Raw genomic sequence first — 113,392 nt, 5'->3', positions numbered from 1 at the left:
GGGCAACCCGCCTTGATCGAACAGGCGGAGCCGGCGGAACCGCGCTCCGTAGGCGCTTGCCGCGCTACGATCGGATCATGCGTCCGCGGGACGTACCGTGACGTCGCGTCTCAGCGTTCGGTCGTCCCCTGCCGGTCGATCTTCCACGGCGCCGAGCGGCTGGCTTCACCGGCCGCCATCGTGGGAGCGCGACTTTCGATCCCCGTCGCGGACGCTTCCAGCCCGAACCACTGCGGTCGATCGACCGCGACGAGGATCGCCAGGAGACCGCCTGCCACGGCAAACCACACAGAGAGCCCTCGTATCGTCATCAGCCTGCCTCCGTTTTTCCGCACGTGGTGTCGACGCGATGCGAGATCTATGATCGGCGTGCGGCCGACGATTAGCTCGCCGGTGACAAAGTTTTTCTGACAGGATCGGCTCGGATAAGCCCCGGTATCGTCGGCCGGGGCGACGAGCGAGCAGCTCGGACGCGAAGCGCTCCCTCGTTTCTACCGGGGCCGTGTCACGATGATGATGCTGACGATCGTCAACAGCGCAGCGATCACGACCGCGATGGACGCGACAGCCTTGGCGAGCCCCAACATCAAGCCCGCAGCACCCGTCAGACCCAATATCGTCAGAACGATGGCGAGCGCCGCCAGGATCGCTGCCCTGACGATCATCCGCCCAGGGTGCCCGTCGCGGTGTTCGATGGCGATCGCCGTCGCCCCCTCGCCCGCAGCCAGGATCGGGCATGATGGCCGCACGACACCGCCACAGCGATGGTCGCGACGTCCAGCAGCCAGTCGAGCCATGATCCGTGCCGTCCGACGTCCATGAGGAGCTGCGCGACTTCGATCACCCCGCCGAAGAGGGCGAGAGCCACCAAGATCCGAACGGGCGAGAGACGCGGATACGCCAGCATGGTCAGCCACGGCAGCACGAGAAACGCGAGCATGTGGCGGGTGGTACCGTCGGCGATGACCTTCCCGGCGGGACCAGGCGTCAAAGCCAGATAGAAGGTCAGCGACACGGCAAGCCCGAGCGCGACACGTAGCATCAACGTCACCTTCACTGCTCTTCTCTTGTGCCTGCGGGCTCTCATCGCGGAATGGCCCTCGATCCGGCCGGGATTGCGCCGCCCATGTGCGATGCCGCGTGAACGCAGACGCCGTCACCGCGCGGGAGTAGTTCGTCTGGACTCGCGCCGGCGGCGCTCGACGCGTCGTCCCTGACGTCGCGAGCTTACGTGAGCCTTACACGCGGCGCATCGCGAGGTTCACGCCGCGACCCGGTGGGACGCGGCCGACCGAACGGGGTTGCTGCGTGGACTTCGCTTCACTCGACACGCTCCTGAACCCTCAGGCAGCCTTCTGCATGGGACGGGTATGCGGCGAAGTGATGATCCGCGTCGCACGAGCTCCGACCGGCTTGCGGCCTGATGCTTTCGAAAGACGGTCGGAACGGCCCGCGAGATCGTTCCGCGTCTCGCGCTCGCGACAAATACTTACCGCGCCCAGAGCGACGAAGGCCGCCCCCGACCCTTCCCGATACGGCAACAGCAACCAGCCCTTTACAGGTGAGCGCGGCACCTCATTGTGGTATCGCCGGAGCGCCGAGCGCCAGTAACTTCGAGTGTCTCGATCTCGTGTCCGGCGCAGAATGGGACACGATGTGTCCAAAGCCGACCGGCCGCAACAACTCGCCTGATCTCGCGGGATGACGCCCTCGGCCCGGCAGTGATGGCGCTGCTGGGCCGTTCGTCCCAAAGCTCAAGGGGCTTCGGTCAGCGCGTCGATCGGTCGGCGTGAACCGCCCCGGCTCGCGACAGCAACGCGCGCACCTCGGCGGCCAGGCCGATCGGATCGAACGGTTTCGCGATCACGCCCGCGGCGCCGGCGGCCTCGAACCTCTGCCGGTCGGCTGCTCGATGGGCGGCGGTGATGAAGGCGATCGGCGGCGGCTCCTCGAGCAACGCGGCGATGGCGTTGACGAGCGACACGCCTTCCATGTCGGGTAGGTTGTTGTCGACCAGGATCAGGTCCGGTCTCGGACAGAGCCGCAGGTGCTGGAGCGCGTCGGTGGCGGTGCGCATCGACGTGACCGTGAAGCCGGGGTCAAGATGCAGCGCGATCGTGGTGATCGCGCTGATGTCAGGATCATCCTCAACCAGGAGGATAAACGCCGCCGTGTCCGCCACGTCGCCCTCTCCTCAATCGTTGTAAAGCATTGATGAGGATAGCATAGTAGATGAGCGTCAGCGACGATTGCTCGATCCGAACTGGCATCGAACGGCCATGCTGCGACCCGCAGGCGCCACGTCCATCCGATGAACCCGGCACCATCGTAGTAGCGATCGAAGCGGCGATCAACGCCGTCCCCGACGTCTCGCCGCGCCGGATCGCGTAGCCGCAGAACGGCCTTTCCCGCAGCAGCACGGTTCCTTTCCGCGCCATCACGCGTATGCGACCGCGATGGAACAGCAAGCTCTCGTCATCGCGCTGATCGGCGCGCTGGGCATCGGCGCACAATGGGTGGCGTGGCGCACCGGCTGGCCGGCGATCGCGCTGATGCTCGTCGCCGGCGTCGTCGCCGGCCCGGTGACCGGCCTGATCGACCCGCACCATACCTTCGGCGACCTGCTCGAACCCTTGGTGTCGGTCGCGGTGGCGATCATCCTGTTCGAGGGGGGGCTCAGCCTCAACTTCCGCGAGCTGCGCCGCACCGGCGGCGCGGTGTCCCGCCTGCTGGTGGTCGGGGTGCCCGTCGGATGGCTGCTCGGCGCGCTCGCCTGCTATTATATCGGCGGGCTGGTGTGGCCGGTCGCGATCCTCTTCGCGGGCATCCTCGTCGTGACCGGGCCAACGGTCGTGCTGCCGCTGCTGCGGCAGAGCAACATCGCCGCGCGGCCACGCGCGATCCTCAAATGGGAAGCGATCGTCAACGACCCGATCGGCGCGCTGTGCGGCGTCGTCACCTACGAATATCTCCGCCGCGCCGGCGAAGGGGTGACGATCCCCCAGCTGCTGCTGTCGCTGCTCGCCGCCAGCATCGTGTCCGGGCTGATCGGCTATGGCGCGGCGCGCGCGATCGCCTGGGCGTTCCCGCGTGGCCATGTCCCCGAATATCTCAAGGCGCCGGTCCTGCTGGTGGCGGTGATCGGTACCTTCGTGCTGTCCAACCTGGTGCAGCAGGAGACCGGGCTCCTCGCGGTCACGGTGATGGGCGTGGCGCTCGCGAACCTGCGGCTCGACTCGCTGCGCGACATCCACCCGTTCAAGGAGAATGTCACCGTCCTGCTGATCTCGGGCGTGTTCGTCCTCCTGTCGGCGACACTCAACCTGGGCGTGCTCGAGCGCTTCGAGTGGCGCTTCCTCGCCTTCCTGCTGGCGTTGCTGTTCCTGGTCAGGCCGGCGACGGTGCTGCTCAGCCTCGCCTTCACGCCCATCCCCTGGAACGAGCGGCTGCTGGTGGCGTGGATCGCGCCGCGGGGTATCGTCGCTGTGGCGATCTCGGGCCTGTTCGCGCTGCGGCTGGGCAATCTGGGCTATGACGACGGCTCGATCCTGGTCACTTTGTCCTTCGCCGTGGTGGTGGCGACGATCGTCGCGCACGGCTTCTCGATCGGTGCGGTGGCGCGACTGCTCAAGGTGACGGGGGCGACCGAACGCGGGCTGCTGATCGTCGGCGCGACCCCGTGGAGCGTCGCGCTGGCGAGCCAGCTGCGCCAGCTCGACGTCCCGGTCACGATCTGCGACACGAGCTGGCAGCGGCTCGCACCGGCGCGGCGCGCGGGAGTCGACACCTATCACGGCGAGATCCTCGCAGAGGCGACCGAGGACCGGCTCGACCTCTCACGCTTTCAGGTGCTCGTCGCCACGACCGACAACGAGGCTTATAACGCGTTGGTCTGCAACGAATTCGCCCCGGAACTCGGACGGGACAACGTGTATCAGCTCGGTGCCGGCACGCATGACGACGATATCCGCGCGCTGCCCGCCTCGCTGCGGGGGCGGGCACTCTTCGCCAGCGGCCACGGCGTCGAGGAGATCGTCCGCCGCGTCGCCGACGGCTGGGCGTTCCGCAAGACGCGGATCACCGACAAGTTCGACTATGAGACCGCGCGCGCCGACCTGGCGGACGAGGCCGACATGCTGCTGCTCCTTCGCAAGGGCGGTCCGTTGCGCTTTTTCTCGCATGCCAGCCGGCCTATCCCGCAGTCGGGCGACACGATCATCAGTTTCGGTCCGCCGACCGGCCCGCGCCGGGTACAGCAGGAGATGGACGTATGAGCGGAGTGCGTGTCGGGATCGTCGTGACGGCGTTGGGGCTATGCCTGGGCGTGCCCGCCTGCTCCTCACCGCCCCAGCGCGACATCGGCAACGATGTCGGCAATGACGTCGGCACCGCGGCCCCGATCGCCCCGTCGCCGGGCGCGTCGGGGAACGAGTCGGCGGCGCCGGCCAAATCGATCCTTCGCCCCGAGGTCGCCGAGCCCGTCCCCGAGGAGCCCTCGCTGCGCCCGATCGACGCGGTGCTGGGCTTCGACGAGGAGGGCAAAGGGCTGACTGACGAGGCCAAGGCGATGCTCGACGAGCTGGCCGCCGGGCCAGCGGTGCAGGCCGGGGGCGCGATCACGCTGCGCGGTCACAGCGACTCGCGCGGCAGCGACAGCGCCAACCTGCGCGCCTCGCGCCGCCGCGCGGAGGTCGTCCGCGCCTATCTCGCCGCGAAGGGCATCGATCCCGCCCGCATGACGGTCATCGCGCTGGGTGAGACGACGCCGCTCGTGCCCAACGCTCTGCCGGACGGCCGCGACGATCCCGCGGCGCGTGCCCGGAACCGTCGCGTCGAGCTACACGTCGCCCTCCCCGCCACGGCGCCGGCCGATGGCGACGCCCCCGTCGACACGGGAGGTCAGCCCGAGGGCCAGAACGCGGAAGGTTGATGGCGTTTGCCTCGACCGGACAGCGAGGGCCTTAGCGAACGCATCGACGCCCGGTGAGCGGCGCATCCCCTCCCCATCCTCCCACGTGCCGGGACGAACCGGCAGGGGATCCTAGCCGTTCGGTTCGTCGCGCATCAGCGCCGCGGCGATCGCCTGCGCCTCGGCCTCCGTGGATCCGCCGGGCACCGGGCGACGCGCGCGGCGATACCAGTAACCGGCATTGGCATCGTCACCCTCGATGCGATGAAGCCAGGCGTGGACCCACGCAGCCGCTGCCGTGGGATCGTCTTGCACGAGGATGTGCGCCGTGTCCCATTCGCCGCGCACCCCATGCCACACGGCCGTGAGCGGACCCCCAGCACCCGGCGGCAGATCCACGCGGCGAAGGTCGATCGCGTCATCGTCGCTCATGTGGCTCTCCCTCCGCAAGGACGACAACCGGATCATCCGGTGTACGCGATTGCGCCAAAGCATGGTACGGCGGCAACATGCTCCGACTGAAAAAGAAGCGCCTCGCCGGCCAGGACGCGCGCGCGCGAAGGGACCTGGCCGCCATCCGGGCATCGATCGTGACGCTCGACGATGAGGATCTGCTCGATATCGCCGACATCTATCGCGAGCGACGCGAGACACTGCTGGCGGCCTATGCCTATGCGGAACTCGAGCGACGGCAACTGTCGCTCTGATCGCTCGCCGCGCCGTGGCGGCCGCGGGGTGAGCGTGAGTCCTCCGCATCCGGAGGGCGGCGGCACGGCCTTCACCCTTGCACCCCTGCCCCGCCAGCCCGGAACCCGCGCGCCGCGGCCGACGTCCCGTCAGCCCTGCGACAGCGCGTCGCGCAGGAGCGGATCTTCGAGCGCCATGCCGGCGCCGACCGCGACGCAGAGCAGCGGCGAGTCGGCGATCACCACGGGAAGCCCGGTCGCCGCGCTGAGCACGTCGTCGAGCCGTCGCAGCAACGCGCCCCCGCCGGTCATCACGATGCCCTGCTCGACCACGTCGGCGGCGAGCTCGGGCTTGATATGGCCGAGCGTCCTGAGCACGGTCTCGACGATCTGACCGACCAGGTCGCCGAGCGCATCGGCGATCTCGGACTCCGAGATGCTGATCTCCTTGGGTATGCCGTTGACGAGATCGCGTCCTTTCACCGGCAATTGCCGATCCGCTTCATCATGCGGCCGGCTGGCGGCACCGATCGTGATCTTGATCCGCTCGGCGGTCGCCTCGCCGATCATGAGATTGTGCCGCCGCCGCACGTGCGAGGCGATCGCGTCGTCCAGCTTGTCGCCACCGACGCGGACCGAGCTGCTATAGGCGAGGCCACTCAGCGAGAGCACCGCGACCTCGGTCGTGCCCCCGCCGATATCGACCACCATCGACCCCGTCGGCGCGGTGATCGGCAGCCCCGCGCCGAGCGCGGCGGCGAGCGCTTCCTCGATCAGCCGCACCTCGGCCGCCCCCGCGCTGAGCGCCGCCTGGCGGATGGCGCGGCGCTCGACCTGGGTCGATCCCGTCGGGATCGAGATGACCATCGCTGGCCGGCGCTGGAAGCGACTGTGCCCGCCGTGAACCTTGTCGATGAAATGTTTGATCATCTGCTCGGCGACGTCGAGATCGGCGATCACGCCGTCGCGCAGCGGCCGGATGGTGCGGATATGCTCGGGCGTCTTCCCCATCATCAGCTTGGCGTCGGCCCCCACCGCGAGCACGCGCGTGACGCCGTCACGCTCCTCCACCGCGACGACGGACGGTTCGTCGATGACGATGCCGCGTCCGGCGACGTGCACCAGCGTGTTGACCGTGCCGAGATCGATGGCGAGGTCGTGCGAACGGAGTCCCAGGATCGATGATAAACGCACAGCCACCGCTCTCTTCGATGATGCCGGCGGCGCAGTGCCAGCAAAGGTCTAGCGCGGCTTGCTTCTTTCTCTCGCGCCGTCAACGCGCTTGCGATCAGCGGCGGGCGGCGCCCGACCGATAGGGCGACCGCCGGGCGGGCGCTGGCCGATCCGCCCCGCCGGGAAGACCCGAACCGGTCGGAGCCGGCGAAGGATCAAGGCGCTCGGCGACTAGATTGTGATTCACCCCGCTCGAAACGGGCTCCCGCCTCCGCAGGAGTACCCCGCTGGTTCACACCAGGTGGATCAGACGACCTCGAAACGGTAGCGGCCCGCCGGCGCGCGCAGGATCGCCTCCTGCGCGGTGCGCTGCTCGACGGCCAGGCGGTCGCCGATCGCCGTGCCGCTCTCCAGGAGGCGCGCGCCGCGCACGGCGGGCAGGAAAACGCGCGCGATGCTGCCGACCGGCACCGCCAGATCGAGCGTGAAACGTCCGCGCTCCTGCTGCCAGCGCGTGCTGATGCGACCGATCCGCGCGTCATAGGTCGCGCCCGCGGACGGCATGCGCGGATCGCACAGCGGGCGAACGTCGAAACGCGCGAACCCCGGCGCGGTCGGGGCGATCCCCGCGATGCGCCGGAACAGGAAGCCGACCACCGCCCCCAGCGCATAATGGTTGAACGAGTTCATCGATCGATCGCCCGCGTCGCCGTTCCAGCGCTCCCAGGTGGTCGTCGCGCCCTTGGCGATCATATAGCCCCAGGAGGGATAATCGGTGCGCAGCAGCAGATCGAAGACCAGCCCGATCTCCCCGGCATCCGCCAGCACGTCGAGGCTGTAGGGCGTGCCGAGGAAGCCCGTCGACAGCAAGGTGCCGCGGCGTCTGATGTCCGCCACCAGATGTCGCACCGCATCGCCACGCGTCGCGGGCGCCAGCAGACCGAAGTGCAGCGCCAGGATATAGCCGGTCTGCGAGCCATTGCCGATCGTGCCATCGGCGTGGACGAACGTGCGCCGGAACGCCGCGCCCAGCCCGACGGCCAGAGCGGCATAGCGCTCCCTATCGACCGTTCGCGCCGTCGCGCGCGCCATGTCCGCCATCTGATCCGCCGCGGCTTTCCAGAACGCCGTGCCGACCAGATCCTTGGGAGTGGTGGGATCGCCCGGGTGCCTGGCGTCGAGCGCGAGCCAGTCGCCATAATCCTTGCCGCGCGCGTTCGACCAGACCAGGTCGGGATTGCTGGCGCGGATCGACGCGAGGAAGCGCTCCATCGACGCCCAATGCTGATCGATGAGGCCGGTGTCGCCATACCGCTGCCACACCGTCCATGGCAGCGCCACGCCGGCATCGCCCCAGCCCGGCGAGGCACCCGGCTTGAAATGGTCCTGCCGTGCGACGGGCGCGATGTCGGAATAGGCGCCATTGTCGCGCTGTGCGTCGCGCATGTCGCGCATGAAGCGCCGGGTGAAGGCGGCGGTATCCATGTTGAAACTGGCCGCGTCCCAGAAAACGTGCGCGTCGCCGGTCCAGCCCAGCCGCTCGTCGCGCTGCGGACAATCGGTGGGAATGCCGGTGAAGTTCGACCGCTGGCTCCAGCGGCTGTTGATCCACAGGCGCTGCGGCACATAGCTGCCGAGCCGCAGGTCGCTGGTCTCCGGCAGGTCGCTGCGGATCGACACGCCCGTGATCTCCGCAGCGGTGATCGGGCGATCCAAGCCGTCCACCTGGACGTAGCGGAAGCCGTGATAGGTGAAGCGCGGTTCGTAGCTTTCCGCCACCCCGTCCCCCGCGAAGGTGTAGTGATCGGTGGCGTCGGCGGCGCGCAGGTTGCTCTGGTCGACGCTGCCATCCGGGTTGAGCAGCTCGGCATAGCGCAGGCGGATGGTCTGGCCGCGCCGCCCGCTCAGCACGATCCGCGCCCAGCCGGCGGCGTTCTGCCCGAAGTCGACCACCGAGGCGCCGTCGGGTAGGATCACGATCGAGCGCGCGGACAGACGTTCCTTGCGCCGGATCGGCGGCACGATCGCCGCTACCAGGGCGGCGGTCGCCGGGGCGGCCGCCACCGCGGGCGACCAGCCCGCCCCCGCGATAAAGCCGGGGCGGCTCCAGCCGATCGGCGCGCGCCGCGCGTCATAGCGCTCGCCATCGTAGATCGTCGCGCTGATGACGGGCGATTCCGCCACCGTCCAGCCCGGGCCGGTCGCGACGATCTGCACGCGGCCGTCATGATAGCGGATCTCGAGCTGACCGAAGAGGCGCAGCGGCGGGTCGCCGTAGGAGAAGCGGCCGTCCGGCCCGATATAGCTGCCATACCAGCCATCCGCGACGTGGATGCCCAGGACGTTGTCGCCGGGCACCAGCCTGTCCGCGACATCCTCGACGCCATAAAGGCAATGCTTGCGATAGTCGCTGAATTCGGGCCGCAGCAGCGCGTCGTCGAGCCGCTCGCCGTTGAGCTCGGCCTCGTACATGCCGAGCGCGGTCAGATAGAGCCGCGCGCTGGCGACGCGGCCATCGACGCGAAAGTCGCGGCGCAGCAGCGTCGCCGCGCGCGCCGGCATCGTCGCCTGCCCCGCCGCCGCGCTGGTCGGCCCCCAGCCCGCCTCGTCATCGTCCGCGCCGGTCCGGCATTCCAGACCCTCACCGCCGTAGCGGACGATCCGACCGCCCGGCATCGTCACGCGCAGCAGCGCTGCGGCCCGGACCGGCGCGTCACCCGCCGCACGCGTCTCGATCGTCAGCGTGTGCGTCCCCGCGGAGACGGGCACGACCGCGCTGCGCGGGCCGGGCGGTCCCCAGCTGCCGCGCTTCGGCGCGATGATCTCGTTCGCGTCGAGCCGCGCCCGGCAATAGCCGTCGCAGCCGATCAGCGCGGTCAGCTCACCGTCCTGCGGCGCATCGAAGCGGAGGCGGAACGCGAGGCGCTCGCCGCGCTTCGCGATCGGCGCGGCGCGCCACGCCAGCCCGACGTCGCGATCGTCGCGTTGCGGCGGCGTCTCGGCCGACAGCCATGACGCCGACCAGTCGCTGGCGGCCAGCAGGCCCATCTCCCAGCATGCGATCGGCGAGCGCGCCGCGATCCCGCGCTCGTCCCATGCCGTCACGCGCCACCAGACGCGCTGACGCGCGACCAGGCGGCGGCCGGCATAAGCGACGTCGAAACATGTCTCGCCCGCGGTCCGTCCGCTGTCCCACAAGTCGAACTGCCCCGCCGCCGCGGCGCGGCGCGACGAGGCGACGCCGATGCGCCACGCCGTCTGGCGTGCCCCGCGGCGGCTCGACCGAAGCTGCCACGACAGCCGCGGCTGCATCTCGTGCAACCCCATCGGGTCGCGCAGCCCGTCGACGAGCAGGCCGTCGACGGACCAGGCCGGGCTATCGGTCGTGGCGGCGAACACCCCTTCGCGCATCGGCAGCAGCGCGAAGCCGGCCCCGGCCCCCAGCAGAACGGAACGTCGCTTCGGCATGACCCTCACCCCATCGAAGGCGCCACGCGGGCTCGCCCCCATCTTTTTCACCCGTCCGCAGGTAGCGCGCCCGGAGCCTGGGCGCGGCATGGCACGTGACCCGAAACGCGGAGATCATCCCGCGCTCACCCGACCACGCCCGCGGAACGCCAGTTCATGCTGCGTCGATCTGCGTCAGCGTCGAGGGGGGAGGCCGCCGGACAAGGGTCGCGGTCGACGGGAGCTGCCGAACCACCACGACCTGCCCCCGCCCCGCCTAGGATGGGTGCGAGCGATCGACGCTCCGGCGCCGCCCACGGCCGTGACGTCGGCGGCCGCGCTCTCCCGCGGCCGCGATCATGTCGCCCGGACCCGCCCGAGCCGCGCCATACCCGCGGCGAACGTCAGCGCGCCGATCAGCAACAGTCCCGCCCCGTCGCCGATCCCGGCCGTTGCCGGCGATCTGTCCGGCGTGAAGGCGGGGCGCTTCGCGAAATCGGCGGTACCGAACGGTCGATCGTTGAACAGATACGGATAATAGAAGGCCAGCAGCCGCCGGTGGAAAGCGACGATCCGATCCTGATAGGCAAGCTGCGCCGCCAGATCGGTGTCGGCGACGCGGTGCAACACCGTCTGCGCCCCGATCCCGGGCAATATCCAGCCCAGCCGCGTCGTCCAGCCCTGCCGCGCCAGCAGACCCGCACGATAGGCGATCGCTTCGTCGGCGACCTCATCGTCCGCGTTCTGGTGAAACACGAAGAGCCACTTCCACTGGAAGCCCGGCGGCGACGGCGCGTCGCGTCCCCAGCCGGGATGATGTGCGGAGAAGCGCCGCATCGATTCCTCGATCGGTCGGTCGGAGGCACCGTGTACCGCCTGGCGCTGGGCCATCATCAGCGCCACGCCCTGGCGTACCGGGATGGCGCGCGTCACGACGATCCCGGCGACCGCCGGCAGGATCAGCGTCAGGACGGCCCAGACCGCCATCGACGCGGTGGCGCTCGCCACCGCACCGAGGCGCACCGCGAAGATCGATGCCACGCCGGCCCAGAAAGCGACATAGGCCACCACCGCCGCCACGACGACGGCGACCGATCCGGTCGGCGCCCCGGCGACGACCGCACCGGCGATCAGAGGCGCGATCAGACACCACACGATCGCCGCCAACCGAAGCGCCGCGCGTCGCCGCCACAATCCACCCGACGCTCCCGCGAGCGCCAGCACGAGCGGCAGACGTCCCGACCGCCGCTCCTCGGCGACCAGGTCGTGGAGCAGGACGACGACGATGAGCGGCGCGAGATAGACCAGGACGAAGGCGAAATCGAAGCTGCCCGGCAATGCCAGCTCCGGGTTCAATGTCTCGCCGTCGTAAAGCTGCGCGTGGAGCCCGAGCGCACGCACGCGCAGCACCGAGGGGGCGACGTCACGAAATCCCGTCGCCATGAAGGCGGTCGCGGACGGCGGATCCCACGTCGGATAATAAGTGAAATAGGCCGGCTCGCCCGCGGTCGGGCTGTGGGGAAAGCGCGCCGCGACCGCTGCCGTGTCCTGCTCGGCGAGCGGGACAAGGCGGGCGATCGCCTCGCGCTGGCGGGCCACCTCGCGCAGACCCGACCAGACCGACGACGCGCTCAGTGCCAGCGTCAGCGCGAGCGCCGCGACACAGAGCGGCGAGCGCCACAGCAGACGCCATTCGTGACGAAGCCAGGTCATCGCGCGTCTCCCGTCAGACGTCGCGTCGCCGCCGCGACCAGCGCGCCGAGCAGCAGCAACCATCCCAGCAGGACGGCACCCGCCGGGGCGACCCGCCCCAGCGTATCGGCCGCCGCGGCGGGATCGAAGTGGAACGCCGGCACGCGTTGCCAATGCACGCGCGACAGGCGGTTCTCCTTGGTCGGATCGATATCGTCGGCGTAGCGCAGCCGCTCCGCCTCGAGCCGATTGAGCCCCTGCACCAGAGTGTAGCGATAGACCTCGCCCTGATCCAGGAAACGTCGATAGGCCGCCAGATCGGTCTCCGCCGCCGCCATCGACAGCTCACGCAGTGCCAGCACCGGGAAGAACAGGCCGAGCCGGTCGACGAGCCGAACCTGCCGCGCCTGACGATCGGCGATCGCCGCCGCATAGCGATCGAACAAGGCGCTCGACTGACGCTCGCTCTCCATTGCGATCAGCCCGCGGAAGTTGACCGGCAGATCCTCGATCCGGGCGACCCCATAATGGTTCAACGTCGCGTCGCGGAAGCGGAGGAAGCGCGCACCCGTGGGATCGTGCGGATCGCCCAACCTGGCGAGATCGCGAGCGACCGCGACCTCGGCCTCTACGCGCGTCGGCACCGTCACGAGACGGTTGGCCAGCACCGGCACCACCCTGGGTGCGACGATGACCGAGAGGCTCCATATCGCCAGCAGTGCGAGGAGCGCCTCGCTGCCGCGCCGCGCGAGCGCGGAGGCGAGCACCACCGCCGCCACCCAGATCGCCAGCCACAGCGCATAGCCGGCGGCGAGCGCGAGCAGCCTTAGTGTCGGCACCTGGCCGTGAAGGCCGATCCACACCAGCGCGAGCGCAGCGGGCGCCAGGATGACCGCCGCCACGCCCCCCAACGCGACCAGCTTTCCCGCGACCAGCCGCGTCGCGGGCACTCCCTGCGCCAGCATCACCCGCATCATACCCGACGCGCGCTCGCGCGCGATCGTGGCATGACCGACGAAGATCAGCAGCAGCGGGGCCAGCATCTGCAGGACGAAGGCGGGGGTCAGCTGTCCGAACCGCACCAGCAGCGAGGATTGCCGGACGTCGCCGAAATCGGCTTCGTTCCGGCGATGCGCCTCGAGAAACAGGAGGCTGCCCGTGAAGGGATCGATGCCCGGGTCGAACGCCGCCAGCGGATCGAGCGGGCGGAACAGGAGATGGCCGTAATGCGCGACGCGATGCGGGTGGCGGTCGGGCTGGTTCGCGAACTGGCGGTTCGCCTCCGCCTGATAACGCGACCGCTCGGCCTGCGCGACACGCCGTTGATCATGCGCGGTCACGGCCGCGACCGCGCTCAGGATCGTCAGCAGCACGACACCGAGCAGCGCGACGCGGCCGCGCGCCAGCCAGCGCCATTCCTCGCGCGCCACGCGCCGCGCGACGCTCATGCGACGTCCCCGGCGTAGCGGCGATAGACGTCGCGCACGTCGAAGCGCGCCGCACCGGCGGCGGCGACCTCTTCGGTCAGCCGCCCGGACGCGAGGAAGCCGATGCGGTCGGCCATCTCGGCGGCGGCCAAGAGATCGTGCGTCACCATCAGGATGGCCACGCCCCGCGCGCGCAAGGTGGCGAGCAGCTGCCCGAAACCGGCGCTGCCGCGGGGGTCGAGCCCGGAGGTCGGCTCGTCGAGGAGCAGCGCGGGCACGCTCCGCGCGATCGCCAGCGCGATCGCCACCTTCTGACGCATGCCTTTGGAGAAGCCGCCGACGCGGCGGTCGAACGCGGCCCGGTCCAGGCCTGCGGCGGCGAGCGCGGCGTCGATCGTCGCCCTGTCGCCCTGCTCACCGGCGAGGTCGAGGAGATAGGCGACATTCTCCCGCGCGGTGAGATGTTCGTAGAGGACCACCCGCTCCGGAATGTAGCCGAGCAAGCGGCGTGCCGCGGCAGGGTGACTGACGGGATCGACGCCGGCGACCCGGACGACCCCGGCGGTCGGCGCGACGAAGCCCAGCAACAGGTTCAACGTGGTCGTCTTCCCCGCGCCGTTACCGCCGAGCAGCGCGTAGAGTTCGCCCGCGCGCACGGCCAGGTCGAGCGACCGGAGCACCGTCCGCCCGCCATAGCCGGCCGTGACGTGCTCGATCTGAAGCACAGCCGCATCGTGCGAGCGAGCCGTCGACGCCTGTTCTCCCATTCTCCATCCTTCGTGATCGTCACCACCGAACGAAACGCTAGTGATGTTATATTATGGGATTGATGAGTCGCGGTGACGGCGCACACGCTCACGCCGATCGCCGATGACCCGGCATGTCGATCTGGCGAGGTCGCGCCGTGCCGGCGGCGACCGCGGGCGTCACCTATTGGATCATCTCCAATCCCACGGTCCGGCGCACGAGGCTCGCACTCTCCGCATAATCATAGTCCAGGACCAGGCGGTCGCGCAGGAGCGGCTCACTCAAGGCGTGCTGCTCCTCGAACACCAACGCGCGCACCGAATGCTCGCTGGCGGCGACATCCCACACCAGGTTCATCAGCAGGTTCTTCTGCTCGGCGGTGACACGCTGCGTGTCGAGGAACCACGAGAACTTCTCGCCGAACGTCGCCTCCGCCTCGAGATCGTGACGCTCGAACCGCAAGATCAGCCCCTGCCCGCACAATTCGCGGAGCAGATGCAGCACACGCGGCAGCTTCTCCATCGCGAAGACCCGCCCCGCGGCCAGCGCGTTCGATCCAGGAAGCAGCAATCCACCGTCCGAGATGTCGGCGGTCTCGATCGACGCGAGCGACATGCCGCGCAGGATCTCCGCGAACTGCACGATCTCGCTGACGCGCTGGCGCACGAGGGGGATATGCTCGAGTCCGAGCACCTCCATGATCACCTTGGCGAGCCCGGCGTAGAGGTCGGCCTTGGTCTCCAGCCGCACCAAGGTGTACCAATGGCTGTAAGACGTCCAGCGATTGAAGAACCCGGCGGTGGCGAGCTCGGGAACCTTCGCCGCCATGATGCGCCATCGCGGAACGAAGACGTTGTCGAAGACGACCATCGCCTCCGCCTCCTCTCCCTTCGATGTGAGCGGGTGATCATAGGCCGACGCACCGGGGCGCGAGACGATCTCGCGGCAGAAGATCTTGACCCCATCGGCGTTGGCAGGAACATAGGCCCAGAAGGCTTCGTCGGGCGCCGGCGGATTGAGGCTGCCGACGAAAATCTCGTTGGACTGCGGCGCCACGGTGCCGACGCCCTTGATCCCGCTGATCCATATTCCCTCCGCGCTCTCCCTCACGATGCGCATGACCGCACGCTCGGGCGGGGCGAGCTGTGCCGCGGTCCCTTGCGCGCGCGCGATATCCCTGCGGGTCGACGATCGTCTCGGACAGGTACAGGCCGTGACGTTCCGCATAATCGTGATAGGCGGCGATGTTCTCGGCATAGTCGGGACACATCTTCCGAAAGCTCGGCAAATGCCCCAGCATGCCGACGGCGAAGCTGGCGATCATGTCGATGCTGCGGCAATGGGTGCCCCAGGTCTTCTGAGCGACGTAACGGATCGCGTCGCGTCGCAGGATCAGATCCTGCTTGTTTCGCGGCGGCATGTACGCCGACGAGGCCAGCTGACCGTCTGGCCGCCGATAGGTCAGGAGCGCGTCGCGCTCTCCGTTGAACTGCTCGTCATAGATCTCCGCGATCTGGGATATGCCCCCGGCCGTCGCGAAATGGGTGGTGACATCGTCGACCGTCTCTCCCTGGTAGATCACGGTCCGGCCATCACGGAGCGACTCCTTGAAGGTCGCACCATCCTTCAGATAGTCACGCTGCCCGGCTGAGTTCGACATGATCGCTGCCTCATCGTTCGCTGATGGTCGTCGCGCCGTCCCGCGCGGCGAGATCGATACGGGGATGATCGGTCGCGTCCTGCCCGCTGCCGAGCGCGCGAAAGAGGTCGACCCGGGCGAACGCCACCGCCCGGTCCGCCTCGGTGCGCGCGAGGCGGAGCCTCACCAGCTCGCCCTGCGCGACGAGGGAGTCGATATAGGCGATCGATCCGGCGCGGTAGCGCTGGTCGGCGAGGCGGAACGCCTGGTCGGCGCGCCGCTCCGACGCGGCGAGCGCGGCCTGACGGTCGATCGCGGCCCGATCGGCCGCCAACGCCTGCTCGACCTCCTTGAGCGCCGTGACGATCGTGCCGTCGAACACGGCGAGCGCCGCTTCGGCGCGGCCACGCGCCTGCCGGACCCGCGCGCGCGCGGCGCCGCTATGGGGAAAGGACAGCGACAGCGCGGGCCCGATGCCGAAGGCGAACCCGCGACCGGCACCGATGCCGTCGCCGCCCGTCCGGGACAGGTTTCCGCCGATCGTCAGCCGCGGGTACAGATCGGCGACGGCGACACCGATCCGCGCCGTGGCGGCAGCGAGCCGGCGCTCGGCCTGCGCCACGTCGGGGCGGCGGCGGAGCAGGCTGGCCCCGTCGCCGATCCTGATCGGCCCCTGCGGTTCGGGAGGCGAATCGCAGCGTGCGGCCTCCTGCGGCACCTGCGCCGGGGAAAGCCCCGACAGCGCGGCCAGTTCGAACAGCGCGGCCGCACGCGCATTCTCGACGGGTGCCAGCTGTGCGCGCGTCTCGGCGAGCTGTGCCTCGGCGCGCGCCACGTCGAGCGTGGCGAGCGAGCCGGCACGTTCCTGCCGATCGACGATCCGCGCGCGCTCGGTGGCGAGCGCGATCGAGGAGCGGATGACCGCAGCTGCCTGCGCCGCGGTGCAGGCCGACAGATAGGCGCCGGTCACCGCCGACACGATGCGCACCTGCACCGCGGCGCGCGCGAACGCCTCCGCCTCCGCGTCGGCGCGCGCCGCTTCGATCGTCCGCGCCACGCGCCCGACGAGATCGGCCTCGTACGACAGCTGCGCCCCGCCGCCATAGACGAGCCGATCGCCCCCCAGAAACAGCGGGGGCTGGCGGCGACCGTAGACCGAACTGGCGGCGACCGCGGTCTGCGGCATACGCCCGTCGCGGGCTTCGGCCAGCACGGCCTCGGCGGCGCTCAGGTTGGCGACGGCGACGCGGAGGTCGGCGTTGTGCGCCAGGGCGGTCGCGACGATCGCGTCGAGGCGTGGATCGTCGTAGAGGCGCCACCAGCGCGTCTCGGGCTCGCCCTCGGCGACCACGTCGGGCGCCTTCCCCACGAACGCGCCCGTCGCCGTCGCCGGGATGGCGGGTGGCGCGTAATCGGGGCCGGCGGCGCAGGCGGCCAGCGAGGCGCCGAGCAGGAGCACCGGGATCGACGTTCTCATGGATCAGACTCCAGCCGGGGCAAGGGGACCGGCGTGCTCGACCGGCGGCGTCTCCCCGTGCGGATGGGCGCGGTGATCCCGCGCCAGCAGCGTGTAGAAGCTGGGTAGGACGAACAGGGTGAAGAGCGTGCCGACCAGCATGCCCATCACGACCACGATGCCGATCGCGAAGCGGCTCGCGGCGCCCGCGCCGCCCGCGAAGAGAAGAGGAACGAGGCCGGCCACCATCGCCGCCGTGGTCATCAGCACCGGCCGCATGCGGACGCGCGCCGCCTCGACGATCGCTCCCGCGCGGTCGAGCCCGTCGCGCCGTTGCGCGTCGTTGGCGAAGGCGACCATCAGGATGCCGTGCTTGGAGATCAGGCCGATCAGCGTCACCAGCCCGATCTGCGTGTAGATGTTGAGCGTCGTGAAGCCGAGATAGAGCGGGAGCAGCGCGCCGCAGATCGCCAGCGGCACGGTGATGAGGATCACCAGCGGGTCGCGGAAGCTCTCATATTGCGCGGCGAGAACGAGGAAGATCACGATCAGCGCGAGCCCGAACGATACGATCAGGCGGTTGCCCTCCTGCACATATTGGCGGCTGTCCGCCATCCAGTCGATCGACACGCCCGGCGAGAGCGGCTGCGCGGCCATGAAGGCCACCGCTTGGCCCATGGTCACGCCAGGGCGGAGCACCGCGGACAGCGTCGCACTGTTCTGCTGGTTGAATTGCGGCAGCAGATTGGCGCCAGGCTTCAGGTCGACCGTGATAACGGTGGAGAGCGGCACCATCGCCCCCGCCTTGGTCCGCACCTGGTAGCGGCCGAGACTCTCGGGCGTGAGCCGATCGGCACCGCGCACCTGCGGGATCACGTCATAGGCGCGATCGTGATAGTTGAACCGGTTGACGTAATTCTCGCCGACGAGCGTTGCCAGCGTATCGGCGATCGCCTGCATCGACACGCCGACCTCGCCCGCCTTGGCGGCGTCGATGTGGATGCGCGCGGAACGATTGTCGAAGGCGAGATCGCTGTCGACGAACACGAACAGCCCGCTCCGCCACGCCGCGGCCTTGAGCTCCTCCATGTCGTGGTGGAGGATGGCGATGTCCGCGGGCGAGCGCAGCACCATCTGGAAGGGCAGACCGATGCTCGCGGCGGGCAGCGGCGCCGGCTGGAACGGGGTGACGGCGGCGTCGTGGACGCCGTTGACCATGCCGAAGAGCTGGCCCTGGATCGCGGTCGCCGAACGGCCGCGCTCGCCCCAGTCGCGCAGGACGACGCCGCCGAAACCCCGGTTCTGCCCATCGGCCCCGTTGGTGAAGAAGCTCCCCGCATATTCCGGCAAGGTCCGGAACAGTCGCTCCATCTGCGCGGAGACGCCGTCGGTGTAGCGGATGCTGGCATATTGCGGCGCCCGGACCGCGGTGAACACATATCCCTGATCCTCCTGGGGCGCCAACTCCCGCTCGGCCCCGAGGAAAAGGACCAGCACGCCGGCCAGCATGATCGCGGCAACCGCGAGCACCAGCGACCGCGCGCCGAGCGTGCGCGCGAGCGCTCGGGCGTAACGCGCCGACACGCGCTCGAACAAATGCTCGATCCGCTGGGCGAGGCCGCCCTCGTCGGTCCTCGGCCTGAGAAGCACCGAGCTCATCATCGGCGAGAGCGTCAGCGCGATCAGCCCCGACACCGCGACCGATCCGGCCAGCGTGAAGGCGAATTCGCGGAAGAGCGTGCCGGTGAGGCCGCTCATCAGCCCGATCGGTGCGTAAACCGCCGCCAGCGTCAGGGTCATGCCGATCACCGGCGCGACGATCTCGCGCGCGCCGACGAGCGCCGCGTCCAAGGGAGCAAGCCCCTCCTCGATATGGCGATGGATGTTCTCGACCACCACGATCGCATCATCGACCACCAGGCCGATCGCCAGCACCATGGCGAGCAGCGTCAGCAGGTTCAGCGAGAAGCCGAACGCGAACATCAGCGCCGCCGTGCCGACCAGCGAGAGCGGGATCGTCACTACCGGGATGACGACGGCACGCACCGAGCCCAGGAACAGGAAGATCACGAGAACGACGATCACGATCGCCTCGATCAGCGTATGTTCGACCTCGTCGATCGACGCGTTGACGAAATGCGCGACGTCGAACGTACTGGTGACGGTCATGCCCGGCGGTGCCGCGCGCTGGATCTGCGGGATGAGCGTGTTGGCCGCCTTGACGATCTCGAGCGGGTTGCCGTTCGGCGTCGGCGTGATCGCCACGATGACCGCGCGCTTCCCCTTGGACCAGGCCGAACTGTCGTAGCTCTGACCACCGATCTCGACCGCGGCGACGTCACCGAGCCGTACCAGCCCGTCGCGTCCCGTCTTGAGCACCAGCCGCCGGAAGTCGTCGAGGCTGCGCAGATCGGTCGCCGCGGCGATGTCGGTCACCGTCAGACCGCCGTCGAGCCGGCCCGGCGCGGCCTGGACGTTGTTGGCGCGCAGCGCCGCCGCCACGTCCGACGCGGAGAGGTTGCGCGCGGCGAGCTTCACCGGATCGAGCCAGATCCGCATCGCCAGCCCGCTTCCCCCCGCGACGTGGACGGAGGCGACGCCGCGGATCGAGGTCAGCAGCGGCTGCGCGATGCGGCTGACGAAATCCGCCAGTTGCGACGGTGTGTAGCCGTCGCCGGTGACCGCGATATATTGCACCGCCGAGGCACCGTCGGTGATCCGGGAGATGACCGGATCATAGGCGCCCTGCGGCAGCCGGTATTTGACCTGCTGCACCTTGGCGAGGATCTCGGTGAGCGCGCGATCGGAATCGGCGTTGAGCACCAGCTTCGCCTTGACCTGGCTGTGCCCCATCGTGGAGGTGGAGGTCAGATATTCGATGCCGCTGGCGGTCGCGATCGACTGCGCGATCGGCTGGGTGACGAAACCCTGCATCACGTCCTGCGTCGCGCCCGGGAACAGCGTGTCGACCGTGATGGTCGCGCTCTGGAGGTCGGGATATTGCCGGATCGGCAGGGCGAACAGCGCGCTCACTCCCACCATCAGGATCAGCAGGCTGACGACGATCGACAGGATCGGCCGCCGGATGAAGAGATCGGTGACGCGCATCGTCGGTGCCCCTCAGTGCGCCGCGGCGGCAGCGGCCGCCACGACCTTGACCGGCGCACCCGGTTGCAGCCGGATCAGCCCGGAGGTGACCACGACGTCGCCGGGCGAGAGGCCATGATCGACGAGGGTGCGATCGCCGACCTCGCCACCCAGCGTCACCGGGACGAGCGTCGCCTTGCCCGCCCGGACGACGAACACGCTGTCCCCCGACGCCGACGTCGCGATCGCCGTGGACGGGATCAGGATCGCGTGGGTGCGCGGCGGCTGGGCGATGCCGACCGTGACGTACAGACCCGGGCGCAGCACGCCGCCGGGATTGTCCATCTCGGCCTGCACCGACACGTTGCGGGTGTCGTTGCCGATGATCGGTTCGATCGCGTTGATCCGGGCGTCGAACGGGCGATGCGGCACCGCGTCGCTGTGTACCGTGATCGCGCCGCCGACATGCAAGGCGCTCAACGCCTGCTGGGGAACGCCGAAGTTGACGTACAGCCGATCGAGCGCGGTCAGCGTCGCGATCGGATCACCCGGATTGAGATATTGCCCAGGATTGACGCGGCGTAGGCCGATCCGCCCGGCGAACGGCGCGCGCACCGATTTCTGCGCCAGCCGCGCGTCGATCTGCTGCACCGCCGCCTCCGCCTGCGCGCGTTCGGCGTCGCGCTGTTGGAGAAGCTGCCGCGGCTCCGCACCCGTCGCTGCCAGTTCGCGCGATCGAGCGTCCTGGAGCCGCGCGAACCCGAGTCGCGCGACCGCGGCGGCGCGGTCGGCGCGCTCGGGACCGTCGAAGAGCTGGACGAGCGGCTTGCCCGCGGGAACGACGTCTCCCGCGGCGAACCGGATCGCGGTGACGCGCCCCCCCACCTCCGGCGCCAGCGTCACCTCGCGGACCGCCTGCAACGACCCGGTCGCATCGAGCGACAGCGGCAGGGTCTCCGCCGCGACCCGAAGCGCCGAGACCTCCACCGGCGGCCGTGGATAGCTCATCGACGCCGCGGACAGCCGCGCCGCGCGCCAGAGATAGATGCCACCGAGGATGATCAGGATAAAGACGATCACCGCGACGATCGCTACTTTACTCGTTTCCGCTGACGGCCGCTGCGATGATGGTGAGCTGATGACGGACATAAAGAGCTCCGCTAACAGGAACGATCGCGATCAGATCGCAGCCATGACTATACCGTATGGTTGGCTATTCGCCTGATCACGGCTGCAATCGCTCGACGGCCCAATCGTCATGAAGACGTCGGTATAAAAGTCTTTCGTGCAGACGGTCGTTGCCGTCGCTCCAGAATTCGACGCCATCGATCCCGATCTCGAAGACCCGGTAGCTGTCCGGCCTCGGCAGCGGCTCGCTCAATCGCTCGAGCCGCTGGGCGGCGGCGCGCAGTCCAGCCACGGCGCAGCGGTGACTGGACAGGCTGTTCGGATCCTTGCCCCAGATGTCGCGCTGGGCCGCGGCAGGGAGATAGGCCGCCATCCTCCCGCACACGGCATAGATCACCGCGCACCATGCAGCGGACGCGCAGCTCTCCGCCAGCGTCGATGCCGTGCGAGCGAGATCGCAGAACCTGCCCTGCGCCCCACCGACCGCCGCCGGGACGAAATGCCCCGACAACCCCGCGGCGGCGATCCCGCCGGCCACGGCGGTGTCGAGCGATCTCGCATCCTCCGCCACGGGCGACCGATCCGCTGCAAGGACACTCAATTCCTCGAGCGACATGCGCTCAGGGTGTTCCGCAATCGCCAGCGCCATGTCGACCCTTTCCATCGAGAGCGACGTTCCGACTTCACTCATCCCGCCCTCTCCCACTCCACACTGCCTCATCTATGACTGACCGACGGTCATCATGCAAGTCAGCTGAATGAGGCATTGCGACATTGACTATCCTTCAGTCATATCGATAACGACTCGCAATAGCGTGGCTTGGTTCTCTGTTCAACGCTTGTCGGGCCGCAGTCGCGCATCTGCTTCTTGGGGATTGATTGATCATGTCTTTTGACGGGTGGAGCGGCACTCTTCTGTATTCGCGGCAGCGCGGGGACCGGCGACCCCGACTCGGGTGTGCGCGCGGACGTCAGCGGCGATGGGCGATCATCGCCGGTCTCGTCGGATCCCTCCCGGCGTCGTTCGCCGAGGCGGCTTCTCCTGCCTCGGGTACCGAGATTCCGCAGCCGCATTCGGTACGTGATCAGCTCGACGTCGCGAAAACCAGCCCGGTGCCGTCGCGCGCCGGAAGCGGGCCATCGAACGACGATCCGGCGCGGCCGGACAGACAGACTGCCCGATCGCCATTATCGGTCATGACGCCGGAACGGGAGCCGGCCGGGGCGAGCCCCCGCGACGAGATCACCGTCACCGCTCGCCGCCGCGAGGAAGATGCGCAACAGGTGCCGATCAGCCTTTCCGTGCTGGCCGATCCCGGCCGCACCGTCACCGCCTCCGCGTCGAACGCCTCGCTGGCGCGCGCCGTCCCCAACATGGCCTTCTTCGACGGGGGCGGCATCTACGGCAACGCCTTCAGCATCCGCGGCGTGGGATCGATCTCGCCGATGGCGTCCGACGACATGTCCGTCGTGGCCTATGTCGACGACGTGCCCTTGTCGGCTTATGCGATCGCGCCGAGCCTGTTCGATACCGAGCGGGTCGAGGTGCTGCGCGGGCCGCAGGGTACGCTCTTCGGACGCAACACCCAGGCGGGCGCGATCAGCATCGTGTCGAAACGTCCGAGCTTCGAGCGCGCCTTCTCGCTCAGCGGCGAGATCGGCAGCCATGGTCACCGGCTCGGGCAAGCCGTCGCCAACGGTGCGATCGTCGACGGGCGGCTCGCGGGCCGTGTCGCGGTACGATGGAACCATGTCGCCGGCGACATCCCCAATGTCGCGGCAGGCGGCCGCGAAGGCGACGCGACGGTCGGGGCAGCCCGCGGCAGCCTGCTCTTCACGCCCGACGACGAGACCGAGGCGTTGCTGACGGTCAGCTATGGCCGCGACCGCTCGCACTCGCCCCGCTTCATGCTCCGCGACACGCCGGACTTCCCGGTCAGCGCGACCGATCCGAAGACGTTCGCGATCGGCACCACCGGGGTCGCCAACCTGCGCGTGCGCCACGCGTTCGACTCCGTCGTCCTGAACAGCCAGACCGCCTTCCAGCGGAGCCGGTCGAGCACGAACAGCGATGCGACCGATGCGCTCGTCTTCGCCCGCTTTCCGCGCCGGCCCGGGGCGGCCGCCACGTTCACCGTCCCGGGCGCCGACGTCCTCGGCTTCTCGAACGACGAGGACATGGTCCTGCAGGAAGTGCGGGCGTCATCGGTCGCCGGAAGCGCGGTCGCCTGGACGGTCGGGCTCAACTATGTCCACCTCGCCGCCACGGCCGGGCGCGACGGTCACGCGCTCACGCCCCCGTTCGACGCCCAGGGGGGACGGCAACACAATCACCTGCTGGTCGACAGCTATGCGGCATTCGGTGAGGCGACGTTCCGCATCGCCGGGCCGCTGAAGGCTACTCTCGGCCTGCGCGGGACGAGAGAGGACAAGCACGTGCGTTACCGCTACGACGGGGCGGGTCTCCCGCGCCTGCCCGTGCGGTTCCTGCAGGACGCGGCGTTGCGCGACCAGTTCGTCACCGGCCGCGCGATGCTGAGCTATGACTGGGCCGCGACGTTCATGTCCTATGCGTCCGTCGCGCGCGGGCACGTCACCGCCGGTTTCCCGACCTATTCCGTCAACAGCCCGCTCGCCAAGCGGGAAGCCCCCTTCCCCGCCTCGACAAGCTGGACCTACGAGGCAGGGTTCAAGTCTCACCTGCTGGGCGACGCCGTCGTCCTCAACGGCGCCGCCTTCCTCAATGACGTCGATCGCGGGCATCTCCTGCTCTTCTCGACGACACAGGTTGCCTTCAGGACGGTCGCGCTCGACTACCGCACCTACGGCGGCGAGCTCGAGCTGACGGCCCATCCGACGCGCGATCTCCATCTGTTCGGCGGTCTCGGCTACACACAGGCCGTCCTGCGACACCTGCCCCCGAACAGCCCCACCGGTGCGCGGTCGGGCAACGACGTGCCCAACGTGCCCGCGTTCAGCGGCCATGTCGGTGGCGAGTACCGCCGGTCGGCGGCGGCGATCGGTCTGCCTGGTACGATCGCGGCGCGCGCGTCCTACCAGTTCGTGGACAAACGCGCGGCCGACGTCCGCAACAGCTTTGAGCTGGGCGCATACGGGATCACCGACGCGCGGCTGACATGGGAGCATGGCGATCTCGCCATCTACGGCTTCGTCAACAACCTGTTCGACAAGCGCTATCAGGCCTGGGGCCAGTTGTTCGGCACCATCCCCACCGTTCGCGCCGGCCAGGGCCGCGTGGCGGGGGGCGGCATCGGCCTTCGGTTCTAGGAGGCGAGCGGGTCATGGCATCCACCGTGCGACCGCCCGTGGCGGAGCGAGCGACGCCTCTTCCGGCACCCGTCGCGGGCGCGCCGCGCCGGGCGGACTGGCCGCTGCTCGCCGCCACCACATCTCTCTATACCTCTTTCGGGCTCATCTACGGGCTCATGCAAGGCGGCCTACCGCCCCTGATGCGCGCGCGCGGGATCGATCTCGCCGCGGTCGGCTGGTTCTTCATCATCCTCGTGCCGTTCGGGCTCACCTTCCTGTGGGCGCCGTTGATCGACGTGGTGCGTCCAAGCGCGCGCGCACCGCGGATCGCCTGGATCGCGCTGATGCAGGGGGCGATCGTCGCGCTGCTGCTCGCCGTCGCGCGGGGCGAGGCCGCGCCGCCGCCGATCCTGTTGGCGCTCGGGCTCGGCATCGCCCTCGCGGCGGCGACGATGGACCTCGCGCTCGACGCGCTGTGCACGACCAGCGTCGCCGGCGCGCAGCGGATCGCGGCCGGCGGGCTCAAGGTCGCAGCGTTGGCGATCGGATCCATCCTCGGCGGCGGGATCTTCGTGGCGCTGGCGACCCGGTTGGGTTGGAGCCTGAGCTTCCACCTCTGCGCCGCCTATTGCCTGCTCGCGGTCATCCCGCTCCTGATCCTGCGTCGCCGCGAGCCGCCGCAGCTTGCCGGCACGCCGCGCCGCGCCGATCTTCTCGCGATGCTGCGGCGGCGCGACATGCGGCAACGCCTCGCCCTGCTGTCGCTGGCGAGCGCGACGATGGCGGCCCTGTCGTTCCTCAACAGGGTCATGCTGGTGGATCTCCACGTACCGCTCGCACGGATCGGGTGGATCGTCGGCATCGGCGCGCCGACCTGCGGGCTGATCGCATCGCTGCTGGCGATCCCGTCGCTTCGTCACCTCGGCACGCGACGCGGGATGCTGGTCTATGCCGGCCTGTGTCTCGGCGCGGCGGCCGCGATGGCGATCGGCGCCGCGGGGGGAGGCGCGCTGCCCGCCATCGTCGGGGCGATCGCCGTGAGCGGCGGGACCAGCGGCTTCTTCGTCATCATCTGCGCCGCGACGCTGGGCTGGGCGCGCGGCGAGCAGCCGGCCACGGACTATGCGGTCCTCTACGGGCTCAGCCGGCTGGTCGCCACGCTGCTGCTCGTCGTGCTCACGCGGCTGGTGCCACTGCTGGGCTGGCCGCTCTTCTACGCCGGCGGGGCCGCCGCGGTGATCGCGACCTGCGCCCTCCTCGCGCGCGTCGTGCCGGATCGCGCCGGGTGAACGACGCTCGCGTGCGGACGCCAGCCCTACCGGCGGCGACGCGGCATCGTTCCTAGGGGAGCCACTCGGCGCCGGCCAAGTGCGGCAATGTTGACTGACCGACGGTCAGTATGTATCCCGCGGCCTTCATGGGAAGTCGAAGGAGCGTGCAGATGACCGGAGCAGCGACGGTGGGGTCTCAGCCCGAGAAGCGGGAACGCCAGGTAACGATGCTGATCGCTGTGGTGCTGGTCTGCCTCAACCTTCGGGTCGTGTTCGGCGGGGTGGACCCGCTCATCCCGTTCATGGGTCTTCATCCCGTCATCGCGAGCATCCTGACCGCGCTTCCCCCGCTCTGCATGGGCCTCTTCTCGCCGATCGGCGGTAACATCGCCGCGCGGCATGGTGAGGAACGCGCATTGCTTCTGTCGCTGGCCATCCTCACCGCGGGAGTCATCGTCCGTTCGTCGGGTGTCCCCGGTCTGCTGGTCGGGACCGTCATCGCGAGTGCAGGGATCGCCGCGCTCAACGTGCTGACCCCCGTCTTCATCCGGCAGCGGTTCGCCCCCCAGCGGCTGGGGGTGATGATGGGGATCTACGCCATGATGATGGGCGGCGGCGGCGGTATCATGGCGGCGCTCTCGGTGCCGATCTACCACGCCACCGGCGGCTCCTGGCCGCTCGCGCTGGGGATCGCCGCGGTGCCGGCGATCGCGGCGATGGTGGCGATGCTGCCCCTTCTCGGCACATCCCGCGGCCGCCCGGGGGCACGCGTGAAACGGGCCTGGCACGCGATGATGCGTCACGGCACCGCGTGGAGCATCGCCGGCTTCTTCGGCATCCAATGCCTCGTCTTCTACACCATGCTGGCGTGGCTGCCCGCCATCTATGTCAGCAAGGGAGTCGCGCCCGCGACGGCGGGGCTCTACCTGGCGCTCTCGATCTTCGGTGTCGCGGCGGGCGGCTTCGTCGGTCCGACCATCGCCGCCCGGCGCAACGATCACCGTCGCGAGCTTCTCCTCTCGATCGGCTTCTGCGTCGTCGGGATCGTCGGCATCCTGCTCGCGCCCGTGCCCGGCGCGCCGGTGTGGGTCATCCTGCTCGGCCTGGGCATGGGCGCCGGCCAGGGCATCCCGGGCGTGCTCTACGCCAAGAGGACCGTCGACCATCCGCAGATGACGCAGCTCTCGGGCATGGTACAGACGATCGGCTATCTGATCGCGGCGACCGGACCGCTCGCCGCGGCCCTTCTTCATGGCTGGACCGGTGGATGGAAGTGGCCGCTCATCGCGCTCCTCGGCCTGCTGCTGGTCAACGGCGTGATCAGCCTACCGGGCGGTCGCGCGCATGTGATCGCCGGCCATTGATGGAGGACGCGCAGGGCGGCGCCAGGCTCGGCGCGCGTCTGCCGTCTCGGGCGCTGCTGCCCGTCGTAGAGATCCGACTCCCGGGACTCTCGCGCCGGAGAACCGCACATCGCTGCCGCGCGCTGACGGGCCGCTTCTACGGAGCGACGCCTGTACCAGTGATGTGGCAATGCGGGAGCGACTGCCCTAGGAAAGCCGAGTCTGCCCTTCGAACCCGGTGACCATGGGCAGCATGGGTGTGGAGGCAGGATGCCCGGCAGGATGATGCTTCGGAAGCCAGCGGCGCGCGGTCCAAACGCGTCCGCCGTACAGGCGGACAAGAAACCCAGAACCAAACCCGCCGAGATCCGGCGGGACGAGCTCATGGACTCGGGACAAAGCCTGTTCCTGTCGAAGGGCTTCGGCGCGACCAGCATCGAGGAGATCGCGCAAAAGGCCGGCGTCGCCAAGGGCACGCTCTATCTGTACTTCAAGAGCAAGGACGACTTGCTCCTGTCGCTGCAATCGCGTTTCGTCGACAACTTCTGCCGGAAGGTGGAAGAGGCGACCCGAGCGCCCGACGCCCCCTGGCCATCGCGGCTCGAGTCATTCGTCACCGCATGCGTGGACACGTATCTCGACGATTATGCGCTCCACGATCTGGTCTTCCACCAGTACAATCCCGCCGATCGCCGATCCAAGTCGGACAATTCCGTGACCCGTCTGCTGGAGGCGTTGCTACAGGAAGGAAAGGCCGAGCAAGCCCATCGCATCGATGATGTCAGGCTGACCGCGATCATGCTGTTCGACGCCCTGCACGGCGCAGTGGACAGCGAGATCCATCGAGGGTCGCGCACCGACAGGAAAGAATTATCGAAGAACGTCCTGTCCTTCTACCGCAACGCCCTGAACATGGCGTAGCGCCGCCTTCAACGCCACACCTGGCCGGCAACGTCAGGCCGATCGGCCTCGGTGCAAAGCGGGCGCGTCACGATCGGTCAGACAGCGCTCGCCATCGGGGCCTCCCCGCACATCCCGCCTTGTCCATGCCGCGGCGACCCGGCCTCGCGCTATCGGCCGCGATCAGACCGGCGAGCTGGTCACTTCCAGGATCAGGACCTGGCGCGCGTCGCGGACGCCCGCGCGCGCGATAGCGGCGTTGAGCACCCCGCTCATCCGCTCGACGTTGATCGGCGCGAGCGGCCCGCATTCGGCACGGTCGAAATCCAGCAGCGCCAGCAGCATCGCGGACCTGGCCTCCGGCCGGTCGAGATAGAGGCGGAGCGCGGCGTCGGTGTCGCGCGCCTGCAGCGCGAGGCGAACGTTCATTCGGCCGACGATCGCGCCTCCCTCGAACAAGGGCAGCTCGATCGGCTCGACGAAGATGATCGGGTGGCTGGTGATCAGGCCACGGAAATCCGCGCCGCGATCGGCCGCGACCAGCAGCAATGGCAGCAGCGCACGAACCAGCGACCGTCTCACCCCATTCCTCCGCGAAAGCTTCGCCACACCGCCGCGCGCTGCGCGTCCGCCTCTATGATAGGACGGAGACGTCGATGGATGGGACGATGAACGGCCGAAACCTTCCCCCCCGCTACCGGGCGATCACGCCCGACAGCCAGCGCGGTCGCGACCCTGACTGGTCGCTCGAGCCGGAGGAGGATGAGGCCGCTGCCGTCGCTCCCGTGCCGCGGGCACCGGTGGCGGAGGCGAGCCACTGGCGGCAGACGGGTCTGTTCCTCGCCGCCAGCGCGGTCGGCGGGGTGGCCGCGGCGCTGCTGGGCCTGATCCCGGACGTATGGGCATGAGCCCGCGCCTCGGCATCGTCCTGGCGCTCGCGCTGGCGAGCACCAGCGCCGCGGGACAGAGCGGCGTCAGCCCCTATGCGGCGACCCTGGCGCGGCTCCCCGTTCCCACGGGGCGCACCGCCTGGCCGGTGATCGCCGACGCGCAGGCGTGGCATGCGCTCGCCGTCGCGGGCGGCGAGCGCCAGCCGGCGCGCTGGGCGTATGCGCGCAGCCTCATCGGCCAGGATCGCGGCGGCGAGGCGATCGGCGTGCTCGAGACGATGCGCCAAGACGAACATGATCTCATGCTCGTCGACTCGTTCCGCATCGCTTATGGCGCGGCGCTGACGCTCGCGCATCGCGACGAGGAGGCGCTGGCGGCGCTGCTGCCCGCCGCAGGCGGCGACGCCGCGCCGAGCGCGGAACGCTGCGCCTGGCGGCTCCGCGCGCTGTCGGAGCAGGCGCATTATAAAGCCGCCCGCACGCAGGTCGCCTGCGCCACCCCCGCGGTGATGGCGCGGAGCGGCGCCGCGCGCGAGCCCTTCACGCGCGCGATCGCCGAGGTGGCGGTGGAGACCGGCCGCGCCGAGGCCGCGCTGGCGGTGCTGAGCGGCACCGCGCCGGGCGATCTGGCCGCGACGCTGCTCCGCGCGCGCGCCGAGGCGCAGCTCGGCCATACCGTCGCGGCGCAGACGCTGGTGGGCAAGGTGGAGCGCGAGGGCAATGCGCGACTGCGCGCCGGCGCGCGGCTCGCCGCGATCGAGAATGGTCTGACGACCGGGACCCTGCGGCCCGATGCCGCGCGCCAGCAGCTCGCCGCGCTGAGCTTCGGCTGGCGCGGCGACGCGATCGAGGAGCGCGCGCGCAGCCGGGCGTTTGAGCTGGCGGTCGCGGCAGGCGATCATCCCGCGGCGCTCGCCGAAGGCGCCACGCTGCTGCGCTATTTCGACACGACGCGGCGGCCCGTCGGCTTCAAGGCGCAGGTACAGCAACAGCTCGACCAGATGATCGGCCCCGCCTCGACGCTGCCGCTGCCGCGCAGCGCCTCGCTGTTGTGGGATTACCGCGACATCGTCCCCTCCGGCGCGGAGGGCAATCAGCTGATCGAGGCGTTCGCGGCGCGGCTGATCCAGGCCGGCCTCTATCAGCGCGCCGCCGACCTGCTCGCCTATCAGCTGCGTTATCGGACCAGCGACGTGGCACAGGGGCCGCTCTCGGCGCGGGTCGCGACCCTGCTGGTGCTCTCTGGTCGGCCCGCCGACGCGGTGGCGCTGCTGCGCACCACCGCGCGCAGCGACTTCACGCCGGCGATGAACGCCGACCGCCAGCGCGTCCAGGCGATTGCTCTCTCGCAGCTCGGACGCGTCGATCAGGCGCTCGCGATCCTCGCCGAAGTGCCCGACAGCGCGCCGCTCCGCGCAGAGATCCTGTGGAAGCAGCGACGCTGGGCCGATTTCGTTCGCGCCGACGAGACGTTGCTGCCCCCGCCGACAGCACGCCTCAACGCGGTGGAGCAGACGATCGTGCTGCGGCACGCGATCGCGCTCGCGATGCTGGGGCGCAACGGCGATCTATCCACGCTCCACCAGCGCTACGGCGCCGGCTTCGAGGGGGAGACGAGCGGCGGCGTGTTCCGGCTGCTGACCGGACCGCTCGACGCGGCCGGGGGCGCGCGACTGGAACGCGCGCTGGCGGCGCTGCCGAGCGCGAGCCCGGTCGAGGCGCTCGCCCCGTTGCTGGACGCACCGGCCTCGCCGCGAGGCTGACCCGCGCGCGCGAGGGCGGCGACGTCCGGCCGCTGCCCCGCGCGTGCCTCAGCGAAGCAGATCGGAGACCTTGTCGAGGAAGCTCGCGATATGATCGGGCTTGCAGACGAAGGCGTCGGCACCCGCGGCGTAACAAGCGTCCATGTCATGCTGGCTCTGCAGCACGGTCAGCGCCATCACCGGGATCGCCCGCGTCGTGGCGGCGCCCTTCAGCGTCTCGATGACGTCGAGCCCGCTCACGTTGGGCAGACGGATATCGACGATGATCGCATCGGGTCCGATCGCCTCGGCCGCGGCCAACGCGCCGCGCTCGTCGTCGATCACGCGCGGCTCATAGCCGCCGATCGTCAGCCAGGACGCATAGAGCTTGCGATGGCTCGGATCGTCCTCGACCAACATGATACGCTTCTTCATCCGCCTCCTTCGGCGCGGCGCGACCGCCGGCGACTTGTCTGATGATAACGTTTACCCTCGTCGGCCAAGCGGCCGCGCGCGTCAATGCGCGATCAGCCGTTCCACCCCGCGCGCCAGTTCACCGAGGCGGAAGAGATCGGGCATGGTGTCGTGCAACTTGTCGTCGATCACGCAGAGCGCGCCGATCGGATAGCCGGCGCGGTCGACCAGCGGGATGCCGGCGTAGAAGCGGATGAAGGGTGCGGCGACGACAAAGGGGTTGTCGGCGAACCGCCGGTCATGCCGCGCGTCGGGTACGATCATCGGCTCGCCCGGACGATGGATCGCATGCGCGCAGAAGGAGGCCGCGCGCGGCATCTCGTCGTCGACGTCACCCCTCTTGGCGACGATACACTGGCGCGCGCGATCGACGATCGAGACGGTGGCGATCGGCGTTCGGGCCACGCGTGCCGCTTCCTCCACCACCGCCTGCAGCGCCGCGTGGTGATCACGCACGGGTTGCCAGACGCGGTCCACCGCTGACTGGCGCCCTTCCTCGTCGAACGGCACGAAGGCCACCTCTCGCTTCTCCGACCCTACTCCCTTGTCGAAGAACGAAATTTCGGCCGACACTTGATCGTCGTCAAGCGCAAGCCGCACCGTTTCGGCTGGTTCAGCCGCGCGACTCGCTCCGCCGCTGCGCCCACTGACGCATCACTCGCGATCGGCATCCCGCGCCGAGCGCGCGGTCATCCCCGTGGCCGAGGCGTCGTCGAGCATCTGCTCGTCGGGCGCGGGCTTCTCCTCGGGCGGCAGCGCCACGGTCTCGTTCGCGATCGCGGTCGGCGAGGCGATCGGCGACGGCTCGGGGCTGGGGGTCGGCGTCGCGGTCGGCGTGTCCGACATCGACGGCGTCGGCTCGGGGCTGGGCTCGGGCTCGCGCGAGCAGCCCGCCGCCGCCAGCGTCGCGGTCGCGAGCAGCGGGAACATCCATCGCTTGGTCATCGTCACGTCCCTCATCGCGCTGCCACCGCCTGCACCTGTACCGCCGAGCGGCGCTCGACGGTTGCGGCCAGACGCGCGTCCCAGCTATACGGATCCTCGCGGAAGCCTACCTGCCCGTTGGGGCTGGCGAAAGCCGTCCAATAGAGGAGATAGACGCTGACAGGCGCGGCCATCGCGGCGCGCACCGTCTTGCCCGCCGCGACCGTCGCGTCGATCGTCTCGACCGGCCACTCGGGCGTGTCACGCAGCATCAGCCGCGCCAGATCGGCCGGTTTCTCCAACCGCACGCAGCCGTGGCTCGACAGGCGATCGAAGCGCGAGAAGCCCGAGCGCGCCGGCGTATCGTGGAGATAGACCGCGAACTCGTTGGGGAAGTCGAATTTGTAGCGACCCAGCGCGCTCTTCTCCGACGATTGCTGGAGCCGCTTCCCGCCGCCGCCGGTATCGATCACGCGGAAACCGTTGCGCTTGAGATAGCCCGGATTGGCGCGCTCCTTGGGCCATAATTCCTTGGTCGCGATCGAGCTGGGCACGTTCCAGGGCGGATTGAGCACGATGCTGTTGATGCGCGAGATCAGCATCGGAGTCTCGTTGCCCGGCCGGCCGGTCACCGCCTTCATCGACATGACCGGCTGGTCCCCTTCGAAGGCGGTGAGCACCGCGGCGGCGATGTTGACCTGGACGCGCTTCTCATCGAGCTGCGGAGGGAGCCAGCGCCATCGCTCCATATTGGCCATGATCTGGCGCAGCCGCCGCTCGGCGGGGACGTTGAGTGCGGCGAGCGTCTGCGCCCCCACCTGCCCCGCCGGGTTGAGCCCGTAGCGGCGCTGCGCGCGGCGCACCGCGTCGAGCAGCGCGGCATCGAACGTGTCGCCCGATTTGGGCGCCTGCGGATCCTCGATGGCGAGACGTTCGCGCAACTTCGCGACATCGCCGCCGCGGCTGCCGAAAGCGGGCGTCGCCGTGAGCGTCGCCCAGCCGCCCTTCTCGACGATCGCACGATAGCGGGCCAGCCCTGCCACCAGCGTGTCATAGCCCTGATAGGGCGGCGGCAGCGAGCGCAGCCAGCTCGACAGCCGGTCGCGCGACACCGCCTCCGCGAAGGCGGGCAGCGGGTCATACGCCGGCGGACGGATGCCCCAGTCCTTCTGGAAGTCCTCGGGCATCAGCCGCCCGGCATGGACCGCGCGCGCGTGATCGAGCGCGGCGCGCACCATCGCGGCGGAGCCGAGCGCTTCGAGGTCGCCGCGCCGGGTGACGCGCAGACCCTGGGCGAGCTCGTCGTCGGCGATCAGCGTCGCGAGCTGCTGGCGCTGCGCGGCGGTGAGCGTCGGCAGCGGCACGCTCGGCGCCACCGGCGGAACGGGAATGACGGGCACCGGCGCGGGGGGAACGGGCGAGGCGGGCACCTGCCCGAGCGCCGTCGCCTGCGTGACAGGCGGTGCCGCGGGCGGAGTCACCTGCGCCGCGACGGGTGCGCCCAGTGCGACGAGGGCGGCGAAACGGCCGACGCGCCAGTGCGGGGGGCGCGGGAGAGCGGGACGCTGGTTCATCGCGCTTCCTCTAGTGCGCCGCGCGGTCGGTGGAAACACCCAGAAGCGGGACGAGACGCTGTGACACTGGATCGTGCTCAACGCCATCGAGCAGCTGTTCCCCGGCGAGAGCCGGGGTCCAATTGGGAGATGTTCGTTCGACTCGATTTGAGCCATTCCCGGCTGGGCCCCGGCCTGCGCCGGGGCACGGTGTCGGACAACGCCAGTCCCCGAACCCTCGGCCCACCCACCGCTTTATCCGCCCCGTCGCGTCAGCAGCGCGGTGCGCAGGCACTGGCACACCAGCTCGTCGCGCTGGTTGTGCAGCCGGTGCTCGAACGTCACCAGCCCCGCCGCGGGTCGCGAGCGGCTGTCGCGCAGCGCGGTCACCTCGGTCGACGCGCGCAGCGTGTCGCCGATGAACACGGGCGCGGGCATCACGAGCTTGTCATAGCCCAGATTGGCGACCAGCGTTCCCAGCGTCGTCTCCGCCACCGACAGACCCACCATCAGCGCGAAGGTGAAGGTGCCGTTGACGAGGATCTGCCCGAACTCGGACGCGCGCGCCGCCTCGGCGTCGAGGTGGAGCGGCTGCGGATTGTGCGTCATCGTCGAGAACAGCAGATTGTCGGTCTCGGTCACGGTGCGGCGGATCGGGTGCTCGATCCGGTCGCCGACCGCCCATTCGTCATAATGCCGTCCCGCCATCACGAATTCTCCCGCTCGATCCGCACCAGTAGCGCGCCGTCCGCCACCTGCGCCCCCGCCGCCACGCCGAGCTCGGCGACGGTGCCGTCAAACGGTGCGGTGAGGCTGTGCTCCATCTTCATCGCCTCGAGCGTGACCAGTCGCTGTCCCGCCGCGACGCGCTCGCCCGCGGCGATCTCCACCGCGATGACGCGGCCGGGCATCGGCGCCAGGATCGCGCCGTCTCCCGCCGCGCCGCCGCCCGCGCCCTCCGCGCGGAACGGGGTGAGTGCATAGGTCTGCCCCGATTCCGTGATCAGCGCGCGCTCGGTCGCCGGCGCGCGGGCAGAGGTGTCGGCGAGGGTGACGCTCGTGGCCACATGGTCGAGCAGGAAACTCGCCTCGCGCCGCGGCGCCGCGTTGAGCCGGAAGCCGGGCACCAGCGCGGTGCCCGCCAGCTCGTCCGCGGCGGCGGTCAGCGCGGCCTCGCTCGGCCGCTCGGGTGGCATCAGCGCGGCGCCGGCGCGCTCGATCAGCCCGGTGTCGACCGCGCCGGCGGCGAAGTCGGGATGGTCGAGCGCACGCACCAGGAAGCCGGCGTTGGTGCGCACCGGCCACACCCGCGTCTCCGCGAGCGCCGCGCCGAGCCGCGCGCGCGCGGCGTCGCGCGTGTCGGCATGCGCGATCAGCTTGGCGATCATCGGGTCGTAGTGAGGCGAGATCGTCGCGCCCTGCTCCACCCCGGTGTCGACGCGCACGCCCGCGCCGGGTCGGAAGGCGGTCAGCGTGCCGGTGGAGGGCAGGAAGCCGCGCGCGGGATCCTCGGCGTAGAGCCGCGCCTCGATCGCGTGGCCGTCGATCGCGAGCTGGTCCTGGCGCAGCGGCAGCGGTTCGCCGCTCGCGACGCGGAGCTGCCACTCGACCAGGTCGACCCCCGTGATCGCCTCGGTGACGGGATGCTCGACCTGGAGCCGCGTGTTCATCTCCATGAACCAGACGCGGTCGGCGCGCAGGCCCTCGCTCGCGTCGGCGATGAACTCGATCGTGCCCGCGCCGACATAGTCGACCGCGCGGGCGGCGCGTACCGCGGCGTCGCACACCGCGGCGCGGGTGGCCGCGTCCATGCCGGGCGCGGGCGCCTCCTCGATCACCTTCTGGTGGCGGCGCTGGAGCGAGCAGTCGCGCTCGAACAGGTGGACGACCTGGCCGTGGCGGTCGCCGAACACCTGCACCTCGATGTGGCGCGGCGCGAGGATATAGCGCTCGATCAGCACGCGCTCGTCGCCGAACGCCGCCGCCGCCTCGCGCCGGCACGCGGCGAGCGCGGCGGCGAAGTCGGCGGGATCGTCGACGCGACGCATGCCCTTGCCGCCGCCGCCCGCGACCGCCTTGATGAGGACGGGATAGCCGACGCGATCGGCCTCGACGGCGAGCCGCTCGGGCGACTGGTCCTCGCCGAGATAGCCCGGGGTGACGGGCACGCCCGCGGCGATCATGCGCTGCTTGGCGGCGTCCTTGAGCCCCATCGCGCGAATGCTGGCGGGATCAGGGCCTACCCAGATGAGCCCGGCGCCGATCACCACTTCGGCGAAGTCGGCGTTCTCGGAGAGGAAGCCGTAGCCGGGGTGGATCGCGGCGGCGCCGGTCTCGCGCGCGGCGGCGAGGATCAGGTCGCCGCGCAGGTAGCTGTCGCGCGCGGGCGCGGGGCCGAGCCGGACCGCGGCATCGGCGAGGCGGACGTGAAGCGCGTCGGCGTCGGCGTCGGAATAGACCGCGACGGTGCGCACACCGAGCGCGCGCGCGGTGCGGATGACGCGGCAGGCGATCTCGCCGCGGTTGGCGATGAGGAGCGAGGGGAGCATGGGGTTACCTCCGGACCACGGGGGTGAGCGAGGCTCGAGCCACCCTCGGATTGGCGTCATGCTGAACTCGTTTCAGCATCCACCGCGCCGCGCGCGCCATCCTACGAGAGAGAGGATGGCCAAGCAGCCGTGCGTCTACATCCTCGCGAGCCACCGCAACGGCACGCTCTACATCGGCGTCACCGCCGACCTGCTCGCACGCCTGCACCAGCATCGCACCGGGACGGACGGCTTCACGGGCCGCTACGAGGTCGCCCGGCTGATCCACTACGAATTTCTCCCCGACATGCTGGCGGCAATCGCGCGCGAGAAACAGCTCAAGCGCTGGCATCGCGAGTGGAAGATGAACCTGATCGAGCGCGACAATCCTGACTGGGCTGATCTCGCGGTGACGCTCGGTCTTGCGCCGCTCCCTCTGCCTACGCGGCCTGGTGGACCCTGAAACAAGTTCAGGGTGACGCCAGGTATATAGGGTAGCGCGCATATTGCGGCCTGAGCGCTCGCCGCGATGATCACCACCCATCCCGCTCACATCCGGAACACCCCGAACCGCGGCGCCTCCTCGACCGGCGCGTTGAGGCACGCCGCCAGCGCCAGCCCGAGCACGTCGCGCGTCTGCGCCGGGTCGATCACGCCGTCGTCCCACAGCCGCGCCGTGGCGTAATAAGGGTTGCCCTCGTCCTCATATTTCTGCCGCACCGGCGCCTTGAACGCCTCGGCCTCGTCCGCCGTCCACGTCGCGGAGTCGCGGTGGACGGTGGCGAGCACCGCCGCGGCCTGCTCGCCGCCCATCACGCTGATCCGGCTGTTGGGCCAGCTGAACAGGAAGCGGGGACCGTAGGCGCGGCCGCACATGCCGTAATTGCCCGCGCCGAAGCTGCCGCCGATCAGCACAGTCAGCTTGGGCACGCTGGCGGTCGCCACCGCGGTGACGAGCTTGGCGCCGTGCTTGGCGATCCCCTCGGCCTCATATTTGCCGCCCACCATGAAGCCCGAGATGTTCTGCAGGAACAGCAGCGGCACGCGGCGCTGGCACGCCAGCTCGATGAAATGCGCGCCCTTCTGCGCGCTCTCGGAGAAGAGCACGCCATTGTTGGCCAGGATCGCCACCGGCATACCGTGGAGATGCGCGAAGCCGCACACCAGGCTGCTGCCGAACAGCGGCTTGAACTCGTGGAAGCGCGACCCGTCGACCAGCCGCGCGATCACCTCGCGCACCTCATAGGGCGCGCGCACGTCCTGCGGCACGATCCCGTACAGCTCCTCGGCCGGGTAGAGCGGCGCGGCCGCCGGCGCGAGATTGACCGTCGGCGGCGCCACCGGCGGCAACGTGGCGACGATGTCGCGCACGATCGTCAACGCGTGAAGATCGTCCTCGGCGACATGATCGACCACGCCCGAGCGGCGACCGTGCGTGTCGGCACCGCCGAGCTCCTCCGCGCTGATCTCCTCACCCGTCGCCGCCTTCACCAGCGGCGGCCCGGCGAGGAAGATCGTCCCCTGCCCGCGCACGATCACCGTCTCGTCCGACATCGCCGGGACATAGGCGCCACCCGCGGTGCAGCTGCCCATCACGCACGCCACCTGCGCGATGCCGCGCGCCGACATCTGCGCCTGGTTGAAGAAGATCCGGCCGAAATGATCGCGGTCGGGGAAGACCTCGGCCTGGTGCGGCAGGTTCGCGCCGCCCGAGTCGACGAGATAGAGGCAGGGCAGCCGGTTCTCGAGCGCGATCTCCTGCGCGCGCAGATGCTTCTTGACCGTGAGCGGGTAATAGGTGCCGCCCTTCACCGTGGCATCGTTGGCGACGATCATCACCTGCCGTCCGGAGACGGTGCCGACGCCGCAGATCAGCCCCGCGCCGGGCACCTCGTCGCCGTAGAGCCCGCCCGCGGCGAGCTGGCCGATCTCGAGGAACGCCGCCCCCGCGTCGAGCAGCCGCTCGACCCGCTCGCGCGGCAGCAGCTTGCCGCGCGCGCTGTGGCGCTCGCGCGACGCCGCGCTGCCCCCCAGCGCCGCCGCGGCGACCCGCTCGCGCAGCGCGGTGGCGAGCGCGCGATGGTGCGCTTCATTGGCGCGGAAGCGGTCGTCGTCGCGCGCGATCGTCGAGGATAGGACGGGCGCGCTCACTGCGCCACCGGCTCGGTCGCGCCGACCAGCTCGCGCCCGATCAGCATGCGCCGGATCTCGTTGGTGCCCGCGCCGATGTCGAGCAATTTGGCGTCGCGCAGGAAGCGCTCGACCGGCCAGTCCCTGGTGTAACCCGCGCCGCCGAGCGCCTGCACCGCCTCGCCGGCGACGCGGAACGCGCTCTCCGAGGCGAGCAGGATCGCGCCCGCGGCGTCGAAGCGCGTGGTCCGCCCCGCGTCGCAGCTGCGTGCCACCGCATAGACGTACGCGCGCGCCGAATTGAGCGCGACATACATGTCCGCCACCTTGGCCTGCATCAGCTGGAAGCTGCCGATCGCGCGTCCGAACTGGCGCCGCTCGCGCAGGTACGGCAGCACCGTGTCGAGGCACGCCTGCATGATGCCGAGCTGGATGCCCGCGAGCACGGTGCGCTCATAGTCGAGCCCGCTCATCAGGATACCGACACCGCCGTTGAGCGGTCCCATGACGTTCGCCTCGGGCACCTCGCAGTCGGTGAACACCAATTCGGCGGTGGGGGAGCCGCGCATCCCCATCTTGTCGATCTTCTGCCCGATCGCGAAGCCGGGCATGTCCTTCTCGATCAGGAAGGTGGTGATGCCGCGGCTGCCCTCGCCGGTCTTGGCATAGACCACCAAGGTGTCGGCGTAGGGGGCGTTGGTGATCCAGAATTTCGTCCCGTTGAGCACCCAGCCGCGGTCGCTGCGCCGCGCGGCGAGCTTCATCGAGACGACGTCCGACCCCGCCCCCGCCTCGGACATGGCGAGGCTGCCGACATGCTCGCCCGAGATCAGCTGGGGCAGGAAGCGCGCCTTCTGCTCGGGGTTCGCCCAGCGGCGGATCTGGTTGACGCACAGGTTGGAATGCGCGCCATAGGAGAGACCGATCGAGGCCGAGGCGCGCGCCACCTCCTCCTGCGCCACGACATGCTCGAGATAGCCCAGGCCAAGACCGCCATCGGCCTCATCCACGGTGATGCCGTGGAGCCCGAGCTCGCCCATCGCTGGCCAGAGCTCGGCGCGCGGGAACCAGTCCTCGGCGTCGATCCGCGCGGCGAGCGGGGCGATCTTGTCCGCGGCGAAGCGCCGCGTCGTGTCGCGGATCATCTCGGCGTTCTCGCCCAGCGCGAAGTCGAAATCGGGCGTCATGGCCGCATCCTCTACCGTTCTTCGGGCGCGCTCCCCTCTCTCCCGCTTCCCCGGCGAAGGCCGGGGCCCAGTTGCGAAAGCCGGCGATAGAGCCGGCAGCTTCGCCCAACTGGACCCCGGCGTCCGCCGGGGAGGCAGAAAGAGGCAATGGCCCGCCTCATCTTCCCAACAGCATAGCCCCGCCCTACCGCCATCCCAAGTTGAAGCGCGCGAACACTTTCCATAGATGGCATCTATGATCGACCGCTACCTGTTGCGCTACTTCCTCGCGGTGGTCGATAAGGGCACCTTCTCGCGCGCCGCGTCGCACTGCCGGGTGACGCAGCCGACGCTCTCGGTCGGCATCGCCAAGCTGGAGACCTTGCTCGGCCAGCCGCTGTTCGAGCGCAGCAGCCGCCGCGTCGCGCTCACCGCGGCCGGCGCGCGGCTGGCCGAGCACGCGCGGCGGATCGAGGCGGGCTTCCTCGCCGCCGAGCAGGCGGTAAGCGACTCGCCCGCCGCCAAGCTGATCCGGCTCGGCCTGTGCACCACCCTGCCCGACGCCTGGGTCGAGGAAGCCCTGCGCGCCGCTGCGGTCGCCGGCGAGCGGCTCGAGCTGGTCGAGGGCCGCGCCGGCGAGCTGCGCGCCGCGCTCGACCGCGGGCGGGTCGACGCGATCGTCGCACCGCTCGACGCCGCGCTGCCGCACCGCGCCTTGTTCGACGAGCCCTATGCGATGGCGTTCGCACGCGATCATCCGTTCGCGGCACGGCCGAGCGTCGAGGCGGAGGAACTCGCCGCCGAGCCGATGGTGGTGCGACGCCATTGCGAGATGCTGGCCGAGACCAGCCGCTTCTTCACCGCGCGCGGGATCCGCCCGTTCATGGCGGCGAGAACCCATAGCGACTCGCGCGCGCTCGCTTATGTCCGCGCCGGTCTCGCGACGACGCTGCTCCCCGCCTGCTACGCCGATCCGGCGCTCGCGCTGGTGCCGCTCGCCGGCTTCGACCAGCGCCGCACCGTCGCGCTCTGCTTCGCGCCCGACAGCCGCGCGCGCGCCGAGGGAAGCGTCGCGCTCGCCCGCATCGGCGATCGTCTGGCGCAGCTCGGAGCCGCCGCGGCGGCAGCGTTTACCATTAATTATCCCACTTAGGCCTAATCACCTGCCCCTTGGCGCATGCGCCGCATGGGGGGAAGTCTATCTATGTCGAAGTCCGCGCTCCTGCTCTCGGCCGCGATCCTCGTCGGGCTTGCCGCCCCGGCCGCGGCGCAGAACCTGCGCGGGTCCGCCGCCGACGCCAAGCCGACCGACGCCAAATCGGGCGACTCGCCCAACACCGCCGATATCGTCGTCACCGCGACGCGCCGCTCCGAGCGGCTGTCGAACGTGCCGATCGCGGTGTCGGCGTTCGGCCAGGCCGCGCTGCAGAATTCGGGCGCGACCGACATCCGCCAGATGACCCAGATCGCGCCGTCGCTGCTGGTCTCGTCGACCGGCTCGGAGGCGAACGCCGCGGCGCGAATCCGCGGCATCGGCACCGTCGGTGACAATCCCGGGCTGGAGAGCTCGGTCGCGGTGTTCATCGACGGCATCTATCGCAGCCGCACCGGCGCCGGGCTCAACGACCTCGGCGAGATCGAGCGGATCGAGGTGCTGCGCGGCCCGCAGGGCACGCTGTCGGGACGCAACTCCTCGGCCGGCGCGATCAGCATCTACACCAAGCTGCCCGAGTTCAAGTTCGGCGGCTTCGCCGAGGCGACCTACGGCAATTACGACGCGGTGCGCCTGTCGGGCGCGCTGACCGGGCCGGTGATCAAGGACCTGCTCGCCTTCCGCGTCGACGGCGTCTATTCGAAGCGCAACGGCTTCCTGCGCGACACGGTCAACGACACCGACTATAACGATCGCAACCGCTATTTCGTCCGCGGCCAGCTGCTCTTCACTGTCACGCCCGATCTCGCGATCCGGCTGATCGGCGACTATACCCACCGCGACGAGAAATGCTGCGGCGCGGTCTATGTCGGCACCGCCGAGACGACCGACCCGACCCCCGGCGTCCCCGGTGACGTCGCCTTCAACGCCAATGGCAACCGCATCACCGCGATCCTGCGCAGCCTCGGCGGCGTGCTGCCGAGCGAGGGGGATCCGTACAACCGGAAGATCGCCTTCACGCCGGGCCGGGCCTATTCCAACCTCACCACGGACGGCGGCGTCTCGGCGCGGGTGCGCTGGAACATCGGCGCGACCCAGCTGACCTCGCTGACCGCCTATCGCGAGTATAAGTCCGCCGGCGCGGCGGACATCGACTATGGCAATGTCGATATCGCCTACCGCCCGGACGACGGCAACAACTATCGCCGCTTCAAGACCTTCACGCACGAGAGCCGCTTCTCGGGCTCGATCCTCGGCAACAAGCTCGACTGGCTGGTCGGCGGCTATTACGCGCACGAGGACCTCGAGGTCGTCGACAATCTTCGCTTCGGCACGCAATATGGCGCCTTCGCCGCGTGCCGCATCGTCGCGACGATCAACCCGCTGGCGGCGCTGCGCAACCCCGCCAATCCGGGCTGCCTCAGCACCGCCGGGCGCGGGGCGCTGACCGGCGCGGTGGGCGCACAGATCGTCGGCGGGATCGATCGGCTGAGCACGCTCAACGATCGCGGCAGCCTGCGCGACGTCTACGATCAGACCAGCGAGAACTGGGCGTTCTTCACGCACAACATCTACAAGCTGACCGACCGGCTCAACGTCACGCTCGGCCTGCGCTACACGCATGAGAGCAAGCGGCTCGCCGCCGCGTTCAACAACAACAACACGGTCTGCCCGGCGCAGCAGGCCGCGCTGGCCCCGCTGCTGCGCAGCACCAACGCGACGGTCCAGTCGCTCGCGGCCGGCATCATCACGCTGACCTGCACCGGCAACTCGACCTCGGCGCTGACCGGCGTCGGGCTCAACGACCGGTTCAAGGAGGGCCAGCTCACCGGCACCGGCGTGGTCTCGTGGAAGCCGGTCGACAGCACGCTCGTCTATGCCTCCTACGCGCGTGGCTACAAGGCGGGCGGGTACAATCTCGACCGTTCGGACCTCAGCGCGACGGTGTTCGCGACGCCGACCGCGGCGAGCGCGAGCAACCTCCGCTTCGATCCCGAGACGGTGAACGCCTATGAGCTCGGGCTCAAATATAGCGCGCACCAGATCACCGCCAATGTCGCGCTGTATCGTTCGGAGTTCACCAACTTCCAGCTCAACACCTTCAACGGCACCAACTATATCGTGCAGAACATCGGCGGCTGCGACCAGTCGCTGAACGGCGCCGATCACGACAACAATACGGCCACCGGCGCCTGCACCGGCAAGGTCGGCAAGGGCGTGGTCGCCCAGGGCGTCGAGCTGGAGCTGGGCCTCTACCCGGCGCCGGATGTCACGGTGAACCTCGGCTACACGCTGGCGGACGCGAAATATCAGCGCGATCTCGTCGGCAGCAAGGCCGGCGAGCCGCTCAACGCGGCGCTGTTCCTGCTGCCCGGCCACCAGATGTCGAACGCGCCCAAGCACACCGTCACCAGCGCGGTGACGTGGAGCCCGGCGCTCGGCGGCGGCGGGCTGACCGGCCTGTTCTACGTCGATGGCCGCCTGACCAGCGACTATAACACCGGCTCGGACCTGTTCATCGAGAAGGCGCAGGACGGCTTCTTCGTGATGAACGCGCGCCTCGGCGTGCGCGGCCCCGAGCAGCGCTGGGCGGTCGAGTTCTGGGCGCAGAACCTGCTCGACGCGGACTATCAGCAGGTGGCGTTCAACCTGCCGTTCCAGGGTGCGGGCAGCCGCTCGCAGGTGCAGGCGTTCGGCGCACCATCCTTCGCGACGGGCAATGCCCTGTTCGGCGCCTTCCCCGCCGAGCCGCGCACCTATGGCGTGACGCTGCGCTCGCGCTTCTAGGGGCTGTTCGATCCGCGCCGTGCTCCCGCGCACGCGGGAGTCCAGTGTGGCGGGCGGTGACGCCGGTGGCCCTGGGCTCCGGCGTCCGCCGGAGCACGCCGCTACCGCGTCAGGCGCGAGTCAGGCGGAGGCCACTCGTCCCGCCACTTTGCGCAGGGCGTCAGCGCGCATAGGCATAGGGTCCGCCGCGTTCGAGCGCGCGTTGGTAGGCGGGCCGGGCGTGGATGGTCGCGAGCCACGCCACGGTCGCCGGCCGCGCCCCCCCCAGCCCGGCGCGATGGCGCGCCGCCTCGAGCGGGAAGCTCATCATGATGTCCGCCGCGGTGAAGGCCTCGCCCGCGAACCACGGCCGCTGCGCCAGCTCCGCCTCGACGAAATCGAGGTGGCGGTCGATCATCGGCTGCACCCGCGCGACCGCGCGCTTGCCGATCAGCGGCAGTCGCGAGAGCACCAGCTTGAGCAGCAGCGGCGGCATCATCGACCCCTCGGCATAATGGAGCCAGAAGCGGTAACGCAGCGCGTCGTCGCGTCTCGCCGGGGCACCGAGCCGGCCATCGGCGCGATCGACCAGATACTCGACGATCGCGCCGGTCTCGGCGACGACGCGACCGCGCTCGCCCACTGCGGCGCCGTCGCGGTCCTCGATCACCGGCGACTTGCCGAGCGGATGGACGCGGCGCAGCTCGGGCGGCGCGAGCATCGTCTTGGGATCGCGCGCGTAGCGCTCCACCTCATAGGCGAGACCGAGTTCCTCCAGCAGCCACAGCACGCGCTGCGAGCGCGAGTTCTCGAGATGGTGGACGACGATCGTCATGACGGCTCCCCTGCGTGCGCGACCCAGATCCAGATCGCTGCGGTGAACGCGACCGCGCCGTCGCGTATCCGCGGCGCGAGCGCCGCCACGATCCGACGTTCGATCGCCGCCCGCTCCTCCGGCGCCGCGGCGGCGAGCACCGAGGCGGCGGGACCGATGCGGCGGAAGAAGGCGAGCGCGTCGCCGGCCGGATCGTCCCCGGCGCCGACCACGTAGCGGAGGTCATGGCGGGTGGCCGTCGCGCCGCGCCAGCCCGCGGCGGCGAGGACATCCTGCGTGAGTGCATGATCGGCCAGTCCGAACGGTCCCGGGGCGTAGGCACCGGTCGATCGGGGTGAGACGCCGGCCGCGGCGTCGAGCGCGGTGGCCCAGTCGTTCTCCCCGCGTGTCCGGAAGCACGAGAAGACGAGCGGCGCGCCCGATCGCGCCGCGCGCGCCATCGCCGCGAAGGAGGTGACGGGATCGTCGAAGAACATCACGCCGTGGCGCGAGACGATGAGGTCCAGCGGGGCGAGTGTCGGCAAGAGAGCGGCGGCGTCACCGACGAGGAAGTCGACCCGGCGATCGCCCTCAGCGCCCCCGCCGGTGTGAGGAGCGAGGACAGCGGTACGCTCCCGCGCGATCGCGACGAGCGGCGCGGCGAGGTCGATGCCCGATACAAACAGCCCAGGACGCGCTGCGGCGAGCGCCAGCGCGGTGCTCCCGACGCCGCAGCCGACGTCCGCCGCGCGCCCGCTGTCCGGTGCGACCGAGGCAATCGCCGAGTCCAAAACCTCGGCGACATCGGCGAAGGCGCGCTCGGTGCGCTGCCACTCCGCCGCCCAGGTCGCCCCGACGCGGGCGCTCCAGTCCGCGCCCGACGTCATCGGCCGGCCTCCCGCGCCCCGCGGTCGATGGGCAGCCGCGGAGACGGACGCCCGATCACCATGCGACGGCCGCGAGCAGGTCGCCGGTCCCGCCGCCTGCGCGGTCGCCGCCGCCGCCGCCGCCCCGCTCGGAAGGCGAACGGCTCAGACGTCGTCGTCCTCGCTCGGGCCCGCCATCATACCGTCGGCGACCTGCTCGGTGCGCGCGCGGATCGCCTTCTCCAGCCGCTGCATCATCTCGGGGTTCTCGCGCAGGAAGGTCTTGGCGTTCTCGCGCCCCTGCCCGATCCGCACCGAGTCATAGGAGAACCAGGCGCCCGACTTCTCGACCAGCCCGGCCTTCACCCCGATGTCGAGGATCTCGCCGATCTTGGAGATACCCTCGCCGTACATGATGTCGAACTCGACCTGCTTGAATGGCGGCGCGACCTTGTTCTTCACCACCTTCACGCGGGTAGCGTTGCCGATCACCTCGTCGCGATCCTTGATCGCACCGGTGCGGCGGATGTCGAGCCGGACCGAGGCGTAGAATTTCAGCGCGTTGCCGCCCGTCGTCGTCTCCGGGTTGCCGTACATCACGCCGATCTTCATACGCAGCTGGTTGATGAAGATCACCATGCAGCGTGAGCGGCTGATCGAGCCGGTGAGCTTGCGCAGCGACTGCGACATCAGCCGCGCCTGCAGGCCGACGTGGCTGTCGCCCATCTCGCCCTCGATCTCGGCGCGCGGCACCAGCGCGGCGACCGAGTCGACCACCAGCACGTCGATCGCGTTGGAGCGCACCAGCGTGTCGGTGATCTCCAGCGCCTGCTCGCCGGTATCGGGCTGCGACACGATCAGCTCGTCGATGTTGACGCCCAGCTTCTTGGCATAGACCGGATCGAGCGCGTGCTCGGCGTCGACGAAGGCGGCGGTGCCGCCGTTCTTCTGCGCCTCGGCGATGACGTGGAGCGCCAGCGTCGTCTTGCCCGAGCTCTCCGGCCCATACACCTCGATCACGCGGCCGCGCGGCAGCCCGCCGACCCCCAGCGCGATGTCGAGCCCGAGCGAGCCGGTCGAGATCGCCTCGACCTGCATCGTCTCCTTCTGCCCGAGCTTCATCGCCGAGCCCTTGCCGAAGGCGCGGTCGATCTGTGCCAGCGCGGCGTCGAGCGCCTTCTGACGGTCTGCGTTCGCGGTAGCCATGCCGGTATCGATCACCTGAAGTTTGGCGGCCATTGCCGTGGACCCTTTCGCTAGAGCAACCGCGCGTCGCGTTCAACGCACCGCTATGGTGTATTCTCTTTGTTCCGCGAGAACAAGTAGAGAACTTGCGGGTGAAATCAAGCGCTATCGCCGTGACGCGCAGTCGCGGTGGCGATCACCGGGGCGACATAGCCGAAGGCGGAGCCGATCGACTCGATGCAGGGGACTGTCAGTCCCCTACTCAGCAGGCGCAGCGCGGCGCACGGGGCGTGAGCCGTGCCGCGTCGCCGACGCATCCGGGCGCGATCACCGCACCGCGGTGGCGAGTTGCCACCAGCCGGGATGGTCCGCCGCGATGGCGCGCGCGGCGGCATCGCGCGCGGCCACGTCGTCGAACAAGCCGAAGCAGGTCGCGCCCGAGCCCGACATGCGCGCCAGCCGGATGCCGCGACAGGCCGCCAGCGCGCCGAGCAGGCCGCGCACCGAGGGCGCGATCGCCTCGGCGGCGGGTTGGAGATCGTTGCGCCCCGCGACCGCGCGCGCCAGCGTCTCGCCCGCGGCGATGGCGCCGCGGTCGATCCCGTCCCAGCGCGCGAAGACCGCCGCGGTCGGCACTTTCTCCCGCGGGTTGACCAGCAGCGCGGGGCAATCATCCAGGCCAGCGATCGGCACGAGGTCATCGCCGCGTCCCGTTCCCAGCGCGGCGCGGCCCAGCAGACAGGCCGGCACGTCCGCCCCGAGCGCGCGCGCGACCGCGTCGAGCCGCGCGTCACCGGGCGCGACGCCGTGCCGTCGCGCGAGCGCGCGCAGCGTCGCGGCCGCGTCGGCGGAGCCACCCCCGATCCCCGAGGCGACCGGCAGCCGCTTGTCGAGCGTGATCGCGTAAGCCGCGGCGATCCCGAATGCCGCGCGGAAGGCGTCGGCGGCGCGGACCACGAGATTGTCCGCGGTCGCCCCGATCGCGTCGGCGAAGGGGCCGGTAACGTGGAAGTGATCGCGCTCGGCGGGCGCGAGCGTCACGACGTCGCCCTCCCGCGCGAACACGAAGAGCGTCTCGAGCGCGTGATAGCCGTCGGCTCGCCGCGCACGCACGTGGAGCGCGAGGTTGAGCTTGGCGGGCGCGATCTCGACCAGCGGCGCTATCCCCTCCCCCGCGCTCAACGCAGCGCCTCGATACCGCGCGCGATCTTCTGGTCGAGCCGCGCCGCTTCGGCCTCGTCGGCGACCTGCCGTGCCGCGGTCCAGGCATAACGCGCCTCATAGCGGCGCCCGGCCGTCCAATAAGCGTCGCCGAGGTGCTCGCCGATCTCGGCATTGGCGGGGTCGCCCAGCACCGCTTGCTCCAGCAGCGGCAGCGCACGCGCGCGCTGGCCGCGCACCAGCAGCGCCCAGCCGAGCGAGTCCGCGATCGCCGCATCGTCGGGCTTGAGCGCGGCGGCGCGCTCGAGCAGCTTCTGCGCCGCGCCCAGCCGCTCGCGCCGCTGTACCAGCGCATAACCGAGGTAATTGAGCGCGAGCGGCTCGCTCGGCCCCAGCTTCACCGCTTGCTCCAGCGCCGGCAGCGCCTCGGCCCATCGCTTCGCCTCGTCGAGCGCGGCGCCATATTGCAGCCAATCGGCCCAGTCCGCGGCGGTCCCTGCGCGCTCGATCAGGCGGCGATAGAGCGGCACCGCCTCGGCCGGGCGGCCGAGCCGGACATGGAGATCGGCGAGCCGCTGGACGTCCTCGGTCGCGGCGTCGGGCGCAGTCCCGAGCGCGCGCGCGGCGGCGAGCGCCTCCGCGTCACGCTTGTCGTCGGCGAGCAACTGCACCCGACCGGTGGCGCTGATCTGCGCGTACAGGCTGGTGGGCGACACCGCGTCGAGCACCGCCAGCGCCTGGTCGGTCGCGCCGTCGCGCGCGAGGACCCCGGCGAGCAGGACGCGCGCGCGATCGTTGCCGGGGTCGGCGCGCAACGCGGCCTGGAGCAGGGTGAAGGTGAGCGGGCCCGGCGCACCGACCGCCAGGTCCGAGGCGACGCGCGCGAACAGATAGGAGGCGCCGAAGGCGAGCGAAGGGGTGGCGGCATAGCGCTTCGCCAGCGCGGGATCACTCGCCGCCGCGCGCAGCGTGGTGATGGCGGACTCGCCGCCGACCGCGAGCAACCGCGCCGCCGCCGGCCCCTCGCCGCGACCGAGCAACAGGCGCGCGGCGGCGACGCGATGGTCCTGGCTGGCGAGGTCGTTGCCGAGCAGCGGGCGAAGCGCGGCCTCGCCCTCCGCCAGCTTGCCGGTGGCGATCAGCAGCAGCGCGCGCGTCTCCTCGACGAAGCGGCGCGACACCGCGTCCGCGGGCGCGCGCGCGAGCGGCGCGAACGGGTCGCCGCCGGCGTCGAGCGCGGCCCAGGCGGCGAGCGGCGCGGCGAGGATGCGGAGCTGGTCGTCGCGCAGGCGGGCGATGGCGGCGCCGGCGGCGACCCGGTCACCGCTGCGCGCGGCGCGCGCGAGCGCGAGCAGGGCGGCATCGGCGGGGGCGACGCCCTGATCGGCGAGCGACGCCGCGGCGCGATCGGCGAGCGCGAGGTCGCCCGCGCGCACCGCCTCGCGATAGGCGCGCACCGCGACCACGGCATTGTCCGGAGCGGCGGCGAGCGCGCGCGCATAATCGCTGGTCGCGGTGGCGACTTCCCCGTCCGCGGCGGCGGCGCGCGCTTTCATATAGGCGCCGAGATCGCCGGTCGCGGCCGCGGCGGCGCCCGGCACGAGCAGCACCAGCAGCGCGGCGGAGGCGAGACCGGGAGGGCTGAACCGCATGACCCGCTGTCGCGGCTCGGGCGCGGTCGCGTCAACCCCGGCGGCTGGGTTTATTGCGCGCGATGAGGATGAAGGCGCAGAGGTGACGGTGAAGCGGCGTCCTCTCCTTCTCCGTCAGCCCGGACTTGGTCCGAGATCCACCCTTCCGCGAGAGCAACGCTCCGCGAACGTGCGGAACGGTAGTCCGGACCCAAGAAGGTTTGATGTCGCGAAAGCTGCTTGCCCCGTCATCCCGGGCCCTTCGACAAGCTCAGGAGAGCCTTGACCCGGGATCCATCGCGCCGCGAGAGCCGCCGGCGTTGCTCTCGCGGCACCATGGATCCCGGCGCGAGGCCGGGATGACGGTGATGAAAGACTAAGCCGCCTTTTGGGCCCGGACCCGTGGATCCCGGAACACGTCCGGGATGACGGTAGTGAGGAAGGTCAGCCGCGTCCGCGCCGAACCCCCGATCTCCTCACATGTTCGGGTAGTTGGGCCCGCCGCCGCCCTCGGGGACGACCCAGTTGATGTTCTGCGTCGGATCCTTGATGTCGCAGGTCTTGCAGTGGACGCAATTCTGCGCGTTGATCACGAACTTCGGCTCACCCACCTCCTCGCCGACGATCTCGTACACGCCGGCGGGACAATAGCGCTGCGCGGGCTCGTCGTAGAGCGGCAGGTCGTAGTCGACCGGGATCGACGGATCCTTGAGCGTGAGGTGGACCGGCTGATCCTCCTCGTGGTTGGTGTTCGACAGGAACACCGAGGACAGCCGGTCGAAGGTCAGCACGCCGTCGGCTTTGGGATAATCGATCTTCTTGACCAGGTCCTTGCGCCACAGGGTCTCGTGATCGGGATGGTGGTGCAGCGTGAACGGCATGCGCAGCCCGAGATACTCGAGCCACATCGTCACGCCCGCCAGCCCCGAGCCGATCAGGTCGCCGAAGCGCTTCACCAGCGGCACGACGTTGCGGACGATCGACAGCTCCTTCCTGACCCAGCTGCGCTCGAACGCCTCGGGGTAAGCGATCAACTCGTCCCCCGCGCGCTGCGACACGATCGCGTCGACCGCCGCCTCGGCGGCGAGCATCGCGCTCTTCATCGCGGTGTGCGTGCCCTTGATCCGCGGCACGTTGAGGAAGCCCGCGCTGTCGCCGATCAGCGCGCCACCGGGGAAGACCAGCTTGGGAATGGACTGCAGCCCGCCGTCGTTGATCGCGCGCGCGCCGTAGCTGACGCGCTTGCCGCCCTCGAGCAGCGCCGCCACCGCCGGATGCGTCTTCCAGCGCTGCATCTCCTGGAACGGCGAGACGTACGGATTGCTGTAGTTGAGCCAGGTGACGAAGCCGATGCTGACCTGCCCGTTGGCCTGATGGTAGATCCAGCCGCCTCCGTTCGAGCCGCTCTCGCTGAGCGGCCAGCCCTGGGTGTGGATCACCTTGCCGGGCGTGTGCAGCGCGGGATCGATGTCCCACAATTCCTTGACGCCGAGGCCGTAGACCTGCGGGTCGCAGTCGCGTCGCAGGTCGAAGAGACGCATCAGCTCCTTCGACAGGTGTCCGCGGCAACCCTCTGAGAAGAAGGTGTATTTAGCGTGCAGCTCGAGCCCGGGCTGATAATCGGGCTTGTGCGTGCCGTCGCGCGCGACGCCCATGTCGCCGGTGGCGACGCCCTTCACGCTGCCGTCGTCGTGGAACAGGATCTCGGCCGCGGCGAAGCCGGGGAAGATCTCGACCCCGAGCTCCTCGGCCTTGCCCGCGAGCCAGCGGCACAGATTGCCGAGCGAGCCGGTATAAGTCCCCTTGTTGTGGAGGAACGGCGGGGTCCACAGATGCGGCAGCGTGAACCTGCCCTTCTTGGTCAGCACCCAGTGGAGGTTCTCGGTGACGGGCACCTCGGCCAGCGGGCAGCCCTGCTCGCGCCAGTCGGGCAGCAGTTCGTCGAGCGACTGCGGGTCGATGACGGCGCCGGAGAGGATGTGCGCGCCGACCTCGGAGCCCTTTTCCAGCACGCAGACCGAGACCTCGGCGCCCTTCTCCGCGGCGACCTGCTTGAGCCGGATCGCCGCCGACAGGCCCGCCGGCCCGGCGCCGACGATCACCACGTCATAGGGCATGGACTCGCGTTCGCTCACGTCATCTTCTCCTCGGGAGCGCCCGGCGCCGCCTCACCGCGGGCACTCGTCGTATCGTCGCAACGGCTGATCGGGCCGGCGGTGCCAGAAAGTTGACGCTCACGTCAACCGCGATCCTATGATGAGCAGATGGGGGCAGACCAGAATCACGACTGGGCCAAGATCGCGGCGAGTGCGCTCGACTGGTGGCGCGAGGCGGGGGTCGACACGCTCGTCGAGGACGCGCCGTTCGACTGGCTCGCCGCGGTCGAGACCGCCGCGCCGGCCGCCTTCGCTCCGCTCGCCGCGACGGCGGTGGCGCCCGCCCCCGCCGCGCTGCCCGACACGCGCGAGGCGTTCGCGACGTGGCGGCTGGGAGAGGACGCGCCCGAGGCGCGCTGGGGCGGCGTCGCGATCGCGGCGAGCGGGCGGGCGGACGCCGAGCTGATGGTGTTCGTCGACTGCCCCGAGCGCGACGACCGCGAGACGCTGCTCGAGGGCGAGACCGGGCGCCTGTTCGATCGGATGCTCGCCGCGATCGGCCGCTCGCGCGCCGACACCGCGCTCGCCTCGGTCTGCACGCGCCGCCCGACCACTGGCCGCGTGCCGCGCGACATCGCCGATCGGCTCGGCGAGATCGCGCGCCATCACGTCGCGCTCGCGGCGCCGAAACGGCTGCTGGCGATGGGCGATGCGGCGAGCCGTGCGCTGCTGGCGATGAGCGTCGCCGACGCGCGGGGACGTACGCACATCGTTAACCATAGAAGCGGCACCATCACGCACGTCGTGGCGACGCACCATCCGCGCTTCCTGCTGGATCGTCCCGCCGCCAAAGCCGAGACCTGGAAGGACCTGTTGATGCTCACCGGGGACATGGCGTCGTGAGCCCGCGCCGCGCCGCGCTGGCGGTCACCGCCGCGCTCGCCGCCACCGCGCCCGCCTTGGCCGCGCCGCCGCTCCCGCTGGTCGCACCCGCCGCCCCCGCGCCGGCCGCGGTCGCGGGCAAAAGCGCGGGCATTCCCGCGCAGCTCACCCCCGAGCAGCGCAGCGGCTATCGCGCGGTGTTCGCCGCGATCCGCGATGGGCGCTGGAGCGACGCGCAGATCACGCTCGACACGATGGCGAGCGGGCCGCTCCACGCTTACGCGCGCGCCGAGCTGGTGCTCGCCAAGGGTTCGCCGCGCGTCGGCGACGAGGCGCTGACCCGGCTGATCGCCGAGGCGCCCGAGCTGCCACAGGCCGAGGCGCTGATGCGGCTGGCGAGCGCGCGGGGGCTGAGCGACCTCCCCGCGTTGCCGAGCACGCAACGGCTGATCTGGCAGGACGGCGCGCCCGCGCGTGTTCGCGCCCGTGCCACCCGCAGCGATCAGGTCGCCGCCGATCTCGCCCAGCGCATGCAGCCCTATGTGAAGGCCGACATGGGCGCCGAGGCGCAGGCGCTGCTCGAATCGACCGACGGCCTCTCGCCCGAGGCGGAGACCGAGTGGCAGGCGCGCGTCGCATGGATCTACTTCCTCCAGGGGCTCGACCCGCAGGCACGCGCGCTGGCGGCCAAGGCCGCGGCGGGCAGCGGCGACTGGGCGCTCCACGGCCGCTGGACCGAGGCGCTGTCGGCGTGGCGCCAGCACGATTGCGCCGCGACGCAGGTGGATTTCGAGAATGTTGCCGCGCGCGCGACCGACACCGACCTGCGCGCCACCGCGCTCTACTGGGCGGCACGGTCGGACATGGCATGCGGCAGGCCCGACCGCGTCGAGGCGCGGCTCAAGACCGCAGCGCAGTATAAGGAGACCTTCTACGGGCTGCTCGCGCGCCAGGCGCTCGGACTGCCGGTGGAGCGGGTCCGCCCCGAACTGGTGAGCGAGGAATGGGCGCGGCTGGAGCGCCGCCCCAATGTCCGCGTCGCCGCCGCGCTCGCCGAGCTCGGCGAGGGCGAGCGCGCCGACGCGATGGTGCGCCAGCAGGCGCGGATCGGCGACCCTTCCGAGTTCGGCAGCCTCGTTCATATCAGCGAGACGCTCGACCTGCCCGCGACCACCGTGTGGCTCGCGCACAATATGCCGCAGGGCGCGGTCGCCACCGCCGACACGCGCTACCCGATGCCCAATTGGACGCCGGACACCGGCTGGCGCATCGACAAGGCGTTGGTCTACGCGCACACGCTCCAGGAATCGGGTTTCCGCAACAAGGTGCGCAGCCCCGCCGGCGCGTTCGGGCTGATGCAGATCATGCCCGCCGCGGCGACCGACTATATGCGCGAGCGCGGCGTCGCGATCGACCAGGACGCGCTGGCGCGCCCCTCGACCAACATCGACATCGGCCAGCGCCACATCGAGAAGCTGCGCGACATGGGGCTCACCGGCGGGCTGCTGCCCAAGGTGATCGCGGCCTATAATGCCGGGCCGAAGCCGGTCGGCGAGTGGAACGCGATCGTCCGCGACGGCGGCGACCCGCTGCTCTATATCGAGAGCATCCCTTATTGGGAGACGCGCGGCTATGTCGTCACCGTGTTGCGCAACTACTGGATGTACGAGTCGCTCGGCGGCAAGGCGAAGAGCCCCAGCCGCGTCGCGCTGGCGCAGGGCATGTGGCCGCGCTTCCCCGGCCTGCCCGGCGACAGCGCGGTGCGGATGACGTCGCAGTCGCCCGTCACCGCGATCGCGATCAACGGCACGGTCGCGGCGCAGTCGACGACGCACGCCGAGCGATGAGCCTCGACCTCACGCGCACCTTCGTGCCGGTGCGCATCGCGGTGCTCACCGTCTCCGACACGCGCGGCCTGGCGGAGGACCGCTCGGGCGACGCGCTGGTGGCGCGGCTGAGCGAGGCGGGGCATGTGCTCGCCGAGCGCGCCATCCTGCGCGACGACGTCGACGCGATCGGGGCGCAGCTCGACCGCTGGATCGACGACGCGGGCGTGGACTGCGTCATCACCACCGGGGGCACCGGGGTGACCGGGCGTGACGTCACCCCCGAGGCGATCGAGCGGGTCGCGGACAAGATGATCCCGGGCTTCGGCGAGCTGTTCCGCTGGCTGAGCTATCAGACGATCGGCACCTCCACGGTGCAGAGCCGCGCCTGCGCCTGTGTCGCGCGCGGCACCTATGTCTTCGCGCTGCCGGGCTCGACCGGTGCGGTGAAGGACGCGTGGGACGGCATCCTCGCCAGCCAGCTCGACATCCGCCACCGCCCCTGCAACTTCGTCGAGCTGATGCCGCGACTGACCGAGCGCTGAGCGGCGGCTCGATTGTGGCGCCCGCTCGCTGAAACGTCCTCCGGCGCACGCCGGAGTCCAGGGTATCCAGCGTCGCGTTCACCGCCCGAGCGGTGAGCCATGTGGTGTGAGCCAGCGCTGCGCTCCTGCGGACGCAGGAGCCCAGCGCCACGAGCGTCACGCCCGCGGCTCTGGGCTCCGGCGTGCGCCGGAGCACGCTGCGACCGAGTGGATCGACCTCTCGCCGCGTGCCGTCAGCCCGCGGTAACCGCGGCGAGCTCGTGACCGTCGGGATCGGTGAAGTGAAACCGCCGGCCACCCGGGAAGGCGAAGATCGGCCGTGTCACGCGACCACCCGCGCTCGTCACGGCAGCCACGGCAGCCTCGAGATCCTCGACCGCGATGACCGGCAGCGCGGCGGCCGTCTTCTCCCCCGGATCGGCCTGGAAGCCGATGTCGGTGTCGCCGCTCGTCGTCGCCGCATAGGTCGGGCCATAATCCGCGAACGCCCAGCCGAACGCCGCGCCGTAGAAGGCCTTGGCCCGCGTCGTGTCCGCGACCGGCAGTTCCAGGTAATTGAGCCGCGCCATCTCGCCCTCTCCCATGTTCTTGCTATGTTCTAGCGGCTCGGCTAGGCTGATGCAATGGCCGACCGACCGTCCAGACCTGCCCGCGGCGCCACGCTGAACGCGGCGAGCGCGCGCTTCAACCTGCCGCAGGCGGAGGACGACGGCGACTGGCTCGACTCGCGCGCGGCCATCGACGGCACCCCTGCCCCGGCGCGCACCACCGTCACGGTCGAGCGCGCGCGCACGATCATCACGCGCAACCAGTCGCCCGACGTGCCGTTCGACCGCTCGATCAACCCGTATCGCGGCTGCGAGCACGGCTGCATCTATTGTTTCGCGCGACCGAGCCACGCCTTCCACGATCTCTCGCCCGGGCTCGACTTCGAGACCAGGCTGTTCGCCAAGCCCGACGCTGCCGCCCTGCTCCGCGCCGAGCTCGGCCGGCGCGACTATCGCTGCGCGCCGATCGCGATGGGCACCAACACCGATCCCTATCAGCCGATCGAGCGCGAGTGGCGCGTCACGCGCGAGGTGATCGAGGTGCTCGCCGCCTGCGACCACCCGCTGGTGATCACCACCAAGTCGGACCGGGTGGTGCGCGACATCGACCTGCTCGCGCCGATGGCGGTCAAGGGCCTCGTCGCGGTGGCGATCTCGGTCACCTCGCTCGACCCGCGCGTGGCGATGACGGTCGAGCCGCGCGCGCCCGCCGCCGCGCGCCGGCTCGCCGCGGTGCGGCGGCTCAGCGACGCGGGGGTGCCGACCTATGTCAACATGGCGCCGGTCATTCCCGCGATCACCGACGACGAGGTCGAAGCGGTGGTCGCCGCCAGCGCAGCCGCGGGCGCGCTCGGCGTCTCGTACATCCCGGTGCGGCTGCCCTGGGAGGTCGCCCCGCTGTTCCGCGCCTGGCTCGACGAACATTATCACGAGCGCGCCGCCAAGGTGATGGCGATCGTCCAGAGCCTGCGCGGCGGCAGGGACAACGACCCGCGCTTCGGCGCGCGGATGCGCGGCCAGGGGCCGTGGGCGGAGCTGCTGCGCACGCGCTTCCGCATCGCGCGCACGCGCCACGGCTTCACCGACGCGCGACGCAGGCTCGATCTGCGCTGCGACCTGTTCCGTCCTCCGGCGGGCGCCCAGGGCGAGCTGTTCTGACATGCGCCCGGGCGACCGCCGCCGCTCCGACGACGTACGGCGGTTGAACTCCCGCGCCGCCGGCGGGTTAGGGCCGTCCATCATCGGAGACATTCCATGCTCGCCTCGCTTCTGATCGCCGCCGTCGCGGGGATGCGCGCGATGACCCCACTCGCCACCGTCGCCCAAGCGGCGCGCGCGGGCGAGCTGCCGAGCGACTCGGGCGCGCCCGCGCTGCTCGCGCACCCGCTCGTCGCCGCCGGCACGCTGGCGCTCGCCGCGGGTGAGCTCGCCGGCGACAAGATGAAGACCGCCCCCGATCGGATCATCCTGCCCGGCATGGTCGCGCGCGTCGCGACCGGCGCCTTCGCCGCGGCGAGCCTCGCCCCTCGCCGGCAGCGCACGCTGGCCGCCTTGCTCGGCGCCGGGGTCGCGGCGGGTGCCTCCTATCTCACCTTCCGCGCGCGCGTGGCGGCGATGCGCCGCTACGGCCAGACCGCCACGGGCGTCGTGGAGGACGCGGTCGCGCTCGGCACCGCCGCGCTGGCGGTGCGCGCCGCGCGCTGACGCCGCCGCCTATTGGCAGCAGCGCGACCATCGGCTAGGCCGCGCGACGGGGCCGGTATCCGGCCCCACGATCGCGCCGGTGCCCCGACGAGGGGCTCAAATGGGAATGCGGTGAGGGGATCACTCCCCGAATCCGCGGCTGTCCCTGCAACTGTGAGCGGCGAGCGAGCGGCACATGCCCCCGGCAGAAGCGGGGGGCGGTCACTGGAGCGCGGGGTCTCGCCCCGCCCCGGGAAGGCCGTGCCGGGAGCGACGACCCGCGAGCCAGGATACCTGCCGGCGCAGGGTCGCTCTTGCCTTTGGTCCAGGGGATGGCCGGGCACGGTGTTCCGTCTGAGCGACGAAGCCATGCGGCCGGGGCCGCAGCGGCGCGTGGCACGGGCGACGGCGGGCGCCCGTCCGTGGTGCGCGCCGGCCGACCTTCGGCCCCGGTCCCCGCACCGTCGCGGCGCCCCGAAGGAACATCATTGCGCGACCTGTCCAAGGTTCCCGTCACCGTCGTCACCGGCTTCCTCGGCGCGGGCAAGACCACGCTGATCAGCCACCTCATCCGCCACGCCGGGGGGCGGCGGCTCGCCGTCGTCGTCAACGAGTTCGGCACGCTGGGCGTCGACGGCGCGATCCTCGAGCAATGCGCCATCCCCGACTGTCCAGCGGAGAATATCGTCGAGCTCGCCAACGGCTGCATCTGCTGCACCGTGGCGGACGATTTCATCCCGACGATCGAGCGGCTGCTCGCGCTGGATCCGCGCCCCGATCATATCCTGATCGAGACCTCGGGGTTGGCGCTGCCCAAACCGCTGCTCAAGGCATTCGACTGGCCAGCGATCCGCTCGCGCGTGACGGTCGACGGCGTGATCGCGCTGGCCGATGCCGAGGCGGTCGGCGCCGGCCGTTTCGCGCCCGATCCCGCCGCGGTCGCCGCGCAACGCGCCGCCGACGCCGAGGTCGACCACGACACGCCGCTGGCCGAGGTGTTCGAGGACCAGCTCGCCTGCGCCGACGTGGTGCTGCTCACCAAGGCCGATCTCGCCGGCGCGGACGCGGTGGCGAGGGCGCGCGCGGTCGTGCTGGCCCAGGCACCGCGACCGGTGCCGGTCGTCGCATTGGTCGACGGCGCTATCGATCCCGGCGTGATCCTCGGGCTCGGCGCCGCGGCGGAGGACGATCTCGCCGCGCGCCCGTCGCACCACGACGGGTTCGATGATCATGAGCACGACGATTTCGACAGCCTCGTCCACGAGCTGGGCGAGACCGACGATCCCGCCGCGCTCGCCGATCGCGTCGCGCAGCTCGCGCGCGACCACGACGTACTGCGCGTGAAGGGCTATGCGGCGGTGCGCGGCAAGCCGATGCGGCTGCTGGTGCAGGCGGTCGGCGCGCGCGTGCGCACCAGCTACGACCGGCCGTGGCGCGCCGACGAGTCGCGTCGCACCCGGCTGGTGGTGATCGCCGAGCGCGGGCGGGTCGACGCCGCGACGGTCGGGACAGCGCTAGCCGGCTGAGCCCGCCATGCACGTCCTCTTCCGCGAGACGCACGGGCTCGACGCGGCGGCCGCGCCGCGCGACCTCGCGCAGTCGCCCGCCGATCTCGTCGTCCTGTCCTTCTCCGACAGCGACCTGCAGGGCTTCGCCGCGGGCTGGCACGCCGCCGCGGCGAGCGGCGCGGCGCTGCCATCGCTGCGGCTCGCCAACCTCGCCGAGCTGGCGCACCCGCTCTCGGTCGACACCTATGTCGAGGCGACGGCGGTGCACGCGCGCGCGATCCTGGTGCGGCTGATCGGTGGACGCTCCTATTGGAGCTACGGACTGCAGCAACTCACCCGCGTGGCGCAGGAGCGCGGCATCGCGCTGGCGGTGCTCGCCGCGGACGGGCGCGAGGATATCACGCTCGACGCCGCCTCGACGCTGCCGCTGGCCGAGCTGCGCGCGCTGGCGCGGCACTGCGACGCGGGAGGGGCCGACGCCGCACGGCGCGCGCTGGCGCGGCTCGCGCGCGCTGCCGGGCTCCATGCCGCGGTGGCCGGGGACGCCCCGCCGCTCGCCCCAGTCGGCGCCTGGACGGAGGGGGCGGCGCCCGATTGTCCCGCGGCACTCGCCATCGCCCCGGACCGCCCGCGCGCGCTGATCGTCTTCTACCGATCCTATCTGCTGGCGGGCGACATCGCGCCGATCGCCGCGCTGGGCGAGGCGCTCGCCGCGCGCGGGCTGCGGTCGGCCGCGCTGTTCGTCCCCTCGCTCAAGGACCCGGAGGCGCGCGGCTGGCTGCGTCGCTGGGTCGCCGCGCTCGCGCCCGAGGCGATCGTCAGCGCCACCGCCTTCGCCGCGGCCGACGCGGCGGATAGCTCGCCGCTCGACGCCGCGGGCGCGCCGGTGTTCCAGGTGGCGCTGGCGACGTCCTGCCGGCGCGACTGGGCCGAGACGGTGCGCGGACTCTCGCCCGCCGATCTCGCGATGCACGTCGTGCTGCCCGAAGTCGACGGTCGGGTCTTCGCGGGTGTGGCGAGCTTCAAGGACGCGGGCCGTCGCGACCCCGCGCTGGAGTTCGCGCGACGAGCGCATCGACCCGACGCCGATCGGGTCGGCGCGATCGCGGACCGGGTCGCGGGCTGGGTCGCGCTCGGGCGTAGGCCGCGCGGCGAGCGGCGGATCGCGCTGCTGCTCTCGACCTACCCGGGCAAGAGCTATCAACGCGCGCACGCGGTCGGGCTCGATCCGCTCGCCTCCGCCGAGGCGATGCTGCGCGATCTGGCCGAGGCGGGCTATGCCGCGGAGAGTGGCGGGCTCGAGGCGCTGTGTGAGGTGGGTGAGGTTATCGCCCCACCCTCTTCGGTTCCCCGGCGCAGGCCGGGGCCCAGTTGGGCTGACCGTCGTGACATGGGCGCAGCGTCCCCCAACTGGGCCCCGGCCTGCGCCGGGGCACGGGGCGAGGAGGAAGCGACCCCAGCGAAGCCGAACGCCGCTGCGGTCTCCTCCCTCCCCTGGTCGCTCGCCGACTATGAGCGCGCCCTGGCGACACTCCCCCGCGTTCTCCAGGACTCGTTGACGGCCACCTGGGGTGCCCCCGCCGACGACCCCGCCGTCGCCGATGGCCACTTCCACTTCGCCGCGATTGAGCGCGGCCACGTCCTCGTCGCGCTCCAGCCCGAGCGCGGCGACCCGCGCGCGCGCGGCGATGATTATCACGACGTCGCACGCGTCCCGCGCCACGCCTATGTCGCTTTCTATCTGTGGCTGCGCGCGCGCGGCATCGACGCGATCGTCCATGTCGGCGCGCACGGCACGCTGGAGTGGCTGCCGGGCAAGGCGGTGGCGCTGTCGCACGCGTGCTGGCCCGAGGCACTGATCGGCGCGACGCCGCTGATCTATCCCTTCATCGTCAACGATCCCGGCGAGGCCGCGCAGGCCAAGCGTCGCGCCGCCGCGGTGACGCTCGGGCACCTGCCCCCGCCGCTGGTGCGCGCCGACGACACCGCCGGGCTCGGGCGGCTCGAGCTGCTGCTCGACGAATTCTCCAGCGCCGACGGGCTCGATCCGGCGCGGCGCGCGCGGCTGATCGGCGACATCGCCGACGAGGCGGCGGCGACCGGACTCCCCGCCGAACTCGACCTCGCCGCCTGCGCCGGCGACGCCGAGCGGGTCACCCGCATCGACGCCTTCGTCTGCGATGTGAAGGACGCGCGCTTCGGCGACGGACTGCACGTCTACGGCCGCGGCGAGAGCGGCGCGAGCGAGCGCGACGGACTGCTCGCCGCGCTGGACGGCCGCCGCGTCGCCGCGGGGCCGGCGGGCTCGCCCGCGCGCGGCGCCGCGGTGCTGCCGACCGGGCGCAACCTCTACGGCATCGACCCGCGCGCCACGCCGTCGCGCGCGGCGCATCGCCAGGGCGTCGCGCTCGCCGAGGAGCTGCTGCGCCGCCACCTGCAGGACGAGGGCGACTACCCGCGGGCGTTGGTGGTAGATCTGTGGGGCTCGGCGACGATGCGGACCGCGGGCGAGGAGTTCGCCATGGCGCTCCACCTCCTCGGCGCCGCGCCATTGTGGGATCATGGCTCCGATCGCGTGACCGGGGTGGAGATCCTGCCGCTGGCGCTGCTCGACCGGCCACGGATCGACGTGACGCTGCGCATCTCGGGATTGTTCCGCGACACCTTCCCGCCGCTCTGTGCCCTGTTCGGCCAGGCCGTGCGCGCGCTCCACGCCCACGACGAGCCGCGTGACCTTAACCCCTTCGTCGGCGCGACGGCCGAGCCGCGCGTCTATGGCCCGGCGCCCGGTGGCTATGGCGTCGCGCTCGGCGACAGCGTCGAGCGCTACGACGAGCCGGGGCGCGCCGCCGCCGGCGCGCGATGGCTCGCCGCCTCGTCGCACGCCTATGACGACGCAATCGCCACGCCGGCGGGGCACAACGACGCCGCCGGCCTGCGCCGCCGCGTGACCGCGGCCGAGGCGCTGGTCCACCCGCACGACCTGCCAGAGAGCGACCTGCTCACCGCCGCGGATGTCGCCGCGCATGTCGGCGGCTTCGCCGCGGCCAAGGCGGCGCTGGGCGGTGAGGCGCGACTGCTCCACCTCGACAGTCGCGACCCGACGCGTCCGCGCGCCCGTCCGATCGGCGAGGAGATCGCGCGGATCGCGCGCGGGCGCGCGGCCAACCCGCGCTGGCTCGCGGGCATGATGCGCCACGGCTATCGCGGCGCGGCCGAGATCGCGGCGACGCTCGACCATCTCGCCGCCTTCGCGCATCTCGCGCGCATCGTACCAGCCAGTCTGTTCGACCTCTACCACGACGCGACTTTGGGGAACGACGACGTGCGCGCCTTCCTCGCGCGCGCCAACCCGGACGCGCTGGCGGCGATGGAGGCGCGCTTCGTCGCGCTCCACCGCTCGGGGCTATGGCCGACGCGGCGCAACGCGATCGTCGCCGCGCTGGACGGAGCGGCATGACCGCGGTGCGAGGCTGGTGCCCGAGCGCATGGCGCCCGATGGCGGCGGGGGACGGGCTGTTGCTCCGTGTCCGACCGCCGCTGGCGCGACTGACGCGCGCGCACGCCTTGTTGGTCGCGGAGCTGGCGACGCGCTTCGGCAATGGCGCGATCGACCTGACGCGCCGCGGTGCGCTCCAGCTCCGGGGCTTCGAACCGGCGGGCTGGCGCGCAGCCGTCGAGCGGCTGGTGTCCGCCGGGCTGGTCGACCTCGACGCGGCGGTGGAGGCGGTCGCGCTCACGGTCGCGCCCGACTGGCATGAGGGCGACGACACGCATCGGATCGCGCGCGCGCTCGCGGCGCGTCGCGGCGAGCTGCCGGAGTTGCCCGCCAAGTTCGGGATCGCGGTCGACGCGGGTGCGCACGCCTCGCTCGGCGACACGCCCGCGGACCTGCGGGTGGAGCGCGGCGCCGATGGCGGGCTGATCCTGCGGGCGGACGGACGCGAGAGCGGGATGCGCCTGATCCGCGACGAGGCGGTCGATGCGGTGATCGCGCTCGCGCGCTGGTTCGTCACCAGCGGCGGGGGCGCGGCGGGACGCATGAGACGCCACGCGGCGGCGCTGCCGGACTGGGCGATGGGTGAGGTTCCTCCGCGCGAGGGCGTGCCGGCCTATGAGCAGGTGGCGCCGCGCTACGGCCGTCTGACCGGCGCGGAACTGGCCGCGCTCTCCGACGGTGCCGAGGCGCTGAGAGTGACGCCGTGGCGGTCGCTGCTGAAGGAAACCGCCGGGATGATCCGTCCGTCCGACGGGCGCGTCTCTCGCACGCCAGCCCGCCCCGGACAGGAGGCCGAGCGACCCTCTCCCGCGGACTTGCCGGCGGCGGCGATCGACGCCTGCGTCGGCGCGCCCGCCTGCCCGCAGGCGAGTGTGACCACCCGCGCGCTCGCCGACCGGCTCGCCGCGGCGCGCGTCGCCGGGCCGATCCACGTCTCGGGCTGCGCCAAGGGATGCGCGCGAAGTGCCCCGGCCGCGCTCACGATCGTCGGGCGTGACGGTCGCTTCGACCTGATCCGCGACGGCCGTGTCGATTCACCCCCCACGATCCGCGGCCTCACCGCCGCGGCGCTGCTCGCCCGCCTCGGAGCCGACTGACATGCGACCTGCCTATGAGACCGACGGCGCGACGATCTATCGCCAGTCGTTCGCGATCATCCGCAGCGAGGCCGATCTGGCCGGTTTCGCGCCGGAGGAGGAGCCGGTCGCGGTGCGGATGATCCACGCCGCCGGTCTGGTCGCGCTGGCACGCGACATCCGCTTCTCGCGCGATTTCGCGCGCGCCGCCCGCACCGCGCTCGCGGCGGGCGCGCCGATCCTGTGCGACGCGCGTATGGTGAGCGAAGGGGTCACCCGGGCGCGCTTGCCCGCGGACAATGCGGTGCTCTGCACGCTGCACGACGCGCGCGTCCCCGCGCTCGCCGCGGCGCTGGGGACGACGCGCTCCGCCGCCGCGCTCGAGCTGTGGCGGCCGCGTCTCGGCGGGGCGGTGGTGGCGATCGGCAATGCGCCAACCGCGCTGTTCCACCTGCTCGCCATGCTCGACGATCCCGCCTGCCCGCGGCCCGCGGCGATCATCGGCTGTCCGGTGGGCTTCGTCGGCGCGGCGGAGTCGAAGGAAGCGCTCTGGGCCGAGCTGCCCGCACCCTGCGCGATCGTGGCGGGGCGGCTCGGCGGCAGCGCCATCACCGTCGCCGCGGTCAACGCGCTGGCGAGCACGGCCGAATGACGCCGGGGACGATCCATGGCGTCGGGCTCGGCCCCGGTGCGGCGGACCTGATGAGCGTCCGCGCCGACCGGCTGGTGCGCGGGGCGCGTCACCTCGCTTTCTTCCGCAAGCGTGGCCGGCCCGGACAGGCGCGCCGCCTCGTCGAGGGCATGTTGCGCGCCGACGTCGTCGAGCATGCGATGGAATATCCGGTCACCACCGAGCTGGCGACCAGCGACCCGCGCTACGTCGAGCTGCTACGGGGCTTCTACGCCGATTGGGCCGGGCGGCTCGCCGCGCTGGCGCGCGCGGGTGCGGACGTGGTGGTGCTGTGCGAGGGGGATCCCTTCTTCTACGGCTCGTTCATGCATCTGCACGCGCGGCTCTCGGGCGCGGTGCCGGTGACGGTGGTGCCCGGCGTCACCGGCATGTCGGGCGCCTGGACCGCGAGCGGCGCGCCGATCACCTGGGGCGACGACGTGCTCACCGTCGCCACCGCGACGCTGCCCGAGGCCGAGCTGACCCGGCGCGCCCGCGATACCGACGCGCTGGTGGTGATGAAGATCGGGCGCCACCTGCCCAAGCTGCGCCGCGCGATCGCCGCGGCCGGGCGCGAGCAGAGCGCCTGGCTGGTCGAGCACGCCGCGATGCCCGAGCAGCGCGTGGTCCCGCTCGCCGAGGCGGGGGAGAGCGCGCCCTATTTCGCGATCCTGCTGGTTCATGGTCAGGGACGACGGCCGTGAGCGCGGGCTGGCTCGCGATCGCGGGGCTTGGCCCCGGTGCGGAGACGCTGGTGACCCCCGAGGTGCGTGACGCGCTCGCCCTCGCGACCGACGTGATCGGCTACGCGCCCTATGTCGCGCGCGTCGCGCCGCGCCCCGGGCTGACGCGCCACGCCTCGGACAATCGCGTCGAGCTCGATCGCGCGGGTCTCGCGCTGGCGCTCGCGCAGGCGGGGCGGCGCGTCGTGGTGGTCTCGTCGGGCGATCCCGGCGTCTTCGCCATGGCCGCGGCGGTGTTCGAGGCGATCGAGCAAGGCCCGCCCGAATGGCGCTCGCTCGACGTGCGCGTGCTGCCGGGCATCACCGCGATGCTCGCCGCCGCGGCGCGCGCCGGCGCGCCGCTGGGGCATGACTTCTGCGCGATCAATCTCTCCGACAATCTCAAGCCCGCCGCCCTGATCGCGCGGCGGCTGCTGTTGGCGGCGGAGGCGGATTTCGCGATCGCGCTGTACAACCCGCGCTCGGTCGCCCGTCCCGACACGCTCGACGCCGCCTTCGCGCTGCTGCGCGACGCCGGCGCGGGCGAGCGCCTCGTGTTGTTCGCGCGCGCGGTGAGCACATCCGAGGAGACGTTGCGGGTCGTCCCGCTCGCCGGGGCGCGCGGCGAGATGGCGGACATGCGGACGCTGGTGATCGTCGGATCGAGCCGGACGCGGCTGATCGCGCGCGACGGGACGCCGTGGCTCTACACCCCGCGGTCCGCCGCATGATCGAGCCAGCGGAGCACCGCGGCGACGTCGGCGCACGCCGGCCGCTCCGGCAGGACCGGTCGCGCGATCATCACCACCGGCACGCCGAGCGCGCGCGCGGCTGCCAGCTTGGCGGAGGCGCCATCGCCCCCCGCATTCTTGCACACCAGCAGATCGATGCGGTGCTCGGTGAGCAGCCGGCGGTCGCCCGCTTCGGTGAAAGGACCGCGGTCGATCACGAGCCGATGGCGCAGCAGCGCGGGCGCGCGCGGCGGCGGGTCGACGAAGCGGAGCAGATAATCGTGCTGCGGTCGCGCGGCGAACCGGTCGACATGCATCCGCCCGAGCGCGAGCATGACGCGCCGCGACGGGCCGGCGAGCGCGTCGATCGCGGCGTCGAGATCGGCGACATGGGTCCAGCGATCCCCCTCCTCCGCGCGCCACGCGGGCCGGCTCAGCGCGACGAGCGGCACGCCCGTCATCGCCCCCGCCGCGACCGCATGCGCGCTCATCTGCGCCGCGAAGGGATGAGTCGCGTCGACGAGATGCGTCACGCGCTCGGCGCGCAGCCATGCCGCCAATCCCGCCGCGCCGCCGAAGCCGCCGACGCGTACCGGCACGGGCTGCGCGCGCGGCGTCGCGGTGCGACCGGCGTAGCTCAGCGTGACACGCCCGCCCCGCCGCGCGACCGCGGCGGCGAGCGCGCTCGCCTCGGTGGTGCCGCCGAGGATCAGGAGGTGCGGCATGGTTGAGCGGGATCCGTGGCTGACGATCGTGGGGATCGGCGAGGATGGACCAGCCGGCCTGTGCGCCGCAAGCCGCGACGCGCTCGACGCCGCCACGCACGTGATCGGCGCGCCGCGCCAGCTCGCGCTGCTGCCAGCGATCGCGGCGACGCAGGAAGCCTGGCCGGTGCCGTTCGCGGACGGGGTGGAGCGGCTGCTCGCGCGGCGCGGCACGCCGACGGTCATGCTCGCCTCGGGCGATCCGTTCTGGTTCGGCGCGGGGGGCACGATCACGGCGCGGCTCGATCGCGGCGAATGGGTCGCCCTGCCCGCGCGCTCCACCTTCGCGCTCGCGGCGGCGCGACTCGGCTGGCGGATCGAGGACACCGCCTGCGTCGGGCTCCATGCCGCGCCGCTGACCCGGCTGCGCCCACTGCTCGCACCCGGACAGCGCGCCATCGTGCTGCTGCGCGACGGCGCGGCCGCGTGCGAGCTGGCGCGCTATCTCGCGGCGCAGGGCTTCGGCGAGAGCGTGATCCACGTGCTCGAGGCGTTGGGCGGCGCGCGCGAGCGGGTGCGCACCACTACCGCCGACGGCTGGCGCCTCGACGATGTCGCGCATCCCGTCGCGCTCGGGATCGCGCTGGCCGGCGCGGGCCGCGTCCTGTCCGGCGCGAGCGGGCGCGCGGACGATTGGTTCGCGCATGACGGCCAGCTCACCAAGCGGCCACAGCGCGCGCTCGCCTTGTCCGCGCTCGCGCCGCGCGCGGGCGAGCTGCTGTGGGACGTCGGCACCGGCTCGGGCTCGATCGCGATCGAGTGGCTGCTGAGCCATCCGCACAATCGCGCGATCGCGGTCGAGCGCGACCCCGTCCGCTCCGCGCGCGCGCGTGCCAATGCCGCAGCGCTCGGCGTGGATCGGCTGATGCTGGTCGAGGGCGCGGCACCCGCCGCGCTGACCGGCCTCGCCGCGCCGGACGCGGTGTTCGTCGGCGGCGGGCTCTCCCGCGCGCTGCTCGATCGGCTCGTCGCCCTGCGTCGCGGCACGCGGCTGGTCGCGCATGCGGTGACGCTCGAGTCGGAGGTGCTGCTCGCCGAGTGCCATGCGGCGCACGGCGGGACGTTGCTGCGCATCGAGCTGGCCGAGGCGGCGGCGCTCGGCGCGCGCCGTGGCTGGCGCGCGCATTACCCCATCGTACAATGGAGCGCGACTTTATGATCGTCGCCGGATTCGGTTGTCGCACCGGAACCCCGCCGGGCTCGCTTGCGGCGGCGCTGATCCAGGCCGCGGGTGCGCGGCGGATCGATCGCCTCGCCGCGCCCGCGGACCGGGTCGCGCTGGTGGCACCGCTCGCCGACGCGCTGGGTCTGCCGCTCGTCGCGATCGCCGCCGAAGCGCTCGCGGGAACCGTCACCCCGACGCGCTCTGCCGTCAGCCTCGCCGCACGCGGCACGGGCAGCGTCGCCGAGGCCGCCGCGCTTCACGCCGCGGGGCCGGGCGCGCGGTTGATCGTGCCCCGCCTCGTCTCCCCCGATCGCCGCGCCACCTGCGCGCTCGCCGAAGGAATCGCATGACCGTTCATTTCATCGGCGCCGGTCCCGGCGCGCCCGATCTGCTCACGCTGCGCGGGCGCGACCTGATCGCGGCCTGCCCCGTCTGCCTCTATGCGGGATCGCTCGTCCCCACGGCGATCCTGCGACACTGCCCGCCCGACGCGCGGATCGTCGACACCGCGCCGCTGTCGCTCGACGCGATCGTCGCCGAGATCGTCGCCGCGCATGATCGCGGGCAGGATGTGGCGCGACTCCACTCGGGCGATTTGTCGTTGTGGTCGGCGATGGGCGAGCAGGTCCGCCGGCTGCGCGCGCTCGCCATCCCCGTCACGATCACCCCCGGGGTGCCCGCCTTCGCCGCCGCGGCGGCGGTGCTGGAGAGCGAGCTGACGCTGCCCGGCGTGGCGCAGTCCGTCGTGCTGACGCGCACGCCCGGCCGTGCCAGCGCGATGCCGCCGCGCGAGACGCTCGCCGCCTTCGCCGCGACCGGGGCGACGCTGGCGATCCATCTCTCGATCCACCGCCTCGCCGAGATCGTCGCCGCGCTGACCCCGTCATATGGCGCCGACTGTCCCGCCGCGGTGGTGTGGCGCGCCTCCTGGCCCGACCAGCGCGTCGCGCGCGCGACACTCGCCACGCTGGTGCAGGCCGCGGCGGACGGCCCCGAACGCACCGCCCTGATCCTCGTCGGGCGCGTGATCGGCGCCGAGGAGTTCGCCGACAGCCGCCTCTACGCCGCCGATTACGAGCGTCGCTTCCGCCCCGTCGCGGATCCGGCGTGACTCCCGGGCTGATGATCGCCGCGCCCGCCTCGGGCAGCGGCAAGACGACGCTGATGCTGGGTCTGCTGCGCGCGCTCGCCGACGAGGGCGTGGCGGTACAACCGTTCAAGAGCGGCCCCGATTACATCGACCCGGCCTTCCACCGCGCCGCCTGCGGCCGCGACTCGTACAATCTCGACAGCTGGGCCATGCCGGGCGCGCTGCTCGACTCGCTCGCCGCCATGGCCGGGGATGCCGATATGGCGCTCGCCGAAGCCTCGATGGGACTGTTCGACGGTGTCGCCACGCCGGGACAGAGCGGCAGCGGCGCGGGCGCCGAGCTGGCGCGGCGGTTCGGCTGGCCGGTGGTGCTGGTGCTCGACGTCGGCGGGCAGGCGCAGTCCGCCGCCGCCACCGCGCTGGGCTTCGCGCGCTACGATCCCGGCGTGACGATCGCGGGCGTGATCCTCAACCGGGTCGCCAGCGCGCGCCACGAGCGGCTCGCGCGCGCGGGCATGGCGGCGGTGGGGATCGACGTCCTGGGCGCGCTGCCACGCGACGCGTCGCTCCGGCTGCCCGAGCGTCATCTCGGACTCGTCCAGGCCGGTGAGCATCCGGATCTCGACGCGCGGATCGCGGCGCATGCGGCGTTCGTCCGCGCGCACGTCGACCTCGTCGCGCTGCGCGCGCGCGCCGCCGGCGGGATCGCGCACGCGGCGCCGACACGTCTGGTCCCGCCGGCGCAGCGGATCGCGCTCGCGCGCGACGCGGCGTTCTCCTTCACCTACCCGCATCTGCTCGCGGGGTGGCGCGCGGCGGGCGCGACGCTGTTGCCCTTCTCGCCGCTGGCCGACGAGCCGCCCGCGCACGACGCCGATCTGGTCTGGCTGCCGGGCGGCTATCCCGAACTCCACGCCGGCAAGATCGCGGCGGCGACGCGCTGTCTGGGCGCGCTGCGCGATCACGCCACCACCCGGCCGGTGCATGGCGAGTGCGGCGGCTATATGGTGCTGGGCGAGGCGCTGGTCGACGCCACCGGGCAGTCGCATCGCATGGCCGGCCTGCTCGGGATGGTGACCAGCCACGCGCAGCGACGGCTCCATCTCGGCTATCGACGCGCCAGCCTGGCGCGGGCGCTCGGTGGCTATGCGCCGGGGACGGCGCTGGCGGGCCATGAGTTCCATTATTCGTCGATCCTCGCGCAGCCCGACCCGCCGCTCGCCGCGGTGACCGACTCCGATGGTGCGGTGGTGGCCGAGACCGGCTCCGCGCGCGGACGGGTCACCGGGAGCTTCTTTCACCTCATCGCCGCGGCGGAACGATGATCGAGCTGAGCCTCGTCGGGATCGGCACCGGCAATCCCGATCATCTGACCCGTGCCGCCGAGGCCGCGATCCGCGCCGCCGACCTCGTGCTGCTGCCGCGCAAACGCGCGGAGACGCGCGAGCTGCTCGACCTGCGCGCCGGCATCTGCGCCGGGCTGCTCGGCGCCGCCGCGCGCACCGCCACCTTCGAGGTGCCCGTCCGCGATCCAGGCGCGCCCTATCTGGACGGCGTCGCAATGTGGCACGCCGCGATCGCGGCGGCGTGGCGCGCGGCGATCGCGGATCATCTGCCGCAGGGCGGCCGGGTGGCGTTGCTGGTGTGGGGCGATCCCGCCTTGTACGACAGCTCGCTGCGCATCGCCGAGCGGCTCGGCGCCGGTGGTCAGGCGGTGAGCGTGACGGTGGTGCCGGGCATCACCAGCCTCCAGGCGCTCGCCGCAGCGCATGCCATCCCGCTCACCGCGCTGGCGGCGCCGCTGCTGGTCACCACCGGCCGGCGCCTCGGCGCGGAAGGCTGGCCCGCCGGGATCGACACCGTGGCGGTGATGCTCGATTCCAGCTGCGCGTTCGAGTCGGTGGACCCGCGCGACGTGACGATCTGGTGGGGTGCCTATCTCGGCATGCCGCAGCAGGCGTTGCGCAGCGGGCCGCTCCGCGCGGTGGCGGCCTCGATCCGCGACGCGCGGACGCTGCTGCGCGCGCAGCACGGCTGGATCATGGACTGCTATCTGCTCCGCCGCGACGCAGCTCCTGGACCCGCCAGCGGCCGCTGAACGACAGCACCGCCAGCGACAGCGGCGCGACGTCGATCGCGAGCGTCGCCGCGGGTGCGATCCCGAGCACGTGCGCGAGCGCGCCGCGGATCACCGCGGCATGCGTCACCGCCAGCAACCGCGGCGTGTCGCCACGCGCGCATCGGTCGAGCCAGACGCCCGCGCGCGCGCGCACCGCGTCGAGCGACTCGCCCTCGGGTGGGCCGCGCTCCGGGGCGGCGAGCCAGGCGCCGAGCGCGTCCGGCGCGATCGCCGCCAGCTCCTGTCCGCGCCACCGACCTGCGTCCTGGTCGGCCAGCGCGTCGACCACCGCTGCCGCGGGAGCGACGATCGCGGCGGTCTCGCGCGCGGCCCGTGCCGGGCTGGTGCAACACGGCCAGTCGCCCGCCGCACCGAGCCGCAGCGCGCGCACCTTGGCCTCACCGCCGCGGTCGAGCGGATCGTCGGGGTCGGGAAAGCGCGCGCGCCGGGTCGCGGCGGTGGCGCCGGCACAGAGCAGGACGAGGCGGACGGTCAGGGCGGGTCTCCTGCTCGGTTGACGCGATCGCGCGCAGTCGCCACAGCGGCAGACCTCAGCACCGGGCGGGAAGCCGGTGAGACTCCGGCGCGGTCGCGCCACTGTGATCGACGGCCCCTCGGCTGTCGAGAGTCAGACCCCGCCCGGTGCGCTCACCCCTTATCCGGGCGCGTCTTCCCGGACTGGAGCCGAACCGATGACCAGCCGAGCCGTCGCGCGCGCCTATCCCGCCCCGTCCGCCCCCACCATCCCCGCCCCCACCATCTCCGCCCCCGCCATCCCGCTCGCCGAGATCGCCCCCTGGGCGGTGTTCGCCGCATTGGTCGCGCTGATCCTGCTGTATATCGTCAGCACCGAACAGGGCGCGGTCGCCGTGTTCAAGGGCATGTACGTCCACGAATTCGTCCACGACGCGCGACACCTGCTCGGCTTCCCCTGCCACTGAGGCGGCGATGTCGATGACCGGGCTGTTGCTCTGGCGGGGAATGCTCGCCGGCCTCGTCGGCGCGTTTCTCGCCGCCACCTTCGCGCTGCTCGTCGCGGAGCCGCACGTCGATGCCGCGATCGCGTTCGAGGCGCGCCACGCCGCCCATGCCGCGGGCGAGGAATGGGTGTCGCGCGCGACGCAGAGGACATGGGGCCTGTATACCGCGATGATGCTGTACGGCACGGCGCTGGGGGGGCTGCTCGCGATCGTCGTGGCGGCGTGCCACGGCCGCGTCGGCCAGATCACGCCGCGCGCGCTCGCGCTGGCGCTCGCGGCGGGCGCGCTGCTCGTCGTGGTCCTCGTCCCCGCGCTCAAATATCCGCCCACCCCGCCAGCGGTGGGGCTGCACGAGACGGTGCGGATGCGCACCGCCGCTTTCCTGGCGATGACCGCGGGGTCGCTGCTCGCCGCCATCGCCGCGGCCTGGTCGGCGCGGCGGCTGCCCGGGCTCGGCCGGCTCGACCGCTGGCTGGTGGGTGCGCTCGTCTATGCCACGGCGGCGACGCTGGTGGCGGCGGTGCTGCCGCTGGTGGACGAAGTGCCCGCCGACTTTCCCGCGTCGCTGTTGTGGCACTATCGCGTCGCCGCGCTCGCCAGCCAGTGTGTCTTCTGGCTCGCCACCGCCGCATTATTCGGTCGCCTGGCCGAGCCGCTGCTCGCGCGGGGGGCGCCGCGATGAGCGACAGCGACTCGCGCCACGCCGAGAAGATGCGCCGGATCCAGGCGAGCCGGCGCACGATGATGGCGGGCAAGACGCGGGAGAAGGGGCTGCTGATCGTCCACACCGGGGCGGGCAAGGGCAAGAGCACCGCCGCCTTCGGCATGGCGGTGCGCGCGATGGGCCACGGGCTGCGCGTCGGCATCGTCCAGTTCGTCAAGGGCGCGATGACCACCGGCGAGCGCGCGATCTTCGACGCCTTCCCCGATCTGGTGACCTTCCGCCCGATGGGCGAGGGCTTCACCTGGGACACGCAGGACCGCGCCCGCGACATCGCGGTGGCGCGCACCGCCTGGGAGGAAGTGACGCGGATGGTCGCCGATCCCGCCTATGCGATGGTGATCGCGGACGAGCTCAACATCGTGCTGCGCTACGATTATCTGCCGCTCGACGAGGTGCTCGCGGTGGCCGCCGCGCGGCCGGCGATGACGCATCTGGTCGCCACCGGGCGCAACGCACCCGCCGCCCTGATCGAGGCGGCCGACCTGGTCACCGAGATGACCGCGATCAAGCATCCGTTCCGCGGCGGGGTGAAGGCGCAGGCCGGGGTGGAATATTGATGGTGGCGCTCCGTCCCGTCCCGCCCGGCCCCGCGGTGATCGCCTGCACCACCTGCCGCCACAGCGCCGACGCGCGAGAGGATCCGGACGGCACGCGCGGCGGTGCCCGGCTCGCCGCGGCCTTGCGCGCGGTGCAGGCGAGTGACCCGTCCTACGCCGCGGTCGCGGTGCAGGAGATGCCGTGCCTGTTCGCCTGCCAGGCGCATTGTACCGTCCACCTGCGCGCGCCGGGCAAGGTCGGTTACGTGCTCGGCCGCTTCGCCCCGGACGAGGCGGCGGCGCGCGCGATCCTGGATTATGCCGCGCATTACGCCGCGAGCGCGACCGGCCAGGTGCCGTTCCGCGACTGGCCCGCCGGCGTGAAGGGCCATTTCCTCACCCGCACCCCGCCCGAGGGGTTCGTGGTCGAATGATCCGGCTCGACACGCCCGCCGCGCTCGACGCCGCGCTGCGCACCCTGCCCGCCCCCGACGCCGGCGCCATCGCGGCGGCGGCGGCGCGGCAGGAGCAGCTCACCAAGCCGCGCGGCTCGCTCGGGCGGCTGGAGGAGATCGCGTTGTTCATGGCCGGGTGGCAGGGCCGCGCGCGGCCGCGGCTCGCGCGCGGGCGGGTCGTGATCTTCGCGGGCAATCACGGCGTCGCGGCACGTGGCGTCAGCGCCTTTCCGCCCGAGGTCACCGCGCAGATGGTCGCGAACTTCGCCGCAGGCGGCGCCGCGATCAACGCGCTGGCGGGGGCAGCGGGGCTCGAGCTGTGCGTGACCGCGCTGGCGCTCGACCGCCCCACCGCCGACATCACGATCGCCCCGGCGATGAGCGCGGACGAGTGCGCCGAGGCGCTGATGGCGGGAGCGGCGGCGGTCGAGCCCGGGCTCGATCTGCTCGTCCCCGGCGAGATGGGGATCGCCAATTCCACCGTGGCCGCCGCGCTATGTGCCGCCGCGCTGGGGGGCACCGCCGATGACTGGGTCGGTCCCGGCTCGGGCGTGAGCGGCGCCGCCGCCGCCGCCAAGCACGCGGCGGTCTCCCGCGCCCTGGCGCTGCATCGCGCCGAGGCGACGACGCCGTTCGAGGCGCTGCGCCGGCTCGGCGGGCGTGAGCTCGCCGCGATCGCGGGCGCGGTGATCGCGGCGCGGCACGCCGGCGTGCCGGTCTTGCTCGACGGGTTCATCGCCACCGCGGCGCTGGCCCCGCTCGCGGCAGCGGCGCCGGCGATCCTCGACCATTGCCTCGCCGGGCATTGCTCGGCCGAGCCGGGGCACGCGCGCTTGCTCGCGCGATGGGGGCTGCGGCCGCTGCTCGCGCTCGACCTGCGGCTTGGCGAGGCGAGCGGCGCCGCGGTCGCCGCCGCGATCGTGCGCGCGGCGCTGGCCGCGCATGACGGGATGGCGACCTTCGCCGACGCGGGCGTCTCGGCGGGGTGACCGCAGCCATCACGCTCCACCTCATGCGCCACGGCGCGACCGCGGCGGACGGCCGGCTGATCGGCCATCACGACGCGCCGGTCACCGCGGCGGGGATCGCCGCCTGCGTGGCCGCCGCCGCCCCGCTGTCCGTCGCGCGGGTCGTCACCTCGGATCTCGCGCGCGCCGCAGCGTGCGGCGGCGCGATCGCGGCGGCGAGGACGGTGCCCGTGCGCGCCGATCCGCGCTGGCGCGAACTCGACTTCGGCGAGTGGGAGGGCCGCCGTCCCGACACGATCGATCCGGCCGCCCTCGCCGCTTTCTGGCACGACCCAGACGTCGCCCCCCCGCCGGGCGGCGAGCGCTGGTCGGCGCTGACCGCGCGGGTCGGCGCCGCATTGACCGAGGTCGCGGATGCGACGCTGGTGGTGGCGCACGCCGGCGCCATCCGCGCCGCGCTCGCGGTGACATGCGGTCTGGACGCACGCCAGGTCTGGGCGGTGGAGCTGCACCACGCCGGCGTCGTCTCGCTGCGCTTGTGGCGCAGCCCGGCGCCGGTCGCGCAGATCGTCGCGCTGCGATGATCCGCCCGCTGCTGGTCGCGCTCGGCTTCCTCACGCGATTGCCGCTGCCCCGTGCCGCGTCCGACCGTGCCGACTGGGCCGCCTCGATCCGCTTTTACCCGCTCGCCGGGCTGGTCGTCGGGGCGCTGGCGGGCGCGGCGGGGGCGCTCGCGGCGATGCGCGACCCATGGCTCGGCGCGCTCGCCGCGCTGCTCACCTGGATCCTGGTGACGGGCGCGCTCCATCTCGACGGGCTGGGCGACCTCGCGGACGCGCTCGGTGCCGCCCACGGCGACCGCGACCGCCTGCTGCGCGTGCTGTCCGAGCCGCAGGTCGGCAGCTTCGCGGTGGTGGCGATCGTGACGCAACTGCTCGCCAAATTGGTGCTGCTCCACGGCTGGTCGTCGCACGCCTGGTGGTCGCTCGCGCTCGTCACCGCGGCGGCGCGGATCGGTCCGCTCGCCTGGGCGCGCTGGCTTCCCCCGCTCAAGCCCGGGCTGGGCGCGACGCTGGCGGAGGCGGTGCGCGCGCGCGACCTGATCGGCTGGGGAACCGTCGTGCTGGTGGCGAGTATCGCTCGCCCCGCCTTGTTCGCCGCGCTGCCGCTCATCGCCTTCTACGCGTGGTGGCTGCGGCGGCGCCTCGGCGGCGTCAACGGCGACGCCCACGGCGCCGGGATCGAATTGGTCGAGACCGGCCTGCTCGCGGCCTTCGTCCTCGTCGGAGGCTAGGGTCTGTACTCAATCGCAGCAAGGATCGTGATCGCCCGCGCAAGGCCGCCCACGAGGAGCGCAGCGCAGCCGGGTAGCTGCGCTACCCGCAAGCAAGCGACGATGTGCAGGTGACATCGTCCCCCGGACGATGTCAGCCATGCCGGGGGCATGGCGACCTGCACATGGGCGGCCTTGCGCGGGCGACCGCTTCGCGGCGGGCGGCTTTTGGCGCCATGAACAGGTTGGATCGTCCCCCGGACGATCCAAGCCATGTCCGGGGGACATGGCGACCTGTTCATCGTCGCGCGTCGGTCACGATGCATGAGCATCGCTCCCTCCTTGCTCCTAGCCTGGCGCCAAAATCCGCTCCGTCACGACCGTGCTGCGATTGAGTACAGACCCTAGGTCACCGCGCCGCGCGCGAGCGCCAGCAGCGCGGCGAGATCGAGGTGCCGCTCCAGCGTGAGCGCGATCGCGTCGAGCGCCGCATCGACATCGGCGCGATGGTCGGCGCCGCCCGCCGCGACGTCGAGCCACGCGCGCCGCTGCGCCGCCAGAGCGAAGATCCCGTGAACATAGGTGCCGGCGACCAGACCGTCGGGCGAGCAGGCCCCGTCGCGGCGCCCGCCCTCGATCACGGTGACGGGACGCGCGCAGTCGGGACCGTGGGTGTCGCCCATGTGCATCTCATAGCCCTCGAACGGCGCGCCCCGCGCCGTCCCGCGCACCGCCTCGAGCCGCTTGCCGCGGCTCAGCCGGGTCTCCACCGCGAGCAACCCGAGGCCCGCGACCGTCTCGGGCGGTCCTTCGATACCGTCCGGGTCGGCGACGCTGCGCCCCAGCATCTGATAACCGCCGCACAGCCCCAGGACCGGCCGGCCGCGGCGCACGTGCGCGCGCACGTCGATGTCCCAGCCCTCGCGCCGCACCGCGTGCAGGTCCGCGATCGTCGCCTTGGAGCCCGCGAGCACGATCAGCGCGGCCTCCGCGGGAATCGGTCGCCCGGGGGGCACCATCACCAGCTCGATCTCGGGTTCGAGGCGGAGCGGGTCGAGATCGTCGAAATTGGCGATGTGCGGCGTGATCGGACAGGCCACCACGATCCGCGCGTCGCGGGCGGTGGCGGGTTTCTGCAACACCACCGCATCCTCGCTCGGCAGCCGCGCCGCCTCGGCCAGCCAGGGCACGACGCCGAAGCCGCGCCAGCCGGTCCGCGCCGCGATCTCGCGATAGCCCGCGTCGAACAGCGCGGGATCGCCGCGGAACTTGTTGACGAGGAAGCCCTGCACCATCGCGGCATCGGCCGGGTCCAGCACCGCGCGCGTGCCCACCAGCGCGGCGATCACCCCGCCGCGGTCGATGTCGCCGACCAGCACCACCGGCACGCCGGCGGCGCGCGCGAAGCCCATGTTGGCGATGTCACCCGCGCGCAGGTTGATCTCCGCCGGGGAACCCGCGCCCTCGACCACCACCAGATCGGCCGCGCGCGCCAGCCGGCGATAGCTCGCGAGCACCTCGTCGAGCAGGCCCTCGCGCCCCTCGCGCCACGCGCTGGCGCGCAGCACGCCGCGGACGCGACCGTTGACCACCAGCTGCGAGCTGCGATCGCCCTGCGGCTTGAGCAGCACGGGGTTCATGTCGGTGGTGGGGGCGACCCGCGCCGCGGCGGCCTGGGTCGCCTGGGCGCGGCCGATCTCGCCGCCGTCCGCGGTCACCGCGGCGTTGGTCGACATGTTCTGCGGCTTGAACGGACGCACGACGAGGCCGCGGTTCGCGAAGGCGCGGCACAGCCCCGCCACCAGCACCGACTTGCCGACGTCCGACCCGGTGCCCTGCAGCATCAGCGCGCCCATGCGACCGCCCCCGCGACGAGCCAGAGCGACAGACACGCGCGGCGATAGATCGCGAGCGCACGGCGGATGTCCCGCGGCCCGAGCGCGGTGCGCCCGTCGCCGATCCACGGCTTGGCGCTGGTCACGCCGTCATAGGCGATCGGCCCGGCGAGCCGCACGCGCAGCGCGCCCGCCATCGCCGCCTCGGTCCAGCCAGCGTTGGGCGAGGCGTGGCGGCGCGCGTCGCGCCACATCACGCCCCAGCCGCCTCCCCCCGCGAGGCAGAGCAGCGCGCCGCCGAGCCGCGCGGGAAGCAGGTTGGCGAGATCGTCGGTCCGCGCCGCCGCCCAGCCGAACGCGCGCCAGCGCGGCTCGCGATGGCCGATCAGGCTGTCCGCGGTGTTGATCGCCTTATAGCCCCACAGCCCGGCCGGTCCGAGCAGCAGCAGCCAGAACAAGGGCGCGGCGACCGCGTCGCAGAAGCTCTCGGCGAGGCTCTCCACCGCCGCGCGCGCGACCCCAGCGGAGTCGAGCGCGGCGACGTCGCGCCCGACGATTCGGCCGACCGCGTCGCGCGCGGCCGCGAGGTCGCCGCGTTCCAGCGCGGCGGCGACCGGCCGCACGTGATCGTCGAGGCTGCGCTGCGCCAGGCCCGGCCAGGCGAGCAGCGCGACGGCGATCCAGGCCGGCGCGCCGAGCAGCGCGCGCAGCCCGCGCCCGGCGAGCCAGGCCGTCCCCGCCGCCATCGTCACCGCCGCGGCGAGCGTGATCGCGCCGAGCAGGCGGCGCCGTCGGCGGTGCGCGGGGGTCAGTCCGTCGGCGGCCGTGGCCTCGTCGCGCGTTCGTTGCCCGGCGGGCGACGGCACCGGCGCGTTCCAGCGCGCGTCCCCCGCGGCGAGAACCCGCGCCACCGCGCCGACGGGATGCCCGACGCGCGCGTAGAGCCACGCCGGCCAGCCGAGCGCGGCATCGAGCGCGAGCGCGACCAGGGCGACGGGCTCAGCGATCGCGCAGCGCCGCGTCGAGCCGCCGCAGCGCACTCGCGTCACCCGGCAGGCCGATCCGCAGCCGCGTCGGCGCGTCGCTGAACGGCCGCACCAACAGGCCGGCGCGCGCCAGCCGCTCGAAGATCAGCGCCGCGTCGTCGCGCTCGACCAGCCGGAACAGCGGGCACGCCCCCTGCGGCACCAGCGCATGCGCGTGGAGCACCCCGTCCAGCGCGGCCGCGGCCTGCGTCAGCCGGGTGCGCGTCGTCGCGATCCAGTCGTCGTCACGATAGGCGGCGGTGCCGAGCCGCAGCGCAATGGTGGAGACCGGCCAGCTGCCGAGCCGCGCCGCGAGCGCCCCGACCAGCGCCGCCGCGCCGCAGGCGAAGCCGAGCCGTATCCCGGCCAGCCCGAAGAACTTGCCGAAGGAGCGAAACACCAGCACGCGGTCGTCGCGCGCCAGCAGCGGCAGCACGCTCGCCTCGGGGAGCGCGTCGGCGAAGGCCTCGTCGATCACGAGCACGCCGTCGCGCGACGCCAGCGTGCGCGCCAGCCCGATCAGCCGGTCGCCCGGCCAGGCGCGCCCGTCGGGATTGTTCGGATTGGCGAGCAACAGCGTCCCCCCGCCCCGCGCCACCTCGTCGACCGCCTCCGCTCCGATCGACCGCGCGCCCGGCAGCGCGGCGGCGTGGGTGCGGTAGCTCGGCGCCACCACGTGCCACGGCTTGGGCAAGGCCAGCCCGCCCAGCGCGCGCAGACCGATCTCGCTCCCGGGCAAGGCGGTGATCGCCACCTCGCGCGCCGCGAACGCGCCCGCCGCGGCCTGATGCAGCGCGGCGAGATCGGACGGCGACGGCAGCGCGCGCAGCATCGCCACCGTGAGCGGCTCGCCCTCCCAGGCGTAGGGGTTGATCCCGGTCGACAGGTCGAGCCAAGGCAGCGGCGCGTCGGGATAGAGTCGCGCGGCGGCGTCGGGCCGCCCGCCATGATAGCTCAGCGCGGCGGCCGGCTCAGGATGAGGTGGGTCGAGCAGCATCGGTGCCCCGCCTGTCGCGACATGGGGCCACGAACACAAGACCGGAAGGGAAAGGGAACATGGACCCGCGGGTGACTCTGGTGCTGGGCGGCGCGCGTTCGGGCAAGAGCCGCCACGCGCAGGCGCTGGCCGAGGCGACGGGCGCGGAGGCGATCTTCGTCGCGACCGCGCAGCCGCTCGACGACGAGATGCGCGCGCGGGTCGAGCGCCATCGCGCCGACCGTGATCCGCGCTGGCGGACGGTCGAGTCACCGCTCGCGCTGGCCGAGACGATCGCGCGACAGGGCGGCGCCGGGCGGGTGTTGCTGGTCGACTGTCTCACGCTCTGGGCATCGAACCTGCTGCTCGACGCGCGGGAGCCGACGGTGGCCATCGAGGCGCTCGACCTCGCGCTGCGCGACACGCCGGCCAGCGTCATCCTGGTCGCGAACGAGGTCGGGCTGGGCATCGTCCCCGACAATGCGCTGGCGCGTCGTTTCCGCGACCTCGCAGGGACGATCAACCAGCGCATCGCCGCGCGCGCCGACCGCGTGCTGTTCGTCGCCGCTGGGCTGCCGCTCGTTCTCAAGTGACGCGACCGGTTCGGGCGGACGGCGCGGCGACGGCGGACGATCGCGCCCACCGCCGCGCGGCCGCGCTCACTGCTTGGCGGGCGGCTCGGCGCCGAGCGCCTTGTCCTCTTTGGCCGCGGGATCCACCGACGGCGCGCCAGACGCCGGCGTGCCGGTGTTCGACAGATCGGCGGTATCGCCCTTCGCACTCTCGGTGACGTTCGCCACCGCGGGGTCGGTCGCCGCGCCGGCCGCGGGGGCGGCGGGCAGCGGCAGGTTCGAGCCCTGCTGGTTCAGATAGGCGATGATGTTGGCGCGATCCTCGGGATTGCCCAGGCCGGCGAAGGTCATCTTGGTGCCGTTGGCGAATTTGCGCGGGCTGGTGAGCCACGCGTTCATCTTGTCGAAGTCCCAGTTGCCGCCGACCGACTTCAGCGCGTCCGAGAAGGCGAAGCCACCCTTGCCCTGTGCGATCCCCTCGCCCAGCGTGGCGTACAGGTTCGGGCCGATGCCGTTGGCGCCACCCTGGTTGATCGTGTGGCAGGCGGCGCACTTCTTGAAGACCTCGGCGCCCTTGGCCGGATCGGCGCTGGCGAGGAGCGACGCGATCGGCACCTCGGCGGCGCCACCGCCCGCGCCGGCCTCTTCCACACCCTCGATGGCATAGCCCATTTTCTCGGGCCGCTCGCCGTGGAAGATCTGGCTGCCGACGATCGACAGGCCCAGCGCGACTCCGGCACCCGCCAAGACCCAGCCGAAAATCGTGTTGCTACGATCGTCCATGTCGCCCGTGTGCCCCTCTCTGATTAGGTCGACCCATAGAAAAGCCGCCACCGCACCGCAAGCGCTTGAGCGGCGCGCCGCGCTCTTCTACGCGCCGGAGCCGAGATGGACAGCTACGCCGCCCCCGCTTTGCCGATCGTCGCACGCCTGACCGAGGCCGCCGCGCGCGCGCCCGAGAAGTCCGTCGCGTTCCAGGGCGCCCCCGGCGCCAACAGCCATGTCGCGGTGGGCGAGGCCTTCCCGGAGGCGCTGCCGCTGCCCTGTTTCAGCTTCGACGACGCGCTCGACGCGGTGAAGCAGGGTCGCGCCGCGCGCGCGCTGATCCCCATCGAGAATTCACTCCACGGCCGCGTCGCCGACATCCACTTCCTGCTGCCCGAATCCGGCCTGGTGATCACCGGCGAGCATTTCCTGCCGATCCGCCACGCGCTGATCGGCATCGGCCCGCGCGATGAGGTCACCAGCGCGATGAGCCATCCCCAGGCGCTCGGCCAGTGCCGCCACTGGCTCAAGGCGCACGGCATCGCACCAGTGAGCTACCCCGACACCGCCGGCGCGGCCGCGGTGGTGGCCGAGTTGCGCGACCCCAGCGTCGCCGCGCTCGCCCCGCCCGGCGCGGCGGCGATCTACGGGCTCGAGCTGCTCGCCACCGACATCGCCGACGCCGACCACAATATGACGCGCTTCGTCACGCTGGCGCGCGAGGGCGTCGCGCCCGAGGGCGACGGGCCGTGGATGACCACCTTCATCTTCGCGGTGAAGAACGTGCCCGCCGCGCTGTACAAGGCGATGGGCGGCTTCGCGACCAACGGGGTCAACATGACCAAGCTGGAGAGCTACCAGCGCGGCGGCAGCTTCGCGGCGACCGAATTCTACGCCGACGTCGAGGGACGCGCGGGCGAGCCCGGCTTCGACCGCGCGATGGCCGAACTGGGTTTCCACGCCAAGCATCTGCGCGTGCTCGGTTCCTACCGCCAGGCGCGCAAACGCGGCTGACCGCCCCCTTGCGCGCGCCGCACCCGCTCCTATCGTGCGGCCCGACGAACATGGGTGGGGACCGACGCGTGATGAAGACCTTGCTGCTGGCCGGCGCCGCGATCACTGCCGCCGCGGCGTCGCCCGCCTGGACGCAGGCCGCACCGCAGCCGCCGCGCGCGGCGAAGAAGCCTCACCAGGTCACCTCGCCCAACGGCACGCGCGAGGACGATTACTACTGGCTGCGCGACGATACCCGCAAGAACCCCGAGATGCTCGCCTATCTCGCCGCGGAGAACGCCTACGCGGACGCGACGCTGGCGTCGCTCAAGCCGCTGCAGGACAGGCTCTACGCCGAGACGGTCAGCCACATCAAACAGGACGACAGCAGCGTCCCCTATCGCGAGCGCGGCTATTATTATCAGACGCGCTTCACCCCGGGCGCCGACTATCCGGTCATCGAGCGCCGCAAGGGCACGCCCGACGCCCCCGCCGAGGTGATGTTCGATCAGCCCGCAATGGCGAAAGGGCATAGTTTCTTCGCGCTGAGCGACTGGTCCGTTACCCAGGACAACCGGCTGGTGGCCTATGCCGAGGACACGGTCGGCCGGCGACAATATGTGCTCAAGGTCAAGGACCTCTCCACCGGACGGCTGCTGCCGGACACGATCACCAACGTCGAGCCCAACCTCGTCTGGGCCGACGACAACCGCACGCTCTTCTACATCGCCAAGGATCCGGTGACGCTGCGCGGCTATCGCGTAATGGCGCACGTGCTCGGCACGCCGGTGAGCGCCGACCGCCTCGTCTACGAGGAGAAGGACGACACCTTCCAGATGGGGATCAGCCGCACCAGCGACGATCGCTTCCTCTGCATCGGCGTGTCCGCCACGGTGAGCGACGAGCAGCGCTGCGCCCCCGCGGCGGCGCCGACCCGCTTCACGCTGGTGGCGCCGCGCGCACGCGAGTTCCGCTACGGCGCGGATCACATGGGGGATCGCTGGATCATCCGCACCAATCGCGACGCGCGCAACTACAAGCTCGTCACCGTCGCCGACCGCGAGCTCGCCCGCGGCGTGGCGGCGTGGCGCGACCTGACGCCGGCGAGCGACAGCGTCTTCATCGAGGATTTCAAGCCGTTCCGCGGCTTCATCGCGCTCGACCAGCGCGAGGGCGGCAATCGCATGATCCGGCTGCTGACCGAGGGCCGCTCGGCGCCGGTGAAGGCGGACGAGCCGGCCTATCAGATGGAGCTGGCGGTCAATCCCGAACCCGACACCGATTGGGTGCGCTATACCTATGCCTCGCTGGTGACGCCGACGACCACCTATGAGGTCAACGCGAAGACGGGCGAGCGCCGCGTGCTCAAGGTCGCGCCGGTGCCGGGCTACGACCCGTCGAACTACGTCACCGAGCGGGTCTGGGCGACCGCACGCGACGGCACCAAGGTCCCGGTATCGGTGGTGTACCGCAAAGACGTGAAGCGCGACGGCACCGCGCCGCTGTTCCAATATGCCTATGGCAGCTACGGCCTGTCGATGGACCCGGCGGTCGACCCGGCGCGGATCGCGCTGCTCGACCGCGGTGTGGTCTACGCGCTGGCGCATATCCGCGGCGGGCAGGAGATGGGGCGCGGCTGGTATGACGAGGGCCACCTGCTGCACAAGAAGAACAGCTTCACCGACTTCATCGACGTGACGCGCTACCTGGTCGCGCAGAAATATGCCGCGCCGGGTCGAGTAGCGGCGATGGGCGGCAGCGCGGGCGGGCTGCTGATGGGCGCGGTCGCGAACATGGCGCCGCAGGACTACGCCCTGATCATCGCGCAGGTGCCGTTCGTCGACGTGGTGACGACGATGCTCGACGCCTCGATCCCGCTGACCACGTTCGAATATGACGAATGGGGCAATCCGGCGCAGAAGCCTTATTACGATTATATGCTGAGCTATTCGCCGTACGACAATGTCGCGGCCAAGGCCTATCCGGCGATGTACGTCAGCACCGGGCTGTGGGACAGCCAGGTGCAATATTACGAGCCGACCAAATGGGTGGCGCGGCTGCGCGAGCTGAAGACCGGCGACGCGCCGCTGGTGTACCGCGTCAACATGGAGGCGGGGCACGGCGGCAAGTCGGGCCGGTTCGAGCGTTATCGCCAGGGCGCGGAATGGCAGGCCTTCGCATTGCAGCGGTTGAAGGCGGCGGACTGAGGCGACGCGCGCGGCTGTTCCGTTCCAGCTCGTCGTACACTCCCGTCATCCCGGACTTGGTCCGGGATCCACCCAACCGCATATCCTGAAACCGCTGTTCGCGCGGAGGCGTGGATCGCGGGAGCGATCCGCGATGCCGGGAGGGCGCGGAGGCGGCCGAACGCTTGGTCCACATCGTCTCGCACCGCGATCCCGCGTGAATTAGTTCACGCGAAGCCGCGAAGACGCGAGGAAGAAGGTTGTTCGCGCGGAGGCGCGGAGACGCGGAGGTGTTCCGCTCGGGACGCGCGTCGAGCCTGACAACGAGATGGTGGCGGCATCCTTTCCCGTGCTCCTGCGAACGCAGGAGCCCAGTGCCGCACACTCCGTCAGACGTTGTTCTGCTTGGCCCTGGGTTCCGGCTTTCGCCGGAACACGGCGAGAGCACGCGCGAGTCGAGTGACCTTGCAGCGATCTCGACCAGGAGAACATCCTGCCCGTCTCGCCGTCGAACGCGCTCGCAGCAGCTTTTCGGAGAAGCCGCTACGCGGCATTCTCCACCTCTGTGCGCCTCCGCGCCTCCGCGCGAACAACCTTCTTCCTCGCGTCTTCGCGTCTTCGCGTGAACACCCCTACTTCACGCCACGCCCGCCCCGCTCAGCCCGTCCATGCCCGCAGCAGCGTATGCGCGATCGCATAGGGCGGCGGCGCGACGAAGCGCCCTCCCTCGCCCGCGAGCGCCGCGCGCACCTCGTCGCGCGTGACCCACATCGCGTCCTCCAGCTCGTTGGCGTCGAGCGTGATCCTGTCATCGGCCGCCTGCGCGACGCAGGCGATCATCAGCTGCGACGGAAACGGCCACGGCTGGCTCGCGACGTAGCGCACCTCCGTCACCCGCACCCCCGATTCCTCGGCGATCTCGCGCGCCACCGCTTCCTCGATCGACTCGCCCGGCTCGAGGAAGCCCGCCAACGCCGAGTAGCGCCCCGCGGGCCAGGTCGGCTGCCGCCCGACCAGCGCGCGCCCGTCATGCTCTGCCAGCATGATCACCACCGGGTCGACGCGTGGGAAATGCTCCGCCGAGCAGCTCGGGCAGCGCCGCCCCCAGCCCGCGCGGAACAGCCCGGTGGCGCTGCCGCAATTGGCGCAGAAGCGGTGCCGCGCGTGCCAGTCGAGCAGCGAGCGCGCCGCCGCGAAGGTCGCCGCCTCGCCCGCGCGCAACTGGTCGAGCAGACCGAAGAGTCGGGGCGAGCGGAACGGCGGCGGCGCCCCCGCGCCGGGCACGATCGCGGCGAAGCGCGGCGCCCCGGCGTCGAGCCCGAGCAGCACCAGCTCGGCCTCGCTCGGCGCTGCGGACAGCGGCGCCCAGGCCAAAGCCCCGTCCTCACCCAACACCGGCTCGAACGACTCGAGCACCAGCAGCCGCGCCGCCGGGTCCGCCATCGCCTCGGCGAGGCCGTCGGCATCGTGGCGCAGCGCGTCGGCGCGGTCGAGCGTGCCGCCGGTGAAGCCGGTCGCGATCATCGCGGCACGCCGGGGTGGAGCCGCGCCGCGTCGCGCGCCAGCGCCGCGAAGGTCTCCTTGGCCAGCGGGTAGCGCTCGCCCGGGAAGTAATTGACCATGATCGTCCCCCTGAAGCGCCGCGCCGGGTCGACGATCGCCACCGTCCCCGCCGCGCCGCCCCAGCCGTAGCTGCCCTTCGACGCGCCGCCGGCCTCGTCGGCGAGATAGACCACCCCGCCCGCGCCGAAGCCCTGCGCCACGCCTTCCTTGTTCTTATAGCTCACGCCGGCCGGCAGCAGGTTGGACATCGCCAGCCGCGCGGTCTCGGGCTTCATGATCGTCACGCCGTCGAGCGTACCCGCATTCTGGAGCATGTGGAGGAAGCGGTCATAGTCGCGCGCCGACGCCACCAGCCCCGCGCCGCCGTACGGGAAGCTGGGCGGCTGGAGGAACACAGAGCGCGCCGCGGGGTCGAGCGGGATCAGCTGGTCGCCCGCGAAGGCGTAGTTGGTGGCGAAGCGCGCGATATTGCCGGGCGCGACCTGGAAGTCGGTCGAGGTCATGCCGAGCGGATCGAGGATGCGCGCGTGGACGAAGCGCTCGAAGGGCTGGCCGGAAACCTTCTCGATCACCGCGGCGAGCACGTCGAGCCCCATCGAATAATGCCAGACCGTCCCCGGCTCGGCGACGAGCGGCGCCTGCGCGACGCGCTCGGCGAAGGCGATCAGCGAGGTCGGTCGCGTCTTGCGCGCCACCGCCTCGGTCTGCGCATTGGCCGAGAAAGGGACCAGGCCGAGCCGCTCATATTCCTTCAGCAGCGGTCCCTGCGCGTTGATCTGATAGCCGATGCCGGAACTGTGCGTCATCAGCTCGCGGATCGTGATCGGCGCGCGCGCGGGCCGCGTCTCCAGCGACGTGTCGGGGCTGGTCAGCACCTTCATCTTAGCGAAGCCGGGAAAATACTTCGAGAGCGGGTCGTCGAGCGACAGCTTGCCCTCCTCCACCAGCAGCATCGCCGCCATGCCGGTGACCGGCTTGGTCATCGAGTAGACGCGCCACAGTGAGTCGGGGCCGGCCGGCTGCGTGCCCGGATCGGTCGCGATCGTGCCGGCGCTGAGGAAGACGGTGGGCAGGTCGCCGAGCCCGAAGGCGCCGACGATGCCGGGCATCTTCCTGTCGCGGACATAGCCGTCGAACAGCGCCTGCGTCGCCGGCAGGAGCTGCGTCCCGGGCAGCCCCTGCGGCATGGTGATTCCCTGCGCGGGCGGCGCCGTCTGCGGGCGCGGCGCGGGCGTGGGCGCGCGCTGCGCCGACAGCTGAGTCGCCGCCACCAGCGCGGTGAGCGCCGCCGTACCGAACCACCGGAACACCGTCATGCCTGTCTGCTCCTCGCCAGCGCTGCCGCCTTCGCGAACAAGGTCGGCAGCCCCGCCTCGTCCAGTGTCGCGACCGGCCACCATTCACCCAGGTTGGTCGCGCGCTCGGTGTCGGCGACCGCCACGTCCAGGTCCAGCGTGAAATGCGTGAAGCCGTGCTCGACTCGTCGCTCCAGCACGCGCCACGCCGCGTCCGCGGGCGCGTCGCGCAGCCCCGGCGGCGCACTCTCCCACGGGCCGGTCGGCAGCGCGCGCATGCCGCCGAGCAGCCCCTTGTCGGGGCGGCGCACCAGTAGCACGTGGCCGTCGCGCTCCAGCCAGAAGATCGTGCCGTAGCGGTGCGGCCGCGCCGATTTGGGCTTCTTGACCGGGAAGGCCTCGGGCGTGCCGAGCGCGAGCGCGGCGCATTGATCGGCGAGCGGGCAGAGCAGGCAGCGCGGCTTGCGCGGGGTGCAGACCGCCGAGCCCAGGTCCATCATCGCCTGCGCATAGTCGCCGGCGCGCTGCTCCGGCGTGATCGTCGCCGCGGCGGCGCGGATCGCGCGGCGCCCACCCGGCAGCGGCGCGGGAATCGCGAACAGCCGCGCCACCACGCGCTCGACATTGGCGTCCACCACGACCGCGCGCCGCCCGAAAGCGATCGCCGCGACGGCGGCGGCGGTATAGTCGCCGAAGCCGGGCAGCGCGCGCAAGGCTTCCTCGGTGTCGGGCAGCCGGCCGCCATGCTCCGTCGCGATCGCGCGCGCCGCGGCGAGCAGGTTGCGCGCGCGGGCATAGTAACCGAGCCCCGCCCAGGCCGCCATGACATCGGCCTCGTCCGCCGCGGCGAGGTCGGCGAAGCTCGGCCAGCGCGCCACCCAGGCGGCGAAGCGCGGGCGCACCGTCGCCACCGTGGTCTGCTGCAACATCACCTCGCTCAGCCACACGCGATAGGGATCGGGCGTCTCGCCCGGCAGCGCGCGCCACGGCAGCGCGCGGCGGTGGCGGTCATACCAGTGTAGCAAGGGCTTGGCGGCAGTGATCGCGCGCTTGGCGTCCATGCCCCGGCTATGGCATGGGGGCGGGAATGAGCAAGCGCCCTCGCGTCTCCGATCAACCGCCCGAGCGGCAGAACCGCTCGCGCCAGGTGGCCGAGCTGCTGCCCTCCGTGGGTGGCGCGGCGTTCCGGCGCTTCGGCTTCGTCCAGTCCGCGATCGTGTCGCGCTGGCCCGAGATCGTCGGCGAGAAGCTCGCCGCCGCGAGCACACCGGAGTCGATCCGCTTCCCAGTCGGCAAGAAGCAGGACGGCACGCTCACGCTCACCGTCCGCGGCGCGCACGCGCCGATGATGAGCCACCTGACGGTCGAGATCATCGAGCGGGTCAACCGCTTCTTCGGCTATGCCGCGGTGTGCAAGGTCGCGATCCGCCACGGTGAGGTGAGCAAGCGCCCCGAGCGCCGCGCCCCGCCGTCGCTCGCCCCCGCTCCCGAGCTGGGCGGCAGCCTCAAGACGATCGCCGATCCCGAGCTCAAGGCGGTGCTGGAGGCGCTGGCCTCGGGCGTCGCCGCCAACCCTCCCGCGCTGCCGAAGGTACGATGACCCGTTTCCGCTCGCTCCTGCTGCCGCTCGTCGCGCTCGCGCTCGGTACCGCTGCCGGCGCCGCCGCGCCGCGCCCCTGGACCGCGGTGGCGACCCCGGTGGCGACCGGCAGCTACCTGATCGGCAACCCCAAGGCGCGCGTGAAGCTGGTCGAGTACGTCAGCTACACCTGCCCGCACTGCGGCCATTTCGCCGCCGAGTCGCGCGCGACGCTCGGGGCGATGGTGCGCTCGGGCTCGACCAGCGTCGAGGTGCGCAACCAGATCCACGACGGGATCGACCTCGCCGCGGCGACGCTGGCGCGCTGCGCCGGCGCCGCTGCCTTCCCCGCGCTGCACGAGGCGTTCTTCGCCAAGCAGGAGCAATGGTACGAGCGCGCCGCCGAATGGAGCGAGGGCAATCGCGCGCGCATCGCGTCGTGGCCGCAGCTCGACCAGCTCAAGGCGGTGGCGCAAGGCGCCGGGCTCGACGCGATCGCCAAGCAGGCGGGAGCGCCCGCCGCGGCGATCGACGCCTGTTTCGCCAGCGACGCGCAGGTGAAGCGCGCCATCGCGGCGTCCGAGGCGACCAGCAAGGTCAAGGGTACGCCCGCCTTCGAGATCAACGGCAAGCTGATCGAGAATGTCGGCTGGGCGCAGCTCGAGCCGCAGTTGCGCGCGGCCGGCGCGCGGTGAGGGCGGCATGAACCGCTCTTGGCAAGGCGCACGTTCGGCCGATCCGCCACTCCCCACCACCGTCATCCCGGCCTTGAGCCGGGATCCATCGTTCCGCGCATGCGCCGGCTGGCTGCGCGTGCGGCGCTATGGATGCCGGGTCGAGCCCGGCATGACGAACGTTGTACCGAACGGTCTTATCAACGGAGTGACCGAATGAAGCGTCTCGCATCCCCCCTGCTCTTCGCCGCCGCGGCGCTGCTCGCCGGCTGCGGCAGCGGCGGTGACGGCAACGGCAGTGCCCCCAGCGCGCCGGCCGGCTCGGTCAAGGCGGTCGCCGCGCCCGCGGGCTCGGACTGGACACAGCAGGTCCGCCAGACCCCCGAGGGCGGCTTCGTCATGGGCAACCCTGACGCGCCGCTCAAGCTGGTAGAATATGGCTCGCGCACCTGCCCCACCTGCGGCGCGTTCGGCCAGACCGGCATGCGCCCGCTCGAGGAGAATTACGTCAAGACCGGCAAGGTCTCGTACGAGTTCCGCGACTTCCTGGTCCACGGTCCGCCCGATTTCGCGGCCTCGCTGCTCGGCCGCTGCGCCGGTGCCGCGCCGTTCTTCCCGATCCTCGAGCAGATGTACATCGACCAGCCCAAGTTCCTCGACGCGCAGATGAAGGCGGCGCAGGACCAGTCGTTCCTCCAGTCGACGCAGAACGCCACGCCGGCGCAGGTGGCGAACGCCTGGGCGGACAAGATGGGCTATGTCGAGTTCGTCAAGCAGCGCGGCATCACCGAGGCGCAGGCGCGCGCCTGCCTCAATGATCCCAAGGCGATCGAGGCGCTGACCAAGATGACGCAGGACGCCACCGAGAAGCAGGACGTCACCGGCACGCCCACCTTCTTCCTCAACGGCCGCAAGCTCGACAACAGCGTCACCTGGCAGGCGATCGAGACCGCGCTCAAGTCCGCGGGCGCGTGACGGCGGCGACGCTGCGCGGCTGACCCTCGATGCGCATCAAGCGGCTGCGGCTGACCGGCTTCAAGAGCTTCGTCGACCCGGCCGACCTGCGCATCGAGCCGGGGCTGACCGGGGTGGTCGGCCCCAATGGCTGCGGCAAGTCCAACCTGCTCGAGGCGCTGCGCTGGACCATGGGCGAGAACAGCGCCCGCTCGATGCGCGGCGCGGGCATGGAAGACGTGATCTTCGCGGGCACCGCGACGCGGCCGCCGCGCGACTTCGCCGAAGTGTCGCTGCTCGCCGAGATCGACGCGCCCGAGGGCGCGCAGGAGCGCGAAATCGTCCGCCGCATCGAGCGCGGCGCCGGCTCGGCCTATCGGCTCGACGGGCGCGACGTCCGCGCCAAGGACGTCCAGCTCCTCTTCGCCGACGCCGCGACCGGCGCGCACTCGCCCGCGCTGGTGAGCCAGAATCGCATCGGCGCGGTGATCGCGGCCAAGCCGGGCGAGCGCCGCGCGATGCTGGAGGAGGCCGCGGGCATCGCGGGCCTCCACGTCCGCCGCAAGGACGCGGAGGCGCGGCTGCGCGCCACCGAGGCCAATCTCGCGCGACTCGACGAGCTGATGGCCGACCAGGGCACGCGCATCGCCGCGCTGCGTCGCCAGGCGCGTGCCGCGGAGCGCTACCGCCTGCTGTCCGAGCAGATCCGACTGGCCGAGGCGCGGATGATCTTCGCGCGCTGGCGCGACGCCGCCGCCGCCGCCACCGCCGCCAAGCAGGAGGCCGATACCGCCGCGGCGCAGGTCGCCACCGCTACGGCGGCGGAACAGGCGACGCTGGCCGCGCAGCGCGCCGCCGCCGAGCAGGTCGCCGCCGCCCGCACCGCGGCGCTGGCGGCGCGCGACCGCGCCGGCGAGCTCGCGCACCAGCTGACGCGCGCGCGCGAGCAGCGCCACGGCGTGCAGCGCCGGCTCGCCGACATGGAGTCGGCGCAACGCCGTATCGGCGAGGATCGCGCGCGCGAGGACTCACTCGCGCACGACGCCGCCGCCGCGCTCGATCGGATCGCGGCCGAGGCCGAGACGCTCGACCGGCGCCTCGCCGAGGGCGCCGCCGCGCTGCCCGCGCTCGACGCCGCGCTGGCGGAGGCGGAGCGCCACGCGCGCGACGTCGAGGTGTCGCTCGCCCAGGCGCTATCGGCCGAGGCGGCGGAGGCGGCCGAGCGTCGCGTCGCCGCCGCCGCGCATGCCGCCGCCGCGGCGCGCCACGAGCGCGCGCGGCGCGAGGCGATGCGGCTGGCCGAGGCGATCGAGGCGCTCGACGATCCCGCCACGCTGGAGCAAGCGCGCGACGCCGCCCGCGCGGCGCAGACCGACGCGCAGGGGCGCGTGGCGAAGGCGCGCGCCGCGCTCGACTGGGCCGAGACGAGCGAGACCGAGGCGCGCGAAGAGCGCGATCCGGCCGAGGCCGCGCGCGCCGCCGCGCTGGCGGCGCTGGCCGCGCTCGACGGCGAGGCGGCGGCGCTCGCGCGCGCGGTCGAGCAGAAGGGCGAGAAACTGCTCGACTCGGTCAGCGCCGAGCCCGGCTTCGAGCGCGCGCTCGCCGCCGCGCTGGGCGACGAGCTCGAGACCGCGCTGGCCGACTGGCAGGGCTCGCCGCTCGGCGAGGACGATCCCCCCGCCCCGATCGGCACGCTGCCGCTCGCCGCGCGAGTCACCGCGCCGCCCGAGCTGGAGCGGCGGCTGTCGCAGGTCTTCCTAGTCGAGACCGACTCGGGGCAACCGCTCCGCCCCGGGCAGCGGCTGGTGACCCGCGAGGGGCGCGTGCGGCGATGGGACGGTTATGTCAGCACCAGCGGCGGCGTCGCCGCGGCCGAGCGGCTGGAGCGCCGCAACCGCCTCGCCGCGCTGGAGGCCGAGCGTCCCGCGGCCGAGGCGGCGGTGGAGCGCGCGACGCAGCGGCGCACGCAGATCGACGAGCGCATCGCGCGCGCGCGGGCGGCGGCGCAGTCGTCGCGCGCGCTGCTGGCGCAGGGCGAGACCGACGTGCGCGCGGCGCAGCGCGACGAAGATCGTGCCGCGGCACAGCTCGAGCGGCTCGCCGGCCAGCGCGCCGATCTGGCGCAGCGGGCCGAGCGGGTCACCGCCGAGGCCGCGGAAGCCTTCGCCGAGCAGGAGCGTGCCGCCGACACGCTCGCCGCGCTCCCCGACGGCGCCGGCGCGGCGGGCGAAACCGCACGGCTGCGCGGCGAGGCCGAGGCGGCGCGCGCCAAGGTGGCGCTGGCACGCTCCGACCGCGCCACCCGCGAGCGCGAGCTGACCGACGCGCGCGAGCGCCGTGCCGCGGGCAAGAGCGAGGCGCAGGGCTGGCGCACGCGCGCCGGCGAGGCGGCCAAGCGGATCGCCGACATGGACCAGCGCGCCGCTGACATGGAGCGCGAGCTCGCCACGCTCGCCGCGCGCCCGGACGCGCTCGCCGCCGAGATCGCCGCGCTCGACCGCGAGGTGACCGCCGCGCGCGCCGCCGCCGACTCGACCCAGGCCGAGGAGCGCGCCGCCGAGGGCGCGCTGCGCGACGCGGACACCGCGCACGCGCGCGCCGCCGAGGCGCTTGCCACCGCGCGCGAAGCGCGCGCCGGCGCGACCGCGCGCGCGGAGAACCACGAGCTGCGCCGGGTGGAGATGGGGCGCGTCTCGGGCGAGCGGTTCGAATGCCCCGCGCCGGTGCTTCCCGAGAAGATCGGCTTCGCCTCGGCCGAGGTCGCGTCGCCGCAGGACGAGTCGGGCGCGCACGAGCGGCTGACGCTCGATCGCGAGCGGCTCGGCCCGGTCAATCTCGTCGCCGAGCGCGAGCTGGCGGAGCTGGAGACGAGCGGCGCCGCCACCGCGGCGGAGCGCGAGGAGCTGGGTCAGGCGGTCAACCGGCTGCGCGGCTCGATCGGCACGCTCAACCGCGAGGGGCGGCAGCGGCTGCTCGCCGCCTTCGAGGCGGTCAACGGTCACTTCCGGCGGCTGTTCACCACCTTGTTCAACGGCGGCCAGGCGCATCTGGCGCTGGTCGACTCGGACGATCCGCTCGAGGCCGGGCTGGAGATCATGGCGCAGCCGCCGGGCAAGAGGCTCCAGTCGCTCACGCTGCTGTCGGGCGGCGAGCAGGCGCTGACCGCGGTGGCGCTGATCTTCGGGCTGTTCCTGACCAATCCGGCGCCGATCTGCGTGCTCGACGAGGTCGACGCGCCGCTCGACGACGCCAATATCGAGCGCTTCTGCGACCTGCTCGAGCAGATGAGCCGCGAGACCGACACGCGCTACCTGATCGTCACGCACAATGCGGTGACGATGAGCCGGATGCACCGCCTGTTCGGCGTGACGATGGTGGAGCGCGGGGTGAGCCGACTGGTGTCGGTCGATCTCCAGGCGGCGGAGCTGCTCGCGGCGGAGTGAGCGGGATCGCGCACGCGCCTGCCCTCACTTCCGGGCGGGCGTCATCCTGAACTCGTTACAGGATCCACGCTGCCGCACACTCAGCGGCGTGAGGCGTTTGCGGCCCGGTGGGTACGGACTCAAAAGCTTCATTGTCGCGAAGGCGGCTAGCTCCACCCGTCATCCCGGGCCTGACCCGGGATCCATCGCGCCGCGAGAGCCGCCCGCGTTGCTCTCGCGGCAGCATGGATCCCGGCTCGGGGCCGGGATGACGAGCAAGCCGCCTTTTGGGTCCGCACCAGTGGATCCTGAAACGAGTTCAGGATGACGGCAGTGGAGAAGGCGCCCCCTTCGCCTTATCCGCTGGCGGCGACCAGCGCCTCGACCTCGCGCCCCGCCGGCGCCGCGGCGCGGCGCGTCAGCAGCCGCCGCAGCGGGTACAGCACCGCCGCCGCGCGCACCGACAGCGTCAGCACCACGGTCACCGCGGCGAGCGAGGCACACACCAGCAGCCGCACCCAGCGCTCGCCGTCGATCGCGGTCCCGGCGCGCAGCAGCGCCACCGCGATCAGCGCCACGCCCAGCCCGCGCAGCCAGCGCCGCTGCGCCGGCGCGGTCGCGCCCGCGTCGCGGTGGAAGCGGTGCGACGCCGCCGCGAGCAACACGAACGCCAGCGCGCACACAGCGAACCCCTCACACATGCGCCAACTCCCTCACCTTCCTGCGTGTCGTCATCTGCCGCTCGCGTCCCGCCATCCAGCTCGCCAGTCCCAGCACCGCCGCGATCGCGACCATCGCCAGATCAAAGCCGACGAACAGCCCGTCGCCCGCGCGCAGCGAGGCGAGGAAGCCGCGGTCGGTCGTCGCCGCGTTGACGAAGGGGATCGCGCCGAACAGCAATGCCCCCAGCGCGAACAGCTCGCGCCAGGCGCGCTTCGCCGGCCGCGCGAGCTGGAGCAGCGCGGCGCCGCCCCAGGCGTAGAACATCGTCGCCACCTCGGCATCGGCGCGGCCCTCCGCCGCCGCGGGGATCAGGCGGTTGGCGAGCAGATAGCCCGCCATGCCGATCGGCAGCCCAGCGATCGCGGCGACGTTGAGCCGTTCCACCAGCCGCAGCCCGAAGAAGGGCGCTGCATTCGGCCGGCGTCGAGCCGCGGTCCACAGCAGCAGGCCCGTGCCCACCATCGCCGCCCCGGTCAGGCCGAGCAGGAACAATGTCCAGCGCAGCGCCGGTCCGGCGAATTGCGCGGTGTGGAGCCCGAGCATGACCCCCGCGGTGGAGAGCGCCGGCCCGGCGCCGATGTCCGCCGCGGTCACGCGCCCGGTCGCGCCCGAATAGGTCACCGAGCCGCCGCGCGCGTTGAGCCCGCTCGCGCCCCCGGAACTCACCGCCACGGTCGCCGCGGCGTCGCCGGGGAAGCGGATCACCACCCGCTGCGCGCGCTGGCCGAGCCGCCGCTCGGCGTCGCGCACCAGCGGCGCCACCGCCACCAGCGGCGCGGCACGCCCGCTCGCCGTGTCGTCGAACACGAAGCCATAGGCGTCCTTGCTGAAGTCCGCCGGCTGCTGGTAATTGGCGACGATCGGCCAGGGCATGTACATCAGCACCAGCGTCATCAGCCCGGTGTAGGTGATCATCGCGTGGTAGGGCAGCGCCAGCACCGCCGAGACGTTGTGCGCGTCGAGCCAGCTGCGCTGCCCCTTGTTCCAGCGCAGCGTGAAGAAATCGGCGAAGATGCGCTTGTGCGTCACCACGCCCGAGACGATCGCGCCCAGCATGAACATGCCGCACAGCCCCGCGAGCCAGCGTCCCCAGGGGTGCGGCAGCTGGAGCTGAAAGTGGAAGCGGTAGAAATGCTCGCCGCCGCGGGTCTCGCGCGCGTGGACCGGCTCGCCGCTGCGCGGGTCGAGTTCCTGCTCGGGCGCGCGCCGCCGCGCGGTCGGCGCGGCCTTGGCGCCGGGGATCGCGAAGACCCGCGTCACCGCGGTGCGGTCGTCGGGGAGCATGATGAACCATTGTTCGTCCCCCGCCCCGGTCCGCGAGAGATGATCGACCGCCGCCTGGGTCGCGACCGCGCCGGTGACGCGGTTGGCGGGCTGCTCGGGCTGCATCCACCGCGTGATCTCGGGGCGGAAGTAGCTCGCGGTGCCGGTGAGGAACATGGCGAACAGGATCCAGCCGGCGAGCAGGCCGAGCCAGCCGTGGATCCACGCCATCGACTGTCGCAGCGACCGCGTCACGCGCGCACGCCGATCAGCCAGGTCGCGCCGCCCGCGAGGATCGCGACACCCCAGACGAAACCCGTGACCCGGCGCAGCCGCGGCTCATGGAAGCTCCACAAGGCGATCACCGAATATACGAGGAAGCTGGCGATCATCCCCCAGACGGTCGCCTCGACGCGGCTGAGCGGCAGCAGGCGCGCGACGAGGCTGACCAGCGCCGCGGTCGCCGCGTAACCGCCGACCAGCGCGGTGACGCAGCGCACCACCATCGCCGCGGCGGCGGGCCGTACCCGGAGACGCCGCCCGATCGGCTGCCCGCGCTGCATCAACACTCCGCCACCATGCCGACTCCTTGAGCGCCGCCTATAGCCGTCGTTGCGAGTCACTAGCAATAGCGAAGTGGTGCGTGGATCAGATCCGGCCCGATCGCCGCCGACGATCGGCCGTTCGACGCCGTACTGGCGCGGCTGGCCCGCGCAGTTATGGCGTCGTTAACCAAAATCGGCGATGGTGCGGCCGTCCCGAGGAGCGCGACGCATGACCGACCCTGCCGCCGACAGCCCGATGCGCCGCGCCGTGGCGCTGTGCCGCCGCCACGTCGCGGCGGCCTTCGGGTTCAGCGCGCTCGTCAACATCCTCTACATCGCGCCGACGCTCTACATGCTCCAGGTCTATGACCGGGTGGTGCCGACGCAGGGCCAGCTCACGCTGTTGTTCCTGACGCTGGTGCTGCTGTTCGCGCTGGTGACGCTGTCGCTGCTCGATCGCGTACGGACGCGCCTGCTGGTCCGCGCGGGCGTGCAGCTCGACGCCGCGCTCGCGCCCGCCCTGCTCGACTCGACGCTCGGCCGCCCCGATCTGCCGGTGGCGCGCCAGGCGCTGCGCGAGTTCGACACGCTGCGCCAGACGCTGAGCGGCGCCGGGGTGCTCGCGCTGTTCGACGCGCCCTGGACGCCGATCTACATCCTGGTCTGCTTCCTGGTGCATCCCGCGATCGGCGCGGTGGCGCTGCTGGGCGGCGCGATCCTGCCGATCCTGGCCTGGCGCAACGAGCGCGCGACGCGCGCCGCGCTGGAACGCGCGCAGGTCGCGGCGACGAACAGCTATGCCAGCCAGGAGGCGATGCTCGGCGGCGCGGAGGCGGTGCGTGCGCTCGGCATGCGCCGCGCGATGGTGTCGCGCCAGCTGCGACTGCGCGAGGCGATGCTGGCGCAACAGACCGCGGCCGGGTTCACCGGGGGCAATTATCTCACCGCGACCAAGTTCGTCCGCCTCGCCCTGCAGAGCCTCGCGCTCGGGCTCGGCGCGCTGCTCGCGATCGACAATCTGATCTCGGCGGGGGCGATCTTCGCCTCCTCCTTCCTGATCGCGCGCGCGCTCGCGCCGATCGAGCAGCTGATCGGCGGCTGGAAAGGCATCGCCCAGGCGATGGGCAGCTATCGCCGCCTCGACACCTTGCTCGCCGAGACGCAGCACGCCGCCCCCGCCACGCAGTTGCCCGCGCCGCGCGGCGCGCTCGCGCTGGAGGCGGTGACGCTGCTCAACGACGCGCGCGACGGCACGATCGTCGCCGACGTGACGCTCCAGATCGCGCCGGGCGAGGTGGTGGCGATGATCGGGCCGAGCGGCGCGGGCAAGTCGACGCTCGCTCGCATCATCGCCGGCGCGGTGCGCCCGGACCGCGGTCGCGTCCGGGTCGACGGCGCCGACCTCGCCGACTGGGATCCCGAGCGCCTCGCCGAGCATGTCGGTTATCTGCCGCAGGACCCGACGCTGTTCGCCGGCACGATCAAGGAGAATATCGCGCGCTTCCGCGGCGAGCTGGGCGAGGATCCCGCCGCGCTCGACGAGGCCGCGATCGCCGCGACCGAGCGTGCCCGCGCGCGCGACCTAGTGCAGCGGCTGCCCAACGGCTTCGACCATCTGCTCAAGGCCGGCGGGCGCGGCCTCTCCGCCGGCCAGGCGCAGCGAGTCGCACTCGCACGCGCGATGTTCGGCGACCCCGCCCTGCTGGTGCTCGACGAACCCAATGCGCATCTCGATTCGGAGGGCGACGCCGCGCTGCTCGCCGCGATCGACCATTACAAACGCGCGGGCCACACCATCCTGGTGGTCAGCCACAAGCTCGGCATCCTGCCCGTGGTCGACAAGCTGCTGGTGATGCGCAACGGCCGGGTCGAGCTCTTCGGCCCACGCGACGAGGTGCTGCAACGCATCGCCCCGCCCAAGCTTCGTCCGGTCCCCGCGGGCGGCCCGCCCGCGCCGGCGGCCGCCGCCGATCGTCCCTCTCCCGCCGCGAGCGCCTGACATGGCTAGCCTGCCGATCACCGACACCGTCCACCTGCCCGCCGACCCGCGCCGCGACATTCGCGCCGGGGTGATCGTCGCGGTGCTGTTCTTCGTGCTCTTCCTGGGCTGGGCCGCGTTCGCGCGGCTCGACGCCGCCGCTTATGCGGAGGGCGTGCTCCAGGTCTCGGGCCAGCGCCAGACGGTGCAGCACCGCGACGGCGGCGTGGTGGAGCGGATCTTCGTGCGCGAGGGCCAGCGCGTGCAGCGCGATGAGTTGCTGATGCGGCTCGCCTCGCCCGAGGTCCGCGCCACCGAGCGCGCGCTCGCCTCGCAGGCGATCCGGCTGCTGGCACAGCGCGCGCGCCTCCAGGCCGAGCAGCTCGGGCAGAGCCAGATCACCGCGCCCAAGGAATTCGCCACGATGCCCGCGGAAGACCGCGAGGAGATCGCGCTGGCGATGCGGCTGCAGCAGACCGAGCTGCGCGCGCGCACCGCGACGCTGTCGGCGCAGCGCGATGCGCTGGGCCAGCGCGGGGCACAGTCGCGCGAGCAGGGGCGCGGCTATGGCGAGCAGGTCGTGTCCGCGCAGGAGCAGCTGAAGTTGCTCGACGCCCAGCTCGAGGCGCTGCGCCCCGTCGCGGCCAAGGGCTTCGTCTCGCAGACGCGCCTGCGCGAGCTGGAGCGGATGCGCGCCGAATTGCAGGGCCAGCGCGGCCAATATGCCGCCAGCGTGGCGCAGACGCGCGAGGCCGCGCGCGAGAGCCAGATCGAGCGGATCGAGGCCGAGCGCACCTTCAGCGAGCGCACCGCGGCCGACCTGCGCGACGTCGACACCAAGCTGGCCGACCTCCTTCCCAAGCTGAGCGCGGCGCGCGATCAGGTGGCGCGTACCGAGATCCGCTCGCCCGCGACCGGCGCGGTGGTGGGGCTGACCGTCTTCACCCCGGGCGGGGTGATCGCGCCGGGGCAGAAGCTGATGGACGTGGTGCCCGAGCGCGCGCCGCTGCGGATCCAGGCGCATATCTCGCCCGACGACGCGGACGATCTCGTCGTGGGCCAGCGCACGCTGGTCAAATTTCCCAGCCTGCACGAGCGCGACCTGCCCGAACTGTCGGGCGAGCTGACCCGGCTGTCAGCCGACAGCTTCACCGACGAGAAGACCGGGCGGAGCTATTTCACCGGCGAGGTGACCGTCCCGCCCGGGCAGTTGCGGCTGCTGTCGAACGTCCGCGGCAAGGATTTCCAGCTGCGCGCGGGCATGCCGGCGCAGGTGCTGATCCCGCTGCGCAAGCGCACCGCGCTCGATTATGCGGTGGAGCCGCTGGTGGGGAGCTTCTGGGCCTCGTTCCGGGAACATTGAGGATGAGGCCGCGGTAGCGCGCGACGCCGGGGCGGATCGCGGGATCAGGCTGCCGGGAGGCGCGGCGCCCGTCCCCCGCCGCAGACGCGCGGCGGGGGTGAGCGGCTCAGTCGCCCTCGATCGGGGCGGTCAGCATCGCGCGCAGCCCGGGGTCGTTGGGCTGGGACTCGACCGTCCCGCCGATCCGCTGGACCACCGCGGTCATCATCCGGCTGCCGAAGCCGCTGCTGCCCCCCGCCACCTTGCCGACGCCGCGATCCGCGACGATCAGCCGCAGCAGATGGCCGTGCTGCTCCAGCACCACGTCGATCGGGCCGCCGCGCGCGCCCGGATAGGCGTATTTGGTCGCGTTGATCACCAGCTCGGCCGCGATCAGGCCGACGCTCACGGCGCGATCGGTCGGGATCAGCACGGGCGCGAGATCGAGCGTGAGGTGCCGCCCCCATTCCTCGCCCAGCGACGCGCGCAGGTCCTGCATCAGCTCGCCGAGATAGCGGCTGAGGTCGATCACCTCGATCTGGTCGTCGCGGTACAGCCGCCGATGCACCAGCGCCACCGCGGACAGCCGCGAGCGCGCCTCGAGCAGCTGGTCGGCGACCGCCCCCGCCCCCGCGTCGCGCGCCTGGATCGCCAGGAAGGACGAGACCAGCTGGAGGCTGTTCTGCACGCGGTGATCCACCTCGCGCATCAGCAGGTCCTTCTGCGCGAGCAGCGCGTCCTTCTCCGCGCCGGCGCGCTCCAGCTCGCGGTTGAGCCGGCGCAGCTCCGCGCCCGCGCGCGCCTCGCCGACCAGCCGCCGCAGCCGGCTGGCGGCGTCGACCTGTTCGAGCGTCCAGCGCCGCGAGCGACCGCGCACCTGCTCGCGCCACGATTCGAACGAGGCGCGCGGGCGCAGCTGCGCCGTGGGATCGTGCGGCACCGCCTTGTGCGGGTTGCCCGCCCATTCGATCTCCTCGATCCGCTCGGCGCGCAGCCACAGCAGCGCGTCGCCGTCCGCGGTGGTGAAGCCGAGCACCCCGGCGAAGGGCGCGAGCATCGCGGCGTCGGGCCAGTCGTTCGCCAGCGCGCGCGTCGCGAACGGCGCGCCATCCTCGCGCGCGGCCAGCCAGCGCGCCAGCCGCGCGAGCGCGGCCGGGTCGACCGCGACCCCGCTCACCGTCGCCCGTCCGCCGCGCACCAGCGCGAAACTGTCGGCCGCGAAGGCGCGGCGCAGTTCCTCGGCGTGCGACTCGATCACCTGGATCGGCGACTCATGATCGAGCAGCAGCCCGCGGAGCGCATCTTCCTCGCCGCGCAGCGCGAGCCGCTCGCGATAGGCCTCGGCCTCCTCCTTGGCGCGGATCTGGCGCGCCAGCCCGCCCGCGAGCGCGGCCGCGGCGGCGCGCACCGCGCGCGGCATCGTCCGCGGCGTGCCGTGGTGGCAGGCGACCAGCCCCCACAACAGCCCGTCCTTGACGATCGAGATCGACGCCGAGGCCTGCACCCCCATGTTGCGCAGATAGTCCAGATGGATCGGCGAGACGCTGCGGATCGCGACGTCGCTGAGGTCGGTCAGCTCGAATCCGGCGGGTCGCAGCGGCGCGGGGACATAAGCGATGTCGGGAATCACGCGCGTGCGGTTGCGCACGTACAGCGCGCGCGCCTGGCGCGGGATGTCGCTCGCGGGGAAATGATGGTGGAGGAAGGTGTCGAGCTGCGGCGAGCGATCCTCGGCGACGACGCAGCCCGCCTCGTCGTCGAGGAAGCGGTAGATCATCACCCGGTCGAACCCGGTCAGCGCGCGGAACGCCACCGCGGCGCGCTCGCACAGCGCGGCGAAGGTGGTGGTGCGCTCGAACCCCGCCGCCATCGCGTCGAGCCAGCCGAGCGTCTCGGCGACGCTGCCCGCTGCCGCCGCACCCGCGGGCTCGAGCTCGGCGAGCAGCCACTGGCCCGAACGGTGGAGCGCGACGTCGTGGCCGCGCACCGGCGCGGCGAGGATCGTCCCGCCCGGTCCCGCCGGGACCGACTCGGCCAGCGCCGCGATATCCTGCGCGAGCAGCGCGTCCAGCTCGCGGCCGAGCCACGACTCGCCGAACAGCGCCTCGATCGGCCCCGCCCCCGCGACGATCTCGCGCGTCAGCGGGTCGGCGACCAGCAGCAGCCCGTGCGGCTGGACCGCGCCCGGGACATGGATCGGCTCGCGGTCGCAGGCGGTGAGATCGATCCCCGCCGTGGAAGCCGGATCACGGTACGCGGTTGGTCCTGCCATCGCGCGCTTATGACAAGTTTCACGCCCTAAGCAACTGATCCGCCGCGCGCTCGGATACTTTCTGCCCGATCGCGAGACAGGCGCGACGAGGGTGATGCGGCGGCATTGCCGAGCCGCCGCGCAGACCGTAGAGCGCTCGCCATGTCGCCCCCCAGCCGAGAACCGCGCAGCAGCGTCATCCTCTATGCCCTGATCGACACCGGCAGCGAGGCGGTGGAATGCCGCGTGCGCAATCTCTCGGACACCGGCGCCTGCGTCGACAATGCCGCGGGGCTGGTGCAGGGCGCCGAGATCCGCGTGACGATGGGGACGCTGGAGCAATTGGTGGCGCGCGTGATGTGGGCCAAGCCGACGCTCGCGGGGCTGCACTTCGAGGACCGGATCGACATCGCGGCGGCGCGACGCGCGCGCACGCGCAACACCGGCGTCCAGCCCAGCGCAGGCTGGATGCAGCATATCCGCGACGCCTATCGCGATCGCGGCTGAGCGCGCGGCGTGACCCGGCTCACCGTCAACAACGAGGCGGTCGAATATCGCATGGCGCCCGAGACGCCGCTGTTATGGGCGCTGCGCGACGCGTCCAACCTCACGGGCACCAAATATGGCTGCGGCACGGGGAGCTGCGGCGCCTGCACGGTGGATCTCGACGGACGCGCGGTGCGCGCCTGCCAGGTGACGCTCGCCGCGGCGGAGGGCGCGTTCGTGACGACGATCGAGGGGCTGTCGCGCGACCGTACCCACCCGGTGCAGCTCGCGCTGCTCGCCGAGAACGTGTCGCAATGCGGCTTCTGCATCCCCGGGATCGTGATGGCGGCGGCGGTGCTGCTGCGGCGCGATCCGACGCCCTCCGACGCGGCGATCGCGGCGGCGATCACCAATCAATGCCGCTGCGGCATCTATCCGCGGCTGACCGCGGCGATCCAGCGCGCCGGGCGCGCGATCCGCGGCGAGGAACGGCTGCCGACCGGCGCGCGCCCCGGGATCGAGCCCGCACGCGCGGCGCAGCAGGTGCCGGCGCTCGACCCGCGCGGGCGGGACCCGCGGCCCTGACCTCGGCGACCGGCGAGAAGCGGGCCGCTCCCGGTCTTAGCGGCCGCGCTACGCCGCGGGCAGCGAGAGCGTGAAGCGCGCGCCCTCACCCGGCGCGCTGTCGACGCTCAGCGTCCCGCCCATCGCCTGCGCCAGCCGCCGCGCGATATACAATCCCAGCCCGCTGCCGCCCGGCTCGACCGGGTCGATCCGCTCGAACTTCTCGAAGATGCGCGCCTGATCCGCCAGCGCGATCCCGCGTCCCGCGTCCCCCACCGTCAGCAGCGCGTGCCCGTCCTCACGCCGTAGCGCCAGCGCCACGGTGCCGTCGCGCGGCGAGTGGCGCACCGCGTTGGCGACGAGGTTCACCACCACCTGGAGCATCCGCCGGAACTCGCCGTAGGCGGGGAGCGGGCGCTCGCACGCGCTGCGGTCGATCGTGACCCCCGCCTCGCCCGCGCGCACCGACAGCAGCCCGGCGGCGCGGCGCGCCACGTCGGCGAGGTCGACCGCGACGCGCTCGGTGGTGAAATCCTCGCGCTCGATCGCCTCCAGGTCGACCAGATCGTCGATCAGCCCGAGCAGGTGGCGGCCGGCATTGGCGATGTCCTGCGCGTAATCGGCGTAATGGCTGTCGAGCGGCCCCTCGCCGCCCGCATTGATCCCCTCGGCATCCGCGATGATGCGCGCGAGCGTGCCGCGCAACACGCCGTCGAGCCGATGATCGAACGGGCGGATCAGCGGTGCGGGCGCGCTCGCCGCGACCGGATAGGTGCCCCCGACGAAGCCGCCGAAGCCGCCCGCGGTATCGAGCCGGACATGGCCTGCGAGCGTCACCCGCTGGCCGCTGCCATAGAGCCGCGCCGGCTGGTCGGTGAAATCGTGCCGCTCCGACATTGCGTCGAGCAGCGGCATCGCGCCCGTCGCGTCGGGCTCCAGCAGCACGAGGCGGCTCAGCGGACGCGCGAGCACGGTCGCGGGATCGAGCCCGTGGCGCGCCGCGGCGGCGAGCGACAGCCGCGTCACGCGCAGCTCGGCGTCGACCTCCCAGGTCCAGTCGGCCTCCTCGGGCGCGGCGATGTCGCAGCGCGCCGCGACGCCGGCGCGCGCGCGCCACGCCGGCCGCTCGCGCAGCAGCGAGACGGTCACGGTCACGCCCTCGTCCGCGGGGGCGGCGCTGACCCAGCAATCGAGGTCGAGCTCGCCGTCGGCGATCGTCACCGTGCGGGTCACCGCGACGCGCAGCCGCCGCGCCAGCCGCACCAGCACCGCGACCTGCGGGATCGCGAGCAGCGCGCCGTGGCGTCCGCCCGCGCGCGCGTTGAGCGCGGTGAACAGATCGTCGGCATGGACCAGCCGATCGTGGCGATCGACCGCGGCGTGGAGCGAGGACAGCGCACTCACGCGCGCGGGCTCCGCGCGAGCGCGCGCACCGCGGCGCGAAAATCCCGGTGCAGCGTCAGCGGTGCCACCGCATGCGCCGCGGTCTCGGGGGCGAGCGACGCGACGCGGTCGAGCGCGTCGGCGAGCGCCTCGACATCGCGGTCGCGATCCGCCTCGCACAGCATGAAGCCGATCCGCGCGATCAGGTCGCGCTCCAGCCCCAGCGCACGCAAAGCGAGCCACAGCCGGTCGCTGTCGGCGTCGAGCGTGAGCCCGCGCGCCTCGACCGGTTCGATCCCCAGCGCGTGCGCGAGCAAAGCGACGAACAAGGTCACGCGCGCCTCGGCGAGCGTGTCGAGCAGCAGCTTGGGCAGCGCGCTCGCGACGGGATCGATCGCGGCGGCGAGATGCGCCGCGGCGGCCTCGACCCGCTCGGTATCGTCGTGCGCGGCGATGCTGCGCTGGCTCGCCTCCGACAATGCGCGATCGACCTCGGGCGAGACGCCGTGGCCGAGCCGCTCGCGCAGCGCCGCCGCGATCCACCACGCCAGCCGCTCGTGGCAGGCGACCGGCAGCTCGGCGCGGCGATCGTCGTGCGCCAGGCGGCGGCGGCTGTCCGCCACCAGATAGGTCACCGCGCGGCCGCGCACCACGCCGTCGCCGCTCTCCGCCAGCCCCGCCAGCAGCGCGGGGGCCACCCCGGGGAAGCGATGCGCCGCGAGCGCCTCGTCGATCAAGTCGATCCGCGCCTGCGCGACCAGCTCGCCCATGATGTCGGGATCGCGCATCAGCCCCGATTCCACCAGCCGCGGCAGCGTGATCGCACGATTGCCCGCGAGCAGCGCGGCGACCGCGCCCGCGCCCCGCGCCTCGAGCAACCGCGCCGCATGGCCCGCGATGTCGCGCTCGATCGCGCCGACGGTGGCCTCGGCCAGGCGTGTCACCGCGGCGCGGCTGCGCTCGTCGAGCCGGTCGCGCTCGGAGAGGAAGAGATCGTCGATCGCGGCGCTCAGCCGACGCCCCGCGCGCCCGTCGGCCGCGGCCGCCTGCGCGGCGACACGCGCCGACAGGTCCGAATCATCGGCCGGAGATGGCTGGGGCGGCATCGTGCCCCCTCTACCGGACCGATCCTTAACCACGCGCTAAGTGACCCGCCGCAGCCATTCGACCGCGACCACCAGCGTCACCGCGGCATAGGCCGCCACCAGCCCGAGCCCGAGGCTGGGCCAGCCGAACAGCGTGGCGAGCGCGAGCAGCGCGAGATAGCCCGGCGGCGTCCCCCACCAGACGCGGCGCGGCGCGGCGCCGGCGGCACGCTCCCCGACGCCCGCGAAGATCACCGCGCCGAGCGCGAGCAGCCGCGCGCTGGTGGTGGCGGCGTCGTGATCGACCGCCTGACCGAGCAGCAGCGCGGCGAGCGCGGGCGCCACCGCGACCAGCGCGCGGCTCACCCGCAGCAGCAGCGGCTCGTCGCGGAACAAGGCCAGGGCGCCCGCGATCTCGGCGAGCAGCACCGCCGCCAGCGTCACCATCATCCCGGTCGCGGGCGCGCCGGCGGCGAGCGCTCCCAGCCCGAGCAGCGCCGCCCCGCCCGCCGCCGCGGCGCAGGCGGGGGTGCCGATGCCGCGCCGCGCGATCAGCGGGATCACCGCGCGCGCGAGCGGGCGCAGCACCAGCCGCTCGAACCAGCTCGGCCGCACCGCCATGGAGGCGGACAGCACCGCGCGGCCGCGCTCCTCCAGCGCGCTGGCGCGGCGCTCGATGCCATGACCCAGCGCCATGTCGTCGATCCGCAGCGAGATATGGCGCGCGCCCGCCTGGTCCGCGGCGCGCAGCAGGGTGGATTGCAGGTCGTAATCGTCAGGCAGCCGCGCCGCCTCCGCGATGCGGCGCGCGTCGAGCCGGGCCACGCCCGCCCAGGCCGCGCCGCCGCCGACGCGCTCGAAGGCGGGCGCGGCCTGCGCGCCGGGCACCACCAGCAGCGCGTCGCCGCCCTCCCCCGCCAGCGCGTGGACGACGCCCTCGGTGGTGACCAGCCCGTCCGCCATCATCACCACGCGCGCGAGCGGGTGGAGCCGCGCCAGCGCGTCGGCGGCGGTCTCCACCGCGTCGACCGCGACCCCGCGCCGCGCGATCCGCGCCAGCGCGCCCGACAGCTCGGGGGTGACGCGCGCCACCACCACCACGATCTGCGCCGCATCGCACGCCACCAGCAACCGCGCCTGATATTCGATCAGCGTCGCCGCCGCGAACGGCAAGGTCGCCGCGAGCGTGCCCGGACGATCCTCTGCCTCGTGGAGCGCGAACAGGAGCCCGGCCAGCATGGCTTCGGCTGTTAGGCGGTGGCGCGGGGCGCGGCAATATCCGTGACGCGGCGCAGCGATGCGCCGAGCGGAGCCACCGACCCAGGTCGAGACGGCTTCCCGGCGCCCGCAAACGTGTTAGATGCATGGGGATGACTGGGGGGCCATCTTCGCTGACCGACGCGCCGCGCGCGACCAACGACGCACGCTGGCCCGACCATTGGCCCGAGCCGTGGCCCGATCCCGCCGCCCTGCCCGTGGAGCCCGCCCCCGCCGTGACCGACCCGTTCTTCTCCGACGACGCCGACGCTAGGCCGCGGCAAGGTGGCGCGCGCGGGGCGCTCGGCTGGGTCGCGCTCGCGGTCGCGCTGCTGTGGGTGGTCGCTTTGCTGTGGCTCGGCCTCGATCGGTTCGGCACGATGACCGCGCTCGAGCTGGCCCAATATGGCGCCGCGCTCGCCACGGTGCCGATGCTCGCGGGGGTGATCTGGCTGATCGCGCTGCGCACCAGCACCGCGGAGGCGCAGCGCTTCGGCGCGAGCGCGCGGCTGATGCGCGCCGAGGCCGTCGCGCTGGAGGACACGGTCGCGGTGCTCGGCACCACGATCGAGGAACAGCGCGCGCAGCTGGCTGAACAGGTCCGCCTGCTCACCGCGCTGGGTGACGCCGCGACCGCGCGGCTGGCCGACATCGCGGGCGCTCTGTCCACCGAGGTACAGCGCGTCGACGCACAGACCGGCGCGCTGACCGCGACCGCGGGGAGCGCGCACGAGCGGCTCGACGCGCTGCTCGCCGCGCTGCCGCGCGCCGCGGACGAGACCCGCGCGCTGACCGAGACGATCGACCAGGCCGGGCTGGTTGCCTATGAACACAGCGCCGGGCTCGACGCGCAGGTCGCGGCGCTGGTCGCGCGCGGGCGCGACGCCGAGGCGATCGCGGGCGGCGCGGCCGAGAAGCTCGCCGCCTACATGCAGCGGATGGAATCGACCAGCCACACCGCCGGCACGCGGCTGGAGGCGGTCACCTCCGCGGCGGCGGGCGCGGTGGACGCGCTGCTCGACCGTACCGCGCGCGCGATCGACGAGTCGCGCAAGGCGATCGCGGCGCAGGGCGACGCGATGCTGGCGATGGTCAGCACCAACCAGACCGCGCTCGACCATGCCGCGCGCGAGAGCGCCGAGGCGCTGGCCGAGCGGATCGGGCTGATCGAGGTGGTGATCGAGCGGATCGCGGCGCGGCTCGACGCGCAGCAGGGCGCGGGCCACCGGTTGTTCGACTCGCTCGACGAGTCGATCGACCGCGCCGAGCAGCGCTTCGTCACGCTCCACCGCGACGGCGGCGAGCGGACGCAGCAGCTCGCCGCCTCGGTCAGCGCGCTCCACGCCTCCGCCGAGGCGCTGGCGCGTGCGATGGACGCGGGGCATGAGTCGGCGCAGCACACGATCTCGACCACCGAGCATCTGCTGGTCGCGCTCGACGCCGCCGCGCGCGAGATGGACGAGACCATGCCCGAGGCGATCTCGCGGCTGGAGAGCCGCGTCGCCTCGACCAAGCAGGTGATCACCGCGGCCAAGCCCGAATTGCTCGCGCTCGTCACCGCGGCCGAGAGCACGCACGACGCGATCGAGGCGGTGGCGCAGGTCGTCGCCGAGCAGCGCCAGACGGTGGAGTCGCTCACCAGCCGGCTTCACGACGGGCTGGCGCGCGGGCGCAGCCAGGCCGACGAGATCGGCGAGGCGATGGGCGACGCCTCGCGCCAGATCGACGACATGACCGAACAGGCCGCGCCGCGGCTGGTCGAGGCGCTGCTGCGCGTGCGCGAGACCGCGTCCGCCGCGGCCGACCACGCGCGCGAGGCGATCGCGCGCGTCATCCCCGAGGCCGCCGACGCGCTGGAGAGCGCCGGCGCGGCCGCGCTCAGCCGTGCGGTGGAGAGCGGGGTGCAGGGCCAGGTCCGCCAGGTCGCGCAGGTCGCCGAGGCGGCGGTGGCGGCGACCAATCGCGCGGGCGAGCGGCTGCAGCAGCAGCTCGACGGCATCGAGGCGACGATCGCGCTGATCGACCAGCGGCTCGAGGAAGCGCGCGCGGCGGGCGAGGAGAATGAGCGCGACAGCTTCGCGCGGCGCGCCTCGCTGCTGATCGAGTCGCTCAACTCGGCCTCGATCGACCTGACCCGCACCTTCGCGCCCGAGATCTCGGACAGCGCCTGGGCGGCCTATCTCAAGGGCGACCGCGGCGTGTTCACGCGGCGCGCGGTGCGGCTGCTCGACGGCGGCGAGCAGCGCGACGTCGCGCGGCTCTACGACGAGGACGGCGCCTTCCGCGAGCAGGTCAACCGCTACATCCACGATTTCGAGGCGATGCTGCGCACGATCCTGGCGCAACGCGACGGCTCGCCGCTGGGGGTGACGCTGCTCTCGTCGGACATGGGCAAGCTGTACGTCGCGCTGGCGCAGGCGATCGAGCGGTTGCGCTAGGCCGGCGGCGGGCGGGGTCGACGCTCGCCTCACCCTGCCGTCGTCATCCCGGGCTCGACCCGGGATCCATCCGTCCGCGATAGCGACGCCGGAGGGTCTGGCGGCACCATGGATCCCGGGTCGAGCCCGGGATGACGGATGGGGTGAGCCGTTTGCGCGACGATGAACCTTTTGAGTCCGCACCCCTGATACCGCTGTGCCGGCGACGTCACTCTTGCAGATGAATGATGGCATCAGAGGCAGCGACGGCTCGCGTGATGCGCCCGGGCGGACGGTCGTTCCGACTTCGGTCTAATCGTTGCCGCGCAGCACGCGCACCTAACCCTAGCTTAACCAACGTCTGGTGTGTCGGTCCGCATGCGTGCGCCGCCCCGCTCCTTTGCCTCCACCGCGTCGCGGCTGCTCGCGCGGCTCCTCGCCGCGCTGGCGCTGCTGGTCGCGGCGCCGGCGCTCGCCTGCACCATGCCCGCGACGGCGCCGGCCACGGTCGGCAGCTTCTCCCCCGCCGCGATCAAGGCGGGTGCGGTGCCTTACGCTCAGACCGCGTCGGGCTTCGAATGCAGCACGCTCACCGTGCTGACCCTGCTCAGCACCAACTTCCTCAGCGCGACGATCGCGCCGGGCGCGACGCTCAAGCTCACCTCCACCAGCAACGCCGCCGACACGCTGACTTATCAGCTCTTCGCCAACGCCAGCAGCAGCTATGAGATCAAGCCCGGCGCGACGACCTTCTACATGAAGAGCGGCGCGGTCACGCTGCTGAGCGTCGGCAGCCAGGGGGCCAACGTCCCGCTGTTCGTCAAGCTGGCGAGCGGCACCGCGCCCGCGCCGGGCACCTATACCGGCACCGTGGCGATCCGCTGGGACTGGAACTTCTGCAACGGCGTCGCGGTGGGCAGCCTGTGCGTGCTGGGCGGGACCGACAGCGGTTCCCAGACGGTCACGTTGACCGTGACGCTCTATGTCGCGCCCAAGCCGCCGACCGTGGCGCTGTCGCTCGGCGCGGTGACCTGGGACCCGGTCAACGGCGCCCTCCGCCCCAAGGCGATCCCCGGCAGCAAGCGCCGTGTCGTCATGACGCTGACCAACCCCGATCTGGTCGCCACCGAGATCGACGCGACGACCCTGGTGGTGCCGACCGCGCCGCGGCTGGCGATCGCGCTCGACGGCGACGGTACCGGCAGCGGCGCGGTGGTGCAGGTGACCGAGGGGTCACCGCCGTCGGGGGCGACGATCGCCTACGCCTCGCCGGGCAGCACCACCGACCAGATCGACTTCTCGAGCGACAATGGCGCGAGCTGGACCTACGCCCCGGTCCCCGGCGACGCGGCGAGCCAGGCGGCGGTGACGAGCGTGCGGATCAAGCCCAAGGCGAGCATGGCGGCGGGCTCGTCGATCAGCGTGTCGATCCCCTATTCGGTGCGGTGAGCGCGGACGCGGTCGCGAGCCGGATGCCGGGGGAGCGTCTTCCCTCCCCATCGACGGATCATCGCGAGGTCGTGTTTGTGCCTTCCACCCTCGTCATCCCGGCCTTGAGCCGGGATCCATGGTTTTGCGAAAGCAACGGCTTCGGTGTTCGCGGCGCGATGGATCCCGGCTCAAGGCCGGGATGACGGGAACTTCATCACGATCCCGTAACCCTGGGTTCCGGCGTTCGCCGGAACACGGCCATCCACCCCGGGGCGTTGAGCAATCTCGCGACGATCCCCGCGGGTAAGAGCGGCTCGCCCCCTTCTCCCTGCCCGCCCTAGATCGCGTTGGCCGGGTCGGCGAAGTCGAGCATCCCCGCGGTCACCCAGCCGAACTCATAGTTCGCCACGAACAGCCCGAACAGCAATGTCGCGACGATCGTCGTGCGCACCAGCACGCGCTTGAGCGAGAAGCTGTGTGGCGAGCTCTCGGCGGTGCCGGGAACGTGCTCGGCACCCATCTCGGCTGAGGTGCGCACCCCCCAGGGCAGCACCAGGAACACCGAGAAGGCCCAGAACAGGATGTAGATCGCCAGCAGCGACGTCCAGCGCATCCGCCCCTCCTCAGACCTGGACGATCACCACGTCGATCACCGGCTTCTTGCCGGTCCAGCGCGTGGCGACCTTGCGCACCGCGAGCCGCACGTCCTCGCGCAGCCGCTCGCGGTCGCGCACGCGGCCCTTCATCGCCTCCGCCGCCGCCTCGGCCGCCTCGGCGAGGAAGGGTTCGCGCTCCTCCTCGACCGGCACGCCCTGGATGCGGACCTCGGGCGTGCCGCCGGCGCGGCCGTTGCGGTCCACCGCGATGCCGACCGAGATCTGGCCGTTGACCGCGATGCGGCGCCGGTCGTTGATCGTGCCGCCGTCGGACGGCAGGATCACGTCGCCGTCGAGCACCAGCCGCCCGACCGGCACGTCGCCGATCTTCTTGGGCGCGCCGGGCGCGAGCCGGACGAGATCGCCGTTGGTCTGCACCAGCACGTCGCGGATGCCCTGCGTCTGGCCGTAGCGCGCATGCTCCATCAGGTGGCGCATCTCGCCGTGCACCGGCAGCAGCGCGCCGGGACGAATCCAGCCATACATCTGGGCGAGCTCAGGCCGGCCCGGGTGGCCCGAGACGTGGACGTGCGCCTGCTTCTCGGTGACCATCTCGACGCCCTTGGCGGCGAGCTGGTTCTGGATGCGGCCGACCGCCACCTCGTTGCCGGGGATCTGCTTGGCGGAGAAGATCACCATGTCGCCCATGTCGAGCCGGACCGGGTGCGAGCCGTCGGCGATGCGCGCCAGCGCGGCGCGCGGCTCGCCCTGACCGCCGGTGGCGATGATCAGCACCTTGTTGCGCGGCATCCGCATCGCCGCGTCGACGTCGATCGTCTCCGGGAAGTTCTTGAGGTAGCCGGTCGCCTTGGCGACGCGGATGATCCGGTCGAGCGAGCGGCCGGTGACGCACAGGCGCCGCCCGGTCTCCTTGGCGACCTCGGCCAGCGTGTGGAGCCGCGCCGCGTTCGAGGCGAAGGTGGTGACCACCACGCGGCCGCGCGCGCGCGCGACGCTCTCGCTCAGCCCCTGGCGAACGCTCGCCTCGCTGCCCGAGGCCTCGCTGTTGAAGACGTTGGTCGAGTCACACACCAGCACGTCGACGCCCTGCTCGCCGATCGCGGCGAGCTCGTCCGGGGTCGAGGGCTTGCCGATCACCGGGGTGGGATCGAGCTTCCAGTCGCCGGTGTGGAAGACGCGCCCTGCCGGCGTGTCGATCAGCAGCGCGTTGGCCTCGGGGATGGAGTGCGACAGCGGCACGACCTCGACCGAGAAGGGGCCGACCTTGAAGGGCTTGCGCGCGTGGACCAGGCGGATCTTGACGCGATCCTCGATCCGCTCCTCTTCCAGCTTGCCGCGCACCAGCCCGGCGGTGAAGGGGGTGGCGTAGATCGGCACCCCGAGATCCTCGGCGAGATAGGGCAGCGAGCCGATATGGTCCTCGTGCCCGTGCGTCAGCACGATGCCGACGAGCGAGTCGAGCCGCTCCTCGATGAAGCGCAGGTCGGGCAGGATCACGTCGATGCCGGGATAATGCGAGTCAGCGAAGGTGACGCCACAGTCGACCATCAGCCATTTGCCGGCATGGCCGTAGAGGGTGACGTTCATCCCGATCTCGCCCGAGCCGCCGAGCGCGCAGAAGAGCAGTTCCTTGTTGTTGGGAGTCATTGAAGTCCTTTGTCGTCCCGCGCGGGGCGCCGGATGCGCCGATGAAGCGGGAGGAAGAGAGATGGGCCGGACTGCGCGCCGGCCGGGCGTTCACTTGGATATATGGGCGCGTTCGTACATGATCGCCAGCCCTTGGATGGTGAGATCGGGCTCGATCGCGTCGAAGGCGTCGGTGTGGCGCTCGAACAAGGTGGCGAGCCCTCCGGTGGCGATCACTTTGACTGGGCGCGCGATCTCACGCTTCATGCGCGCGACCAGCCCCTCGATCATCGCGATATAGCCCCAGTAGATGCCGATGTTCATCTGGTCGACTGTATTGCGTCCGATGACGCTGTCGCTCGCGGGGGCCTCAATCGCGACGCGCGGCAGCTTCGCCGCGGCCATCACCAGCGCATCGAGCGACAGGTTGATGCCGGGCGCGATGATCCCGCCCTTGTAGGCGCCGGTGTAGTCGGAATGGTCGAAGGTGGTGGCGGTGCCGAAGTCGATCACGATCAGGTCGCCGGCGTGGAGCGCGTGCGCGGCGATCGTGTTGACCGCGCGGTCGGCACCGAGGCTCTTCGGCTCGTCGACGTCGATCGCGATGCCCCAGTCGAGCGGCGCGCGCCCCGCGATCAGCGCGTCGCTGCGGAAATATTTGGCGGCGAGCACCTCGAGATTGTGGAGCGCGCGCGGCACCACGGTGGAGACGATCACCGCGGCGACGTCGTCGCGGCTATGGCCCTCGAGCGCGAGCAGCTGGCTCAACCACACTGCATATTCGTCGGCGGTGCGGCGCGGGTCGGTGGCGATGCGCCAGCGCGCGCGGATCGCGCGGGTCGCGGTATCGACCAAAGCGAAGACCACGTTGGTGTTGCCGGCGTCGACCGCGAGCAGCATCGCACCCTCTCTCACAGCAGGAATATATCGCCCGCGTGCATGACACGCCGGCTCCCGTCCGCCAAGCGCAGGACGAGCGCCCCGCCGGGGTCGAGCGTCTCGTAGCGCCCGTGCCACTCGCTGCCGTCGGGCAGGCGCGCGCGCAGCTCGGTGCCGGGCGGGTGCGCGCGCTTGCGCCAGCGCTCGGTGATGGGTTCGAGGCCCTCCCTCCGCCAGCGCGCGAGCCAGTGCGCCAGCGCTGCGGCGAGCTCACTCTGGAGCGCGGCGGCGTCCATCGCCGCCCCCGCGGCACGGAGGCTGGTGGTGGCGCGATCGGTGAGGTCCGGGTGATGGGCCACGTTGACGCCGAAGCCGATGACCACCCAATCGTCGACGCGCTCGAGCAGGATGCCCGAGAGCTTCGCGCCGTCCAGCAGCAGATCGTTCGGCCATTTGAGGCGCAGCGCCGCCGCGTCGGGCAGCGCCGCGCCCACCGCCTCCTCCAGCGCCACCGCGGCAACCAGCGCGAGCGTCGGCGCGGGCGGGTCACCCGCGGCGAGGCGGACGAGCGTGCTGGCGTAGAGATTGCCGACCGGCGAGTCCCACGCCCTGCCCTCGCGCCCGCGCCCCGCGGTCTGGCGGTCGGCGCGAAGCCAGAGACCGTGCTCGCCGTAGCCGTCGCGCGCGA

General features: G+C 72.0%; 101 protein-coding genes and 2 riboswitches (1 of these 103 running past the window's edge). Of the genes, 50 read left to right on the top strand and 51 right to left on the bottom strand.

Annotated features, from left to right (window positions below; translation table 11 throughout):
- Positions 1–110: 110 nt before the first annotated feature.
- The 4 genes from EV292_RS17500 to EV292_RS17490 form a co-directional block, all read right to left on the bottom strand.
- Complete coding sequence (locus EV292_RS17500; RefSeq protein WP_132910528.1) at positions 111–311, bottom strand: hypothetical protein; 201 nt, start codon at positions 309–311, stop codon at positions 111–113.
- Between the two features lie 180 nt (positions 312–491).
- Positions 492–665, bottom strand: coding sequence for a hypothetical protein (locus tag EV292_RS22745; protein ID WP_165927166.1), 174 nt, complete (start codon positions 663–665; stop codon positions 492–494).
- A complete protein-coding gene (locus EV292_RS17495) occupies positions 662–1,057 on the bottom strand; it encodes a hypothetical protein (protein ID WP_132910527.1) in 396 nt (131 codons plus the stop codon). The genes EV292_RS22745 and EV292_RS17495 overlap by 4 nt, the downstream gene beginning before the upstream one ends.
- A 711-nt stretch (positions 1,058–1,768) precedes the next feature.
- Positions 1,769–2,182: a response regulator gene (locus tag EV292_RS17490; protein ID WP_132910526.1), complete on the bottom strand. Its 414-nt coding sequence runs from the start codon at positions 2,180–2,182 to the stop codon at positions 1,769–1,771.
- A 50-nt stretch (positions 2,183–2,232) separates the two neighbouring features.
- Here EV292_RS17490 and EV292_RS22740 point away from each other — a divergent pair, with 50 nt between their 5' ends.
- The 3 genes from EV292_RS22740 (at position 2,233) to EV292_RS17480 (ending at position 4,930) form a co-directional block, all read left to right on the top strand.
- Positions 2,233–2,391 carry a hypothetical protein gene (locus EV292_RS22740; RefSeq protein WP_165927165.1) on the top strand — a complete coding sequence of 53 codons (159 nt, stop codon included), beginning with the start codon at positions 2,233–2,235 and terminating at the stop codon, positions 2,389–2,391.
- A gap of 65 nt (positions 2,392–2,456) precedes the next feature.
- Positions 2,457–4,274 (top strand): sodium:proton antiporter, encoded by a 1,818-nt coding sequence (locus tag EV292_RS17485; protein WP_132910525.1) that lies wholly within the window; start codon positions 2,457–2,459, stop codon positions 4,272–4,274.
- On the top strand, positions 4,271–4,930 hold the full coding sequence (locus tag EV292_RS17480; protein ID WP_132910524.1) for an OmpA family protein: 660 nt from the start codon (positions 4,271–4,273) through the stop codon (positions 4,928–4,930). The genes EV292_RS17485 and EV292_RS17480 overlap by 4 nt, the downstream gene beginning before the upstream one ends.
- A gap of 111 nt (positions 4,931–5,041) precedes the next feature.
- On the opposite strand, the gene EV292_RS17475 is transcribed toward EV292_RS17480, so the two are convergent.
- Complete coding sequence (locus EV292_RS17475; RefSeq protein WP_207913464.1) at positions 5,042–5,341, bottom strand: hypothetical protein; 300 nt, start codon at positions 5,339–5,341, stop codon at positions 5,042–5,044.
- Positions 5,342–5,418: 77 nt separating this feature from the next.
- Between EV292_RS17475 and EV292_RS17470 the strand changes: the two genes are divergently transcribed.
- A complete protein-coding gene (locus tag EV292_RS17470) occupies positions 5,419–5,616 on the top strand; it encodes a hypothetical protein (protein ID WP_132910523.1) in 198 nt (65 codons plus the stop codon).
- A 129-nt stretch (positions 5,617–5,745) separates the two neighbouring features.
- On the opposite strand, the gene EV292_RS17465 is transcribed toward EV292_RS17470, so the two are convergent.
- From EV292_RS17465 to EV292_RS23370, 6 genes are all read right to left on the bottom strand, one after another.
- Positions 5,746–6,789, bottom strand: a complete 1,044-nt coding sequence (locus EV292_RS17465) for a rod shape-determining protein (protein ID WP_279432436.1) — start codon at positions 6,787–6,789, stop codon at positions 5,746–5,748.
- Between the two features lie 285 nt (positions 6,790–7,074).
- On the bottom strand, positions 7,075–10,236 hold the full coding sequence (locus EV292_RS17460; protein ID WP_132910522.1) for an alpha-L-rhamnosidase: 3,162 nt from the start codon (positions 10,234–10,236) through the stop codon (positions 7,075–7,077).
- A gap of 336 nt (positions 10,237–10,572) precedes the next feature.
- On the bottom strand, positions 10,573–11,928 hold the full coding sequence (locus tag EV292_RS17455; protein ID WP_132910521.1) for a DUF3526 domain-containing protein: 1,356 nt from the start codon (positions 11,926–11,928) through the stop codon (positions 10,573–10,575).
- Complete coding sequence (locus tag EV292_RS17450; protein ID WP_132910520.1) at positions 11,925–13,355, bottom strand: DUF3526 domain-containing protein; 1,431 nt, start codon at positions 13,353–13,355, stop codon at positions 11,925–11,927. Before EV292_RS17450 ends, EV292_RS17455 begins: the two co-directional genes overlap by 4 nt.
- The gene (locus EV292_RS17445; RefSeq protein WP_243693836.1) at positions 13,352–14,059 is read right to left on the bottom strand and encodes an ATP-binding cassette domain-containing protein; all 708 of its coding nucleotides are present in this window, start codon (positions 14,057–14,059) and stop codon (positions 13,352–13,354) included. The genes EV292_RS17450 and EV292_RS17445 overlap by 4 nt, the downstream gene beginning before the upstream one ends.
- A 205-nt stretch (positions 14,060–14,264) precedes the next feature.
- On the bottom strand, positions 14,265–15,308 hold the full coding sequence (locus EV292_RS23370; RefSeq protein ID WP_279432435.1) for a 4-hydroxyphenylacetate 3-hydroxylase C-terminal domain-containing protein: 1,044 nt from the start codon (positions 15,306–15,308) through the stop codon (positions 14,265–14,267).
- Positions 15,309–15,369: 61 nt separating this feature from the next.
- On the opposite strand from EV292_RS23370, the gene EV292_RS23365 reads away from it, so the two are divergent.
- On the top strand, positions 15,370–15,732 hold the full coding sequence (locus EV292_RS23365; RefSeq protein WP_207913472.1) for a hypothetical protein: 363 nt from the start codon (positions 15,370–15,372) through the stop codon (positions 15,730–15,732).
- 19 nt (positions 15,733–15,751) lie between these two features.
- Here the strand turns inward: EV292_RS23365 and EV292_RS17435 are convergent, their stop codons facing one another.
- From EV292_RS17435 to EV292_RS17420, 4 genes are all read right to left on the bottom strand, one after another.
- Positions 15,752–17,197 carry a TolC family protein gene (locus EV292_RS17435; RefSeq protein ID WP_132910518.1) on the bottom strand — a complete coding sequence of 482 codons (1,446 nt, stop codon included), beginning with the start codon at positions 17,195–17,197 and terminating at the stop codon, positions 15,752–15,754.
- A gap of 3 nt (positions 17,198–17,200) precedes the next feature.
- A complete protein-coding gene (locus EV292_RS17430; RefSeq protein ID WP_132910517.1) occupies positions 17,201–20,284 on the bottom strand; it encodes an efflux RND transporter permease subunit in 3,084 nt (1,027 codons plus the stop codon).
- A gap of 12 nt (positions 20,285–20,296) precedes the next feature.
- Positions 20,297–21,343 carry an efflux RND transporter periplasmic adaptor subunit gene (locus EV292_RS17425; protein WP_243693835.1) on the bottom strand — a complete coding sequence of 349 codons (1,047 nt, stop codon included), beginning with the start codon at positions 21,341–21,343 and terminating at the stop codon, positions 20,297–20,299.
- A gap of 145 nt (positions 21,344–21,488) precedes the next feature.
- Entirely contained in the window at positions 21,489–22,082 is a 594-nt protein-coding gene (locus EV292_RS17420) for a pyridoxine 5'-phosphate oxidase C-terminal domain-containing protein (protein ID WP_207913462.1), read from the bottom strand.
- Between the two features lie 194 nt (positions 22,083–22,276).
- Between EV292_RS17420 and EV292_RS17415 the strand changes: the two genes are divergently transcribed.
- The 4 genes from EV292_RS17415 to EV292_RS17400 all read left to right on the top strand — a co-directional run bounded on the left by EV292_RS17415 (position 22,277) and on the right by EV292_RS17400 (position 28,196).
- On the top strand, positions 22,277–24,679 hold the full coding sequence (locus EV292_RS17415) for a TonB-dependent receptor (protein WP_132910514.1): 2,403 nt from the start codon (positions 22,277–22,279) through the stop codon (positions 24,677–24,679).
- Positions 24,680–24,693: 14 nt separating this feature from the next.
- Positions 24,694–25,950 (top strand): MFS transporter, encoded by a 1,257-nt coding sequence (locus EV292_RS17410; RefSeq protein ID WP_132910513.1) that lies wholly within the window; start codon positions 24,694–24,696, stop codon positions 25,948–25,950.
- Between the two features lie 152 nt (positions 25,951–26,102).
- A complete protein-coding gene (locus tag EV292_RS17405; protein WP_132910512.1) occupies positions 26,103–27,296 on the top strand; it encodes an MFS transporter in 1,194 nt (397 codons plus the stop codon).
- Positions 27,297–27,545: 249 nt separating this feature from the next.
- On the top strand, positions 27,546–28,196 hold the full coding sequence (locus EV292_RS17400; protein WP_207913461.1) for a TetR/AcrR family transcriptional regulator: 651 nt from the start codon (positions 27,546–27,548) through the stop codon (positions 28,194–28,196).
- A gap of 162 nt (positions 28,197–28,358) precedes the next feature.
- Here the strand turns inward: EV292_RS17400 and EV292_RS17395 are convergent, their stop codons facing one another.
- Entirely contained in the window at positions 28,359–28,757 is a 399-nt protein-coding gene (locus EV292_RS17395; RefSeq protein ID WP_132910511.1) for a hypothetical protein, read from the bottom strand.
- 86 nt (positions 28,758–28,843) lie between these two features.
- Between EV292_RS17395 and EV292_RS17390 the strand changes: the two genes are divergently transcribed.
- Together EV292_RS17390 and EV292_RS17385 are read left to right on the top strand one after the other, a co-directional pair.
- Positions 28,844–29,083: a hypothetical protein gene (locus EV292_RS17390; RefSeq protein WP_132910510.1), complete on the top strand. Its 240-nt coding sequence runs from the start codon at positions 28,844–28,846 to the stop codon at positions 29,081–29,083.
- Positions 29,080–30,828: a hypothetical protein gene (locus tag EV292_RS17385; RefSeq protein ID WP_132910509.1), complete on the top strand. Its 1,749-nt coding sequence runs from the start codon at positions 29,080–29,082 to the stop codon at positions 30,826–30,828. Before EV292_RS17390 ends, EV292_RS17385 begins: the two co-directional genes overlap by 4 nt.
- Positions 30,829–30,876: 48 nt before the next feature.
- Here the strand turns inward: EV292_RS17385 and EV292_RS17380 are convergent, their stop codons facing one another.
- From EV292_RS17380 to EV292_RS17355, 6 genes are all read right to left on the bottom strand, one after another.
- Complete coding sequence (locus EV292_RS17380) at positions 30,877–31,242, bottom strand: response regulator (RefSeq protein WP_132910508.1); 366 nt, start codon at positions 31,240–31,242, stop codon at positions 30,877–30,879.
- 81 nt (positions 31,243–31,323) lie between these two features.
- Positions 31,324–31,854, bottom strand: coding sequence for a GAF domain-containing protein (locus tag EV292_RS17375; RefSeq protein ID WP_165927163.1), 531 nt, complete (start codon positions 31,852–31,854; stop codon positions 31,324–31,326).
- A gap of 81 nt (positions 31,855–31,935) precedes the next feature.
- Complete coding sequence (locus EV292_RS17370; protein WP_132910506.1) at positions 31,936–32,226, bottom strand: hypothetical protein; 291 nt, start codon at positions 32,224–32,226, stop codon at positions 31,936–31,938.
- A gap of 11 nt (positions 32,227–32,237) precedes the next feature.
- Positions 32,238–33,779, bottom strand: coding sequence for a L,D-transpeptidase family protein (locus EV292_RS17365; protein ID WP_132910505.1), 1,542 nt, complete (start codon positions 33,777–33,779; stop codon positions 32,238–32,240).
- 234 nt (positions 33,780–34,013) lie between these two features.
- Positions 34,014–34,466, bottom strand: coding sequence for a MaoC family dehydratase (locus EV292_RS17360; protein WP_132910504.1), 453 nt, complete (start codon positions 34,464–34,466; stop codon positions 34,014–34,016).
- A complete protein-coding gene (locus EV292_RS17355; protein WP_132910503.1) occupies positions 34,466–36,307 on the bottom strand; it encodes a biotin carboxylase N-terminal domain-containing protein in 1,842 nt (613 codons plus the stop codon). Before EV292_RS17355 ends, EV292_RS17360 begins: the two co-directional genes overlap by 1 nt.
- Positions 36,308–36,422: 115 nt before the next feature.
- Here EV292_RS17355 and EV292_RS17350 point away from each other — a divergent pair, with 115 nt between their 5' ends.
- Positions 36,423–36,749, top strand: coding sequence for a GIY-YIG nuclease family protein (locus tag EV292_RS17350; protein WP_132910502.1), 327 nt, complete (start codon positions 36,423–36,425; stop codon positions 36,747–36,749).
- 86 nt (positions 36,750–36,835) lie between these two features.
- Here EV292_RS17350 and EV292_RS17345 read toward each other — a convergent pair whose 3' ends face one another.
- Complete coding sequence (locus EV292_RS17345; RefSeq protein WP_132910501.1) at positions 36,836–38,437, bottom strand: carboxyl transferase domain-containing protein; 1,602 nt, start codon at positions 38,435–38,437, stop codon at positions 36,836–36,838.
- Positions 38,434–39,603 (bottom strand): acyl-CoA dehydrogenase family protein, encoded by a 1,170-nt coding sequence (locus tag EV292_RS17340; protein WP_132910500.1) that lies wholly within the window; start codon positions 39,601–39,603, stop codon positions 38,434–38,436. The genes EV292_RS17345 and EV292_RS17340 overlap by 4 nt, the downstream gene beginning before the upstream one ends.
- 235 nt (positions 39,604–39,838) lie before the next feature.
- Between EV292_RS17340 and EV292_RS17335 the strand changes: the two genes are divergently transcribed.
- Positions 39,839–40,735, top strand: a complete 897-nt coding sequence (locus EV292_RS17335; RefSeq protein ID WP_132910499.1) for a LysR family transcriptional regulator — start codon at positions 39,839–39,841, stop codon at positions 40,733–40,735.
- A gap of 51 nt (positions 40,736–40,786) precedes the next feature.
- Positions 40,787–43,522, top strand: a complete 2,736-nt coding sequence (locus tag EV292_RS17330; RefSeq protein ID WP_132910498.1) for a TonB-dependent receptor — start codon at positions 40,787–40,789, stop codon at positions 43,520–43,522.
- Between the two features lie 160 nt (positions 43,523–43,682).
- Here the strand turns inward: EV292_RS17330 and EV292_RS17325 are convergent, their stop codons facing one another.
- The 6 genes from EV292_RS17325 to EV292_RS17300 form a co-directional block, all read right to left on the bottom strand.
- Positions 43,683–44,336, bottom strand: coding sequence for a glutathione S-transferase (locus EV292_RS17325; RefSeq protein ID WP_132910497.1), 654 nt, complete (start codon positions 44,334–44,336; stop codon positions 43,683–43,685).
- The gene (locus EV292_RS17320) at positions 44,333–45,202 is read right to left on the bottom strand and encodes a class I SAM-dependent methyltransferase (protein WP_132910496.1); all 870 of its coding nucleotides are present in this window, start codon (positions 45,200–45,202) and stop codon (positions 44,333–44,335) included. Before EV292_RS17320 ends, EV292_RS17325 begins: the two co-directional genes overlap by 4 nt.
- Before the next feature lie 144 nt (positions 45,203–45,346).
- Positions 45,347–46,420, bottom strand: a complete 1,074-nt coding sequence (recA, locus tag EV292_RS17315) for a recombinase RecA (RefSeq protein WP_132910495.1) — start codon at positions 46,418–46,420, stop codon at positions 45,347–45,349.
- A gap of 273 nt (positions 46,421–46,693) precedes the next feature.
- A complete protein-coding gene (locus tag EV292_RS17310; protein ID WP_243693833.1) occupies positions 46,694–47,548 on the bottom strand; it encodes a 4-(cytidine 5'-diphospho)-2-C-methyl-D-erythritol kinase in 855 nt (284 codons plus the stop codon).
- Positions 47,545–49,179, bottom strand: coding sequence for a tetratricopeptide repeat protein (locus EV292_RS17305; RefSeq protein ID WP_132910494.1), 1,635 nt, complete (start codon positions 49,177–49,179; stop codon positions 47,545–47,547). Before EV292_RS17305 ends, EV292_RS17310 begins: the two co-directional genes overlap by 4 nt.
- A 455-nt stretch (positions 49,180–49,634) precedes the next feature.
- Positions 49,635–51,293: an electron transfer flavoprotein-ubiquinone oxidoreductase gene (locus EV292_RS17300; RefSeq protein ID WP_243693832.1), complete on the bottom strand. Its 1,659-nt coding sequence runs from the start codon at positions 51,291–51,293 to the stop codon at positions 49,635–49,637.
- Positions 51,294–51,422: 129 nt separating this feature from the next.
- On the opposite strand from EV292_RS17300, the gene EV292_RS17295 reads away from it, so the two are divergent.
- From EV292_RS17295 to moaB, 3 genes are read left to right on the top strand one after another with little or no spacing between them, the layout of a single operon-like run.
- Positions 51,423–52,157 carry a uracil-DNA glycosylase family protein gene (locus EV292_RS17295; RefSeq protein ID WP_132910493.1) on the top strand — a complete coding sequence of 245 codons (735 nt, stop codon included), beginning with the start codon at positions 51,423–51,425 and terminating at the stop codon, positions 52,155–52,157.
- Positions 52,154–53,983 carry a lytic transglycosylase domain-containing protein gene (locus EV292_RS17290; RefSeq protein WP_207913460.1) on the top strand — a complete coding sequence of 610 codons (1,830 nt, stop codon included), beginning with the start codon at positions 52,154–52,156 and terminating at the stop codon, positions 53,981–53,983. The genes EV292_RS17295 and EV292_RS17290 overlap by 4 nt, the downstream gene beginning before the upstream one ends.
- The gene (gene moaB, locus EV292_RS17285) at positions 53,980–54,507 is read left to right on the top strand and encodes a molybdenum cofactor biosynthesis protein B (RefSeq protein WP_132910492.1); all 528 of its coding nucleotides are present in this window, start codon (positions 53,980–53,982) and stop codon (positions 54,505–54,507) included. Before EV292_RS17290 ends, moaB begins: the two co-directional genes overlap by 4 nt.
- A 233-nt stretch (positions 54,508–54,740) precedes the next feature.
- Here the strand turns inward: moaB and EV292_RS17280 are convergent, their stop codons facing one another.
- Positions 54,741–55,076, bottom strand: a complete 336-nt coding sequence (locus EV292_RS17280; protein ID WP_132910619.1) for a VOC family protein — start codon at positions 55,074–55,076, stop codon at positions 54,741–54,743.
- A 54-nt stretch (positions 55,077–55,130) separates the two neighbouring features.
- Between EV292_RS17280 and EV292_RS17275 the strand changes: the two genes are divergently transcribed.
- The 8 genes from EV292_RS17275 (at position 55,131) to cobJ (ending at position 64,944) form a co-directional block, all read left to right on the top strand.
- Entirely contained in the window at positions 55,131–56,213 is a 1,083-nt protein-coding gene (locus EV292_RS17275) for a PA0069 family radical SAM protein (protein ID WP_132910491.1), read from the top strand.
- Between the two features lie 96 nt (positions 56,214–56,309).
- A complete protein-coding gene (locus EV292_RS17270) occupies positions 56,310–56,759 on the top strand; it encodes a DUF4126 family protein (protein ID WP_132910490.1) in 450 nt (149 codons plus the stop codon).
- 60 nt (positions 56,760–56,819) lie between these two features.
- Positions 56,820–57,055: riboswitch (cobalamin riboswitch) on the top strand.
- Positions 57,056–57,226: 171 nt separating this feature from the next.
- A complete protein-coding gene (cobW, locus tag EV292_RS17265) occupies positions 57,227–58,264 on the top strand; it encodes a cobalamin biosynthesis protein CobW (RefSeq protein WP_132910489.1) in 1,038 nt (345 codons plus the stop codon).
- A gap of 7 nt (positions 58,265–58,271) precedes the next feature.
- Positions 58,272–61,706, top strand: a complete 3,435-nt coding sequence (gene cobN / locus EV292_RS17260; RefSeq protein WP_132910488.1) for a cobaltochelatase subunit CobN — start codon at positions 58,272–58,274, stop codon at positions 61,704–61,706.
- Positions 61,703–62,842 (top strand): cobalamin biosynthesis protein CobG, encoded by a 1,140-nt coding sequence (locus EV292_RS17255; RefSeq protein WP_243693831.1) that lies wholly within the window; start codon positions 61,703–61,705, stop codon positions 62,840–62,842. The genes cobN and EV292_RS17255 overlap by 4 nt, the downstream gene beginning before the upstream one ends.
- Position 62,843: 1 nt before the next feature.
- Positions 62,844–63,473, top strand: a complete 630-nt coding sequence (locus EV292_RS17250) for a precorrin-8X methylmutase (RefSeq protein WP_132910486.1) — start codon at positions 62,844–62,846, stop codon at positions 63,471–63,473.
- The gene (gene cobI / locus EV292_RS17245; protein ID WP_132910485.1) at positions 63,470–64,195 is read left to right on the top strand and encodes a precorrin-2 C(20)-methyltransferase; all 726 of its coding nucleotides are present in this window, start codon (positions 63,470–63,472) and stop codon (positions 64,193–64,195) included. The genes EV292_RS17250 and cobI overlap by 4 nt, the downstream gene beginning before the upstream one ends.
- A complete protein-coding gene (cobJ, locus tag EV292_RS17240; protein WP_132910484.1) occupies positions 64,192–64,944 on the top strand; it encodes a precorrin-3B C(17)-methyltransferase in 753 nt (250 codons plus the stop codon). The genes cobI and cobJ overlap by 4 nt, the downstream gene beginning before the upstream one ends.
- Here the strand turns inward: cobJ and EV292_RS17235 are convergent.
- Complete coding sequence (locus EV292_RS17235; RefSeq protein ID WP_132910483.1) at positions 64,920–65,669, bottom strand: cobalt-precorrin-6A reductase; 750 nt, start codon at positions 65,667–65,669, stop codon at positions 64,920–64,922. The two genes, cobJ and EV292_RS17235, sit on opposite strands and share 25 nt — an antisense overlap.
- Here EV292_RS17235 and cbiE point away from each other — a divergent pair.
- Genes cbiE through cobF form a run of 5 tightly spaced genes read left to right on the top strand, consistent with a single transcriptional unit; the run spans position 65,668 to position 70,061 of the window.
- Positions 65,668–66,867: a precorrin-6y C5,15-methyltransferase (decarboxylating) subunit CbiE gene (gene cbiE, locus EV292_RS17230; protein WP_132910482.1), complete on the top strand. Its 1,200-nt coding sequence runs from the start codon at positions 65,668–65,670 to the stop codon at positions 66,865–66,867. The two genes, EV292_RS17235 and cbiE, sit on opposite strands and share 2 nt — an antisense overlap.
- Positions 66,864–67,223: a cobalamin biosynthesis protein gene (locus tag EV292_RS17225; protein WP_132910481.1), complete on the top strand. Its 360-nt coding sequence runs from the start codon at positions 66,864–66,866 to the stop codon at positions 67,221–67,223. Before cbiE ends, EV292_RS17225 begins: the two co-directional genes overlap by 4 nt.
- Positions 67,220–67,984 (top strand): precorrin-4 C(11)-methyltransferase, encoded by a 765-nt coding sequence (gene cobM, locus EV292_RS17220; protein ID WP_132910480.1) that lies wholly within the window; start codon positions 67,220–67,222, stop codon positions 67,982–67,984. Before EV292_RS17225 ends, cobM begins: the two co-directional genes overlap by 4 nt.
- Before the next feature lie 11 nt (positions 67,985–67,995).
- Entirely contained in the window at positions 67,996–69,288 is a 1,293-nt protein-coding gene (locus tag EV292_RS17215) for a cobyrinate a,c-diamide synthase (RefSeq protein WP_132910618.1), read from the top strand.
- A complete protein-coding gene (cobF, locus tag EV292_RS17210) occupies positions 69,285–70,061 on the top strand; it encodes a precorrin-6A synthase (deacetylating) (RefSeq protein WP_132910479.1) in 777 nt (258 codons plus the stop codon). The genes EV292_RS17215 and cobF overlap by 4 nt, the downstream gene beginning before the upstream one ends.
- Here the strand turns inward: cobF and EV292_RS17205 are convergent.
- Complete coding sequence (locus tag EV292_RS17205; RefSeq protein ID WP_165927162.1) at positions 70,003–70,680, bottom strand: histidine phosphatase family protein; 678 nt, start codon at positions 70,678–70,680, stop codon at positions 70,003–70,005. The two genes, cobF and EV292_RS17205, sit on opposite strands and share 59 nt — an antisense overlap.
- Positions 70,646–70,717, top strand: a riboswitch (cobalamin riboswitch). Its footprint overlaps the gene before it by 35 nt.
- Before the next feature lie 57 nt (positions 70,718–70,774).
- On the opposite strand from EV292_RS17205, the gene EV292_RS17200 reads away from it, so the two are divergent.
- The 7 genes from EV292_RS17200 to cobS are packed head-to-tail and all read left to right on the top strand — an operon-like array spanning position 70,775 to position 75,039.
- On the top strand, positions 70,775–71,023 hold the full coding sequence (locus tag EV292_RS17200; protein ID WP_132910477.1) for a CbtB-domain containing protein: 249 nt from the start codon (positions 70,775–70,777) through the stop codon (positions 71,021–71,023).
- A gap of 7 nt (positions 71,024–71,030) precedes the next feature.
- A complete protein-coding gene (locus tag EV292_RS17195; protein WP_243693830.1) occupies positions 71,031–71,744 on the top strand; it encodes a CbtA family protein in 714 nt (237 codons plus the stop codon).
- The gene (gene cobO / locus EV292_RS17190) at positions 71,741–72,343 is read left to right on the top strand and encodes a cob(I)yrinic acid a,c-diamide adenosyltransferase (protein ID WP_132910476.1); all 603 of its coding nucleotides are present in this window, start codon (positions 71,741–71,743) and stop codon (positions 72,341–72,343) included. The genes EV292_RS17195 and cobO overlap by 4 nt, the downstream gene beginning before the upstream one ends.
- Complete coding sequence (locus EV292_RS17185) at positions 72,343–72,756, top strand: DUF1636 domain-containing protein (protein WP_132910475.1); 414 nt, start codon at positions 72,343–72,345, stop codon at positions 72,754–72,756. Before cobO ends, EV292_RS17185 begins: the two co-directional genes overlap by 1 nt.
- Entirely contained in the window at positions 72,753–73,766 is a 1,014-nt protein-coding gene (gene cobT, locus EV292_RS17180) for a nicotinate-nucleotide--dimethylbenzimidazole phosphoribosyltransferase (RefSeq protein ID WP_132910474.1), read from the top strand. Before EV292_RS17185 ends, cobT begins: the two co-directional genes overlap by 4 nt.
- A complete protein-coding gene (locus EV292_RS17175) occupies positions 73,763–74,329 on the top strand; it encodes a histidine phosphatase family protein (RefSeq protein ID WP_243693829.1) in 567 nt (188 codons plus the stop codon). Before cobT ends, EV292_RS17175 begins: the two co-directional genes overlap by 4 nt.
- Positions 74,326–75,039: an adenosylcobinamide-GDP ribazoletransferase gene (gene cobS, locus EV292_RS17170; protein WP_347812603.1), complete on the top strand. Its 714-nt coding sequence runs from the start codon at positions 74,326–74,328 to the stop codon at positions 75,037–75,039. The genes EV292_RS17175 and cobS overlap by 4 nt, the downstream gene beginning before the upstream one ends.
- A 383-nt stretch (positions 75,040–75,422) precedes the next feature.
- Here cobS and EV292_RS17165 read toward each other — a convergent pair whose 3' ends face one another.
- The 3 genes from EV292_RS17165 to EV292_RS17155 are packed head-to-tail and all read right to left on the bottom strand — an operon-like array spanning position 75,423 to position 78,875.
- Positions 75,423–76,874: a cobyric acid synthase gene (locus EV292_RS17165; protein WP_132910473.1), complete on the bottom strand. Its 1,452-nt coding sequence runs from the start codon at positions 76,872–76,874 to the stop codon at positions 75,423–75,425.
- Positions 76,862–77,860 carry a CobD/CbiB family cobalamin biosynthesis protein gene (locus EV292_RS17160; protein WP_132910614.1) on the bottom strand — a complete coding sequence of 333 codons (999 nt, stop codon included), beginning with the start codon at positions 77,858–77,860 and terminating at the stop codon, positions 76,862–76,864. The genes EV292_RS17165 and EV292_RS17160 overlap by 13 nt, the downstream gene beginning before the upstream one ends.
- Positions 77,853–78,875, bottom strand: coding sequence for an aminotransferase class I/II-fold pyridoxal phosphate-dependent enzyme (locus EV292_RS17155; protein WP_132910472.1), 1,023 nt, complete (start codon positions 78,873–78,875; stop codon positions 77,853–77,855). The genes EV292_RS17160 and EV292_RS17155 overlap by 8 nt, the downstream gene beginning before the upstream one ends.
- A gap of 59 nt (positions 78,876–78,934) precedes the next feature.
- Here EV292_RS17155 and cobU point away from each other — a divergent pair, with 59 nt between their 5' ends.
- Positions 78,935–79,447: a bifunctional adenosylcobinamide kinase/adenosylcobinamide-phosphate guanylyltransferase gene (gene cobU, locus EV292_RS17150; RefSeq protein ID WP_132910471.1), complete on the top strand. Its 513-nt coding sequence runs from the start codon at positions 78,935–78,937 to the stop codon at positions 79,445–79,447.
- Between the two features lie 66 nt (positions 79,448–79,513).
- Here cobU and EV292_RS17145 read toward each other — a convergent pair whose 3' ends face one another.
- The gene (locus EV292_RS17145; RefSeq protein WP_132910470.1) at positions 79,514–80,209 is read right to left on the bottom strand and encodes a cytochrome c family protein; all 696 of its coding nucleotides are present in this window, start codon (positions 80,207–80,209) and stop codon (positions 79,514–79,516) included.
- Positions 80,210–80,314: 105 nt separating this feature from the next.
- Between EV292_RS17145 and EV292_RS17140 the strand changes: the two genes are divergently transcribed.
- Together EV292_RS17140 and EV292_RS17135 are read left to right on the top strand one after the other, a co-directional pair.
- Positions 80,315–81,205 carry a prephenate dehydratase gene (locus tag EV292_RS17140; protein ID WP_132910469.1) on the top strand — a complete coding sequence of 297 codons (891 nt, stop codon included), beginning with the start codon at positions 80,315–80,317 and terminating at the stop codon, positions 81,203–81,205.
- Between the two features lie 71 nt (positions 81,206–81,276).
- Positions 81,277–83,391, top strand: coding sequence for a S9 family peptidase (locus EV292_RS17135; protein ID WP_132910468.1), 2,115 nt, complete (start codon positions 81,277–81,279; stop codon positions 83,389–83,391).
- A gap of 636 nt (positions 83,392–84,027) precedes the next feature.
- Here the strand turns inward: EV292_RS17135 and nudC are convergent.
- Genes nudC through mutY form a run of 3 tightly spaced genes read right to left on the bottom strand, consistent with a single transcriptional unit; the run spans position 84,028 to position 87,289 of the window.
- Positions 84,028–84,894: an NAD(+) diphosphatase gene (gene nudC, locus EV292_RS17130; protein ID WP_132910467.1), complete on the bottom strand. Its 867-nt coding sequence runs from the start codon at positions 84,892–84,894 to the stop codon at positions 84,028–84,030.
- Positions 84,891–86,249 carry a serine hydrolase domain-containing protein gene (locus EV292_RS17125; RefSeq protein WP_132910466.1) on the bottom strand — a complete coding sequence of 453 codons (1,359 nt, stop codon included), beginning with the start codon at positions 86,247–86,249 and terminating at the stop codon, positions 84,891–84,893. Before EV292_RS17125 ends, nudC begins: the two co-directional genes overlap by 4 nt.
- Positions 86,246–87,289, bottom strand: a complete 1,044-nt coding sequence (gene mutY / locus EV292_RS17120) for an A/G-specific adenine glycosylase (RefSeq protein WP_132910465.1) — start codon at positions 87,287–87,289, stop codon at positions 86,246–86,248. The genes EV292_RS17125 and mutY overlap by 4 nt, the downstream gene beginning before the upstream one ends.
- A gap of 26 nt (positions 87,290–87,315) precedes the next feature.
- On the opposite strand from mutY, the gene EV292_RS17115 reads away from it, so the two are divergent.
- The 4 genes from EV292_RS17115 to EV292_RS17100 all read left to right on the top strand — a co-directional run bounded on the left by EV292_RS17115 (position 87,316) and on the right by EV292_RS17100 (position 92,878).
- A complete protein-coding gene (locus tag EV292_RS17115; RefSeq protein WP_165927161.1) occupies positions 87,316–87,828 on the top strand; it encodes a DciA family protein in 513 nt (170 codons plus the stop codon).
- Complete coding sequence (locus tag EV292_RS17110) at positions 87,825–88,502, top strand: thioredoxin domain-containing protein (protein ID WP_132910463.1); 678 nt, start codon at positions 87,825–87,827, stop codon at positions 88,500–88,502. The genes EV292_RS17115 and EV292_RS17110 overlap by 4 nt, the downstream gene beginning before the upstream one ends.
- A gap of 195 nt (positions 88,503–88,697) precedes the next feature.
- Positions 88,698–89,456 (top strand): thioredoxin domain-containing protein, encoded by a 759-nt coding sequence (locus EV292_RS17105; RefSeq protein WP_132910462.1) that lies wholly within the window; start codon positions 88,698–88,700, stop codon positions 89,454–89,456.
- Between the two features lie 29 nt (positions 89,457–89,485).
- Complete coding sequence (locus tag EV292_RS17100) at positions 89,486–92,878, top strand: AAA family ATPase (protein WP_132910461.1); 3,393 nt, start codon at positions 89,486–89,488, stop codon at positions 92,876–92,878.
- A 335-nt stretch (positions 92,879–93,213) separates the two neighbouring features.
- Here EV292_RS17100 and EV292_RS17095 read toward each other — a convergent pair whose 3' ends face one another.
- From EV292_RS17095 to EV292_RS17085, 3 genes are read right to left on the bottom strand one after another with little or no spacing between them, the layout of a single operon-like run.
- Positions 93,214–93,558, bottom strand: a complete 345-nt coding sequence (locus EV292_RS17095) for a DUF3325 family protein (protein WP_132910460.1) — start codon at positions 93,556–93,558, stop codon at positions 93,214–93,216.
- A complete protein-coding gene (locus EV292_RS17090) occupies positions 93,551–95,098 on the bottom strand; it encodes a PepSY-associated TM helix domain-containing protein (RefSeq protein ID WP_132910459.1) in 1,548 nt (515 codons plus the stop codon). Before EV292_RS17090 ends, EV292_RS17095 begins: the two co-directional genes overlap by 8 nt.
- Positions 95,095–95,406 carry a hypothetical protein gene (locus EV292_RS17085; RefSeq protein ID WP_132910458.1) on the bottom strand — a complete coding sequence of 104 codons (312 nt, stop codon included), beginning with the start codon at positions 95,404–95,406 and terminating at the stop codon, positions 95,095–95,097. The genes EV292_RS17090 and EV292_RS17085 overlap by 4 nt, the downstream gene beginning before the upstream one ends.
- 211 nt (positions 95,407–95,617) lie before the next feature.
- Here EV292_RS17085 and EV292_RS17080 point away from each other — a divergent pair, with 211 nt between their 5' ends.
- Complete coding sequence (locus EV292_RS17080) at positions 95,618–97,387, top strand: type I secretion system permease/ATPase (protein ID WP_243693828.1); 1,770 nt, start codon at positions 95,618–95,620, stop codon at positions 97,385–97,387.
- 1 nt (position 97,388) lies between these two features.
- Positions 97,389–98,729, top strand: coding sequence for an HlyD family type I secretion periplasmic adaptor subunit (locus EV292_RS17075; RefSeq protein WP_132910457.1), 1,341 nt, complete (start codon positions 97,389–97,391; stop codon positions 98,727–98,729).
- A 106-nt stretch (positions 98,730–98,835) separates the two neighbouring features.
- On the opposite strand, the gene EV292_RS17070 is transcribed toward EV292_RS17075, so the two are convergent.
- On the bottom strand, positions 98,836–100,980 hold the full coding sequence (locus EV292_RS17070; protein ID WP_132910456.1) for a histidine kinase dimerization/phosphoacceptor domain -containing protein: 2,145 nt from the start codon (positions 100,978–100,980) through the stop codon (positions 98,836–98,838).
- Between the two features lie 141 nt (positions 100,981–101,121).
- Between EV292_RS17070 and EV292_RS17065 the strand changes: the two genes are divergently transcribed.
- Together EV292_RS17065 and EV292_RS17060 are read left to right on the top strand one after the other, a co-directional pair.
- Complete coding sequence (locus EV292_RS17065; protein WP_132910455.1) at positions 101,122–101,466, top strand: PilZ domain-containing protein; 345 nt, start codon at positions 101,122–101,124, stop codon at positions 101,464–101,466.
- Between the two features lie 9 nt (positions 101,467–101,475).
- Positions 101,476–102,030 (top strand): (2Fe-2S)-binding protein, encoded by a 555-nt coding sequence (locus EV292_RS17060; RefSeq protein ID WP_132910454.1) that lies wholly within the window; start codon positions 101,476–101,478, stop codon positions 102,028–102,030.
- A 48-nt stretch (positions 102,031–102,078) separates the two neighbouring features.
- On the opposite strand, the gene EV292_RS17055 is transcribed toward EV292_RS17060, so the two are convergent.
- The 3 genes from EV292_RS17055 to EV292_RS17045 are packed head-to-tail and all read right to left on the bottom strand — an operon-like array spanning position 102,079 to position 105,716.
- A complete protein-coding gene (locus tag EV292_RS17055) occupies positions 102,079–103,413 on the bottom strand; it encodes a HAMP domain-containing sensor histidine kinase (protein ID WP_132910453.1) in 1,335 nt (444 codons plus the stop codon).
- The gene (locus tag EV292_RS17050) at positions 103,410–104,498 is read right to left on the bottom strand and encodes a DUF2336 domain-containing protein (RefSeq protein WP_132910452.1); all 1,089 of its coding nucleotides are present in this window, start codon (positions 104,496–104,498) and stop codon (positions 103,410–103,412) included. Before EV292_RS17050 ends, EV292_RS17055 begins: the two co-directional genes overlap by 4 nt.
- 36 nt (positions 104,499–104,534) lie before the next feature.
- The gene (locus EV292_RS17045) at positions 104,535–105,716 is read right to left on the bottom strand and encodes a hypothetical protein (RefSeq protein WP_132910451.1); all 1,182 of its coding nucleotides are present in this window, start codon (positions 105,714–105,716) and stop codon (positions 104,535–104,537) included.
- Positions 105,717–105,841: 125 nt separating this feature from the next.
- On the opposite strand from EV292_RS17045, the gene EV292_RS17040 reads away from it, so the two are divergent.
- Together EV292_RS17040 and EV292_RS17035 are read left to right on the top strand one after the other, a co-directional pair.
- Positions 105,842–108,172 (top strand): hypothetical protein, encoded by a 2,331-nt coding sequence (locus EV292_RS17040; RefSeq protein ID WP_132910450.1) that lies wholly within the window; start codon positions 105,842–105,844, stop codon positions 108,170–108,172.
- 357 nt (positions 108,173–108,529) lie between these two features.
- The gene (locus tag EV292_RS17035; protein ID WP_132910449.1) at positions 108,530–109,600 is read left to right on the top strand and encodes a spore coat protein U domain-containing protein; all 1,071 of its coding nucleotides are present in this window, start codon (positions 108,530–108,532) and stop codon (positions 109,598–109,600) included.
- Between the two features lie 319 nt (positions 109,601–109,919).
- On the opposite strand, the gene EV292_RS17030 is transcribed toward EV292_RS17035, so the two are convergent.
- The 4 genes from EV292_RS17030 to EV292_RS17015 form a co-directional block, all read right to left on the bottom strand.
- Positions 109,920–110,195, bottom strand: coding sequence for a DUF1467 family protein (locus EV292_RS17030; RefSeq protein ID WP_132910448.1), 276 nt, complete (start codon positions 110,193–110,195; stop codon positions 109,920–109,922).
- 10 nt (positions 110,196–110,205) lie between these two features.
- Positions 110,206–111,846 (bottom strand): ribonuclease J, encoded by a 1,641-nt coding sequence (locus EV292_RS17025; RefSeq protein WP_132910447.1) that lies wholly within the window; start codon positions 111,844–111,846, stop codon positions 110,206–110,208.
- 90 nt (positions 111,847–111,936) lie between these two features.
- Positions 111,937–112,725, bottom strand: coding sequence for a type III pantothenate kinase (locus EV292_RS17020; protein ID WP_132910612.1), 789 nt, complete (start codon positions 112,723–112,725; stop codon positions 111,937–111,939).
- Between the two features lie 11 nt (positions 112,726–112,736).
- A protein-coding gene (locus EV292_RS17015) for a biotin--[acetyl-CoA-carboxylase] ligase (protein ID WP_132910611.1) crosses the window boundary here: on the bottom strand, positions 112,737–113,392 show its 3' portion. 58 nt of this gene lie beyond the right edge of the window; 656 of the gene's 714 nt are visible here — the last part of the coding sequence; its start codon lies off the right edge, out of view; it ends in the stop codon at positions 112,737–112,739.

This window comes from Sphingomonas sp. BK235 (assembly GCF_004345855.1).
GTDB lineage: Bacteria > Pseudomonadota > Alphaproteobacteria > Sphingomonadales > Sphingomonadaceae > Sphingomonas.
This window is presented reverse-complemented; position numbering and strand designations above follow the sequence as displayed.

Bases quoted from the DNA above. Each gene is read 5' to 3' on its own strand.
- EV292_RS17500 (WP_132910528.1), bottom strand. From the start codon at position 311: ATGACGATACGAGGGCTCTCTGTGTGGTTTGCCGTGGCAGGCGGTCTC.
- EV292_RS22745 (WP_165927166.1), bottom strand. From the start codon at position 665: ATGATCGTCAGGGCAGCGATCCTGGCGGCGCTCGCCATCGTTCTGACG.
- EV292_RS22740 (WP_165927165.1), top strand. From the start codon at position 2,233: ATGAGCGTCAGCGACGATTGCTCGATCCGAACTGGCATCGAACGGCCA.
- EV292_RS17485 (WP_132910525.1), top strand. From the start codon at position 2,457: ATGGAACAGCAAGCTCTCGTCATCGCGCTGATCGGCGCGCTGGGCATC.
- EV292_RS17480 (WP_132910524.1), top strand. From the start codon at position 4,271: ATGAGCGGAGTGCGTGTCGGGATCGTCGTGACGGCGTTGGGGCTATGC.
- EV292_RS17475 (WP_207913464.1), bottom strand. From the start codon at position 5,341: ATGAGCGACGATGACGCGATCGACCTTCGCCGCGTGGATCTGCCGCCG.
- EV292_RS17470 (WP_132910523.1), top strand. From the start codon at position 5,419: ATGCTCCGACTGAAAAAGAAGCGCCTCGCCGGCCAGGACGCGCGCGCG.
- EV292_RS17460 (WP_132910522.1), bottom strand. From the start codon at position 10,236: ATGCCGAAGCGACGTTCCGTTCTGCTGGGGGCCGGGGCCGGCTTCGCG.
- EV292_RS17455 (WP_132910521.1), bottom strand. From the start codon at position 11,928: ATGACCTGGCTTCGTCACGAATGGCGTCTGCTGTGGCGCTCGCCGCTC.
- EV292_RS17450 (WP_132910520.1), bottom strand. From the start codon at position 13,355: ATGAGCGTCGCGCGGCGCGTGGCGCGCGAGGAATGGCGCTGGCTGGCG.
- EV292_RS23370 (WP_279432435.1), bottom strand. From the start codon at position 15,308: ATGCGGAACGTCACGGCCTGTACCTGTCCGAGACGATCGTCGACCCGC.
- EV292_RS23365 (WP_207913472.1), top strand. From the start codon at position 15,370: ATGCCCCAGCATGCCGACGGCGAAGCTGGCGATCATGTCGATGCTGCG.
- EV292_RS17435 (WP_132910518.1), bottom strand. From the start codon at position 17,197: ATGAGAACGTCGATCCCGGTGCTCCTGCTCGGCGCCTCGCTGGCCGCC.
- EV292_RS17430 (WP_132910517.1), bottom strand. From the start codon at position 20,284: ATGCGCGTCACCGATCTCTTCATCCGGCGGCCGATCCTGTCGATCGTC.
- EV292_RS17420 (WP_207913462.1), bottom strand. From the start codon at position 22,082: ATGAGTGAAGTCGGAACGTCGCTCTCGATGGAAAGGGTCGACATGGCG.
- EV292_RS17415 (WP_132910514.1), top strand. From the start codon at position 22,277: ATGTCTTTTGACGGGTGGAGCGGCACTCTTCTGTATTCGCGGCAGCGC.
- EV292_RS17410 (WP_132910513.1), top strand. From the start codon at position 24,694: ATGGCATCCACCGTGCGACCGCCCGTGGCGGAGCGAGCGACGCCTCTT.
- EV292_RS17405 (WP_132910512.1), top strand. From the start codon at position 26,103: ATGACCGGAGCAGCGACGGTGGGGTCTCAGCCCGAGAAGCGGGAACGC.
- EV292_RS17400 (WP_207913461.1), top strand. From the start codon at position 27,546: ATGCCCGGCAGGATGATGCTTCGGAAGCCAGCGGCGCGCGGTCCAAAC.
- EV292_RS17390 (WP_132910510.1), top strand. From the start codon at position 28,844: ATGAACGGCCGAAACCTTCCCCCCCGCTACCGGGCGATCACGCCCGAC.
- EV292_RS17385 (WP_132910509.1), top strand. From the start codon at position 29,080: ATGAGCCCGCGCCTCGGCATCGTCCTGGCGCTCGCGCTGGCGAGCACC.
- EV292_RS17380 (WP_132910508.1), bottom strand. From the start codon at position 31,242: ATGAAGAAGCGTATCATGTTGGTCGAGGACGATCCGAGCCATCGCAAG.
- EV292_RS17370 (WP_132910506.1), bottom strand. From the start codon at position 32,226: ATGACCAAGCGATGGATGTTCCCGCTGCTCGCGACCGCGACGCTGGCG.
- EV292_RS17365 (WP_132910505.1), bottom strand. From the start codon at position 33,779: ATGAACCAGCGTCCCGCTCTCCCGCGCCCCCCGCACTGGCGCGTCGGC.
- EV292_RS17360 (WP_132910504.1), bottom strand. From the start codon at position 34,466: ATGGCGGGACGGCATTATGACGAATGGGCGGTCGGCGACCGGATCGAG.
- EV292_RS17355 (WP_132910503.1), bottom strand. From the start codon at position 36,307: ATGCTCCCCTCGCTCCTCATCGCCAACCGCGGCGAGATCGCCTGCCGC.
- EV292_RS17350 (WP_132910502.1), top strand. From the start codon at position 36,423: ATGGCCAAGCAGCCGTGCGTCTACATCCTCGCGAGCCACCGCAACGGC.
- EV292_RS17340 (WP_132910500.1), bottom strand. From the start codon at position 39,603: ATGACGCCCGATTTCGACTTCGCGCTGGGCGAGAACGCCGAGATGATC.
- EV292_RS17335 (WP_132910499.1), top strand. From the start codon at position 39,839: ATGATCGACCGCTACCTGTTGCGCTACTTCCTCGCGGTGGTCGATAAG.
- EV292_RS17330 (WP_132910498.1), top strand. From the start codon at position 40,787: ATGTCGAAGTCCGCGCTCCTGCTCTCGGCCGCGATCCTCGTCGGGCTT.
- EV292_RS17325 (WP_132910497.1), bottom strand. From the start codon at position 44,336: ATGACGATCGTCGTCCACCATCTCGAGAACTCGCGCTCGCAGCGCGTG.
- EV292_RS17320 (WP_132910496.1), bottom strand. From the start codon at position 45,202: ATGACGTCGGGCGCGGACTGGAGCGCCCGCGTCGGGGCGACCTGGGCG.
- recA (WP_132910495.1), bottom strand. From the start codon at position 46,420: ATGGCCGCCAAACTTCAGGTGATCGATACCGGCATGGCTACCGCGAAC.
- EV292_RS17305 (WP_132910494.1), bottom strand. From the start codon at position 49,179: ATGCGGTTCAGCCCTCCCGGTCTCGCCTCCGCCGCGCTGCTGGTGCTG.
- EV292_RS17295 (WP_132910493.1), top strand. From the start codon at position 51,423: ATGGGGGCAGACCAGAATCACGACTGGGCCAAGATCGCGGCGAGTGCG.
- moaB (WP_132910492.1), top strand. From the start codon at position 53,980: ATGAGCCTCGACCTCACGCGCACCTTCGTGCCGGTGCGCATCGCGGTG.
- EV292_RS17280 (WP_132910619.1), bottom strand. From the start codon at position 55,076: ATGGCGCGGCTCAATTACCTGGAACTGCCGGTCGCGGACACGACGCGG.
- EV292_RS17275 (WP_132910491.1), top strand. From the start codon at position 55,131: ATGGCCGACCGACCGTCCAGACCTGCCCGCGGCGCCACGCTGAACGCG.
- EV292_RS17270 (WP_132910490.1), top strand. From the start codon at position 56,310: ATGCTCGCCTCGCTTCTGATCGCCGCCGTCGCGGGGATGCGCGCGATG.
- cobN (WP_132910488.1), top strand. From the start codon at position 58,272: ATGCACGTCCTCTTCCGCGAGACGCACGGGCTCGACGCGGCGGCCGCG.
- EV292_RS17255 (WP_243693831.1), top strand. From the start codon at position 61,703: ATGACCGCGGTGCGAGGCTGGTGCCCGAGCGCATGGCGCCCGATGGCG.
- EV292_RS17250 (WP_132910486.1), top strand. From the start codon at position 62,844: ATGCGACCTGCCTATGAGACCGACGGCGCGACGATCTATCGCCAGTCG.
- cobI (WP_132910485.1), top strand. From the start codon at position 63,470: ATGACGCCGGGGACGATCCATGGCGTCGGGCTCGGCCCCGGTGCGGCG.
- cbiE (WP_132910482.1), top strand. From the start codon at position 65,668: ATGGTTGAGCGGGATCCGTGGCTGACGATCGTGGGGATCGGCGAGGAT.
- EV292_RS17235 (WP_132910483.1), bottom strand. From the start codon at position 65,669: ATGCCGCACCTCCTGATCCTCGGCGGCACCACCGAGGCGAGCGCGCTC.
- EV292_RS17225 (WP_132910481.1), top strand. From the start codon at position 66,864: ATGATCGTCGCCGGATTCGGTTGTCGCACCGGAACCCCGCCGGGCTCG.
- cobM (WP_132910480.1), top strand. From the start codon at position 67,220: ATGACCGTTCATTTCATCGGCGCCGGTCCCGGCGCGCCCGATCTGCTC.
- EV292_RS17215 (WP_132910618.1), top strand. From the start codon at position 67,996: ATGATCGCCGCGCCCGCCTCGGGCAGCGGCAAGACGACGCTGATGCTG.
- cobF (WP_132910479.1), top strand. From the start codon at position 69,285: ATGATCGAGCTGAGCCTCGTCGGGATCGGCACCGGCAATCCCGATCAT.
- EV292_RS17200 (WP_132910477.1), top strand. From the start codon at position 70,775: ATGACCAGCCGAGCCGTCGCGCGCGCCTATCCCGCCCCGTCCGCCCCC.
- EV292_RS17195 (WP_243693830.1), top strand. From the start codon at position 71,031: ATGTCGATGACCGGGCTGTTGCTCTGGCGGGGAATGCTCGCCGGCCTC.
- cobO (WP_132910476.1), top strand. From the start codon at position 71,741: ATGAGCGACAGCGACTCGCGCCACGCCGAGAAGATGCGCCGGATCCAG.
- EV292_RS17185 (WP_132910475.1), top strand. From the start codon at position 72,343: ATGGTGGCGCTCCGTCCCGTCCCGCCCGGCCCCGCGGTGATCGCCTGC.
- cobT (WP_132910474.1), top strand. From the start codon at position 72,753: ATGATCCGGCTCGACACGCCCGCCGCGCTCGACGCCGCGCTGCGCACC.
- cobS (WP_347812603.1), top strand. From the start codon at position 74,326: ATGATCCGCCCGCTGCTGGTCGCGCTCGGCTTCCTCACGCGATTGCCG.
- EV292_RS17165 (WP_132910473.1), bottom strand. From the start codon at position 76,874: ATGGGCGCGCTGATGCTGCAGGGCACCGGGTCGGACGTCGGCAAGTCG.
- EV292_RS17155 (WP_132910472.1), bottom strand. From the start codon at position 78,875: ATGCTGCTCGACCCACCTCATCCTGAGCCGGCCGCCGCGCTGAGCTAT.
- cobU (WP_132910471.1), top strand. From the start codon at position 78,935: ATGGACCCGCGGGTGACTCTGGTGCTGGGCGGCGCGCGTTCGGGCAAG.
- EV292_RS17145 (WP_132910470.1), bottom strand. From the start codon at position 80,209: ATGGACGATCGTAGCAACACGATTTTCGGCTGGGTCTTGGCGGGTGCC.
- EV292_RS17140 (WP_132910469.1), top strand. From the start codon at position 80,315: ATGGACAGCTACGCCGCCCCCGCTTTGCCGATCGTCGCACGCCTGACC.
- EV292_RS17135 (WP_132910468.1), top strand. From the start codon at position 81,277: ATGAAGACCTTGCTGCTGGCCGGCGCCGCGATCACTGCCGCCGCGGCG.
- nudC (WP_132910467.1), bottom strand. From the start codon at position 84,894: ATGATCGCGACCGGCTTCACCGGCGGCACGCTCGACCGCGCCGACGCG.
- EV292_RS17125 (WP_132910466.1), bottom strand. From the start codon at position 86,249: ATGACGGTGTTCCGGTGGTTCGGTACGGCGGCGCTCACCGCGCTGGTG.
- mutY (WP_132910465.1), bottom strand. From the start codon at position 87,289: ATGGACGCCAAGCGCGCGATCACTGCCGCCAAGCCCTTGCTACACTGG.
- EV292_RS17115 (WP_165927161.1), top strand. From the start codon at position 87,316: ATGAGCAAGCGCCCTCGCGTCTCCGATCAACCGCCCGAGCGGCAGAAC.
- EV292_RS17110 (WP_132910463.1), top strand. From the start codon at position 87,825: ATGACCCGTTTCCGCTCGCTCCTGCTGCCGCTCGTCGCGCTCGCGCTC.
- EV292_RS17105 (WP_132910462.1), top strand. From the start codon at position 88,698: ATGAAGCGTCTCGCATCCCCCCTGCTCTTCGCCGCCGCGGCGCTGCTC.
- EV292_RS17100 (WP_132910461.1), top strand. From the start codon at position 89,486: ATGCGCATCAAGCGGCTGCGGCTGACCGGCTTCAAGAGCTTCGTCGAC.
- EV292_RS17095 (WP_132910460.1), bottom strand. From the start codon at position 93,558: ATGTGTGAGGGGTTCGCTGTGTGCGCGCTGGCGTTCGTGTTGCTCGCG.
- EV292_RS17085 (WP_132910458.1), bottom strand. From the start codon at position 95,406: ATGCAGCGCGGGCAGCCGATCGGGCGGCGTCTCCGGGTACGGCCCGCC.
- EV292_RS17080 (WP_243693828.1), top strand. From the start codon at position 95,618: ATGACCGACCCTGCCGCCGACAGCCCGATGCGCCGCGCCGTGGCGCTG.
- EV292_RS17075 (WP_132910457.1), top strand. From the start codon at position 97,389: ATGGCTAGCCTGCCGATCACCGACACCGTCCACCTGCCCGCCGACCCG.
- EV292_RS17070 (WP_132910456.1), bottom strand. From the start codon at position 100,980: ATGGCAGGACCAACCGCGTACCGTGATCCGGCTTCCACGGCGGGGATC.
- EV292_RS17065 (WP_132910455.1), top strand. From the start codon at position 101,122: ATGTCGCCCCCCAGCCGAGAACCGCGCAGCAGCGTCATCCTCTATGCC.
- EV292_RS17050 (WP_132910452.1), bottom strand. From the start codon at position 104,498: ATGCCGCCCCAGCCATCTCCGGCCGATGATTCGGACCTGTCGGCGCGT.
- EV292_RS17045 (WP_132910451.1), bottom strand. From the start codon at position 105,716: ATGCTGGCCGGGCTCCTGTTCGCGCTCCACGAGGCAGAGGATCGTCCG.
- EV292_RS17040 (WP_132910450.1), top strand. From the start codon at position 105,842: ATGGGGATGACTGGGGGGCCATCTTCGCTGACCGACGCGCCGCGCGCG.
- EV292_RS17035 (WP_132910449.1), top strand. From the start codon at position 108,530: ATGCGTGCGCCGCCCCGCTCCTTTGCCTCCACCGCGTCGCGGCTGCTC.
- EV292_RS17030 (WP_132910448.1), bottom strand. From the start codon at position 110,195: ATGCGCTGGACGTCGCTGCTGGCGATCTACATCCTGTTCTGGGCCTTC.
- EV292_RS17025 (WP_132910447.1), bottom strand. From the start codon at position 111,846: ATGACTCCCAACAACAAGGAACTGCTCTTCTGCGCGCTCGGCGGCTCG.
- EV292_RS17020 (WP_132910612.1), bottom strand. From the start codon at position 112,725: ATGCTGCTCGCGGTCGACGCCGGCAACACCAACGTGGTCTTCGCTTTG.